At 64.0% G+C, this 115343-nt stretch carries 102 protein-coding genes and 8 pseudogenes; 59 read left to right on the top strand and 51 right to left on the bottom strand.

Going from position 1 to position 115343, the window contains the following annotated elements; genetic code table 11:
- Positions 1–215: 215 nt before the first annotated feature.
- The 12 genes and pseudogenes from HYG77_RS35580 to HYG77_RS35630 form a co-directional block, all read right to left on the bottom strand.
- Positions 216–992, bottom strand: a pseudogene (locus HYG77_RS35580) (DUF4192 family protein).
- Between the two features lie 422 nt (positions 993–1414).
- Positions 1415–2389 carry a DUF4192 family protein gene (locus HYG77_RS35585; protein WP_208964306.1) on the bottom strand — a complete coding sequence of 325 codons (975 nt, stop codon included), beginning with the start codon at positions 2387–2389 and terminating at the stop codon, positions 1415–1417.
- A gap of 223 nt (positions 2390–2612) precedes the next feature.
- On the bottom strand, positions 2613–2960 hold the full coding sequence (locus HYG77_RS40250; RefSeq protein ID WP_244461540.1) for a hypothetical protein: 348 nt from the start codon (positions 2958–2960) through the stop codon (positions 2613–2615).
- Entirely contained in the window at positions 2957–3091 is a 135-nt protein-coding gene (locus HYG77_RS40815) for a hypothetical protein (protein ID WP_280123340.1), read from the bottom strand. Before HYG77_RS40815 ends, HYG77_RS40250 begins: the two co-directional genes overlap by 4 nt.
- Before the next feature lie 11 nt (positions 3092–3102).
- On the bottom strand, positions 3103–4029 hold the full coding sequence (locus tag HYG77_RS35595) for a DUF3560 domain-containing protein (RefSeq protein WP_244461541.1): 927 nt from the start codon (positions 4027–4029) through the stop codon (positions 3103–3105).
- 181 nt (positions 4030–4210) lie between these two features.
- A complete protein-coding gene (locus tag HYG77_RS35600; RefSeq protein WP_208964307.1) occupies positions 4211–4807 on the bottom strand; it encodes a hypothetical protein in 597 nt (198 codons plus the stop codon).
- The gene (locus HYG77_RS35605; RefSeq protein WP_208964308.1) at positions 4777–4938 is read right to left on the bottom strand and encodes a hypothetical protein; all 162 of its coding nucleotides are present in this window, start codon (positions 4936–4938) and stop codon (positions 4777–4779) included. Before HYG77_RS35605 ends, HYG77_RS35600 begins: the two co-directional genes overlap by 31 nt.
- Entirely contained in the window at positions 4935–5567 is a 633-nt protein-coding gene (locus HYG77_RS35610) for a hypothetical protein (protein ID WP_208964309.1), read from the bottom strand. The genes HYG77_RS35605 and HYG77_RS35610 overlap by 4 nt, the downstream gene beginning before the upstream one ends.
- 3 nt (positions 5568–5570) lie before the next feature.
- Complete coding sequence (locus HYG77_RS35615; RefSeq protein ID WP_208964438.1) at positions 5571–6302, bottom strand: terminal protein; 732 nt, start codon at positions 6300–6302, stop codon at positions 5571–5573.
- Positions 6302–11680, bottom strand: coding sequence for a telomere-binding protein (locus HYG77_RS35620; RefSeq protein ID WP_208964310.1), 5379 nt, complete (start codon positions 11678–11680; stop codon positions 6302–6304). The genes HYG77_RS35615 and HYG77_RS35620 overlap by 1 nt, the downstream gene beginning before the upstream one ends.
- Before the next feature lie 192 nt (positions 11681–11872).
- Positions 11873–12130, bottom strand: a complete 258-nt coding sequence (locus tag HYG77_RS35625; protein WP_208964311.1) for a hypothetical protein — start codon at positions 12128–12130, stop codon at positions 11873–11875.
- Positions 12131–12641: 511 nt separating this feature from the next.
- A pseudogene (locus HYG77_RS35630) lies at positions 12642–12791 on the bottom strand (ATP-binding protein); the annotation flags it as partial.
- Between the two features lie 138 nt (positions 12792–12929).
- Between HYG77_RS35630 and HYG77_RS35635 the strand changes: the two are divergent.
- The 3 genes from HYG77_RS35635 to HYG77_RS35645 all read left to right on the top strand — a co-directional run bounded on the left by HYG77_RS35635 (position 12930) and on the right by HYG77_RS35645 (position 15957).
- Positions 12930–13991, top strand: a complete 1062-nt coding sequence (locus tag HYG77_RS35635) for a tyrosine-type recombinase/integrase (RefSeq protein ID WP_244461542.1) — start codon at positions 12930–12932, stop codon at positions 13989–13991.
- Complete coding sequence (locus tag HYG77_RS35640) at positions 13988–14305, top strand: helix-turn-helix transcriptional regulator (RefSeq protein WP_208964313.1); 318 nt, start codon at positions 13988–13990, stop codon at positions 14303–14305. Before HYG77_RS35635 ends, HYG77_RS35640 begins: the two co-directional genes overlap by 4 nt.
- Before the next feature lie 485 nt (positions 14306–14790).
- The gene (locus HYG77_RS35645; RefSeq protein ID WP_307807147.1) at positions 14791–15957 is read left to right on the top strand and encodes a site-specific integrase; all 1167 of its coding nucleotides are present in this window, start codon (positions 14791–14793) and stop codon (positions 15955–15957) included.
- A 46-nt stretch (positions 15958–16003) separates the two neighbouring features.
- On the opposite strand, the pseudogene HYG77_RS35650 reads toward HYG77_RS35645, so the two are convergent.
- The 4 genes and pseudogenes from HYG77_RS35650 to HYG77_RS35665 all read right to left on the bottom strand — a co-directional run.
- Positions 16004–16632 (bottom strand): annotated as a pseudogene (locus HYG77_RS35650) (ATP-binding protein); the annotation flags it as partial.
- On the bottom strand, positions 16629–18125 hold the full coding sequence (gene istA / locus HYG77_RS35655) for an IS21 family transposase (RefSeq protein WP_348273607.1): 1497 nt from the start codon (positions 18123–18125) through the stop codon (positions 16629–16631). The pseudogene HYG77_RS35650 and the gene istA, both read right to left, overlap by 4 nt.
- 1024 nt (positions 18126–19149) lie before the next feature.
- A complete protein-coding gene (locus HYG77_RS35660) occupies positions 19150–20202 on the bottom strand; it encodes a ParA family protein (RefSeq protein WP_244461543.1) in 1053 nt (350 codons plus the stop codon).
- Between the two features lie 840 nt (positions 20203–21042).
- Complete coding sequence (locus HYG77_RS35665; protein WP_208964315.1) at positions 21043–21711, bottom strand: hypothetical protein; 669 nt, start codon at positions 21709–21711, stop codon at positions 21043–21045.
- 721 nt (positions 21712–22432) lie between these two features.
- On the opposite strand from HYG77_RS35665, the gene HYG77_RS35670 reads away from it, so the two are divergent.
- Positions 22433–22825 carry a hypothetical protein gene (locus HYG77_RS35670; RefSeq protein WP_208964316.1) on the top strand — a complete coding sequence of 131 codons (393 nt, stop codon included), beginning with the start codon at positions 22433–22435 and terminating at the stop codon, positions 22823–22825.
- A gap of 50 nt (positions 22826–22875) precedes the next feature.
- Here the strand turns inward: HYG77_RS35670 and HYG77_RS35675 are convergent, their stop codons facing one another.
- The 5 genes from HYG77_RS35675 to HYG77_RS35695 all read right to left on the bottom strand — a co-directional run bounded on the left by HYG77_RS35675 (position 22876) and on the right by HYG77_RS35695 (position 27075).
- A complete protein-coding gene (locus HYG77_RS35675) occupies positions 22876–23058 on the bottom strand; it encodes a hypothetical protein (protein WP_244461544.1) in 183 nt (60 codons plus the stop codon).
- A 126-nt stretch (positions 23059–23184) separates the two neighbouring features.
- Entirely contained in the window at positions 23185–23499 is a 315-nt protein-coding gene (locus tag HYG77_RS35680; RefSeq protein WP_208964317.1) for a hypothetical protein, read from the bottom strand.
- Positions 23500–23940: 441 nt separating this feature from the next.
- The gene (locus tag HYG77_RS35685) at positions 23941–25953 is read right to left on the bottom strand and encodes a cutinase family protein (protein WP_208964318.1); all 2013 of its coding nucleotides are present in this window, start codon (positions 25951–25953) and stop codon (positions 23941–23943) included.
- Between the two features lie 16 nt (positions 25954–25969).
- Positions 25970–26233: a hypothetical protein gene (locus HYG77_RS35690; protein ID WP_208964319.1), complete on the bottom strand. Its 264-nt coding sequence runs from the start codon at positions 26231–26233 to the stop codon at positions 25970–25972.
- On the bottom strand, positions 26233–27075 hold the full coding sequence (locus tag HYG77_RS35695; RefSeq protein WP_208964320.1) for a sigma-70 family RNA polymerase sigma factor: 843 nt from the start codon (positions 27073–27075) through the stop codon (positions 26233–26235). Before HYG77_RS35695 ends, HYG77_RS35690 begins: the two co-directional genes overlap by 1 nt.
- Positions 27076–27410: 335 nt before the next feature.
- Between HYG77_RS35695 and HYG77_RS35700 the strand changes: the two genes are divergently transcribed.
- The 8 genes from HYG77_RS35700 (at position 27411) to HYG77_RS35735 (ending at position 40477) form a co-directional block, all read left to right on the top strand.
- A complete protein-coding gene (locus tag HYG77_RS35700) occupies positions 27411–27674 on the top strand; it encodes a hypothetical protein (protein ID WP_208964321.1) in 264 nt (87 codons plus the stop codon).
- Positions 27671–28882, top strand: coding sequence for a conjugal transfer protein (locus tag HYG77_RS35705; protein ID WP_208964322.1), 1212 nt, complete (start codon positions 27671–27673; stop codon positions 28880–28882). Before HYG77_RS35700 ends, HYG77_RS35705 begins: the two co-directional genes overlap by 4 nt.
- A 6-nt stretch (positions 28883–28888) precedes the next feature.
- Positions 28889–29215, top strand: a complete 327-nt coding sequence (locus HYG77_RS35710; protein ID WP_208964323.1) for a hypothetical protein — start codon at positions 28889–28891, stop codon at positions 29213–29215.
- A gap of 159 nt (positions 29216–29374) precedes the next feature.
- Positions 29375–29992: a hypothetical protein gene (locus tag HYG77_RS35715; protein WP_208964324.1), complete on the top strand. Its 618-nt coding sequence runs from the start codon at positions 29375–29377 to the stop codon at positions 29990–29992.
- A gap of 14 nt (positions 29993–30006) precedes the next feature.
- The gene (locus tag HYG77_RS35720) at positions 30007–32517 is read left to right on the top strand and encodes an ATP-binding protein (protein ID WP_208964325.1); all 2511 of its coding nucleotides are present in this window, start codon (positions 30007–30009) and stop codon (positions 32515–32517) included.
- Complete coding sequence (locus HYG77_RS35725; RefSeq protein WP_208964326.1) at positions 32514–34790, top strand: hypothetical protein; 2277 nt, start codon at positions 32514–32516, stop codon at positions 34788–34790. Before HYG77_RS35720 ends, HYG77_RS35725 begins: the two co-directional genes overlap by 4 nt.
- The gene (locus HYG77_RS35730) at positions 34790–36439 is read left to right on the top strand and encodes a M23 family metallopeptidase (RefSeq protein ID WP_208964327.1); all 1650 of its coding nucleotides are present in this window, start codon (positions 34790–34792) and stop codon (positions 36437–36439) included. Before HYG77_RS35725 ends, HYG77_RS35730 begins: the two co-directional genes overlap by 1 nt.
- 1800 nt (positions 36440–38239) lie before the next feature.
- Positions 38240–40477 carry an FtsK/SpoIIIE domain-containing protein gene (locus tag HYG77_RS35735; RefSeq protein WP_244461545.1) on the top strand — a complete coding sequence of 746 codons (2238 nt, stop codon included), beginning with the start codon at positions 38240–38242 and terminating at the stop codon, positions 40475–40477.
- Positions 40478–40610: 133 nt separating this feature from the next.
- On the opposite strand, the gene HYG77_RS35740 is transcribed toward HYG77_RS35735, so the two are convergent.
- The 3 genes from HYG77_RS35740 to HYG77_RS35750 form a co-directional block, all read right to left on the bottom strand.
- Positions 40611–41366, bottom strand: a complete 756-nt coding sequence (locus HYG77_RS35740; protein WP_244461546.1) for a hypothetical protein — start codon at positions 41364–41366, stop codon at positions 40611–40613.
- A 388-nt stretch (positions 41367–41754) separates the two neighbouring features.
- A complete protein-coding gene (locus HYG77_RS35745; protein WP_005560269.1) occupies positions 41755–42384 on the bottom strand; it encodes a hypothetical protein in 630 nt (209 codons plus the stop codon).
- A gap of 82 nt (positions 42385–42466) precedes the next feature.
- Positions 42467–42733, bottom strand: coding sequence for a hypothetical protein (locus HYG77_RS35750; protein WP_208964330.1), 267 nt, complete (start codon positions 42731–42733; stop codon positions 42467–42469).
- 312 nt (positions 42734–43045) lie between these two features.
- Between HYG77_RS35750 and HYG77_RS35755 the strand changes: the two genes are divergently transcribed.
- From HYG77_RS35755 to HYG77_RS35765, 3 genes are all read left to right on the top strand, one after another.
- Positions 43046–43960: a hypothetical protein gene (locus HYG77_RS35755; protein ID WP_208964331.1), complete on the top strand. Its 915-nt coding sequence runs from the start codon at positions 43046–43048 to the stop codon at positions 43958–43960.
- Between the two features lie 891 nt (positions 43961–44851).
- Positions 44852–45472 carry a hypothetical protein gene (locus HYG77_RS40255; RefSeq protein WP_236603776.1) on the top strand — a complete coding sequence of 207 codons (621 nt, stop codon included), beginning with the start codon at positions 44852–44854 and terminating at the stop codon, positions 45470–45472.
- Positions 45473–45772: 300 nt separating this feature from the next.
- Complete coding sequence (locus tag HYG77_RS35765) at positions 45773–46132, top strand: hypothetical protein (RefSeq protein ID WP_005560273.1); 360 nt, start codon at positions 45773–45775, stop codon at positions 46130–46132.
- Positions 46133–46155: 23 nt separating this feature from the next.
- Here the strand turns inward: HYG77_RS35765 and HYG77_RS35770 are convergent, their stop codons facing one another.
- Positions 46156–46755, bottom strand: a complete 600-nt coding sequence (locus HYG77_RS35770; RefSeq protein ID WP_348273608.1) for a helix-turn-helix transcriptional regulator — start codon at positions 46753–46755, stop codon at positions 46156–46158.
- Positions 46756–47074: 319 nt separating this feature from the next.
- On the opposite strand from HYG77_RS35770, the gene HYG77_RS35775 reads away from it, so the two are divergent.
- From HYG77_RS35775 to HYG77_RS35790, 4 genes are all read left to right on the top strand, one after another.
- Positions 47075–48280, top strand: a complete 1206-nt coding sequence (locus HYG77_RS35775; protein ID WP_244461547.1) for a hypothetical protein — start codon at positions 47075–47077, stop codon at positions 48278–48280.
- A gap of 68 nt (positions 48281–48348) precedes the next feature.
- Entirely contained in the window at positions 48349–48678 is a 330-nt protein-coding gene (locus HYG77_RS35780) for a hypothetical protein (RefSeq protein WP_208964333.1), read from the top strand.
- Positions 48679–48798: 120 nt separating this feature from the next.
- A complete protein-coding gene (locus HYG77_RS35785; protein WP_208964334.1) occupies positions 48799–49425 on the top strand; it encodes a hypothetical protein in 627 nt (208 codons plus the stop codon).
- Positions 49426–49507: 82 nt separating this feature from the next.
- Complete coding sequence (locus HYG77_RS35790; protein ID WP_280123345.1) at positions 49508–50287, top strand: alpha/beta hydrolase; 780 nt, start codon at positions 49508–49510, stop codon at positions 50285–50287.
- Position 50288: 1 nt separating this feature from the next.
- Here the strand turns inward: HYG77_RS35790 and HYG77_RS35795 are convergent, their stop codons facing one another.
- Entirely contained in the window at positions 50289–51071 is a 783-nt protein-coding gene (locus HYG77_RS35795) for a helix-turn-helix transcriptional regulator (protein ID WP_208964336.1), read from the bottom strand.
- Between the two features lie 806 nt (positions 51072–51877).
- Here HYG77_RS35795 and HYG77_RS35800 point away from each other — a divergent pair.
- The 13 genes from HYG77_RS35800 to HYG77_RS35860 all read left to right on the top strand — a co-directional run bounded on the left by HYG77_RS35800 (position 51878) and on the right by HYG77_RS35860 (position 65422).
- Entirely contained in the window at positions 51878–52585 is a 708-nt protein-coding gene (locus HYG77_RS35800) for an SAF domain-containing protein (protein ID WP_208964337.1), read from the top strand.
- A 45-nt stretch (positions 52586–52630) separates the two neighbouring features.
- On the top strand, positions 52631–53410 hold the full coding sequence (locus HYG77_RS35805) for a hypothetical protein (RefSeq protein WP_235214920.1): 780 nt from the start codon (positions 52631–52633) through the stop codon (positions 53408–53410).
- A complete protein-coding gene (locus HYG77_RS35810) occupies positions 53407–55053 on the top strand; it encodes a CpaF/VirB11 family protein (protein WP_208964338.1) in 1647 nt (548 codons plus the stop codon). Before HYG77_RS35805 ends, HYG77_RS35810 begins: the two co-directional genes overlap by 4 nt.
- A complete protein-coding gene (locus HYG77_RS35815) occupies positions 55053–55928 on the top strand; it encodes a hypothetical protein (protein WP_128643708.1) in 876 nt (291 codons plus the stop codon). The genes HYG77_RS35810 and HYG77_RS35815 overlap by 1 nt, the downstream gene beginning before the upstream one ends.
- A complete protein-coding gene (locus HYG77_RS35820) occupies positions 55925–56824 on the top strand; it encodes a type II secretion system F family protein (protein ID WP_007299973.1) in 900 nt (299 codons plus the stop codon). Before HYG77_RS35815 ends, HYG77_RS35820 begins: the two co-directional genes overlap by 4 nt.
- A 126-nt stretch (positions 56825–56950) precedes the next feature.
- Positions 56951–57208 (top strand): hypothetical protein, encoded by a 258-nt coding sequence (locus HYG77_RS35825; protein WP_005560295.1) that lies wholly within the window; start codon positions 56951–56953, stop codon positions 57206–57208.
- A gap of 189 nt (positions 57209–57397) precedes the next feature.
- Positions 57398–57814: a hypothetical protein gene (locus HYG77_RS35830; RefSeq protein WP_208964339.1), complete on the top strand. Its 417-nt coding sequence runs from the start codon at positions 57398–57400 to the stop codon at positions 57812–57814.
- Positions 57811–58263, top strand: coding sequence for a hypothetical protein (locus HYG77_RS35835; RefSeq protein ID WP_109336316.1), 453 nt, complete (start codon positions 57811–57813; stop codon positions 58261–58263). The genes HYG77_RS35830 and HYG77_RS35835 overlap by 4 nt, the downstream gene beginning before the upstream one ends.
- Positions 58260–58721 carry a Tad domain-containing protein gene (locus HYG77_RS35840; protein WP_208964340.1) on the top strand — a complete coding sequence of 154 codons (462 nt, stop codon included), beginning with the start codon at positions 58260–58262 and terminating at the stop codon, positions 58719–58721. Before HYG77_RS35835 ends, HYG77_RS35840 begins: the two co-directional genes overlap by 4 nt.
- Positions 58718–61873, top strand: a complete 3156-nt coding sequence (locus tag HYG77_RS35845; RefSeq protein WP_208964341.1) for a LysM peptidoglycan-binding domain-containing protein — start codon at positions 58718–58720, stop codon at positions 61871–61873. Before HYG77_RS35840 ends, HYG77_RS35845 begins: the two co-directional genes overlap by 4 nt.
- Complete coding sequence (locus HYG77_RS35850; RefSeq protein ID WP_208964342.1) at positions 61870–62433, top strand: hypothetical protein; 564 nt, start codon at positions 61870–61872, stop codon at positions 62431–62433. The genes HYG77_RS35845 and HYG77_RS35850 overlap by 4 nt, the downstream gene beginning before the upstream one ends.
- Positions 62434–62444: 11 nt before the next feature.
- Positions 62445–63083 carry a hypothetical protein gene (locus HYG77_RS35855; protein ID WP_208964343.1) on the top strand — a complete coding sequence of 213 codons (639 nt, stop codon included), beginning with the start codon at positions 62445–62447 and terminating at the stop codon, positions 63081–63083.
- 1538 nt (positions 63084–64621) lie between these two features.
- Complete coding sequence (locus tag HYG77_RS35860) at positions 64622–65422, top strand: CopG family transcriptional regulator (protein ID WP_244461549.1); 801 nt, start codon at positions 64622–64624, stop codon at positions 65420–65422.
- Positions 65423–65683: 261 nt separating this feature from the next.
- On the opposite strand, the gene HYG77_RS35865 is transcribed toward HYG77_RS35860, so the two are convergent.
- From HYG77_RS35865 to HYG77_RS35875, 3 genes are all read right to left on the bottom strand, one after another.
- Positions 65684–66991 (bottom strand): IS256 family transposase, encoded by a 1308-nt coding sequence (locus HYG77_RS35865; protein ID WP_208962146.1) that lies wholly within the window; start codon positions 66989–66991, stop codon positions 65684–65686.
- A gap of 679 nt (positions 66992–67670) precedes the next feature.
- Complete coding sequence (locus HYG77_RS35870) at positions 67671–68261, bottom strand: hypothetical protein (protein WP_208964345.1); 591 nt, start codon at positions 68259–68261, stop codon at positions 67671–67673.
- A 99-nt stretch (positions 68262–68360) separates the two neighbouring features.
- The gene (locus HYG77_RS35875) at positions 68361–68576 is read right to left on the bottom strand and encodes a hypothetical protein (protein ID WP_208964346.1); all 216 of its coding nucleotides are present in this window, start codon (positions 68574–68576) and stop codon (positions 68361–68363) included.
- A gap of 131 nt (positions 68577–68707) precedes the next feature.
- On the opposite strand from HYG77_RS35875, the gene HYG77_RS35880 reads away from it, so the two are divergent.
- From HYG77_RS35880 to HYG77_RS35935, 12 genes are all read left to right on the top strand, one after another.
- Entirely contained in the window at positions 68708–70015 is a 1308-nt protein-coding gene (locus HYG77_RS35880; protein WP_208962146.1) for an IS256 family transposase, read from the top strand.
- Between the two features lie 588 nt (positions 70016–70603).
- Positions 70604–71467, top strand: coding sequence for an A24 family peptidase (locus HYG77_RS35885; RefSeq protein ID WP_208964347.1), 864 nt, complete (start codon positions 70604–70606; stop codon positions 71465–71467).
- 1130 nt (positions 71468–72597) lie between these two features.
- Entirely contained in the window at positions 72598–73551 is a 954-nt protein-coding gene (locus HYG77_RS35890; protein WP_208964348.1) for an alpha/beta hydrolase, read from the top strand.
- Between the two features lie 47 nt (positions 73552–73598).
- On the top strand, positions 73599–73991 hold the full coding sequence (locus tag HYG77_RS35895; protein WP_244461576.1) for a hypothetical protein: 393 nt from the start codon (positions 73599–73601) through the stop codon (positions 73989–73991).
- Entirely contained in the window at positions 73988–75025 is a 1038-nt protein-coding gene (locus HYG77_RS35900) for a hypothetical protein (protein WP_208964350.1), read from the top strand. The genes HYG77_RS35895 and HYG77_RS35900 overlap by 4 nt, the downstream gene beginning before the upstream one ends.
- On the top strand, positions 75025–75912 hold the full coding sequence (locus HYG77_RS35905; RefSeq protein ID WP_208964351.1) for a hypothetical protein: 888 nt from the start codon (positions 75025–75027) through the stop codon (positions 75910–75912). Before HYG77_RS35900 ends, HYG77_RS35905 begins: the two co-directional genes overlap by 1 nt.
- 54 nt (positions 75913–75966) lie before the next feature.
- Positions 75967–76161 carry a hypothetical protein gene (locus HYG77_RS35910; RefSeq protein WP_208964352.1) on the top strand — a complete coding sequence of 65 codons (195 nt, stop codon included), beginning with the start codon at positions 75967–75969 and terminating at the stop codon, positions 76159–76161.
- Between the two features lie 272 nt (positions 76162–76433).
- Positions 76434–77381: an NlpC/P60 family protein gene (locus HYG77_RS40820; RefSeq protein WP_208964353.1), complete on the top strand. Its 948-nt coding sequence runs from the start codon at positions 76434–76436 to the stop codon at positions 77379–77381.
- Positions 77382–77508: 127 nt separating this feature from the next.
- Positions 77509–77925, top strand: a complete 417-nt coding sequence (locus tag HYG77_RS35920) for a hypothetical protein (protein WP_159927981.1) — start codon at positions 77509–77511, stop codon at positions 77923–77925.
- Between the two features lie 168 nt (positions 77926–78093).
- A complete protein-coding gene (locus HYG77_RS35925; protein WP_208964354.1) occupies positions 78094–78666 on the top strand; it encodes a 3'-5' exonuclease in 573 nt (190 codons plus the stop codon).
- A 121-nt stretch (positions 78667–78787) separates the two neighbouring features.
- Complete coding sequence (locus HYG77_RS35930; protein ID WP_007299950.1) at positions 78788–79180, top strand: hypothetical protein; 393 nt, start codon at positions 78788–78790, stop codon at positions 79178–79180.
- Positions 79177–79929: an RES domain-containing protein gene (locus HYG77_RS35935; protein WP_208964355.1), complete on the top strand. Its 753-nt coding sequence runs from the start codon at positions 79177–79179 to the stop codon at positions 79927–79929. Before HYG77_RS35930 ends, HYG77_RS35935 begins: the two co-directional genes overlap by 4 nt.
- Before the next feature lie 248 nt (positions 79930–80177).
- Here HYG77_RS35935 and HYG77_RS35940 read toward each other — a convergent pair whose 3' ends face one another.
- A complete protein-coding gene (locus HYG77_RS35940) occupies positions 80178–81029 on the bottom strand; it encodes a phosphoadenosine phosphosulfate reductase family protein (RefSeq protein ID WP_208964356.1) in 852 nt (283 codons plus the stop codon).
- Between the two features lie 126 nt (positions 81030–81155).
- Here HYG77_RS35940 and HYG77_RS35945 point away from each other — a divergent pair, with 126 nt between their 5' ends.
- The 6 genes from HYG77_RS35945 (at position 81156) to HYG77_RS35970 (ending at position 85297) form a co-directional block, all read left to right on the top strand.
- Positions 81156–81833: a hypothetical protein gene (locus HYG77_RS35945; RefSeq protein WP_208964357.1), complete on the top strand. Its 678-nt coding sequence runs from the start codon at positions 81156–81158 to the stop codon at positions 81831–81833.
- Complete coding sequence (locus tag HYG77_RS35950) at positions 81830–82249, top strand: hypothetical protein (RefSeq protein WP_159927969.1); 420 nt, start codon at positions 81830–81832, stop codon at positions 82247–82249. The genes HYG77_RS35945 and HYG77_RS35950 overlap by 4 nt, the downstream gene beginning before the upstream one ends.
- On the top strand, positions 82246–83115 hold the full coding sequence (locus HYG77_RS35955; RefSeq protein ID WP_208964358.1) for a hypothetical protein: 870 nt from the start codon (positions 82246–82248) through the stop codon (positions 83113–83115). The genes HYG77_RS35950 and HYG77_RS35955 overlap by 4 nt, the downstream gene beginning before the upstream one ends.
- The gene (locus HYG77_RS35960) at positions 83112–83837 is read left to right on the top strand and encodes a hypothetical protein (protein ID WP_208964359.1); all 726 of its coding nucleotides are present in this window, start codon (positions 83112–83114) and stop codon (positions 83835–83837) included. Before HYG77_RS35955 ends, HYG77_RS35960 begins: the two co-directional genes overlap by 4 nt.
- Before the next feature lie 248 nt (positions 83838–84085).
- On the top strand, positions 84086–84355 hold the full coding sequence (locus HYG77_RS35965; RefSeq protein ID WP_072948860.1) for a WhiB family transcriptional regulator: 270 nt from the start codon (positions 84086–84088) through the stop codon (positions 84353–84355).
- Between the two features lie 405 nt (positions 84356–84760).
- Positions 84761–85297, top strand: a complete 537-nt coding sequence (locus tag HYG77_RS35970) for a hypothetical protein (RefSeq protein ID WP_208964441.1) — start codon at positions 84761–84763, stop codon at positions 85295–85297.
- A 374-nt stretch (positions 85298–85671) separates the two neighbouring features.
- Here HYG77_RS35970 and HYG77_RS35975 read toward each other — a convergent pair whose 3' ends face one another.
- Positions 85672–86877: a hypothetical protein gene (locus HYG77_RS35975; RefSeq protein ID WP_208964360.1), complete on the bottom strand. Its 1206-nt coding sequence runs from the start codon at positions 86875–86877 to the stop codon at positions 85672–85674.
- Between the two features lie 464 nt (positions 86878–87341).
- Between HYG77_RS35975 and HYG77_RS35980 the strand changes: the two genes are divergently transcribed.
- The 7 genes from HYG77_RS35980 (at position 87342) to HYG77_RS40825 (ending at position 92824) form a co-directional block, all read left to right on the top strand.
- Complete coding sequence (locus HYG77_RS35980) at positions 87342–88442, top strand: AAA family ATPase (protein WP_208964361.1); 1101 nt, start codon at positions 87342–87344, stop codon at positions 88440–88442.
- Positions 88439–89698, top strand: a complete 1260-nt coding sequence (locus HYG77_RS35985) for a VWA-like domain-containing protein (protein WP_208964362.1) — start codon at positions 88439–88441, stop codon at positions 89696–89698. The genes HYG77_RS35980 and HYG77_RS35985 overlap by 4 nt, the downstream gene beginning before the upstream one ends.
- A complete protein-coding gene (locus HYG77_RS35990) occupies positions 89695–89889 on the top strand; it encodes a hypothetical protein (RefSeq protein ID WP_159927950.1) in 195 nt (64 codons plus the stop codon). The genes HYG77_RS35985 and HYG77_RS35990 overlap by 4 nt, the downstream gene beginning before the upstream one ends.
- Positions 89886–91076 (top strand): hypothetical protein, encoded by a 1191-nt coding sequence (locus tag HYG77_RS35995; protein ID WP_208964363.1) that lies wholly within the window; start codon positions 89886–89888, stop codon positions 91074–91076. The genes HYG77_RS35990 and HYG77_RS35995 overlap by 4 nt, the downstream gene beginning before the upstream one ends.
- 70 nt (positions 91077–91146) lie before the next feature.
- Positions 91147–92448 (top strand): AAA family ATPase, encoded by a 1302-nt coding sequence (locus HYG77_RS36000; RefSeq protein ID WP_208964364.1) that lies wholly within the window; start codon positions 91147–91149, stop codon positions 92446–92448.
- Positions 92449–92478: 30 nt separating this feature from the next.
- On the top strand, positions 92479–92664 hold the full coding sequence (locus HYG77_RS40265) for a hypothetical protein (RefSeq protein WP_244461551.1): 186 nt from the start codon (positions 92479–92481) through the stop codon (positions 92662–92664).
- A gap of 34 nt (positions 92665–92698) precedes the next feature.
- A complete protein-coding gene (locus HYG77_RS40825) occupies positions 92699–92824 on the top strand; it encodes a hypothetical protein (RefSeq protein ID WP_280123341.1) in 126 nt (41 codons plus the stop codon).
- Positions 92825–93159: 335 nt separating this feature from the next.
- On the opposite strand, the gene HYG77_RS40830 is transcribed toward HYG77_RS40825, so the two are convergent.
- The 15 genes and pseudogenes from HYG77_RS40830 to HYG77_RS40280 form a co-directional block, all read right to left on the bottom strand.
- Positions 93160–93282, bottom strand: coding sequence for a hypothetical protein (locus tag HYG77_RS40830; RefSeq protein ID WP_280123342.1), 123 nt, complete (start codon positions 93280–93282; stop codon positions 93160–93162).
- 97 nt (positions 93283–93379) lie between these two features.
- Positions 93380–93796: a helicase associated domain-containing protein gene (locus tag HYG77_RS36010; RefSeq protein ID WP_208964365.1), complete on the bottom strand. Its 417-nt coding sequence runs from the start codon at positions 93794–93796 to the stop codon at positions 93380–93382.
- Between the two features lie 293 nt (positions 93797–94089).
- Positions 94090–95085, bottom strand: coding sequence for a phosphatidylserine/phosphatidylglycerophosphate/cardiolipin synthase family protein (locus HYG77_RS36015; RefSeq protein ID WP_244461577.1), 996 nt, complete (start codon positions 95083–95085; stop codon positions 94090–94092).
- 877 nt (positions 95086–95962) lie between these two features.
- Positions 95963–97843, bottom strand: coding sequence for an RNB domain-containing ribonuclease (locus HYG77_RS36020; RefSeq protein WP_208964366.1), 1881 nt, complete (start codon positions 97841–97843; stop codon positions 95963–95965).
- A gap of 1146 nt (positions 97844–98989) precedes the next feature.
- A complete protein-coding gene (locus HYG77_RS36025) occupies positions 98990–100414 on the bottom strand; it encodes an IS1380 family transposase (RefSeq protein WP_208964367.1) in 1425 nt (474 codons plus the stop codon).
- A 440-nt stretch (positions 100415–100854) separates the two neighbouring features.
- Positions 100855–102351, bottom strand: a complete 1497-nt coding sequence (locus HYG77_RS36030; protein ID WP_244461552.1) for a recombinase XerD — start codon at positions 102349–102351, stop codon at positions 100855–100857.
- On the bottom strand, positions 102341–102676 hold the full coding sequence (locus tag HYG77_RS36035; RefSeq protein ID WP_208964368.1) for a helix-turn-helix transcriptional regulator: 336 nt from the start codon (positions 102674–102676) through the stop codon (positions 102341–102343). The genes HYG77_RS36030 and HYG77_RS36035 overlap by 11 nt, the downstream gene beginning before the upstream one ends.
- 120 nt (positions 102677–102796) lie before the next feature.
- Positions 102797–104104, bottom strand: coding sequence for an IS256 family transposase (locus HYG77_RS36040; protein ID WP_208962146.1), 1308 nt, complete (start codon positions 104102–104104; stop codon positions 102797–102799).
- 280 nt (positions 104105–104384) lie between these two features.
- The gene (locus HYG77_RS36045) at positions 104385–104831 is read right to left on the bottom strand and encodes a DUF6262 family protein (RefSeq protein ID WP_208964369.1); all 447 of its coding nucleotides are present in this window, start codon (positions 104829–104831) and stop codon (positions 104385–104387) included.
- Positions 104821–104985: a hypothetical protein gene (locus HYG77_RS36050; protein WP_244461553.1), complete on the bottom strand. Its 165-nt coding sequence runs from the start codon at positions 104983–104985 to the stop codon at positions 104821–104823. The genes HYG77_RS36045 and HYG77_RS36050 overlap by 11 nt, the downstream gene beginning before the upstream one ends.
- Positions 104986–104991: 6 nt before the next feature.
- Positions 104992–106211 (bottom strand): IS3 family transposase gene (locus tag HYG77_RS36055; RefSeq protein WP_208964443.1). Its coding sequence is split into 2 segments (ribosomal slippage): positions 104992–105902 and positions 105902–106211, totalling 1221 coding nucleotides; the frame shifts between segments, so codons are not numbered across the junction.
- Between the two features lie 65 nt (positions 106212–106276).
- Positions 106277–106501: pseudogene (locus tag HYG77_RS36060) on the bottom strand (site-specific integrase); the annotation flags it as partial.
- A gap of 112 nt (positions 106502–106613) precedes the next feature.
- Positions 106614–107642, bottom strand: a pseudogene (locus tag HYG77_RS40270) (tyrosine-type recombinase/integrase); the annotation flags it as partial.
- A gap of 78 nt (positions 107643–107720) precedes the next feature.
- Positions 107721–108152 carry a tyrosine-type recombinase/integrase gene (locus HYG77_RS40275; protein ID WP_280123346.1) on the bottom strand — a complete coding sequence of 144 codons (432 nt, stop codon included), beginning with the start codon at positions 108150–108152 and terminating at the stop codon, positions 107721–107723.
- 57 nt (positions 108153–108209) lie between these two features.
- Positions 108210–109460, bottom strand: coding sequence for a hypothetical protein (locus tag HYG77_RS40280; RefSeq protein WP_244461555.1), 1251 nt, complete (start codon positions 109458–109460; stop codon positions 108210–108212).
- Positions 109461–109502: 42 nt separating this feature from the next.
- Here HYG77_RS40280 and HYG77_RS36075 point away from each other — a divergent pair.
- A pseudogene (locus tag HYG77_RS36075) lies at positions 109503–110722 on the top strand (IS3 family transposase).
- 10 nt (positions 110723–110732) lie between these two features.
- On the opposite strand, the gene HYG77_RS36080 reads toward HYG77_RS36075, so the two are convergent.
- From HYG77_RS36080 to HYG77_RS36105, 5 genes and pseudogenes are all read right to left on the bottom strand, one after another.
- Positions 110733–110921: a hypothetical protein gene (locus HYG77_RS36080; RefSeq protein WP_208964371.1), complete on the bottom strand. Its 189-nt coding sequence runs from the start codon at positions 110919–110921 to the stop codon at positions 110733–110735.
- A complete protein-coding gene (locus tag HYG77_RS40285; RefSeq protein ID WP_244461556.1) occupies positions 110918–111736 on the bottom strand; it encodes a site-specific integrase in 819 nt (272 codons plus the stop codon). The genes HYG77_RS36080 and HYG77_RS40285 overlap by 4 nt, the downstream gene beginning before the upstream one ends.
- A 563-nt stretch (positions 111737–112299) precedes the next feature.
- Positions 112300–112617: a helix-turn-helix transcriptional regulator gene (locus tag HYG77_RS36095; RefSeq protein ID WP_208964372.1), complete on the bottom strand. Its 318-nt coding sequence runs from the start codon at positions 112615–112617 to the stop codon at positions 112300–112302.
- A 2-nt stretch (positions 112618–112619) separates the two neighbouring features.
- On the bottom strand, positions 112620–113672 hold the full coding sequence (locus tag HYG77_RS36100) for a site-specific integrase (RefSeq protein WP_208964373.1): 1053 nt from the start codon (positions 113670–113672) through the stop codon (positions 112620–112622).
- A gap of 149 nt (positions 113673–113821) precedes the next feature.
- Positions 113822–114499 (bottom strand): annotated as a pseudogene (locus tag HYG77_RS36105) (transposase); the annotation flags it as partial.
- Between the two features lie 95 nt (positions 114500–114594).
- Between HYG77_RS36105 and HYG77_RS36110 the strand changes: the two are divergent.
- Positions 114595–115260 (top strand): annotated as a pseudogene (locus tag HYG77_RS36110) (transposase); the annotation flags it as partial.
- Between the last annotated feature and the right edge of the window lie 83 nt (positions 115261–115343).

The raw sequence follows: 115343 nt of genomic DNA on the forward strand, positions 1-115343 counted from the left end.
GGCTGCGCCCGGGGGCCTGAACCGACTGGGCGGCAAGCCGCCCAATAACGGAATTGACCCACGCGCTGCGCGCTGGGTCACGGGTTAGGTTGCCGCATAACGGAATCCGGAACAAGAAAAATGATCACTTCGGAAGTGCTCGTTACCAACGAGATTGGTTGAATCCAGCGGTGCGGAACCGTCCCGTTCGATCACCGCACCGCAGGATTCGTTACCTACTGGTCCTGATGGGCGCGTACCGCCGCAGCACGCACCTGCTCCCACAGTGCCGGGTTCATCCCGTGGTTGAGCACCTGTTCGAACAGCTTCCCGAAGGAGTGCGCGGGATTGAGCGCACGGCCCACGTTCACCGCCTCACGTGCCAGCGCGGCGTGACGGCTCATCCAATGAAACACTCCGGCAAGAATGATCACCGCACCGGCGAGATCGTGGGGCAATATCGCCCCGACCTGGCGCATTACCTAGGCGGCGGCATCGGCATTGTGTGCGTCGATCCGGGCGAACAGCAGATCGCGCACCGGCACATCGTGCATCGCGGCCGCGATCATCGCGGCGTGCTCGTCCGTGACGCTGATGCCCCGATCCCCCGCTCCCGCGGTTCCACCCACGTACGGTGCCAACGCGAAATCGTAGGCACGGTCGGCGGCGTTCTGCGGGTCCCTAGCGGCCAGAATCACGCGCTCGCGCCCGAAACCAGCGGCCACCATGGCGGCGCGGTCTGGGCCATGCTGGGCCGGTGCGAAACTCGCTCGCATCTCGGCGCGGGTCATGAGCGTGGTGGAGCCGACCACGAGTGCCTCGGTGATGATCGGGTGCGCCGCCAGATCGACCGGGATGCCCGGCTGCCCGACCAAGGACCCGGCCCCGTGCCACTGACGCACCAGCCCATCGGTAAACACGAACACCGGGGTCACCGCATCGGGGCGAAGCCGCTCGAGGATCGCGCCCACCACATCACCCCGCTCGGCAGGGCCGAACACCACCGCCAGCATCGACTGGCTCTCCTCCAACGGTGCGGCGCTCTTGAGTGCGTCCAAGATGCGCCCCGACTCCCGTCGGCATCGTCACCCAACTGGACCAGCATCACCGCCGCCGGGTGGCGGTCAAGGCTCATCACCGCCACCTCGTCGACCGGAAGATGACCGCCCAACGCGACCGCACCGGCAACAACATCGGACGGCGAAGACATACGAAAAACACTCACAGCAAACCCCTTTGGGTCGGGTGGGTGAGTTGGTCAGACTCACCCGTGGATTGGACTTCCGAACACCTCAGAACCTAGCCGAGGCATCCGACAAAAACCCGCATTGAACTGCGCCTATGTCCCCGGCACACCCGGTGCCGGGGACATAGGCGCACACAGCTGTGAGCGGTTGCCGGTCGGGCGCCGGCCACCGCCCACAACAACACTGGACTACTGGTCGGCGACACCCTTGGCCACACGTACGGCCGCGCACAACTGGTCCCACATCGACGGGTTCAATCCGGCGTCGAGTATCTGCTCCATCACCTGACCGAAGGGGTGATCCGGGAACGCCGCGAGTCCGGCAGAGATCGCCTCCCTGGCCGCTACTGCGTCCCGACCGACCCAGAAGCTGGCCCCGGCCAAGATCAGCGGGGCAGCCGCCGGATACCGCATTGTCACGGCCGCAACCTGCCGCCACATCTCGCCCAGTGCCCGGCCATGCTCGACAGTGATGCCCGACAGCAGCGCATCCCGCACCGGCGTATGCCAGGCCGCCGCCACCAACCGCGCCGCGTGCTCATCGCTGACGCACACCCCACGAGTCTCGTACTCCTCGAGATATCGGGCGATGACATCACGGGAGAGCTCCTCCGCCGCCCTGAACGCGTCCTCACGGCCCAGTCGGGTCACTTCCGCCGTGGCGGCCTCGGTGACCGCCTGTGCTCGCTCCTCGCCGAGCTGAGCCGGTGCAAATCCTGCATGGATCTCCCCACGCGTCTGCAGCCGTACCTTGCCCTCCGTCAAGGCCAGCGTCACGACCGGATGCGACGCCAGGTCGCCGGATTCCCACTTCCCCGGCAGCGGATGGAACTGCCGAGCCTGGCCCCGGAAGTAGGCGAAGACGTGAAACGCCCGATCGGGCGCAGCCTCGCGCAGCGCCTGCACCACCAGCTCGGCGTGGGCCGGTGAGCCGAACACCACCACCAGCAGCGACTCGATGTCACCGACACGCTCGCGTGCGACCTCGACCCACTCCTCACGATCGGCCTCCGAAACAACCTCGGGAAGCTGGGCAAGCAACACCGTCCCGAACGCCTTCTCATCGAGCGGAGCCGCCACAACCTCCGACGTAGGCAAGTGCCCCGCCAGACTCACCGCCAACGCGGCCGCATCCACTGCCGAACTGATACGAATCGGTTCCATCACACAAACCTCTTTGGGTCGGTGGGTGAGTTGGTCAGACTCACCCGCTGAAATTTGGACTTATTGCACCTCGAAAACTAGCCGAACCCTCCGGCAAAAACATCCCCGGAACAGCGAAAACGTCCCCGGCGCACCCGGTGCCGGGGACGCCGGCAGATACTGACTCGGCGGCGCCCAGCGGCCGGCCGCGGCTACAGGCTGGACACCATCGAGTCACGCTCAATCAGGCTGTGCAGCTGAGCTTTTTCCAGTGCGGCATGCGCGTGAGCCGAGAAGTGCTCGCGCGCGCCCGATTGATCCACTCCGATTGCGCGTCCGGCGCCAGCGCTGACCAGTCCCGCCCGGTCAGCGTCGAGCAGTCCAGCGCCGCGACCGTCTCGATCGGCACCAGAAGGCGCCATGCCGCCAGACGGAAGACATCGGCGAACTGAGTGTTCACCGGAGGCCACTCCGAACCAGGCAAGCACTCCATAAAGACCTGTGCCGAGGCATCTTCCACCCGCCGCGAAACCGGGTAGTGCCGTGAGCACCGAAACTCGCCACTGTGGATCTCGGATCGGAACTGATTCATGACCGGACTTCCTCCATGTCGACAGAGGTCTCCGCCGGCTCTTTCTGAGCCTCGGCGCGGATATGGCCGCTGAGCTCGTGATACGCGACCTTGTCCGTCCAGCCCCCACCCACGATCGAAGGGATGCTCACGGTCTTCCTGTTCACACGAACGACCCTGTACCACTGGCCGCGACGCTGAACCTGATCACCCTTCGCGATGTCTTCGGGCCCGTAGTTCGTCGCTTGCCCCGATGCGATCTGCTCCGCGCGAACTCCCTCCCAATACGAGATCTGATCTGCGCGTTCCTCCATCCCAATACGAGATCTGATCTGCGCGTTCCTCCATCCCAATACGAGATCTGATCTGCGCGTTCCTCCATCCGAGCAATAACCGATTCCCGGTAAGCACCCTCGACGGGCCCAATCTTCTCGACCTGCTTGACTCCCCGCACGACGAACAGTGTCCGTTCGTGCCCGTCCACAAGCCGCTGATCTGCACGCTGGCTCGCCTGCGGCGAGTCGATACGGTTCTTGACCGTCTCCGGGTTGTACCGAGCCGACGTCGTCACCGCCGCCGACTCAGCCCGCCGCCGAGCCTCCTTCGCATCCTCCTCGGCAGCCACAGCCTGCCCGAGCTTGCGATGCGCGGTCTCGATAGCCCTCCGGTGTCGCCTCTCCGAATGATGCCCCACGTGAATCGGCTCGCCACCCTCCGGAAGCGCATCGTGTGCGCGCCGGTCAGCCTCCCACGCTTGGTTGGCCTGATCGGCTCGTCGCTGCGCCTTGTCTTCGAGTGCCGCGACGCGGCCGGCCTGACGCTCAATCCGATCGGCCTCGACCTCGGCAGTTGGCCGCGCCGTGGCATCAATCTCAATCTGAACCTTGAACCCAGCACCGCGCAACGCCGCCGCAGTGCTCTCGATCAAGTGCAACTTCGGCGTCCGATCCCGGCTCCCGCGGATACCCCAGGTCCCAAGCGAACGAAACCACCGCCACCCCAGTGCTTTCAACGCCTCGTTCGTACCATCGCCGCGCGACGTCCCCTCTACCAAGGTCCCTTCGGCCGCACTATGTGAAATCGTCAGCATGTTAGAACAACTCCCAAAACAAGGGGGCAGATGGTCAGTCCGCCCTTCAACAGGACAACACCGAATCTACCCCCGCACACCGTCAAAAACAGCCCCTGAACAGTGAAAACGTCCCCGGCACACCCGGTGTCGGGACGTTTGTGTCTAACGGCTGACTGACGTTGCAACCGACTGACTATCCTCAGCGTTGAGATCGGCGTTTCCGCGGTCCGGATCCGCCCAGGGACTGCTTCCGGACGCTGTCGAGTGTCGCCCACAGCGCTTCGTTGTCCAGATCGCTTCGGTGCTTCTCGATGGCAGACACGAGCTGGTCGATCACTGCCCTAGCCGGCGGATTGAACGTCATTGCTGCCGCACCCGCCCAGGCGAGCGGTTCGTCCTCGCGCTTCAGGATCCGATCGAGCGCACCCTCACACCGGTCGAAGAACTTCTCGGTGCGCTTAGTCTGATTGTGATCCTGATCGTTGGTTTCGAGCGCTCCCTCAGCAAGATCGAGAAATCCATTGATGATCCCCGTCGCGCGATCACGCAGCACCGGGTCGAACCCGAGAGAGGACCAGAATCCGTTCCACCGCGTGCGGTAACTGGGGTCCGAACTGAGCGGCACAAGGTGATCGCGTATCAGCCGGCCGAGGGTGTCCTCGTCCAGCTCACGCAGCTGACGCGCCAAGAGTGCTGGCTTCGATGCCTCGGGCAACGGCTGCGGATCTTTCACGCGCAACCATGGGCGCGGCCCCACCGAATCGATCACGGCAGTGAGCGGCCCGACGATGACCACGAAAGGTCGACCTTACGACGGTGCGCCCCCTCGGCGTTGTCATCGAGCACGAACTCCGAAAGCAGCGCCTTGGCTCGTTTCTCGACAGAGCTAGCTTCGTCGTCCATGTTCATCCCCTTCTCGTTTGTCATCTCAACTCCTTCGACACAGCTAACACCGACAGATCGACTGCCGGCGCGTCGTTCGACCACACATGTGTACGACCAACTGGAAGCAACTCCGGTAGCGGGTGCAACCTCCACGGCTCGATCTCATCGAGCACTTCCTGAGCAAGCACGACACCATGGAAACGCGTCGGCACCGTCGTGACATCGACAATGGAGCCGCGGCGTCGGAACTCACTCATCGAGCGGGCCGAACCATTGCTGATCACAATCTGCTTCCAGGGCTTGCCAGTGATGTCAAGAATCGCCACGACGTGTGGCTCGAGCCAACCCCGCTCACGCCAAACAGGCAAAATTCCTTTGTCCTTCGGGAGAGCAATCTGGGCGATCGCCTCGCGGGCGTAGTCGGCCTGCTGCCGGCCCCGCAACTCAGACTCGGCGGCCGGCAGACGCAGCTGCTCGAGTCGACGATGTGGGACGGCCGCCAACTGTCGGTTGGAGCCGGCCAACCATCGTCTAACGGTGCGCGCCGAGACATGCATAGCGTCCGCGACAACCTGCACGTCAACACTTCCACGCGCAGTTTCGCCGTAACAGGTCCGGAGCATCGCCTCGAGACGTTTGCGCGTCCAGCGAGGCCCTCGATGGACGACCACAACTTACCGTTCCACGTCGAAGCTGTTAATTTGAAAGAACTCCCACCCACCGACGTAGTCCTGCGCTCGCGTGTTCATCCAGTCGGTCATTCCCTTGTCGCCACCGCGTTCATACGCACTCCACATCGCCTCGACCTGGTCAGGCGTCAACACCAAGGTGATCAACCGATCCCGGGCATACTCCCGCGGTCCCGGACCCTGAACAGCATCGATCCTGATCTTGCCGCCGTATTTGGCCAACGCCTTACCTTGCTTGCTGCTTCGCATAGTCGACATCGCCGCGCGACGTGCGCTCTGCGTAGATGCCGCTCGTTTGGCCTTGTGGGCTAGGGCTTTGAGGGTCTCAGCTCGTGGTTTGGCGATTCGCTGCCGACCTTCCGGGGCCAACCAGCGTTCCACGGTGCGTCGAGAGACCCCAAGATCGCGTGCTGCGGCGGCAGTGTTGATCTCGCTCCGTTTGCCGGGCCCGTAAGCGGCAAGCAGCTGAGCCTTGAGGTTGGCGGATCCAGGTCGACCGGAAGTGTCAGCGCCTCGGCGTCCAGTCAGCTTGCCGAAGAATTCCGATTGCATCTTTCCGCGCTCAGCGCGCAGCACTTCACGCACCACTGTCTGGGTAACACGAAGTTCCTTGGCGGCTCTTACGACATTGATCCGGTTGTCCACCACAGAGCCGTAGTCCGCCAGACTGTCGGCGATCCGCGAATAGGCAGTACGGCTGAGGGGCTTCCGCGCCATCACGAGTCACTTCCCCCGCTGATACCGGCGGACATCCACTCAGCCGGTGCGATCAGATCCGACTTGCCCCGGTAGCCCTTGCCGTCCAGGTACTGCTGATGTTCAGCGAGGAGTGCGGATCCTTCCGGCTTGTACTGGCCGAAACCACGTCCGAATTGCTTCGGTCCTCCAGGCCACGCCAGCTGGGGATCGGATTCATCCGACACGTAGAGCACGGTGTCCTTGGTAACTGCGACGGGCCATTGTCCGGTGTCTTCGCCGATCTGAGCAATCCGGTACATGATGTTGGCCCGCGACTTGGCGACGATGTGGTGGTGACGCTCCGGTGAATATCCTGGGCGTCCTGCCAAGTGCAAATCGGAATTGAGAATGCCGATCGTATGCGTATAGATGACCTTGTTCTGTTCGCGAGCCAACTGCGCGTCGAGATCGTCCTTGACATCCAAAGCGGTGCGCGCATCCCGGATCCGTTCGTACCACGGGACGAGGACCCGTCCGTGATCAGGCCAGACGTAGGCCTCCAGAATCTCTGGTTCGTACCCGAGGCTGCTGGCGCGTTCGAGGGTGGGTGTAGTCACCCACTTCGGCTCAGAAATTGACAAGCCCATCGGGTTGAGCGGATTCGGGAGCCGCCAGTCCGCGCACTCGGGGATCTCCACGAGCCAGTACCCGGGGAGCTTGCGATCGAACGGTAGTCCATTCGAATGATGCACAGGTTCGCCGATCGGAAGTTCGAGACCGGCAATGCCTGCCGCGTACGAACCGCCGCGATCGAAGGCATGGACGTAACGGCACTTCGCCTCGTCGTCAGACAAGGTCCGTGACCAGTTGATATCCGCTTCGAAGATCTGGAACTTCTTGGCGAACTCGGCATCGGAGGATGCGAATACGCGCTTCCACTCCTTCGGCCGGGCAGCAATCATCAGGTCGATGCCCGTCGATGCCGGGCTCACAGCCCAGGGGAAACGCAGAGCACCTGCAAGCAGTGACAGGCGCCGCGCCAGAGCGGCGGGTGCCGGCGAGTCACCAAGAATGGGCATCTCCTTGGGGTCCTGGCTCATGCCGGAGACCAGTGCCACCCAGACACCACGGGTCTCGCCCTTCCACACGCGGGTCCAAGTGCCGAGCCGGTCCCCCTCCTTGCCGCCGAGCTGCCAGCCCTCGGAGAGAGCCTTTGTGACGAACGGAGATTGTGCGGTCAGTTCCTTGAGCCGGTCGTTTCGATTGCGCTTGCCCAAACTGCTGGTGTCGATTCCCACGTGCTGCGCCATCGCATCGGTGATCCAGATCTGCCCAGGCACCGACCATTTGTCGGACGTCCACGTGCCGAGGTTCAACGTCGCTACGAGCTCCGCGACATCGCCGACATGGGTGATCTGCGAGGCAAGGTCGTGACGGGTGCCGTCGGGAAGCCATGCACCATCGACATCGAGTACTGCCGCGGGTGCGGCGAAGGTGGTCGGTGCTTCTCCTGCTGCAGGATTCGGCGCCGGGGTTCTCGTGGTCGGCTGCTGCGTGGTCTCCACCGTCGTGACGATGGACGGCGTTGCGGCAGCAGTCTCAGCAGACGTCATTTCGACGGGATCCGCCACTGGCTCGTCCACCACCATTGGCGAAACCTGTCCGACTGTGTCGCCGGTTGCTGCAGCTGCCGATCGGGTGGCGGCGGTGCTTTGCCACCAGCAGGGAAGGTGCATCACCAAGCCGTCGATCTGCCATCCGGCATCCTCGCCGCCACACAGTGCGCAGGAGGAAACCGGTGAAATCTGCACTCCATCAGCGGAAAGCCCCTCGGCATCGGTCTCTATAGCCATCTCAGGCTCCTGTTCGGAATGAGAGCTGGTCAGGCTCATGACTTCGATGGACGATTCACCCGAAGCTGCCCCGGACCCTGGACTGTTCGAATCGGCAAGCCAACCATCGAAGAGAGCCGGGCCATCGAGGACCTCAGGCGTGGAAGGGTTGCTCGAATCGCCGCCGGGTGTCGGGGCACTCGATCCTGCATCGCTGGTTACCTGCTCTTCCGGACCATCGCTACCGAGCAACTTGTGCAGCCGCAGTGCAACCATCCGCTGCCTGCGGTTTTCACACTTGACCATCCGCTGCACCGTGTACCGCGGCATTCTGCCTTTCCGTTCCTCCGCGATCAGCACGCCCTCGTCATAGAGAGCTCTCAAGGCGGTGCCGCGATCGATTTGCAAGGTATCGGTCATCGTCTGACCAGTGGCTTTCAACACCTGTTCGAGGGCCATCGGGTCCAACAAGACCTGTGGTTGACCATCGCACGGCCGCGGGTTGGCCACGACATATCCCAATCGAACGCCACGACCTTCCGCACGCCATCGAGGGGTGCCATCGGATGTTTCACCCACCACACTGCGCCGCCATCCAAGACATGCAGCCATCGACCAATCCGCTGGCGCTTGTCCGGTGTCGACGTCCTCCACGTAGGCGTGACCATTTCTCAGTGCGTGTACCAACAACTCCCGTACTCGCGCACCGGTCCGCATCGGCAGATCCGGGTCGGTGGCCGCAGCAGCGGCATCAGACAAGCCCATCGTGACCAGGTCTCCGACCTGCGCGACTTCGTTCTCCGTCAACGCCCCCACATCAACAAGGAAACGAGACATCGCATGCCAGCCCGCCCACAGAGACCCCAAAGCGTCTGCCTGCCGAACACTTTCACCACTCGTGCGCAGACGCTCGCTATACCGCTCACCTTCGGCAAACGCCCCAGCCCGGACATCTTCCAACCTAGGGCATAACCATTGCAGGTACGTGGCCATCAACAAGGCACGGCCATGACGGGAATGCGCAGTATCGAGTTCCTTCAGAACATCCAGTTCAATTTCCCGCGCCTGCAGCGGCACCACGAGCATCCGCTGAGCTGCAGATCCTGGCCGCGGCATGATCTCGGAGGTAACTAACGCCGACGCGCGTGGCGGGGTTCCGTCCAGAACTCCGAGACCATCACGTGTGCTTCTCGAGCGTTGCTCGCCGTTATGCACCAACCGAGCGAACTCTTCGAGCGCCTTCTGCGCAGTCCCGAAATCTCGAGTTGGTGCGACATCGTCCGCCCAGTACAGAGCATCTTTTGCGGCGTTAAGCTTGATGCGCAACGCATTCAATGTGTCGCCGTTGCCCGACATCGATGTCGCCGGTCGCCGGCGATCCCATTTCTCTCCCCAGTGGTGCATCGCCAGCGACGCGAGTGAGGTCTTGTAGCTGCCAGGCGATCCGACCAACGTAAGAACCCACGGGTTCGGACCCAATGCGGACCTGAATACATGCCCAAGCAGAGCGGCTGAAACCCGCGTCGGGGTGCGTTCGAGCATCGAGCCGGAATGACGAAGAAATGCTTCTCGGATCCTTACCGGGTCGGGCGTGGGTGCGGGAAGGTCATACATCTTCAGGGGGCCTGTCAGCAGAACAGGAGCGACCCGTCCGCCGTTCTCGTCGATGGCTCCCCCAGCATGAACGAAGAACCACTTGCCCTGCTCATCGCGGCGCCACCCTGTAGATCGGTACCGCACAACCCGTCGGATTTCCCGCCCACCTGCGCCCTTGAGTGCATCTCGCAGCTTCGCCACTCCACTGGGGCGAGAGTCGTAGGCAGGCGGACCCGGCAAAGTATCGACCCAGCCGCAATCCCGATACTCCTTCGCCGGGATCCGAATCCGCAGAAACTCCCGGCTCTCCGGATGGGTATAACCGACAACCACAGCGGTGAGTTCTTGAGGTGCGGCGGGGTTGATCTCACTCTGACCGGCCATCGCTGCTCGACCCATCAGGTCCGGCTCGTCGACGTCAATACCCGCGTCGGCAACTTCGAGATACTCCATCTCAACGATCCGCGCATCGAGGTCCAGTACGAGTTTCGCCTGTTGATCACCGCTCTTGGTCGTGACGATTTCGACCAAGTTCCCGTCAATGATCCGATACACCGGAGCAATAACATTGCGCCCACGGATCGTGTTCAGCGGCGTAGCCAGGCTTTCCGGGCCAGACCGGACGGCCTGTGAATCAACTGGGCTGAGCGAGTCCTGAACCGCACCCGGTACGGGCTCAAGCTCGGGATCTTGCAGAATCGGCGGAATAGGAACTCGCGCGACATCGTGTGCCGCTCGCGCTGCAACACGCGCAGCACGCCATGCGGTCATGGCATTCTCGACCGCTTCTCCCGCCCAATCGGTGCCTTCAACCGCGGCATGCTGTCGAACTTTGTCCAGAAGTTCAGTCAGATCTTCGAACCGGCGCTCCGATTCGAGCGCCCAACGTTGTGCGCGTCGGAACTCTTCGTCTCCGTCCCGCCCATCTGCACGATCAGCTCTGGCGGTCGCCTCTGCCAGCGCAAGTTCGATTAGTGCTTGCTTCTCGATTACGTCGGCAGCAAAGCCGTGGGCAGCGACCTCCCCAGGCCGAACAGGGATGAGACCACCCCACGTCGAGTCGGTCAACCAATGGCCGTCATCGACGTGGTCAGTGAAATCAGATTTAGGTTCCGCCGGTGCGGACAGCAAGAGCTGGACCTGGGCACCACTGCCACCCAACAGAGATGCGAGTTCGATACCCCGCTTCCATCCGACGGAGTCGCGATCAAGCACGACGCGAACCTCAGCGCCTTCGAAAAGGTCAGCACACGAGAGAGGGAAGTTCAGTCCGCCTTGAGCGTTGGTCGTGGCAACCAGTCCAAGCGACTCGGCTGTCTCGACATCCTTTTCCCCCTCGAGTAACCACACAGGCGAATGGCTCGAGATTGCCGACAGTAGTTCCGGTAGTCGATACAAGACCGGTTCAAAACCCTCAGGCTTACGTTTGAGCCGGGTCCCTGCGGCATCCACGAAAACCTGCCGGAACTGCTTGTGCCGGCCAGCTTCACAGCTCGTGCATTCCTCCCGGATCACTTCCTGCACCAAGTCACGGTCGGCTGATACGTACGGGTAGACCTTGACCTGATCCCACCGGTGTTGCGCGTCCGGTTTTACCTCTGGAAACGCGATTCGGGCGGGTAGCCGACCGCCTTTTGGCCTACGCCGCCCAGCACCACGTCGGTGCGGAGATCGGCCTACGCGTGTGAGCGCGTCACGACCGAACAGCGGTTCGTCGAAGAGATCGGTCATCGACAATCCCAGGCCGTCGGCGATCTCTGAGACGGGAGCTTCACAGCCATGGCAGTGGAGCAGCACCATTCCTCCCCGATGCCCATCGACCCAAGTCACGGACATCGACGCGTTACGGTCGCCATGTATCGGGCACCGCGCCATCAGTTGGGTAGAGCCGCGTTCGTTCACCCCGCCATTGCGTTCGGCAGCAGCACGAACCCGGTCGAATGACGACATCCGACCGTTCTCGTTGGCCCCAGCAGTGATAGCAGTCACGAAGCCGCCTCAGACACACGCACCAGGAGATCTGGCAAGCGCGGTGCGGCCCGGGTTAGTATGGGCACAGGTCCCCTCCAGGACTCGTATTTATGAACCAGGTCCCCTCCAGGACTTCAGTTCGTAATCAACGGATCGAAGGACCCCCGCAGGCCGCCAAGCAGTGGGGGTCTTTCGCTATCTACGGCCAGGTCATGCCGAGATTGAAAATTCGCTATCGGACGAATCGCAGACCGCATAGCGCTCGTCGTGGGCCCGTAATTTGTCCGGGTCCAACTTCTTGAGGATGTAGTCCGGGACATCCAGGTTGTACGCACGGGCCATGACGAGCAGGGCGTAGTCGCCGAGCTCAAGTCCGAGCTCTTCGGCGCGTGCTTCGTAGAAACTGTGCTGTTGAAGGGGTGCACGAACTGATATGCACTTGCGCGTTCCCTTATGTGGCCGTCCCATGCGATGAGCCTAAACAGAAACTGCTTCGGAAACGTTGAAGGACGTGTTGTCGGTGTGTCGCCGTTCATCGTGCATCCCCTCACCTTCACCAAAAATCCGCTTCTGGTTAGAGGAAGATCCTTCGACCCAACGCTGTGTGACAGATGGGAAACAAGATCTTCGTCGCCGCATCATGCCGCGGAGCATGGACTGTTTCACCAAACTCGCCCGACCGCGGTTTCAGATGAACAACTACCCCTACGTGTGACCTGCGGGGCCAATCGGTGGGGAGTGGGGGGAGTGGGAAGAAATGCCTGATCAAACGGTAAAAACCACTCCCCACTACGGTGGGGAGTGGGGTGGGGAGTGGGGTGGGGAGTGGGTTCAAAGACACCCGAAGTGCCTTCGCGTGTCAACGGACACGAGGAAGCCCGGGCCGGCGGACATGAGATTTCCGGATCTGTGGACATCAAAAGTCCGGATGTGGAGTCGTTGAAGGCCGGTGGCGGCTGGTGCCGTTGGTCCGGCGTCGTTAGTCGAGTGGGAGCACTCCTTTGCCGGCGAGGGCGTCGGCGAGGCGGTGTGAATCGCCCTTGGTCACGATGACGTGGGCGTGGTGCAGCAGACGATCGACGGTGGCGGTGGCCAGGGTCTTCGGCATGATTGTGTCGAATCCATCTGGGGCTCGCATATGTTCGTTTCAGCGGAAAGATGCTGCTAGCTGGTCTAATCAGTGCCCTGCGTGTCGCACCCCTTTTTAAAGTGTTACCGGTATATGTTAGGCATCGCCTGAATCATTCAAGTGTGAAGAAGGTGTGCTGTGGTGGACGGGCTGCAACTGATTCCCGGTGGTGCTGCGCCGGTCGATCCGGTGACCTCGGATCCGTTCGCCTTTCAGCGTGAGTGCGTGGACGCGTTCGTCGCGTCGTGGCGGGCGCGAGGCTTCAGCCCGGTGACGATCGACAACGACATCGGCCTGCTGGAGCGGGCGTTGGCGGCGCTGGGGCGCCCGGCGTGGGAGGTCACCGCGGAGGACATCGATCGGGTGGTCGGTGATCTCGCGGCGGCGGGTCGAGCCTCGGCGACCCGTCGGGAGTACGTTCAGATCTTCAAGGGATTCCACCGGTTCTTGCAGGTCCGAAAGGCAGCCGAGATCGAGGCCGGGTTCGGGGTGCGGCTGGTGTGCCCGGTCGACGAGTTCAACGCCTCCCGTCATGTGGGTGACGACTCCCCAGCTCTGCTGCCTCCACCGACCCCGCAACGGGTGGACGAGTTCTTCGACTTCATGAAGTCCCGGATCGCCAATGCCCGCAAGTACGCGCCGGCTGCCCGCGATTACGCATTGTTCCGGACGCTCTATCACGCCGGGTTGCGGTCGGAAGAGGCTGCACTGCTGGAGATTCCGGACCTGCATTTCGGGCGCGGCCCGTTCGGCAAGCTGCACGTGCGATTCGGCAAGGGCGCCCACACGTCCGGTCCCAGACCGCGGTGGGTACCGATGCTCGACGGACTGGACCTGGTGTTGCGGTGGTTCCTCGCGGATGTGCGGCCCAGGTTTCCGGACTCACAGGTGTTGTTCGCCGACGAGTCCGGCGGCGCGCTGCATCGCGGGACGATCCGAAACAGGTTGCGTTACCTGATGGACCTGGAGGGCAGACCCCTCACCGACCGGTTCAGCCCGCATGCGATGCGCCGAGCCTGCGCGACCCACAACTACGAGCGCGGCGTGGATCTGGTTGCGATCCAACAACTGCTCGGTCACTGGACGGTGGGTTCGACGATGCGGTACGTGCGGCCGTCGGCCACGTTCATCGAGGATGCCTATCGACGTGCGGTCACCTCGACGCTGGCCGAATTGAGCGGAGAGGACGGTCAAGAATGAAAATCCGATGGCGCCTGCGCATGGCCGCGGCCCAGCGCGAGATCTGGACGGGAGCCGACCTGCGCCGGCTACTTGCCGAGAAGGCCGGCCTGGAAATGTCGGCGGCATCGGTGTCGGCACTGTTGACCAAGGAACCCAGTCAGATCAAACTCTCCACCCTGATCGCTCTGTGCACGGCATTGCAATGCACGCCCGACGACCTGTTCGAGATCGATACCGCCCCGGTCGAGCAGTCCCCAGCCCCGCCCGTGCCGGCCCCGCAGGCGAAAACGCAGTCCGTCAATTCCCGCGGCCGGTCCATGCCGCCGATGTGACCTGAACCGTCCGGAATGGGTTGTGAAAGATGGGGAAACGGCAACGCGACTGCGTCGACTGCGGCGCCCCAGTGGGGATCATCGGACGAGACCGGTGCTGCTTGTGCATCCGGCGGATACGAGAACACTCGGCCCGGCAACCATGCCCGGACTGCGGCCGCGATCGTGTGCTGGTGCCGACCACAGGCCGATGCGTGCTGTGCAAGCGGCGTTGCACCGAGTGCGGCCACACGGTCCGCAGCGCCGATGCCCGGCTATGCAAGACCTGCCGCCGCAGAGCCGACCTACGCGCCCGGCAGAACCCGTGTCCGCGGTGCGGGAAGCCCGGCTATCTACGGGAATCAACCGGATGGTGTGGCTCATGTTCACGGGAGGGCCCACCGAAGGACCCGCCCAGAATCTGCATGAGCTGCGGGGAACTGCGTCGGCATCAGGCCCATGGTCTGTGCTCGCGGTGCTGGCAACGTCACCCCGACCGCCCCTTCGTGCAAGGCCAGACCCTCGCCGCTCGACTGAGCGAAACACCATCCTGGCTACCAGATTTCGTCGCCCATCTCGCAGGACGATACTACCCCGGCCGCGCCTGTAATGCGATCACCGCCCTCGGCCGACTACTCGAGGACAACGAGCCCAACCATCCTCAAACCGTGCTCGAACGCTCCCGTCAGCCGGGCAGGTCGATGGGCTCGCTGGCACGGGCATTGGAGAACTATTTCACCGAGCACGGCCTGGCAATGCCGACCGATCAGCCCGAACGACTCGCCGCAGGTCGCCGGCAACGCCGCATCGATGCGATCCCCGAGCCCCTCCGTCCCGCAGTCGCATCCTTCGCGGACCACTTGCTGCACGCACGTGAACGCGCCCGCAGAGCGGGAACCCGGCCGCGCAGCGACCAGACGATAGAGGCCGCGTTGGCAACAATGCGCGATCTCGCCAACTTTCTCTATTCCACACGTGACAAACAAGATTGGTCCACTATCGATGTCAACGACATCGAAGCATTCCTCAGCACGCTCGTCAGGGCCCGCAAAAGGCGACTGACCGTACTACGTCAGTTCTTCCGATTCGCCCGGTCTCGTCGAGTGCTCCTCATCGACCCCAGCAGCGACTTGTCCGCCAGAGAGTCCCAAGCATTTCGCGGCCGCACCCTGACTCGCGCCCAGCAACGCGCCTTGTTCCGCAGGTGGACCACCGACCCGACCGTCCACCCGCACGAAGCATTGGTCGGGATGCTCGCGCTCCTGCACGGCGCGTCCAGCCGCGAGACCCGGCTACTGCGCTGCAGCGCCATCGCCTCACAGCACCACACCCTGCGGCTGGGCGATCGGCCGCACCCGGTGCCGCTGGACCCGGCCACCTGGGCAGTCCTCGCCCGATGCCTCGCTCACCGCGACAGACTACGAACGACCAACCCCCACGTGATCGTCACCAAGGGCACCAAGGCCGGGCGGGCGGCCGCCTCGACCGCATACCTCAGCCACGTCCTCGACGACTGCGGATACGCACCTCGCACCATCCGCAGCACACGCCTGGTCGACCTGGTCAACACCCTCGATCCGAAACTCGTCGCCGCCGCTTTCGGGATGGACCCCCAAGCCGCGCTGATCTACCTCGCAGACCACGTCGACCCCGACCGGCTACCGAACCCGTGACACTTCGGCGCCACCTCGCACTTATTCGCGCGAACAAGTGCGCTTTCGAGGGATGAATATTCGACGTCACAGCGACCGAGCGTCGTTCGTATGCGGCATCGACGATGCGGTAGAACGCCTCGGCGGCGTCCTGCCCGGCGGGCAGCATGCCGATGTCGTCGACCACGACGAGATCGCAGGAGCAGACCTTTGCCACGGTTCGGGCGACCGACCCGTCGGCCTTCGCCTTGTTCACCGTCTGGGTGAGGGTTTCGAGGGTGAACCACTGCACCCGCAGGTCGGCCTCGATCGCGGCGTGCGCGAGCGCTTCGACGAAGTGACTCTTGCCCGTTCCGGAGGCTCCGGACACGGCCAGGTTCTCCCGGCGGTGCACCCACTCGAGGGTGGTGAGCGCGTTCTGGTGGCCTCGGGAATCGAAGATTCCTCCGGGCGCCACGACGAGAACGTCTTGCCGGTAGGGAATTTCGCGTTCTTGCGGCGCATCCGCCGGGTGGCGGCGTCCCGGCCGACGACTTCCTCCTGCAGCAGTACCCGCACCACCTCGGCCGGGTCCCAGCGTTGGGCCCTGGCGGTCGCGAGTACGTCGGGGGCGGCCTTGCGCAGATACGGCAGCCGCATGCGGGTGCAGATCTTGGCGAGCTCGTCCGGGAGGGGCGGCGCCGAGTTGCTGTTCATGCGCCCACCCGGCCCCATCCGGCGGTGCCGGGTTGCGTGGAGTGGGTTTCGTCGACCACCACCACAGGTCCGGGTTGTTCGGCGGCGAGGTGGTCGAGGATCGAGGCGAGGTCCCCGTCGCCGAACCGGCCCGCCGCCGCGGCCACGGCCAATGCCTGATCGACCCGTCCGGCGTCGAGGATGTGGGCGAATTCGACTGCCCTGGCCATCTTGTGGCGGATCCGGACGACACTGCCCGCGGCGGCGTCGGTCAGCCAGCGGTGTGCGCCCTCGCCGAGGGCGAGGAAGTCGATCTCGGCCGCGGTGCGCGGGCGGGGTTTGGGCAGGCGCAGCACCGATCCGTCGTCGGGGTGATGCGGATAATGCGCGGCGACGATCCTCGGGTTCCCCGGGGTGGACAGTCGGTGGCGGGCGATCTCCGCGACACCGGTTCCGGTGCGGGCGACGATCACCAATTCGTCGCCGGTGACCCGGCACCACGCCTTCGTCCCTTGGTGTCCGTCCGGGGTCGAGTACCGCACGTTGCCCCAGCTGACGGTCTGGTCGAACCCGACGAGGCGCTCCTCGCCGAGGGCGAGCAGATGCGGGTCCTCGGGCAGTACGTGCAGTCGGCCGAGTTCGGTGGCCAACCGCTCGGCCGGGGCCGCTCCGACCGCGCGGTGCGGGCGGGCGTTGACCTTCTCGCACCACCGCTCACATGCGTCGAGGAGCTCGGCGAAACTCGGGTATTCCTCGAGCAGGTTCGCCTTGGTCGGGACGAGATCGGCCTTCGCGATCTTGACCGTGTGCTCGGCGCCGCCCTTCGCTTCCGGGTCGAACGGTTCACAGGTGTGCACGACGCAGCCGTAATGTATTCCTGCGGAGACGATGTCGGGGTGGCGGACGGGGATGCCGGCGATCCGGTCCATCGTGACTGTTCGGGGATTGTCGGTCAGCAGATACGTCGGTGCCCCACCGATGCGGCGCAGTGTGGTGTCCAGGCAGGCGATCAACGTCGGGAGCTGCTGGTCCCACGCCGGCACCACCACCCGGAATCTCGACCACGACAACCATGCGCAGAACAGTTGGGTTCGCCGGCCACCGACCCGTGGGCCCTCACCCCAATCGAACTGCAGCCACATGCCCGGCTCCGGGATCCAGGGCCGATACTTTCGGCGGTGCCCGGCCCGGTAGGTCGCCTTGAGCTCGGCGACCGCGCGGCGGGTGGTGCGGTCGGTGCCGTCGAAGCCCATCGCGGTGAGCTTGTCGTGCACCACGTCCGCCCTGATCCGACCCTGTGAGGCATCCACCAGCTCCTCGATCTTCCCGAGGAAGGGGTCGATCGAACGTGCACGACGCGCGCGGTCGGCCGGGTCGTGGCCGGTGTCGCGGAGCTCGACATACCGGGCCACCGTCTTCTCATCACACCCGACCAGCTGCGCCGCCGAATGCGCACACTGGGTCAGGTCGTAGGCTTCCAAAATCTCCATCACTTCCCTGGCACACTTGGTCATGGGGTTCCTTCGGTCGGTTGGTTTGCGCGGCAAACCAAGCCAACTCGGGCGAAGGAACCCCGCCCGGTATTTACGCCAGCGTGTCAATCAGCGGTTTTCGTGGCCGCCGACCCGGAATTCTCGTGTCCACTGATCCGGAGAAACCGTGTCCGCCCAACCGGAGCGAACTGACCGCCTACAAGGATTCTGACGTGTCCGTTGGCATTCGCGTGCACCACCGATGCTGTCGGGAATCGACTGAGAGGTAGGGCGGCGAGGTTCTACTCCCCCGTCGCCCTACCCCATCGTCACTAGCGAGACGCCGTCCGAAGATGCAGCGACAAGACACCAGCGAGAAGCCGGCTCCGGGACTTCGACCCGACCACCTTCACCTGCGCGTCAAGCCAGTCCCGCTGAGCCGTCGTGAACCGGAACCACGTCTCAACGGGACCCTTGACCGCAAATGGCTCCTGATGCACCGGGATCCCGGCTGCGGATCGCCCGGCCACCGGCTGGAACAGGCTACGAAGTCCCGCGATCCCCACAGAATCGAAGGCCTCGATTGCGACATCAGCATGATCACATCTACGTTCGGCCGCGCGGCTCTGCAGTGCATCACGCGTAGCGCGATCCAGGTAAGCCGTCACGGTCACCTTCCCAATTTCCGTCGAAGGTTCGACATCGTCGGTGACCGGGGTCGGGTCCGGGGAAGGCCCATAAATGGGAGCCTGCTTCTCGGTGGGTGCGGGTGCGGGTGGTGGGGTTGGTTCTGGCTTACTGACCGGCTCGGAGTGAACGGGCACGGGCACCGCAGTAGTAGGCGCGGGTGATTCGGCTTGAGCTTGTGGCGGCTCCTGCGCTGCAGGCGCCTTCTCGGCAGGCCGAGACTCCTCCGCGGCTGGTTCTACCTCGGTGACCGGGGTAGAACGCCGCGGCTGGGTGGGGCTGCCAGCAGTCGGAAGGAGGCCGGCCAAACCCTCCGCTCGGTTACCTTTCGCAGCGAAAGCACTGGCAAGGCTCTTGCGACGGGGAGTGCTGGTTTCGGTCATGCCGAAGCCACCTCCTCGCTGATGGTCGACAAGCGCACGAGGATTTCGCGTGTCAGTTCTGCGTAGTCCTCGGCCAATCCGGACGCATTGCGCGAAAGTATCTGATCCGTCGGTTTGGCGCCCTTCTTCAAAGCGGCGAAACGTGCGACTTTGGCGACTTCGGTCTGCTGTTCCAGCTCATGGACCAACAAACCCTCCCGGCGGGCATCATAGGCAGTAGCTTCCATCGTTCGGATCCGGGATTCGAAGATCGGGGCGGCATCCCCGATCATCTCGTTGACGGATTGACGGATCTTCGCCGTGAGCTTGGTTGAACGCGAGCCCACACCGAACAAGCAAATACCTGCCAACTGCAACCTCGGGTTGACAGCCGGCAGATTACGGTCTGGATCACCATCCCGTGTCGCCGAGAACTGGCCGGCAATCGTTTCCAACCCGTCGAGGCTTGCGTCGTCGGCCCTGACCGGGATGACCACAGCCTGGACGACCTCCATCAGTGCCTCCATGATGGTCAAATCACCGGGCGGAGTGTCGAAGATGATCACGTCATAGTTGTGCGCAACCTGCAGCAGCATGGCGCGAACGAGCTGTCCGAGCCGCTTACCACCCTGACGCTGCTGCCGGGAAACCATGACGGCCGCCAGGTCGAACATCGCGGGGCCCCCCGGCACCACATCGAGATTCTCGCGGCCCCCGACATTGTGGACGATCGGAGGCGCGGATCCTTGCAGGAGCGCGGTGAACAGTTCAGATCCGTCTCGCTTGTCGTAGCCCAGATCGCGGCACAGGTTCCCCTGGGGGTCGAAGTCACCGATCAGAACTCGGTATCCGGCGGCGGCAAGGAGTCCACCGCAGTTGGCGGCACAGCTTGTCTTTCCCACCCCCCCCTTGCCGTTGAAGAATCCGAACGACACCGGTAGTTCCTGCTGCTCCGCAGTTGAGGTCTCGACGACATGCATGGACATGGCAGTTCTCCCATTGGACTTTGGTTGTGACGAGTGGTTCCCAGTGAAGCTAGCAGGATTCCTGGACAACTTGCTGTATGCCACGCGGGGTGAACCGTAGGTAGATCTGCGTGAGCAAACGCGTGAGATGCGACGGGGTCAACCGTATGAGGAAAGGCGGGTGGTCAAGCCTGGAGTTGAGCGTGATGACTGGCGTGCTCAGAGGCGTGTTAACAGGCATGGCCGCCAGTCTGAAAACACGTGTGTGAACAGGCATGGCAGACAGCGTGAGAACAAGCATGTGAACTGGCGTAGTCCCAAGCGTGGAGGCAGGCAGGAAGACACGCGGACCGAGCTGCAGATAGCAACACGGGTCCTCATGCGTGTGAACGCGCCTGAGGACATGCGTGAAAGGCAACGGGTCGTAATGTAGTGGGTAACGCGTGCGAATCTACATGAACAGCTACGGGACATCATGCGTGAAGAGCGGCGTGAAGCCGCGCATGGTGGCATGCGGGATGCGGAGCGGGACAACCTACGTGGAAGTAGGCGTGATCAACCGCGATGGACTGCACGTGACTGTATGCCGGTAACAACGCGTGTTGGAGTAGGTGATCAGACACGGGAGGCAATGCCGGTACGTACGCGTGAACTTGACCCTGTCGTCAATGCGGGCAACACCACTGGTTGTAAGACGTGAGCAGTTACGTGTGCCGCTGCTGGTTCGAGCGCGAGAGGGTGAACCGAATCAGATGCGTGACAGGGTGCCGTAATTCGGCGCTAGGCACAGTGTGTGAGAGCGCACTGGCGCCCGAGCGGAAAACTCTGCGGATCGAACGTCGAGTGCGGCGCAGGGCAAATGCCCCGCTGGGATGGGTCTACGCGCGTGAACGTATGGGGAAACCTTTGCGTGAACACATGCGTGAAGAGGTGCAGACTTGCGCTCTACCTGTACTGATGCGGTGTTCTGCGGGGATCGCCGACGACGCCGCGCTGGCATCGTTGGAGGTCTACCCGATGACTGAGGCCCGCCACAGTGAAGACGCCGATCGCATCGGCAATGTCCTCAGCTCGACGATGTCCGTCGAGCTCGACAACGAGGTCGATCAAGGTGTCCTCGAGAATGTTCTCGGCGGCCGTGTACAGGTCCCAGAGCTGCTTGAGCTCCCAGGCCCGGATCAAGGGGTTCGAGAAGTAGAGGCCGTCGACAATCCGTTGAACCCGATCCACCTGGGTGTTTGTTCTATCTGCAGGGCTCGACCAGGTCGCGAAGTGAGAGCTGGCCGAACAGTCGTCGACTGTCGAGTCCAGTTCGATGGCGACAGCGACCCAGGAAGTTGGGCAGATGGACCGACGTGCCTGCCTTACCGCCTCTCCGAACGCGCGTTGGCAGACTGCGGCGTACTCAGTGGCAGCACGCCGGCCCAGATTCAGCTCGCGCAGATCCATCAGTGAGGTGAAGTCCTGGCGCCCATTGGTGAATTCTGTAGCCGCGAGGAGCGCATCACTGCCATTCCATTGAAAGCGAGACTGTCTGTATTGATCGCGGTGCCAGCGCAGATCTTCGATCCACGGGCGGCCAAGCTCAAGGCCCTCACCGTTTGGCACCGTCATACGAACATGATGACATCGGACGATAGGTGTGTCACCCATAGTTATGCAATCGTCCCAAACGTTCTAAGGCGTGGCTCTAGCGCACAACACATAGATATGGAATATGGCAATCAAATCATCTACAGAGACGTGCAACCAGTACTAAATGGCTGTCCCATCGGCGTGAAGGCGCCGTCCCAAAAGCGTCCCATAGTCCGTTGGTAGTACATGTCGATGCGGAGGAAGCTCGTCCCATTACCCCATCAAAGGCATCAAAAGACGGAACCATGGGGACTATGGGAGGGTCTGGGATGAGATTGAGGTCGATTGCACCGCACCTGTCGATACCGCTCACGCGAGGTTGCGCTACCCTCTTCGGCGTATGTCCGTGTTGGTCTATGTTCTTCTTAAAACGTCACGTTTACCGTTGAAAGCGCGCCCTTGATGCACTGTTGGTCGTATGCACTGTTGGTCGAAGTGGTCCTGGGTGGCTGTATAAAGCACATCAAGATCATTTGGGTTCGAGCGAGCGCGTCTCGCTCCCTGTTCAGCATCGGAGTAAATCGTCGTGACGCAGGAACATGGTCAACCTCAAGCCACCGGGGGACACCGTCCGTTAGCTTCGACCTTTCGGTCACCGGCTGCTCGATCGGTCGAACACATCGCATCCCAATTCATTGAGGGTGGGGAGGATTCGGGAGTTGACGAGCCGTCTCGAGAAGCGCCACCCGAACGAGGGCCCGTGGTGACGGACCCGGACAGCGGAGGGAAGTCGTCCAGCGTTCGAGTGCCGGCAAAGTGCCACGCGAAACTCGAGCAGCTCCGCGAGCGGACAGGGATGACCAACGGTCAGATCTTCATTGTCGCGATCGAGGCGACGCACGACCGTCTGCCCGAGTTGTTGTATCCCGGCGGCCGAATCGGGGGAGGGCTCTTCGCACCCCGAGGTATTCGCGCCAAAACGTCACGTGACGATGCCGAGACGCAAGTGACATACCGCCTGTTCAAGGCGGACTTCGACGTCATCGATCAACTTGTTATCGATCTTGCCGCGAAGTCTCGGTCGCATCTGATCACAGCGGCCCTGACGGGGTACTTCTTCGGGGACGACGAACCCACACAGGCGGCAGAGTAGCGCCGACGAGCCCTACTTCTTGTTCGCGACTACCCAGAGCGCAAGGACAATCATCGGGCAACAGCGACGGGGACGGCCAGGAGTGAGTGGACGGTCGTCCCGGTCGCGGCGACACCATCGATCGCACTGACGAGAAGGGCCGCAAGAACCCACAACCCTGCAATATGACGGGCGCGAAGGCGCCGGAAGATTCCGAGGATTCGCGGTGGGATCTGGAGATCGCGTCGGAGCATCTGGCTCTCAGTTCGTCACCGGGTCGACACTGGTAGTCCGACCCCCACTGCGAAATGTTCGAGCGCGTCGAAGCAAGCGGCGGCCGCCTTTGCCATCTGAGCGGCGCTGTGGCGGGCGTTCCTGACCTAAACGCCCCAGAGGTTGCACGTCTGTTCGGCAGTGGGTGTGTGAGTCGGTGGTATCCCTAGAGCGCCAGCTGTCATTTTCCTGATATCGGCGCTCTGATACCAGGTGGGGGAGAGGTTGATCTCGGCGAACAGTTGGGTGAGCAATTGCGCGTGCTCGTCGGGGTGGAATCCGCCGGCGATGTGCCCCTCCATGCTCCTCGCGAGAGTCCGAAGACCGAGTGCAGCAGTTGCGCCCTCTGTGAGCTCGCTGTGACTCGGAGAGGTGATGTTCCAGTACCTTCCGGTGCTCGTGTCGATGGCAGCGATGTCCATTACCTGGGAATACCGTCACCGCCTACTGACGTCGTCACGTGTACGACGAACAGATCGCGACCACGGTATTCGAACTGTGGAGGGGGAGCCATGGCGTGCAGGGTAGGTGTGGTCCTGGCCTGCTTCGTTCTTGATTCCTGGAACAGCTCAAGCTGCTGCGTAAATTCCTTCTCCCGGAAGACAGCGAGCGCTAGCGGCGAGGGACCCCGAGACCCCGAGAACGGCGGACCCCGAGGCGGGACGGTATCGAGTGATCGTCTGTCTGTCTAGGAGTCGATTCGAATGAGAGACGACTCGAACTAGCGCATATCCCAATACTTCACGACTGATCCCATGCGTTTGACCGGACGAGGCGGGACACAGCGACGCAATGTCGGGGTGGCGGCCATTGTTCTGTCGACGTATATCGGACGACCGCCATTTCGATGATGAACGACCGACTTAGGCCAGGGCCTTGGCGATCGGATCACGGAAGTGGTTGGTCATGTCCTGCAGGGCCGTTGTGCCTGATGAATCGACGACGAGCTCCCCATAGTTCTGGTGAGTTCCGGACCCGATGAATGAGGCGAACTTGAGCGCTTCAGCACCGATCTGGGAGAGGGCGTCTGCATCGTCAGAGCCTGCCAAGGCGGCGAGGCTCGAGGCGAGCCCTCCAAGGTCTCCAGCCTGTGACTGCTGGGTGATCTGCTGCCCGGTCGTCGTGGCCGCAGAAACCGAACCGAGCTTGGACGCCTCGGTCTTCTGGCCACCGCTGAGTGTGCCCACCGCGATCTTCGCGAAGTCGAGGATGTGGGGGAGTGCGCCGAGGCCGGCTCCGATGATGTCGCCGGTCTCGATCGCATGCCAGAGCTGCTTTTGGAGTTCGCCGGCGGTGTTGGCCAGACCGATGATGTCGAGATTCCCGACGAGGCCGACGATCATCGAGATGATCTGTGCGGCGCCGGAAGGGTCGGGAATCATCGCGATCAGTGCCGCAGCCGTCTTGTAGTCGAGTCCGGCGGCGAGCTTGATGAGTGGCTCGAATAGGACGTTAATGCGGTCGAACTCGGCGTGGACAGCGTTGACCTTGGCCATCGGATCGAGACCCGGATCGAGAACAATGTGCGGGATCCGGTTGAACAAGATGTCGAGGATTGCAGGGATGTTGTTGGCGAGGTCGAATGCGTTCGTCCCGATGTGTGTGACCTGGTTGATGAGCACGCTCGGCTTGATGATCGAGAGTGCGTCCGCCGCGAGTGACAGACCATCAGCCGGAGTAGCGGCCAAGGGGGAGACCTGCGTGGACAGGGTGTCCACCGATGTCTGCAGCTGCTGCACCTGATCCGGCGTGGACGCATTCTGAACCGTCCGCGCGATGGTGTCCGCGGCCTGAAATACACTCGTCAAGTCGATGCCTTTGACCTTGTCGACGATCTGGCCGGCGGCGTATTCGGGAGTCGAAGCGTCTGCGGTCATGAGCATCTGTTCCACGGCCGGATTCTGGGTTACCCAGCTGGTCGTATCGGCCACCGGAACAAGAGTGTTGGCAACATCTGTCGCCGCCGATTCCATGCTGTCCAGGTCCGGAGCTCCGGACTGTAGCTGGTGCTGCAGGGTCTCGATGTTGCCGGCCAATCCCGGAAGATTGACCTTCGAGTAGTCGGACACCAAGGCGTTCTGCAGACCCGCGGTGGTGGGCTGAGATCCATCGCTCTGCTGCGGACCGGAAGCAGTCGGAGGCTGCGCAAGCACTCGCCCAAGTCCTGCGAGCAATCCATCCTTACCGGCGTTGGTCGAGCAGTAGAGATCGTCGGGCGCGCAGTACGAACGCGTGACTGCAGCTGTCTTTCCGAACCCGCCCGGCCTGGCCCCCGCGATCCCAACACCGTCGACGGGAGGACCGACGAGAGTGTTGTCGCCATTCGAACTCTGCCGTGGGTCGGCAACAAGACCGACAGCGATCAACTTCTCTGCCGGGATCGGACCCTTGTCGTGTCCGATCAACCATGCCAAGTCGCCGGCCACGTCCGCACCCTGGCTGTAGCCGCCGAGTGCGAACAGAGTGTTCAGGCATTGGGTGGCACGCTTCTGCATTACGCGCGCGCCGGCCGCGATGCCAGATGCCTTACTGGTGCCATAGGTCTTGCCCTTGTTGAAGGCGGACGCTTCGTACGCCGGATAGGTGATCTTGATGGAGCTGCCGAACTGCTGGGAAAGAGGATCGGTGACCTGCTTGAGCAGACCCTTCGCGACGTCAGGATTAGCGGTCGAGTCCGTTTCGAACGTTCCCGGCATCATCACCACTTCCACTGCCGGGCAGCCCGATGATGCCGGTGCCGCCCCGGCCTGACTTGGCGACACAACCGCGATGAGCGAGGCGAGGAGTGCAGCGAGCAGGGAGGCGACGAGCAGGGGAACCCGGGCGCTGAAGTTGGCGCGACCGTCCGCAGAAGTTGGCGTGTGAAGGTTCGTCATGAGTGTTCTCTTTTCGTCAGCGATACAGCGCCGGCACGAGGACCCGACCGCTGTCGATATGAGTGGTGATGCCGAGGGGGAGAAAGTCAGCGACAGTGAGAGCGACCCTGCTCATCGCATGCGATGACTCGGCGAGCAGTCCGGGACGAGCGATTGTGGGGTGGGTGAGTGCAGCATCGAATCCTTGCGTCGCTTCGAGGAGCAAGGATGTTTCGGTCAGAAGAAACGCCGCCGCGATGAAGACCATGACGGTGAACAGAGGCGCGAGACTGCGGGTCATCAGATCGCCGCAGTAGTCGTTGCCGTCCGACGACGACCACGTGCAAACCGGGGTCGAGGAGTCGGCTGGTTGGAGGCGACGACACTTTTGCGAATGCGTGTGACCGCGCGGTAGAGCCGCTGGCGAAGCGCTGCCGGAGTCATCCCAACCTCCGCGGCAATCACGGCCAGGTCGCAATCGGTCTGTTCGAGGTATGCCCGCTGAATGAGAGTGCGATCGAGGTCGTTGATGACCTTCTTTTCGACCGCCCAGGTGAGCAGCGCCGGAGCAGAGATAATCGCTTCCGGCTCGTTCTCAGCACTGTCGGACTCGTCCATGACATCGGAGGCGGGGATTTCCTGGGTGAAGGTTTTCTCGCGCGTGATCTTCTTCAGCGTGTGCAGGAAGAGCGCCGCGTAGACGTTCTCACCTGAGGGCCTGTAGGTGGCGATCAGTGACATGAACGTCGCCACAGTGGAGGCCGCTCTCTCATCGCACGCGTGATACCGATCGTGCCCACTGACCCGTGCGTGGCGGGTCAGGGAGATGAGCTTGCCGAGCATCAGCTGCAGTAGCGCTCGCCCGGCAAGGGAGCTTCCTTCCTGATGCAGTGTCAGCAGCGCCAGAAGCACACCATCACGATCTCGGCGGTGCGCTGCGGCGAGATCGTTGAGATCGGCGACTTCTCGGAGCGCGTCCTGGCTCACCGACCACGTCAAGACTTCGGCGGCGGCCGCGGGGCGAGCGCAGAGGTACATCCACTCGGTGTTCAAGCGGCTGTACAGATTGCTCTGCGCGGTGCTGCGAACCGGCGTTGCCGATGAAGCTGTGGTGGCGGTGGGTGCGTGGGTGGACGTTTCCACGATCGGTCTCCTCTGGGCGCGGGCGAGGTGGTCTCGCGCCCAGTACAGCAACCGGATATTGCCTCTGGCCTGCGTGTTTGTTGTTGCCGGAGGGGTTGTCGTTATTGCCAGGGCGTTGTTGCCGTGAAGGTTCCGGCCTGTGCGGCGGTGGGCAGGGAGTGCCCCTCGCGTGCGCCCTTTCGGCTGAGGCAATAACCCCTTGGCGACTGCAGAAAAAACTTCAAAAAAGTTTCGCGAGCGATGTCACTCAAGCCCCCGGACCCGGATCTTCCTCCCAGTAGAAGCCCACTTTTCTGTGTGGCGCTCTTCCGCACCCCAGTCGCCAGGAGGACCGGATGCACGAGCTCGACAACTCGCTGCAAGCCCAGCTGCACGATCTCGGCTACGTGCACGCCGTCACCGAGGAGATCCGCCGAGTCGCGGCAGCCCTGGCGGTGAACCCTCTCGATGAAGAGGCGAGCACTTCGCTGTGGCTGTTGGTGTTCGTCGAAGCGCCAGCCGCGCGCGCCGCGCTGTCGCGGGCGTCCGCATTCGACATCGCGGATTCCGTCCCCGATTGCAGAACGTCCGACCGGACGACAGAAGCCGGCATCCGATGAAGATCGACCTCGCGAAAATCAACAACTTCGGCCGCAGCCCCAAGAGCAAGACCGATCCCGCGACTGAAAATTGCGTCGACTCCGTTGTCGACGAAGCCGAGGAGTTGGCGCGCGCGGAGCGTGCACAGTGGGGCCTTCGGCAGGTGTGGACCACCAGACTTCTCAAAGCAGGAATCCTCGCCGCACTCGGCGCCGGAACAGTGGCCCTGATCCTCGTCGTCTTCGGATCCTCGCCCACCCCGAACCTCACCGACAACGCCACCGAAGACACCGCGGACGTCGACACAATCGGTCAAGCGAAAGCCGAAGATCTTGCTCGGCAGTTCGTCGTTGCCTGGCTCCAGGCAACGCGTGGTAATGAGCAAGAACTCGATCATTTCGTCTCGGGAAGCCCCAGCCTTCCGACCGCGCCGTTGTTTGCCGCGAGTGATCCGGCCGTCGCGTCAATCGACTACGAGGAGAAGTCACGGACATACGCGGTGACGGTCTCGGTGTCAGTTCGAGCCGCCTCGGACGCGAATGCGGCCACAGTTCGTCGCTACTTTCAGGTGGCGGTTGTGGTCACCGAAGCGGGCGTCAGGGCCGCCGCACTCCCCGCCGAAGTAGCTGCCCCTTCAACGTCGATCGACGTCAAGCTCGGCTACAAGTACCGGGTCGCCAACCATCCCATCGCCACGTCCGCGCACGAGTTCCTGTCCGCGATGTTGACCGGCAACGGGGAAGTAGCCCGCTATCTCACGCCGGGGGTTTCGATCGCCCCGATTGTCCCGGCGCCGTATCGCGGCGTGGCAATCACCGATGTCTATTCGTCGGAAGACCTGAGTGGTGCCAGTGCATCGGCACCACTGCCTGACGGTGATGTTGTGCGCCTCCTGGTGACGGCAGCGCAGAAAGTCACCGAGGTCGGTTCGGTTAGTGGGCAGTACGCGCTGACGATGACCTCCCGCGGCGGCCGGTGGGAGGTCAGCGCAATTGACGCAACGCCGTTGTACCCGCCGGCGGCACCCCGAACACCATCCTCGTCAACGACCGCATCGAGCTCGACCACCACACCAAGCTCGGGTGCCCCGGAGTCCGCTTCATCTGATTCAGGTCAGGTTCCCGCATCGTCTGAATCAGGGCAGACTCCCGCACTTTCAGTGCCGACTGCCGGCGACGTGCCGTTGTTTTCCCCGTCAGGAACCGATCGTCATTCATCCGGAAGGTAACCCATCATGTCCATTGCGCTCGCCGCCACCGATCCCAACAACGCGGTCCTCGCCGTAGGGCTTTTCGACAAGGCGCAGGAGTTCACCAACGACGGCAAGCTGCTCCTCCAGTCGGCCGCCGGCTGCCTCGTTTTGTTCTTCCTTCTCAAGAATCTGATGGCCTCATTCACAGTTGCCCGACTCATCACATCAGCGCTCATCGGCGGTGCAGCACTGTGGGTCGTCTTCAACATGGACGTCCTGAAGGACTCGACAGGTGAGGAGTTGGAGAGTGCTCCCGCCGCGGTGCACATCGTGGCCGAGCCGAGTTCCGGCTTAGACCTTCCGGTGTGATCTCCGCGCGTTCGCACCGACTGAAAGACGCCTTGTCGGCAATGACCTCATGGCGCGACCGACCTCTACAAGGAGGCTCCAAATGTTCGATGTAGCTAGCACTGCGGAAGCGGGTTCGCGGCTTCGCCGGCATGAAGTCACGAGTGGGCCGGTGCTGTGATGAGCGACGAGCGCACCACCGGAGAAGTCATCAAGAACTTCACCCGCGCTCGCAAGGTGCCGCAACTGATCGGGCGTACACCTGACGGAAAGAATCTGCCGTTCGGTCCCTATACCGTTCCGCAGGCCGTCAGCGGCGCAATCGTCGGTGGGCTCCTGTGGCTCCTGCATCCACTGTGGCTTCGGGACAGCATTTCCTGGAACGTCGGGTTCTTCGCCTTCTGGTCATTGGGCACCGTCTTTGTCGTCGGCAAACTCCGGTTTGCCGGCCGGAGCCCCGCCTCAGTGGCACAGGGAATCTGCGCCGCAGCCTTCGCGCCGGCCGGTGCCAAGATCCAAATCAACGGCCGCCGGGTGACTATGCGGCCACCCCACCTCGTGCGTCCGAGTGGCTACATCACTGCCGACCTCACGACCGCCGCACTCAGTGCCACGGTCGTCCCGCAGGCCGTGCACATCGCCACCGCCGAGGTCACTGGAACCGCATCGGCGGAACCTGTCGCACCACGACCGCAGACCTCCGCTCCGGTGCCCACACCGGCGAGCGGGCCCACCCATCGCGCCGGCCGATCGAGCGTCAAGGAACTCCTCGCTCTGGCTGCTGCAGGCACCGAGTAGAAAGCACCGCCACTATGGAACAGCCGACACTGTCAATGGCCGCGAACATCCGGTGGACGAAGTCCGGCGTTGTCTGGGCGGACTACGTGCTCACGGGCCTCGACTACGGTTACCGCCCCGACGTGGACAAGCGCACTGCTCGTACCCTGCACACGATGCTCGTCCGCGCCCTTCCGGGCGAGTCACTGTTGATGGGCATCGCAGCATCGTTGAGCGCCGAAGCCGTCGTTTCCCGAATGACCGAAGGCGTCGATCTCGATGCACACCCGGACTGGGCAACCGAATGCGAAGCAACTCTCGACTCGATCGAGCTATACCGCCCGGGGCAGAGGATCTACTGGCTGAGCATTCCGCTGACCACACCCAAGGTCGTCGATCAGGTCAAGGCCGCGGCTCATTCGGCCTGGACCACACTCTCCGACTACATCGGGCTGCCGCGGACCGCAATTGACGATGACGAGATCCGGGCCCGTGTCCGGCAGGCCAACCGGATCATGGCCGACATCCCCGGTGTCTTCGATGCGCAACCGGCCACTCCCGCTCAGATGGTGTGGCTGTGGCAGCACGCGATGACGCGCGGACTGCATGTCGACCCTGACCTGCCGGACGCAGCCGTGACGCCAGGAGCAAAGTCAGGTGCCGCCCTGTCCGCATGCCGGATCGACGAGGGCGCCCAATCGGATCGAGAGAAGGCTTCGGGTTGGCGAGGCAAAGTCCCGACGTTCAGTCGGGTCCTGAAAGTCGACCAGCCGTACGAAATGGTCGACCACCCTGCCTCCTACCAAGTGCTCCTCGCGCTCGCTGACACCCCCGCCGGTGGCGTCTATTTCCCCGGCTCGGAGTTCTTCACCCTCGCTGACGACTTCGGCGATATCGATGTCGATTTCGCCGTACGGCTCAAGGTCACCGCCGGTGCCGATGTCATGCGAGCGAACAAGCGCGCGCTCGAGAACCTGAAGGAGCAATACGAACAGCGGGAAGGAGAGTTGGCCGGCGGCCAAGGTGTTCTCGACCTCGCTGCCGCCGCGTTGACCGAATACACCTCGTTGCTCGAGACGAACCGCGATGAGGTCGAGGTTGCCTGGACGGCGTTGTTCGCGGTAGGAGCTGATTCCGAGGAGCGTGCACTCGCTGATGCGAAGGCATTGGTGAAAGCGTTCGAACAGCAGGAATACAAGGTGGTCGCGCCGGTCGGCTACCAGGAAGACCTGTGGTGGGCGATGTTGCCTGGCGTTCCCACATCGAAGATCGTCCGCGAGTTCGCGCAGATCACCACATCGACGCATTTCGCGGCGTACATGCCGTTCATTCGCAACGATCTCGGCGATGGCAGCGGTCCGCTGTTGGCACTGAACATCACCACTTCTCGGATCGGTGTGGTTCACCACGACGTCGCCGGAAAGTCCCTGCGCGACCAGTCCGGATCCTTCGCGGTCACCGGTGAGCTCGGATCGGGCAAGTCGGTCACCATGAAGGTGATCGCCGGCCAGGTCGTCGACTGCGGGGGGCAGGTCATCGGTATCGACCAAAGCGATCTCGGCGAGTACGCCAATTGGGCCAAGGCCGTCACCGAGGCAGTCGTGGTCGACCTCGTCGAACCCGAATACAGCATGGATCCACTGAGGATCTTCGAGGCCGGGGTCGCAGCAGAAATGGCCCAGTCCGTGTTGTTGACACTGCTCCGGATCCAGCCATCCTCAGACCTGGGCATCGCATTGGCGAAGGTGCTCGAGCCCGAATACCGCGCAATGCACCCCTACCAGGGTTTGGGCGAGCTGACCGAACACCTCCTGTCCGGTGCTTGCCCGATCGCCCACGCCCAAGATCTCGGCGAAGCGATGAACGTCTACGCCCGCCGCACCTACGCGGCGGCACTGTTCGGCAAAGATCTACCCCCGCTGCCCATCACTGCTCCCGCCATCATTTTCCGCACCCACAAGGTCGACTTGCCGACCCAGCTGCAGACCGAGAAGCAGCACCTCTATGAGAACCTGCCGCTGGAGAAGCGGTTCGGTCACGCGGTGTACACCCTCATCGCGAAAGTCGCCCGCGGACAGTGCTTCACCGACCCCGACCAGATGGCGTTGTTCCTCGTCGACGAGGCACACCACCTCCTCAACGCCGACGACGGAGTCGACATCGTCGAGGACTTCGTACTGCAGGGCCGCAAGTCCTCTGCCGTGGTGGGTCTCGGCGACCAGGACTGCGCGTTCGGCACCCCGAAGCTGCGCGGACTGATCAAGACCCGCATCGCGCACCGTCATACAGACGAAACCCTCGCCAAGCGCGCCATTGAATGGCTCGGCCTCGACCCGGACGACTACGGACTGGTCAAGCAATACATGGAGCAAACAGCTCCGGTAACCGGAAAAGGCAAGTACGTCGAACCGCACCGCCGCGGTGAAGGCTATATGCGCGATGGCAGCGGAAACATCGGTCGTATCAAAACGCTGCTGCCGGCAACCGAGTCTCGCCGAATTGCAGTGTCGACCACTCCGAAGGACAACAAGCTGGTGAAAGCATGACCGCGGCCGCGGCGTCCTCCCGTGAACGGGAGGTGGTCGGCGCCCCTAAACCCCGGGAGTATTGCAGTGTCCGCGCCGCGGCCAAACGCTCACTGCTGTGGCTTGTCACCGCATGGATTCCGCAATCCTGGCTGACCACGCTGATACACCTGACCCGTCCAGTAACCCGCTGGTTATGGGCACGCTGGTGGAGCCGGCTACTCATCCGCCTCATCGCCGGCTGGCACGCGGCCGGCGCCATCTTGATGATCGTGGCCACCCCGGCTCTCGCCGATCCCGCCGGCGGCGGCGGTGCGAGCCCGTTCTTCGCCTGGATGAATCTGGAAGATTCGCACGGCATCGACGCGTGGGGCTACTTCCTGTCCATCGACAAAGGCAACGCCTCGGTGGGCGGCGGCTGGCGCATGATCTGGGCGTACATCATCACCCTCGAATACGAGGTCTTCCGCTTCCTGATGGCAACGGCCATCTGGTTCATCACCTGGGTGCTCTCGTTCGAATGGCTCGACCTGATCCTCACGCCCGTGCGCACCATCGCCGACTCGGTCACCTCCATCACCAATCAGTTCGCGCTGACCCCGCTGATGCTCACAGTCGCCGGACTCAGCGTCGCCATCTGGATCATCCGCGGCCGATTCTCCACCGGAATCTACGAGCTCCTCATGTCCTGTGTCATCGCGGCCGCGGCCGTGGGCGTTCTCTCGAACCCCGTCGATCGCGTCCTCGGGGACGACGGGCTCGTGCTGTCGGCGCGAGATGCCGGCCTGGAGGTTGCCTCAGGGCTCGCGAACGGTGGTGATACCAGAGGAAACCCGCAGACCGAGATCGAAACGATCGAATCGAAACTCATCGATACGTTCATCCGCCAACCGACCCAGTTGATCAACTTCGGAGTCGTTCTCGATGCCCCGGAAAACAACGGGAAATGCGTCAAAGAGTTCGACGCCGCGTACCTCGCGAAGCCCAAGGAGCCGGGACTCGCGGACAAAGCGCAGGACGTCGTCTCCGAGATCGCCCCTGGGGCAGGCGTAGCCCTTGACCTGATCAACCCCGACGCGAAACCAGAAGACCGCGTCAAAGATGCCATCGCCACATGTGAGGGGGAGGACGGGCCGATGAAGGCCTATGCCGACAACCCCGGTCCCGGACAAGCAATGGGCCTGTTCTTCCTGATCTTCGCCGGCGCACTCCTCATGGCCTTCGCGATCTACCTCGCCGGCCGATTGATCATCGCCGCAGGTGTCTCGATCGGCAATGCCATCAAATCGATACCAGGAGTCGTCCTCGCCATCGCACCCTCGATGCGCGGACAGTTCTGGCGGACCATTGCCAACGTCGCAATGGCGTTGCTGCAGATGATCTTCGCCATCGTCTTTCTCGTCGGATACGTCATGGTCGTCGAGGATCTCTTCGCTGCAGACGAATCGAACCTGATCCGCACAGTGTTCTTCGTCGACATCTTCCTGGTCACCGCACTTCTCCTCTTCCGCCGAGCGGTCAAGGGAATGAAGCGAATGTCGGACAACCTGGCAACGATTCTGGCCAAACGGCCCAACGCCGCACCGACAGCCATTAGTCGCTCAACGCCCACCACAGCGCGCGACATCGCTGCGATGGCCGCCAACGGACGCCACATGTACCAGGGCGGAAAGGCCGTGGTGAAGAGGGCAGGAGCACTAGCGAAGAAGTCCGGCACTGCCGCGGCAACGACCGGAAAAGTCGCAGCCGGAGCCACGTCAACCGCAGCAACCGGCGGGGCAGCTGCAGTGCTGGTTGCCGGACGGGTCCTCTCCTCGACGGCGAAGCGAGCAAAGAACAAGGTCGACTCGATCACCGATCCCGACAGCTACCCGAAGCCCACCTCAGGAACGGCCGGTGCCCAGAGTCGTGGAACCGCCGCTACGAACTCTGCTGCCGACGCTGTCCGGAGTCGACTGTCGAAAACGGCGGTGTCGGACAAGGCCGGCATCAAACACCCCATCGGGGTCGCCCCGTCATTGCCGGTCCCCAACCCCGGCCAGGTCCGCGCCTCGGCCACGACGACCAGTAGCCCTGACGGTCGCCGATTCCGCGAATTCACCACCACATCTGGGGCGCCGGTGATGTTGCCGACTACACCGAGCCGCACCCCGCGACCAGCCAGACCCGCATCTCCTGAAACAGGGGTCCCCAACGGTTCAGGGTCGAAGACTGCTCAGCTGCTCGCTGCCGCCGCGCAGTCCGGATCCGCGCCGGTAGTCAAGCCGAGCGCACTGGCCCACCGAGCTCGCTGATGACTCTCCTCGACACACCACCGTCGACCCCGGACACACAGGAAGGCAGCTCGAAAAGGTGGTGGTGGCTGCTCGCCGGCATACCCGCCTTCGCCATGGTCATCATGATGGCTCCGATACTGGTCATCCTCGCGACGACCGGTAGTGACACGAACTGCGGTCAACCTGTGCCAGACGCCGGGGGCGGCAGCCTCACGGGAATCAAGCCCGGATCCCTCGCGGTCCCGATGGCCGAAGGCACCTACACAATCAGCTCACCCTTCGGTATGCGCGAGGCAGGCATGCACGACGGCCAGGACTACGCAGCACCACTGGACACCCCGTTCTACGCCGCCGGTGACGGCGAAGTTATCGCCGCCGAGCCCGCCGCCGGTTACGGACACTGGATTCGAATCCGGCACACCATCGATGGCCAGATCGTCGAATCTCTGTACGGGCACATGCAAGCATCCGGGGTCCTCGTCCACACCGGTGACAAGGTCAGAGCGGGCCAACTGATCGGCAAGGTGGGTAGCGAGGGACAGTCGAGCGGGCCGCATCTTCACTTCGGCATCTACCCCGGAGGCTGGTCACTGGGCGGCGGAGTAGATCCCATTCCGTGGCTCAAACAACAAGGAACCATCTCGGCCACTGGGCCGGCAGAGCTGGTCGCACATACCGACTCCACCGGTGGCGATCTACCACCGCTGCCCGCCGACAAAGGCAGCGAAGCGCACATGCAGGTCGACTCCATCCGCGTCATGCGCACAATCGCGGCGGCCTTCCCCGAGATCATCACCATCGGCGGATGGCGCCCCACGGACGCCGTCGCCCAGGACCACCCCAACGGCCGCGCGGTCGACATCATGATTCCCGACTCCGCGAGCGCCCAAGGGAAGGCGCTCGGCGACAAGATCGCCCTGTACCTCCAACAGAACAAAGTGGCCCTCAACGTCGAATACTTGATCTGGCAACAGCGTTACTGGGATGGCACCGGTGACTGGTCGCTGATGGAGGACCGGCACGGCTACACCGCAAACCACTTCGACCACGTACACGTGACACTCAAGGGCGGCGGGATGCCGACCGCCGCCACCAAGTACGGCAGCGCTCCTGGCGGTACGACCACCACGGAGCCGTGCCCGCCAGAGGGCGGTGATCAGACCAAGTTCGCCCCTGGCAGCATCCCGCCGCAATACACCAACGCAGTCTCGGCCGCTGGATCACTGTGCCCAGAGGTAAGCCCGGTTCTGATTGCCGGCATCGTTCAACAAGAGTCCGGATTCAACGAAAAGGCCGTCAGCAAGGGCGATGGCGTAAACCAGGGCGGCGCCGAAGGAATGAGTCAGTTCATGCCGGAGACCTGGAAGGTTTTCGGTACGGATTCCGGTCTAGATCGAAGCGGAAAAGCGGAACCACCGAACGCTGCCGACCCGTTCAATCCGTACGACGCGATCGCCTCGGAAGGGCGCTATCTCTGCCACATCGCCGACTACCTTCGACCACATCACGACAGTGGAGCCGTCAAGGGCGACTTCACCGATCTGATCATCGCCGCCTACAACAGCGGGGAAGGTGCCGTCGTCACCTACGGCGGGATTCCGCCATTCGGCCAGACCCAGGCATACGTGCCGGCCGTGCGTGAGCACATGAAGAAGTTGGCGGCCTGACACTCGCTCGGACGTTATTGCCACACCGAAGATCGGCGCCCGACCCAAGGCCGGCCACCCACCGCTCGGTAGTAGTGGAAAGTGCGCACTCGGGCAGGGTGAGGCGAATTCGTGCCCGTCCCGGTGAAATCCGACCCCTTGGCAATAAGGGATAAGCGGTCCCGCCTCGGGATCAGCGCAGACGTTCAGAGACACAAAAACCCCTGGCGGGGGTTTCGCGAGGAGGATTTGGCAGGTCCTCTGCTTATGGCCTTGGCCGGGCCGTCACTTTTTCTCTGAGGTGAGGTCGAAAGTTGGCGCTTTCGAAACTCGTACTGCATACCCCACGCTCAGGGCAACTGACTGCTGCCCGGCCGGCAGCGTTACTTGGACTGGAGGAGCAACCATTTCTTCCGCCCCTGCCGCGAGCGAGCGGAAGCGGCAGCGGGTCGTTGAGAGGCGCCCTGCCGGTTGAACCCGCACCGGATGCCGGCGCGGTGGCGGACGGCATTGGGTTGGAACGGGTTCGCGATCGTTGTGCGATGTCCTGACTCAGTGAAGGTGGCGACGACTCAGGTGAATCTGGCGAATGTGGCGGTCTATCTGGCGGACGGCTCAGCAAACCTGGCGAATCCGAGGTGGTCACCCGCGATCGGGAATGAATCGAGGCACCGAGTTCCATGCTCGCCACGTCCTTCGAGCCCGAAGGCGCCGCGGCGACTAAATGGACCTGGCGAACAGCAGGTGCGGCCGCTGCGATCTCGCCAGAACCACTGAGGCAGGACATGCGAGACCAGCGAGATCAGTGGCATGGCGCAAGGACAGGTGTCCTGTGACAGAAGACCTTCCTTTTTGCCAATGAATCTTGCTTATCCCGGCTGTCTCGCCACTGTAGTTTGCTCGGTTCGAGTTCATCCCACCCTGGCCGGCAGGCCAGTTCGCAGGGCCGATGCGAATCACCGCAGCCTGCCGACGGTGCATGAGCAGACGGCAACACACGCCGGTTCAAGCAAGATTCACTGGCACACAGCGCCCGGCGGCCATGTCACCAACCCCCGAAACGCTGACAGGCACACCCGAATCCCGCCAGTCAAAATTCCTCGGCCCAGGTCACAGCTCCGCACCGAGGACAATCCCGTGTCACCGGACAACAGGTACGCAAGCGAGGCTCAAGGAACGATCAACACGCGTGAGGTGGGTTGTTGCCTGAGCGGAAATATACCCCTACGCGGGGGATTCGCTCCGATCCATGCTCTCTGCGTTGCGCTGTTCGGAGCCTAACCCACGTGTCAAGGGGGAGGTGGTGTAAATCGGGGATGGGGATTGCCGTACCGGCATGGCGGTGTCGCAAGGTCGGGTCAATGGGATGAGGATAGGACGCCTCCCAGAGGACTCCACCATGAGTCGATCAGCACACCGCTTCCAGATGTGGAGCGAGCACGGACCAGAAAACTTGGGCACCGCGTGTCACACAAGCTCCCTTACCGGGGTCTTCCTCCGAGTAGGAGAGATCAATCAGCGGCGAGGTGGTGTGCTCGCTAGCGCAGGAGGGAGCAGCGTGGAAATGCGAACTGATCAGCGAACTGCGAACGCAAGGTGGTCGCAGCACGGATCGGCAGTTGGATACGCGGAGTCAGGAAGTACGAATCGGCGAGCGGAAGGCAATCCCAGTGCCGGCACGCTCGTGATCCCCTCTGGTGAAGGCGAGGCCTGGCGATGACAACCACACCTCCGCAGCAAAGTGGTGCACGGTTCGCACGCTCTCCCCGAATCAGTTCCTTGCCACCGCGGCCGCACACCTGGCTTCGCGACAGCTTCTGCTTGGGTACCACCGCGGTCGGTGCCAGCGCCGCCGCTCCGCTGTTCGGATACAGCGCCCTCGCGATGCCCGTCGCGGCGGGCTTGTCGATCGCTGCCGTCTACGCCGGAGTAGCCGGAAAACGTAAGCAGCTTCGCGATGTCGACGTCGATGAGGTGATCGAAAGGCTGTGCCCGATCGTGGGGCTGCCGGAGGCCACCCGGGCGGTGCTGTCGACGTCGAAATGGAGTCGTGGATGGCCGGGACTTCCGGGGAAACTCACCGTGCACTACGACTCGACACAGGCACTGAATGACGAGACGTGGCTCGCTGATATCTGCGGGGTCTTCGAAGATCAAGGGTGGGGTTTCTTCGAACTCGACAAGCACGACCCCGCCCGCCGGCGCCTGATCTTCACGCCCGCTGCCGAGCCGGAACGAGAAGTCTCCGACAGCGACCAGGTTGTGCGCGCGAAGCGGATCATCGCCCAGCTGTTGGGCCCGACCGCGACCGTAACCGCGATCGACGTCGCCGCCGAAACCGGCGAAGTGACCTCAATGGAAGTACGTCACGAACTTGGTCCGAAACTGGAATCGGATGGCTACCGGACCCGCGTCGAACGAGGAATGAGTGCGACGTTGCCCGGTCGCTGGCGAGCACGGTGGAACCTTGAAACGGATTGGGTTCGATTCGAGCAACGCACCGCATTCCCGGACAGCGTCTGGTTGCCGGCACCGGACCTCGACCCCAGGGCCGATCTCCTGGCCAGTTACGACTCGGTGGAAATTCCGTACGGAATCGACGAAGACGGCAACGAGGTTGTGTGGCGGCCGGCGATCGACCCGAACCTGATGCTGATCGGCCCACCCGGAAGCGGTAAGACCGTGACCGCACACAATCTGTTGGTCAACTTCTCGCGACGTGGATGGCCGATCTGGGTCCTCGACGGCAAGTACGTCGAATTCCTGGGATTCCAGGACTGGCCCAACGTACAAGTCGTCGCGACGACCATCGAGCAGCAAGTGGCGTTGGTCCACCGCGCCCGCAATCTCATGGAGTTCCGCTACCAGAAGATCGTTACCGGCGAGGCGACAGAAGCGGACTTCGAACCAGTACTGGTCTTTCTCGACGAATGGGCGGAGTTCCGCGGCAACGTCGAAGATTGGTACTCCAGGGTCAAACCGAAAGGCGGCGCCCGACAGCCACCGGTGCTCAACATGCTCGCGTCAATGGCACGCAAGGCCCGTACCTCGCGAGTGCATCTGGTCTTCGGAACTCAGCGTCCCGACGCGCAGTACTTCCTCGGCGACATGCGTGACAACTTCGCCATGCGTATCTCCATGGGCCGGCTTTCACCACAAGGGGCGCTCATGATGTGGCAATCACCGACGATCGGTACCAGCGTGCCCCGCAAGTGCCGCGGCCGCGGCACTACCGTCACCGACAACTATCAGCCCATCGAGATCCAGTGCTACCGCGTACCCGACCCGCGCAAGACGCGCGCTGGCACCTTCGAGTCCGATCTGCTCGACACCCTCCGACCCTCGATAACACGCCATCCGCGATTGCTGATCGTCCCGCCGGACGAACTTTCGGACATCGACGCCACCGACGACCCGTCAGAACCGGCGCCGCTGACGTACTTCGACTACATCGAGGCCGAATGGGTACTGGCCAGCGACCGACCCGACCTCGATCCGGTACTCAGAAGAGCGAAGATGACCCACGAAACCGATCGTCGTCTCGCGTCACCGACGGCGCTCCTCGGGCTACTCGGGGACCGCGCCGAGCCCACCAACGAAGCAGCGGTCGAACTCGACGACTACCGCACCCCGACAGCCGCCGGCGCCACCGATGCCGCCTCGTTCCTCGATCAGCTCTCCGCTCCACAACAACTCAGTGCATCCTCCGCCGCGCGAGGGGAGTTCTCACGCGCTCGACTAGCCCTGGTCAAAGAGCCAGCAGTACCGCCGGGCGTCGGAGCCGAGGTCTTCGACATACCGGAGGATTCACCTGACACCTACGAGGACCAGTACGGGCCGGTCCGCGATGTTCGCGCCGCCGATGTCGCACTCGGAGACCTGTTGCTGATGGAACACATCGACGAATGGGTCGTCGTAGACACCGATCCCGAACCGGACATCATCGAAGACTCATTGCTGTCACTGACCTGGCGCAGCGACACCGACGAGTTCGGCGACCTCGCCTTACCTGACAGCTCCTACGTATCGATTCGCAAACCCACCCATGTATCTGGCTGAGCTGGCAACGGACGACTGTCTGCGCCGGACTCGCCGGGCTGCGAAGCAGCCGGGGCGTAGAACTACGCCCAACCTCGCTCCTTTCGACTTCTGACCAGGTCCCCCCGAGCGCACGCGGCCGGCGTCCGAAGGATCAGGGCTGCTCTTGCGGACCGAACGGGGGAGCTGCGACGAAGGTCCATCCCGACTCGCGGTCCCAGTGCCAGCCTTGTCCGAACCTCCCGATGAGCCACAGGTCCGTGAACCCCTCGGGCAGCTTGGGTGAACGGGTGGGCATCAGGTCGAACTGGAGCGGCGCCGCGAAGTGACGGTACTCGCCGAACTGCGAGTCCGGCACGGGCTCTGGAGCACCGTCGAGGTGGAGGTACACGCCGTGATAGGGGAGTTCCGGTTCCGACATGACCTTTCTGCGGATACCGACTGGGTCCTTATCGTCACTGGCCAGGAACGCCTCGACGACCTGGAGCGTGCTGTCGGGAGTCGTGGTCCCTTTGGCATGCGACATGAAGTCTATGGCCACTCGCGTTGAGCGCTCGCCTTCGCGGGTCCGAACTATCTGGACAACTCCTGCGATGGCGTTGAGTTCGCGTTCGAGCTCCACCGTGCTGGTATCTCGTCTGCCTCGGACAAGGGTATCTACGCCCTTGTCCTCCAGCTTGCGGAGCAGTGGAGTCAATCGCTCCTGCAAGCCCTGAAAAGTCACGCCGAACTCACACATGACAGCCCAACTGCAAGACAGAGTGGAATCGTCGAACCCCTTGAACCGCCGCCGGTATTGGCCAACAGAGCTGCGGTAGTCCGAGTTGGTAATCGAACCCACCTCCAGGACTCCGATGCACCGCCGACACTCGTCGATCTCGGGTTTGTCGAAGACCCGGTAGTCGACCATTCCGTTCTCGCTACCGTCGTCATGCGGGTCCAGCCACACAGAAGAGTTGTGTTCGACTATGCGGTGGGCGAGCAGCTCGACGTCTGATTCGCCCTTCTGAGCACGACCTTTGCGAGCCACCATCACGTCCTTCCTGTCGTTGACAGCCGGCCACCGGAAAGCCAACGGCAGCGGCGCGATGACCCGAGGGGGAAGCCGTTCGATGGCCGAGGCGCCCAGTCAGCCGCTTCGCGTTGATCTTCCCATTCGACGTGAAATGCCGCGTTGCCGCACCGTATTGCGGTGATCTCATGCCAGGCTGCGTGGCGTCCACAGCGGAAAAGCATGGTGTGGTTGAGGAAGCATCCGGAACCTGGTCCGGAACCGTCGGGCTGTTTGGCGAGAGCGGCTAAAGCTCAGCTTTGATCCCTCCGAGGGTGACGTCGGTGAGCTTCCGGATGAACGCAATGCACTGTTTGGCGTCCTCCAATCGAATCGCTGGACCTTGCCCAGGCCGAACGGCATTTTGCTTGACCGCTTGAAGGACATCGACATCCGGCATCGCTTCGTCACCATGGGCGATGGCGTGACGAATCATCAACCATTTTCGAAGGCGATCCTCAACCTCATGAGGCCGGAGAGTCAGCATCTGCCGATTTTGACCCCTGGTCGTCCATGTCCAGTAGTTCCGCGGATCGAACCCGGCGGAGATAAGAAGGTTGCGCGTATTCTGCGCGTTGGGGGTCGAAAAGTTGCCGATCTCGCCAAATACCTGGCCCCGAATGAGCTTCGCGACGCCATATCCCGGATCTGTGGGTTGAGGCATATGGTGTTCGACGAGGAATCGCGCCATGTCTTGCACAACGGCCTGCCAGCTCGCGATGGCAATCACAACAACTGCTCGGTTAACCGACGTCTCGGCAGTTCTCCGGCCGCGTCCGCCCGATCCCGCCCGGTTATGTACCTCGATGAGGTTGTCGCAATGCGTCATCGCGTTGTCGAACTTGCTCGAAACAGCGAGGGTGAGTGCGATGCTCATTGCCGAAGCCTAGCGACTGCGATCCCACCGAAAGTCTGCGGCCATTTCGGTCCGTATAGGCTCGCAACCGGCTGCATTCGCATCAATCTAGGACGTTCAGTGGCACGAAAATGAGGCGAATGCTGGCGCACGGCCAGGGTTGGCGGCACTTGACGCAGTCCGATCCCACGGACTCGTCGGCGGTCGTGTGAGCGTCGAAGCCCTTCTTCAGAACACGCGCGTGCACTCCGAGCTGCTTCGGGTCGAACGGAGTCTTCGTTGCTTCGTGCGCAAAGTGAGCGATCCGATTGGCAGCGGCGTTTCTGATCGACTGGTAGTCGCCATGAGGGGTGTACTGGTCTGTAGTCACTGTGCGAAGGGTATCGGGGCGGGCGATCACCCAGGGATCCCGTGTCGGGAAACGGCCGGTGGGAAGGGCGTCTGACAGCCTGTTCCGGCGGCGAGCTGACGGTCCCTCCAGGGAGAGAGGTTCCTTTCGAATGGTGGTTATGGGCTGAGCAGGGACTACGCCAGTTGAGACATAGAGGCTGGCTTCCCAGGCCACCTCGATGGTCGTTCTGGTAGGGGGATTCGGCTCGAGATCGAACTCTCTATCAGATGGGGATTCCCGCTACGTCGAGTCGGGTTATTCCTCGACACCTGGACCGGGCAGCATATGCCTATGAACTTCAAGGCGGCGTTCAAGCACACGCCACTGTCCGTCCGATGGATTCTCGGCATCATGTTCGTTGCTGGATGGTGCGGAGTTACTGCGGGCGTAGTCGGTGATCTGCACGACGTGTGGACCGGTCTGGCCTTCACTCTCAACGTGTTGACTGCACTGATTGGGTTCTGTATCGGCGTTCCTGTCGCATTCTTCATTATCGCAACAGTCGTCGAACAACGTGCCGACCTGATCGAAGCAGAAGCAATTAACACCCTGACAGCCGAGGCTTGGACGGGGTTTCGAGATGCGGCGCTGAGCCTGTGCGATGACGATCTCGAAGAAGTACTGATCGTTAGAACGCCGCCGATGATCGAACTCTATCGAGCTACTTTGACCTCTGCCCGGCAGCACTTGGATGAAGGCGACGACGAGAGTCTAAGCAACTGTCTGCGTGTTGCTGGCGAGGATCTAAAAGAGATGCTCTTCGCTGCCAAGCCTATGATTCCAGATTCGGCTGACTATCGAGTTAAGTGGATTTCTATAACGAACAAATGGAAATTAATCGATGAGCAGGTGCGTATTCGGCGGATGGAGAAGAACCTATCGTGGCTACACGAAGATGTGGACTCAGTCCTTTCCTCCCTATGCGATCACAGGCGAACGCCGCTCGATGATTTCTATGCGACCTTTAGTATCGGTGCCGGCACAGACCATGTTGTAAGGGCTATGGATCAGGTGTCGAAGCTCTTCTTGAAACTTGCGAATTCTGAGACAGATACGATTAGGAACCTGCTCTTTTCGGATACTGCGTCTCCCCTTCGGTATGGCCCTGAAAAACAGCACGAGTTTAACGCTGATCAGTCTGCTAAGTGGGTCAGGACTCTACGGTTAGCCGTGGCTGGCACTGCAAGCACTCAATTCCCCAGTTAGTGCAACTATTGATCTATTACGATATCCTAGCTGTAAGTCTAGAGTGGATATGAAATATAGATCTGAGTTGTTCGTGGAAAGTGGAGCTACTTGTGCGCATTCTGTGTTATCCACGTCTGTACCCGCTTTCGCTCTTCTCGGTACTTTCGGGCGCCACGGTATTTCAGAACTTCAGTCAACGTATATTTGGGACGCCAGTGTTCACGGATGCGAATGGGTTCGTGCTGATCTAGCTGCATCCGCCATGGGCGTGCCATCGAGTCGCGAAACTCGATCCAGTACACAAGCCCAAGGGAGCGCGCTCCGGCGTAGTAAACTGAAATAAATTCCCCTGGCCGGATATGGGAGTCCTGAAACTCCTGACCTGTACATTTCCGCCCGGAAGCGCTTGCCAAGCTTCCAGCAACCCGGGCAGTTCGTCCATCTCGACAGGCCGACTATCCATTAATCGGTTGATGTAGTCGCGAAAGGGTCTCCGCCCACACAGCACGGTCACATCGAAAATAGATTCGTCTGAATGATTGTGTACTTCCGCCTTTACTGCAAATTTCGTCCAGTAGCATCTCACGAAACGAACATGGCGCGCTTGCGACTTCGCTGCCTGCCATTTATCGATAATGTAGTAAGCAGCGGCTGCGAAAATCGAGAGACTACTGATGATTGCGCTAAACCAAGACGCAACCGTACCCCAAATTGTGACATCGAACGGGAATATCCACAGGTCGCCCCACATTGGACAAGTATCCCTCCCTGGGCGCCGCGGACTCCGAGGTTTCTTATTCTTCGCGCCCATTGCGTTCTTCGCGCCCATTGCGTCGGCCTACCTGCCATCCTGCCGGTGGCCTTGCCCCGTAAGGGTGACATGTCACAAAGGCCCCGCGTGGATCAAATGTGAGATACCCGATTCCAACATACGATCACGCTGACGGATCAAACAGATCCCGTTCCCACACCAACGAGGGGGAGCCAATGAAGCTGGACGAGCTGCGGAAGATCATCCGCGAAACAACGACTGAAGATTGGAATCACATCCACTGCTGGGGTGGTGGCGCCGGGCCAAGCTACCGCGACCGGACGGTCACGGCGTTGGTCGGCAAGACCGACGCGATCGAGAACGAGGTCGAGAGCCATGGCAACGTCGCCATCTTGAGAGACGACATCGATATCTCGATTGCTTGGGGACTCGATCTCGACTTCAGGGGATTGCGCGACGCCGGCAGCAGGCCTCCTCGCAGCTTCGACTGGGCGAAGAACTTCCCCAACGAGGACGTCTGGATCTCAATAGGCGACATCTTCTACCGCGGCTCTCTCGTCGATCGGGTGCTTTTCGCGGTCGTTGACGGAGGTCGCGTCCTCCTGCCCTGGGCGCACGAGCAGTTCTCGGGCCCCGACGAGGGCGACGTTGTCACCAGCAGCTGGGAGTACGATTTCGCGCGGCTCGTCGACCACTTCGAGGGAGTCTCCGAGTTCGATGAAGCCTTCGCTGCAGCAGGGTTCAAGATCGTCGATTGACGTGCCTGCGTGAAGAATCGCCCCCGCCGTCAAGGAGAGCGGGGGCGATTCGATTAGTCTTCAGCGCTACCAAAGTTCGCTGGTCTCCGCTTGCACAGCAATACCGCCCCGACCTGGCGCATTACCTCGGCGGCGGCATCACTCTCGGCGCCGCCCGCGGCTCCGTCGAGATATGCAGCCTGCCTCGGGCGTGAGCTTTACGGCTTTCGCTGGGCTGTGAAAAAGAACGCCGCCATCTGTCACACAAGCCCGCTGCACCGGATCTTCCTCCAGATAGAAGCCAGTTTAGGAGGAGATCCCATGCACCCCAGTCAACCTCAGCGGCCCATCCAACCCGCGCAGAATGCAACAGGCCTGTCCGACGAGGACCAACTGTCTCTGTTGATGGCGGCCCCATTGATTCTGGGCCTACTTGTCGCGGCTCTTCCAGCGATGTCGACCAAGGCAACTGCGTGGCTGCTCGCTCACGATCTCATCGTTGCGGCCTCGGCATCACCGCTGGTGACTATCCCTGGCACGGAAGGTGCAGGCCTCGACCTCCGCCGGCTGATCATCGTCGTGGCAGTTCTGGTGCTCGCTGTGACTCTGGCTCTCAGCGGAGCACGGCGCTCAATCGATCGTCGCCGGCAGCAGCGGTTGCGCCGCGGGGACAGTGCATGAGCACGGGGGTGATTGTTGCCGAGCTATCGAGTAGGAAGCGGTCGATTCCGTGCGCGGATGAATGCGTCGCGGATTGTGCGTTCTTCCAGGTGCAGAGCCTCAGCGAGTGCTGTGGCGTGTCGATCGGACAGGCTTCCTTCGCCCCGTTCGATTCGGCCGATGGTGGTGGTGCTGAGTCCGGTTCGGTTTGCGACGTGCTTCTGCGTCAATCCCGCGAGATTCCGCAGGTCGGCGATGGTCCGACTGTCCTCCGGGACGACGACGAGACGGTCGAGGGGTATTCCCAGCTTTTCGGCGGCTCGGGCGAGGTGGTCGGGCTGAGGGTGCGTTCGCGAGGTTTCCCAGTTGTGGATGGTGGTCGGGTCGACGCCTATTGCGCGGGAAAGGTCGCCGCGCGTGATTCCGGCAGTAGTGCGCGCGTCTTCGAGGGCCTGGGGCTTGAAGCCGTTCAGGGGCGCTCTCACTGCGATTTTCCGTTCATCGCTGGACATCCTATTGAAGATGTAGATACCATCGGTGCATACCGGGTTTAAATTCCAGTGGTAAATGCGATGCGGTGCAGCGCTGATCACTCGCTGAACTCGAACCCGGTGCGCTCGAGTACGAACAGTTCCCACGTACATGCGGCCTGACCAGCCGCTAAACGGAAAAGAGCATCCGATGGCGACTACCGTTTCAGCTGCCCTACCCTTGTCCCAGACTTCTGCGCATCGACGCGACGCACGCTCGTCCGTATGCGCCACTCAGCTAGCTAGACTGAATGCAGCCGGACTCCCCGCCCGGTCTGCTTTGCCCAGTCGCGACGACGGGTGGTTCCAGACATCGCGACAGTCGGGTTTAGGGGGACGTGACGGGCAGGCTTGGACACCTGCCCGTCACGTCGATACATCTGTCGATACGGTTGATGTGCGCTACCACATCAACGCCCTGATGTGCGCCGGCATGACGACCGCTCTGATCGCTGAGCTGGCCTCTGTGCCGGTTGCGACAATCCGGTCGCTGAGGAGCACTTCGACTCGCACGACCACCTCCGCCATCGCGGCCGCGATCCTCTCGATCACTTTTCACCCGAGCCGTGGGCGTGATCTGACCCCAGCAGTGGGGGCTCGCCGCCGACTGCGCGCACTCAATGCCATGGGCTACGGCGATCCGAGCCTCGCTCACCGGTTGAACGTCGAGGTCGACGTCGTCACCTCGATGCCGGAAAAAGGTCTCATCCCGAGCGAGTTGTGGGAAGCGGTCGACGAGATCTACGACGAGCTTTCCATGCGCCCCGGACCCGACGCCGACCTCCGTGAACAAGCACGCGCAGAAGGACTGGTGCCGCCTCTCGGATGGGACGACGACGAGATCGACAATCCTAAGGCGCGTAGTCACGAGCGCGAGCGGGCCACGGGAGCGGTCGCGGCCGACGAGGTCGTCATCGTTCGTCGCCTGAGCGGCGAACAAGTCCCCATGCGCAACTGCGAACGACGAGAAATCATTCGGATGGCCTACGAGCAGCGCTGGTCACCGAGCCTCCTCGCGGACAAGCTCGCCATCAAGTACGACTCGGCCGTGACGGAGCTGAGCCGGTACCGCCGAGCTCTCGTCCAGACGGACGTCGCCGGTTCCGATTCCATGGCGGAGACGTCGACCCCGACCGACGCGCCTACGGGGGAGCGTGGAAAGGGCGAGACTGCTGCAGTCGCTGCCGCGGCCGATCTGACTGACGCACCCGATTCTGACTCTCCGCGAGAAGCAGGAGTTACGTCGGATGCCGCCGAGTCACAGTCGCCCGCCGGCTCTAGGGTGAACGCGTCGGCGCGGGCTTCCGCCAACCGAGTGAGTGCGATCAGGCGCCGCTGGACCGCCTTCACGGTAAGCGCACAGTTTGACGAGGCATCGATCGACTGTGCTCGTTCAGCGCCGGAGGGTGGGGCGCCAGGGATCTGGCAGCTATCCCGGCGCTCGAAGCTATGGCGGCCGGCCTGCCGGTCGAGTTCAACGAGAGTCATACGTGCTGAGCAGAATTGGCCTCACTCAGATGAGCGATGGCGGCTGTCGTCGGGGTTGTCCCTCTTCGCGTCAACGATGGCATCGCCTCGCCGAACAGGCATCGGCACCCCGACTAGGCAGGCCTTGTTCCAGTTCGCTGATACCTGTTGACGCCGGCGGCCGTGTGAGGCATTGCTGTGCACCCCCGATCTCGACCCTTTTGAAGGAGACCAGACCCGATGGCCCTCATAGAAATTCCCGAGGACTTCCACACGGCGTTCATTGCGGCCGCCCACGACGCGAACGATCACAACGACCTTGACCTCGCCGTTGACGAGGACTGCACATACATCGCCCTCAGCAACCTCCCCGGATTCGTCCCGGCTCTTCGGCTCATCACCCGCGGTGAGCATGAAGCCACGGTCGAGATCTGGTCCATCGTCGACCACCAACGAGGCGACGGCAGCTGGGAGCGCACCGAGGGGGTCGATGCCACCACTGTGGTCGACCTCGCCGATCCAACCGACGCTGCCAGGCGCGCCGTCGAGTGCTGGTTGACAACGCTCTGACCTCGGTCGTCCTCGGTCGTGCACGCTCCGCAGTGCGGCGTTTGGCAATTCCACAACAAGCTTCAACCCTGCGCTTGACCCTCACGTCCCACTCACGGGACACGCAGACGGGAAACCATCATGCATGAGTCATTTTCTTCCGCTCTCAATGAGATGTCGGTCGCCGATGCAGTGATGCAGCTGGCGTCCGGAACCGTTGAACTCGCGCTCGACGACGCGCCCGAGTTCGCTCGCTGGTGCTGGTTCGCCGACGTGCTCGACTCAGACTGGGGCTTGACCGGCAGGCTCCCGGCCGCCGGCGACGATGTACTCCACGAACTCGAGCGCGTCGCCGGTATGTGCCGAGCATCGGAAACGAAGGCGCTCAGCCCCGACGCGTGGCGCGCGGCGTACGAGGCCACGGAGAGATTGGCCCTTAGCTCGGCCGTAACCAGTTCAGAGGCCACCTATCTGGCACTTTCGGCGGCGAACGACATCGCACTCGAATGCATCGACGAAACGCACCCCGAGTTCACAGTCGCGATAGCGCTGGCATTCGAGTCCCTCGCCGCCTGTGCGGCGGACTCCGCGGTAGCGCGATGCTGGATCGCCCGCGCTCTGACCGAATGGACGAACCGAACGCACCCAGTCGCGGGCTGCCCTCGAACGGGAGAAGCCCCACCGATCAGGGACACTCGGCAGAACGCGTCGATAGTCTCCGCAGGTTGTGGCGAGAGGGTCTTGTTGAGAGTGAGCGGCAACCTCTGAAAGGGGACTGGCAACAGCGCTCCATGAGGCTCGCCTGGACCGGGGATAGTCACCTCACCCTAGGATCGGCTACGTGCCGACAGTGACAACGCCCGACGCCGACATTTTTTACACCGACAGTGGGGGAGGGGGGCCAGTACTTCTACTCGGGCACGGGTTCTTCATGGACTCATCCATGTTCTCGCCCCAGGTGCGCGATCTAGCCCCGGACCTCCGGGTTGTGACCTGGGACGCGCGCCGCCACGGACAAACCACCGATACGGGTACGCCGTTCACATACTGGGACCTCGCACGCGACGCCCTCGCCGTCCTCGACGACCTCGGCGTCGAGAAGGCAATCATCGGTGGCATGTCCCAGGGCGGCTACACCGCGCTGCGCACAGCACTCCTCGCACCGGAGCGCACGACGGCTCTGATCTTGCTCGACACGGAAGCCTCAGCCTGTACCCCCGAGCAGAAATCCGGATACCGCGTCCTGTTCGATCAGTGGTGCAGCACAGAGCCACTCGACCCCCTCACCAGCGCACTTGCCCCCCAACTGATCGGTGGAGAACCTGCGGATTGGACGTCGTGGATCAGCAAATGGAACAGCAGCGATCGCATGGCTGTCCGACCAGCCGCAGAGTGCCTTATCGAACGCGACGACATCGTGGACCGACTCTCCGACATTGACGTTCCGGCGTTGATCATCCGCGGGGAAAATGACCTGTCAGCGCCCGCAGAGAAGGCGGACGAGCTCAAAGCAGGTCTTCCCGGTGCTGCGCCAGTTGTCACGATCCCGGTGGCCGGCCATGCCGCAAACTGGACACACCCTGAGCCGGTCAACGCGGCGATAGCCGCGTTCGTCAAGACGCTCGGCTAATTCAGGAGGCGGGGAGGCGCACTCCGAGGTACATCTGCAGTGGATACTTGCCCCGCATCTCCGCGTGGACCTGCACGTGCACGCTGTATCGCTCACCGGTCTCGGCGTCGCGGAGGTGCATGAACGGCTGGTGCCGGCCGAACCGAACTTCTTCGCGTGACCACAGTTCGCGGAAGAGAGGGAACTCGCTCAACTCTTCGAGGGTTTCCACCGCCCAGTCGGGGTTGTAGTAGCGGCCCATCAACGCTCGGAACCAGCTGACGGTCAAGGCGGCTTCCGCCTCCCACTCCACCATGACCTTCATTGATGACGGAGTCGAGAAGAACCAGCGCAACACGTTTCCCTCGTCGACCAGTCCAGGGAACGCCTTGTCGTACGCCGAGTTACAGTCGATGACATTCCAGCGTTCGTCGAGGTACGCCACCAGGTGCGGGTTCAGCGCCGCGATGGCGGTCTTCATATCGGGTGTGATCAGTGTCCGATAGTCGCCGATCGTCCAGGGTGTCGTGGTGTCCTCACGCTCGGTCTGTGTTCGCCGTGCCAGATTGAAAAGGTGCCGACGTTCTGCATCATCGAGACAGAGTGCGTTGGCGGTGGCGTCGAGAACCTGTGGAGAAGGACTCGCGTCCTTAACGTTTCGTTCCAGCCGCGCGATGTAGCTGACACTCGAATAGTTCTCCGCGCCCAGTTGGGCCCGAGTCATTCCATCCGGGTGCTTCGGCGTTGCCCGGGTGCGCCGAGCACGGATGAAATCACCGAGACTCGGCGGACTGATCGACTCCATTGCTTGGCCTTTCCGATAGCGAATCCAGCGGCATTACCCTACTCCCGGGGAATGTCAAGCCTTGTAGGTAACACTCTTGAGTGTTACCCCCCTGCTGGACAACGCAGTTCCCGACCTGATGGAATGTTTTCCCAGAAGACTCACAGCTGCGTGGCAGGCAGACGAATGCGGGTCGACAGTCGCGCCGAGGGGGAGGGCCCAGGCGGGTTGCAGAGGGGAAAGCGTTTATGCCACGTGCAGCACAATGGGGTTCACGTGTGCGATCGACGGGGACGATGCTCGGCGTTCGGCTCCTCGTGCTCGACGTGGCACGGCACGGATCGCTAGTCGTGCTGAGGCGATGGTCGGCCCAAGCAGAGACTCCCAAAACGGGCCGTAGGAATGTTTACAAGGACCATTTCGAACCCGACTGTCCATACGGGGCAATAGAAGTAGTCGGTCAACGGCATGCCGCGCAGTTTTCCCAACGCCGGATAGTTGGAACCGTCGTTTCCGGCACCCGAGGTCGGGATATCGCTGGACGCACAGGTTTTCATGTACATACCGCCGGAAACGTAGCGGAATGCACTACTGCCATGGCGAGCAACACGGTCGCCGCCCCACCGAAATCCGCCACGCAACGCAGCTGGTTCACGCCGCCCAGCGGCGCCCTCACACGCGCCGGACCAGTCGCACCGGATGGCGTCACCAGTCCGTCGGAGCTTTGCAGGTGACGTGGTCGCAACAAACTTGTCCAGGTCGCTCTCTACTGTTCGCCGTACGAAAGTGTCCGATATGTCCACACGTCCACTGTGAAGGACCACCACATGGCATCCCTGCTGACCAAGCAAATCGACAAGCTCCGCTCGTCCGGGGATGACCTGCCCCCGGCGCACAACGGCGCAGATCAGGACGACCTACCCGATCTGAATACCCGCGCGCGCGTCCGTCGACGCCCCATTTACCTGGCGGTCGGTGTCGCACTCGTTGTGGTGGCAGTGATCGGCATGCTCACTGCGGTCAATGCCATGCGCGCAACCACCGATGTGCTCGTTCTGACGAACGAGGTGCAGCAAGGCGAGACGATCGAGTCCAAGGACTTGGCCGCCAAATCGGTAAACGTTGATGCCGATCTCGGGGCGCTGCCCGCCAGCGAACGCGGCCGGGTCGTAGGAATGAGTGCCAGCACTCGGCTGCCGGCCGGCACCGTCTTGCTCCCGTCCGCGATCACCGATCAGGTTGTTCCGGGTGAAGGCCTCACGATGGTCGGCATCACGGTGAGCTACAGCCACCTCCCCTCCGAGCCGATCGTCCCCGGTGACATGGTCCGTGTCGTGGACACACCACGCGACCAGGACGACCCGCCCGTACAGGGCCCGATCAACACGAAGGCGCAGGTGTACTCCACCAAGGAGATCCCCGAAGCCGGCGAGACAACGCTCAACCTGCTCGTGCCCGAGGCAGAGGCCAACTGGGTCGCCGCCCGCGGCGCCACCAAGCGTGTCGCGATCGTCCTCGACAACCGAGTGCGGTGATCGGAGATGTTTTTGGCATTGACATCCGCCTCACGCTCACCCGGTGTGAGCACCACGGCGCTCGCGCTGGCCCTGAACTCACCGACCGACCGGACTCTGCTCGTAGAAGCGGATGCAATCGGGTCCTCGCCGGTCCTGGCCGGATACATGCTCGGAAACCACTATCACGATCGTTCCTTGATCAATCTTGTCGACGCGAATCGTCACGGGCGCCTCAAGGCTGCTCTGACCGAGCAACTCATCCAGATACCGGAGTCGTCGGTGTCATTGCTTCCGGGGCTGGTCCACTCCGCCCAGGCAGATGCGATGCGGCCCGTGTGGGGACCGTTGGGTGTCCACTTGGCCGGATTGAGCGTCGACGACACCAACGTGATTGTCGATGCCGGCCGGATCGGGCAACGAGGCGCTCCGGTCGAACTGATCGTCAACGCGACAACGATCGCAATCGTCACCCGCACTGAGCGAACGGCAATCGCAGCGTTACGCGCCTCGCAGAACGCCCTGCGACAGCAGCTCTCCGCGGTGCAATCACGGGCAAGTCTGGGGTTGATCCTGATCGGTGAGTCCCCCTACAACGCAGAGGAAGTCACGAAAGTCACCGGTCTTGACGTGATCGCGGTCCTGCCCGACTCCGATGACGCCAAGGTCTTCTCGGACGGGTTGTCCATCAGCAAATGGCGCCGTCGCCGCTCGATCTACCTGCACACCCTCCACCGCAGTACCTGGCCGAAGATCACCAAATTCGCGGTGAGCCATCAGGCGGACTGGAAGTCCGGTCCCGCGCTCAATGCTGCGCTGCCGACACTGACAGGAGAACGTCGATGAACACCGACGACGCGACTCAGCCTCCGCAGAACAAGATCACGGAACTCCCCTTCTTCTCAGCCCCGATCCCGGACGCCGACCTCGCAGGTGGGGGCCGCAGTTCGGTATCGGAAATCACGCTCCCCGACACTGATCCGTTTCGATCGCTTCACCTACACGAACTGCCACCGGCCAGCACCAATGGGCACAGCGGCACTGCGCGACGGTCCGTGCCGCCGGCCGCGAAGGCCAAGGTCGATCGCGCCCTGGTCCGCGCTCTGCAGAAAGAAGCTGCGGAACTGTTGCGTGACTACCGGTCAGCGCGTGACCGCGAGCGCCACGACCCGAAGAACGCCGGCAAATACTTCGCCCCGTTCACTGAGGAGGAAGAACGCGAGTTCGGCCGTGAGACGATCACCGGCCTGGTCAAGAACCACGTCCAGAAGACCATCAACTCCGGCGGTGAAGCCTTCACCATCGTCGAAGAAGAAGCCCTGATCAAGGCCATCTTCGACGCGCAGTTCAACCTGGGCCCGCTGCAAGAACTCGTCGAAGAGCCGCACGTCACCGACATCTTCCTCAACGGTGCGGCCGTCTACGTCAAGTTCCCCGACGGGCACTATGAACACCGCGACCCAGTTGTCGACACCCCCGAGGAACTCCTCGAGTGGATGGGACTGCTGGCCTCACGCGCCGACAACGGCGGCCGGCCATTCTCCCGGCTCAATCCGTCACTGCGTCTGACAATGCGCGGAGGCCACCGACTGTCGGTCATGGGCTACTCGGTCAAACGGCCCTCGGTGGCAATTCGCATCCACCGCCTCAAGAACATCGCCCTCGATCAACTCGCCGTCGAACATCGGATGATGCCGATCGAGCTCGCGACCATCCTCTCGTGCGCGGTCCGAGGCGGTGCCTCGGTGGTCACCGGCGGCGGAATGGGCTTCGGAAAAACGACCTTCACGCGTGCACTGGCCAATGCGCTTCCTCTGCAGACGCGAATCGGAATCGCGGAAACCGAACGGGAACTCTTCATCGACGAACTGCCGGGCCGCGAGGATTTCGTGGTCGACGCCGAGACAATCCTGGGCGGCGGAGAACGCGGTGCAGACGGCGAGCTCGCCGGCAGCTACACCCTCTCGGACATCCTGTACGAGTTCGTGCGACAGCAGCTCGACTACATGATCGTCGGTGAGGTCGCCGGTCACGAGGTCCTCGCACTTCTCAAGGCACTGCAGACTGCCAGAGGCGGGCTATCCACGACCCACGCTTACACCGCTCGCGGTGTAGTCGACCGTCTAGTGAACCTGGCGACCGAACCCCCGATGAACGCGACGGTGGACTACGTCGAACGCCAGCTCGCAGAGCACATCGACCTGATCGTCCAACTCGGCACGAAGGTCCGCGTCGATGGCGAAGGATCACGCACCTCGGTCCGCTACGTCGACGAAGTCGTCTACGTCGAGCCCGGCGACGACAAGAAGCCGTCCTTCTCCACGATCTACCGGGGATACTCGGACGGCACAGGAGAATTCGGATCCATTCCACAACCTCTGCTCCGCAAGCTGCTCGCCGGCGGATTCAAGCGAATCAACCTCCCCAGCGACAGCCTTCGCCACTTCGACGAAGAACGCGACCTCTACGACGATGAAGAGGTGGCGTGATGTATCAGCAAATCGGCATCTTCCTGGTACTGCTGCTGTGCGCCGGGGTCGCCTGCATCGTCATGGGATGGAAAGACCGCCGCGATCCCACCGCGCCCACGCGTCAGCGCCGGCGCCGCAGCTCGTCGAAGATCCCGCGTAGCACCCAGATCCTGCTCGTCGTGGGCTTCGCCGCCGGCATCATCGTGTCGTCCCTCTCGGGTTGGCTCTTCACCCTCTTTCTGGTCCCCGCGCTGCTGGTCGGCTTGCCGTACCTGCTCGGGCGCCCCGAAGCAGAACAGCAGATCAGTCGGCTGGCGGCCATGGACGAGTGGGCCCGCAACCTCTCCAGCAGCATGAAGGCTGGTTCGGGAATCGAACACACCATCATCTCCACTCCGATCCCGGAAGCGCTACGGGAGGAGATCACGGCGTTCATCAGCCGCCTGCGCAACAACGTCCCTCCGGTAGATGCGATCACACGTTTCGCTTCGGACCTCAACGACAGCGTCGGCGACAAGATCTGCGGAGCCTTGCTACTGAGCATGCAACTGCGGGGCGTTGGACTTGCAGCCGTGCTCGAAGGCCTCGCCGAAGACGTCGGCGACATGGTCGCGCGCCGACGCCGCACCGAGGCCGACCGCAAATCCAGCCGCACACAGGCGAAATGGGTCACCATCATCGCGATCACAACACTCGCGGCAGCGTTCCTGTTCACCAACTTCATGGAACCGTACAAGTCGGGCGGAATGCAGATCGTGCTACTGATCCTGCTGACCCTGTTCGCGGCCGACCTGTACTGGATGAAGCAGGCCACCAAACCGCCGACCTACCCCCGCTTCATCGGCACCAATGATCGCGTCAACCGCACCGACCTCGTAGGAGCGCAGCGATGAGCATTCAGATGACGGTCATCCTCTACACGAGCGTCGGAACAATCGGCATCTACCTAGTCGCCCTCTACTTCATGCGCGCACAACCCGCACTCAGCGATGCCATGTCACGCCTGTCCGGACCGGCCCCGGAGCGCACGTCGACAGCCGGAACCTCCCTGATCGACGGGATGGCGAACAAACTCGGCATCCGGGTCCACCCCTACCTGCAGGACAGTAAATTCTTCACGCTCCCCAACGCCGATCTCGCCCTGCTGCACCGAGATCCTGCCCACGTACTCGGGGAAAAGCTCGTCGCAGCACTGCTCGGACTGCTCATCTTCCCCTTCCTCAACCTCGTCCTGACTGCATTCGGGGTCGGCCTGGGATGGTCCATCCCGGCCATCCTGTCGATTGCGACCGCCTTCCTGCTCTTCCTCATCCCCGACATCGAGATCCGACGCCGGGCAACCGCGGCACGAGCCGAATTCGCGCAGGCACTGAGCTCCTATATCGATCTCGTCGCGCTGTGCCGACGCGGTGGAATCGGCACCACCCAGAGCCTCGAGCGCGCTGCGCAGGTGGGAGATTCATGGGTGTTCCTGCGCCTCGACGAGGAACTGTACGAAGCCGGGCGCTCCGGCGAAGCCCCGTGGAATGCCCTGACACGTGTCTCCCATGAGCTCGGCCTGACCGAGCTGGGCGACCTGGCCGACATCATGAACATGACCGGAGACAAAGGCGCATCCGTCTACGCATCACTGCGGGCAAAGGCCGCGGGCCTGCGATCCGCTCAGGCCAGCGCAGAACAGGGTGCGGCAGCGGAGGCCACCGAAAAGCTGGCTATGCCACTGGCCGGACTCGCCGGCTTGTTCATCATGCTGCTGCTCATCCCGGCACTGACCATCATCACCGGCTAGTCCGATTCGATGGTGCGCCGCCGGCGCCGCGAAAGGAGCGAGACGCCCAGACCGCCGAGCCTGGCCGGTCACGATCACCCAGTCCAGCTCACCTGCTACACATCGACCAAACACAAGGAGCCCACCATGAGCATCACCACCGTCGCCACCGCCACCCGGCGCACCGCCCGCGAGGCCGTGACCTCCTACATCACCCTCACGATGATGTTCGTCGCCGCACTGGCCGGCACCCTCCTCCACCGCGCCGGCGGCAAAGACTCAGACCGCGGACCCTCCACCCTCGAGTACGTCTTCCTCGCCGTCCTGGTCGTCGGCGCCGCCGCCGCAGCCGGTGCGATCGTCGTCCGCAAAATCATGTCCCGCGCAAACGCGATCCCCGACTGAAATCAGACAGCGCTGAATCGATTGGAGAGACGGTGACTTCGTGACATACCTCGTGAGGGTCTTCCAGGCCGCTGCGATGGTGGCGGGCGTTGCGGTGCTTGGCAGCTCGGAATCGATTCCTGGCCGTGGCCGTATATCCCTATTCCGTCCTGAAAAGCCAGCCGTCCAACAACTATCGGAAAGCAGACCATGGTCACACTGGAACAGTTGATCGACCGATGGCGCCGCGATGACCGAGGCCCGGCGACGCTCATTACGGTCATCGCGATGGTCGCATTCCTTCTGATCTTTTCGGTCCTGCTGCAAACCGCTCTGTTCTTCCACGGCCGCGACGTCGCCAACAGCTGCGCCGAAAAGGCACTGAAGAACACAAGATCCCAGTACGGCAACCAAGCGCTCGGAACAGCTGCCGCTTATGCCTGCATCACCCAGGCAGGCACCGGTGACCTGCAGATCCCGGTTGTCCTCGTCAGCAAGAACATCCGTGAAACAACCGTCAACATCACCGGAAAGGCCCCTTCCCTCGTCCCGGGTCTCGAATTCCCCATCGTCGTCAACCACACCAAACCAACTGAACGCGTCACCAACCCGGGAGGAATCGGATGAGACTCACCCGATGGATATCCCGCGCCCGCCGAGATGACCGGGGCGACGTCACGATCGAGCTGTGCCTCGCAACCGTCATCCTGATCTTGCTCCTGGGCTGGATGTATGCGTACGGCGTCAACCGACAGGCGCACCAGAAGGTCGAACACGCCGCCACCGAGGGTGCCCGTGCAGCCTCACTCGCCCGCACCATCGCCACGGCCACTCCGCTGGCGTACCAAGCAGCGGCCGGCAGCATGGACGGACAAGGCCTCAAGTGCGCCACCATGAACGTCAACGCCGATACCAGCGGCTTCCGCACCAGACCTGGTGTCCCCGCCACGGTCGAGGTCACCGTGACCTGCCAGGTCTCCTTCGACGCTCTTGGATGGCCCGGAGTCAATGGTGCCCGCACCGTCACCGCTACCGCAATCTCGCCGATCGATACCTACCGGGAGCGCACACGATGACCAACGCCTTGCGTAAGCGACTCGCCTCCCGACTGCCGGAGGAGCACCGCGACAAGGGTGCCGTCACCCTGATGACGGTGGTCTTCGCCCCTGTCCTGATCTTCTTCGTCTGGGGACTGATCGTCGACGGTGGCGGCATGCTCACCGCCGACCAGCGAGCCGACAACGTCGCCGAGGATGCTGCCCGAGCAGCCGGTCAACAGATCATCGGATCGGTGAGCGCCCGCGGCATCGACACGGTCGTCGACCCAGTCCGCGCGACGGCAGCCGCCAAGAGATACCTGTACGAGGCCGGCATCGACGGCGACGTGATCCCCACCGGCCCGCGCACCCTCCTGATCACGACCCGCATCGTCTACAACTCGAAACTTCTGCCATACCCCAGAACGAAACTGCTCGTCGGTACCGCCGCTGTAAACCTCAACCGCACCAACGCCGGGGAGATGTACATACCGTGAGCGCAAACGCCGCGAGGTCCCGCCTTGCCGGACTCGGCTACCTCCTGATCCTGGTGATGCTTGTCGCCGGCATCCCGGCCGCCCTCTGGGCGCTGCGCGGCAATCCGCTCGACATACCGTGGTCGGATTTCGAAGGTCTGCTCGCGAGTCCAGATGACGGCAGTCTCCTCATCGCCCTTCTTCCCCTTGTCGGCTGGGCTGCCTGGGCCACCTTCACCGTCCCAATTCTGCTCGAACTCGCAGCGACACTACGTGGCGTCAAAGCGCCGAAGCTGCGCCTTCTTCGCTCACAACAGCGGACCGCGACGTTCCTCGTCAGCGGCGCCCTCTTGCTCCTGACCGCCGGCACCGCCACGGCCGCACCCGTCCTGACCCAGCCTGCGGACGTGGGAAGCACCACTCCGTACGCGCCGCAATCACAGCAGGAAGATCCGAGCGCGTCACCGCAGACACAGGTGGATCCGCGGGCTACCCGGGTGGCGGTACAACCGTCGGGGCCGACAGTGACGACCGTGCGCGGCGACACCCTGTGGGGATTAGCCCAGCAGCATCTCGGAGAGGGCCGCCGCTACACCGAGATCCTGGACCTCAACCGGACTGCTGTCCCCGAGCCAGGGTTTCTGGCCGAAGGGTTGACCCTGCAGCTGCCCGCATCCCAGCCCGAGGTGATACGCGGCGCCTATACGGTCAAGCAGGGCGACACCCTGTGGGATATCGCCGAGCGCGAGCTCGGCGATCCTTTGCGTTTCAAGGAGATCACGACTCCCGACGGCACCCCGGCTGGTGAGCTGATCACGGTCGGCCAGCAATTGATCATGCCCACCGCCGCCTCCGCGGCGGCTGACGCTACACCGGCGCCGGCCTTGGTGCCGCCGGCCGATGCTGTTCCGGCTCCGGAAGCTGTTCCGGCTCCCGCTCCTGCCCCGGAAGCTGCTCCGGCTCCCGCTCCGGCGCCCGCCGCTGCACCCGCGCTTGTGGATGTCGCCCCCAACTGGCAACTCGACCCCGTCGAGCCTCAAATGCCTGCCGACCTCCTCACCAAGGACGCGTCGGCAGAGACCGACACCGAGGACGGCTCATCCGACGTCGTGTTCATCGGTCTCGGAATCTCAGCGGTTGCTGCAGCTGGACTCACCGGGCATCTCGCTCTTCGTCGCCGCAAGCAACAACACCGCCGCCGCCGCGGCGAGCGCATCGCCCTTCCCGCCGAAACCGCGATCCAGGCGGAACAAGCACTCACGGCCGCCGCTGATCCGCTCACCACCACCCACGTCGACATCGCATTGCGGCACCTCGCGCACCACTGCAGGTCCACGAGCATCGCTCTGCCGGGCCTGCTGGCGGTCTTCGTCGGTGACAACGACATCGAGCTCGGACTCGTCGAACAGGTCTCATTCCCCGCGCCTTGGACACAGATCGACGACACCACCTGGTCAATAGATCCGAGAGCTTTCCCGCGGAGCGTTCCCGAGGCCGAGATCAGTCCGTACCCGGCGCTGACGGCAGTCGGAACCAGCGACGACGGTCGCGACCTCTTACTCAACCTCGAACAGATCGGCCACATCGCCATCAGCGGCACCCCGACCGCAACAGCCGGGGTGCTGCGTGCGCTCGCCGTCGAGCTCGCAGTCTCGCCCATCGCCGACAGCCTCCACCTCAACCTCGTCGGATACTGCGCCGACCTGCCCGAGGCAATCGACAACGGCCGCATCACCCACTCCGAGGACGCCGACACGGTACTGACGACACTCGCCAATCACCTCAAACTCGACTCCGAAATCCTCGCGGACAACGACTTCGAGTCAATCGCGCAGGCACGCACGTCGTACACCACCAGCGTGCTGACCGCACCCGAGATCGTTCTGATCGCCGATCCGGTGACCGAGACACAGGCCGGGCTACTCGCCGGCATCGCACGGCACGCACCCCGAATCGCGTTCGCCGCAGTGACCACCGAGAACGCACATACCAACGCCACATGGACCCTCGAGGTCGACGACAACGGCTCGGCCGTCCTTGCTCGTCCAGGAATCGCGTCGTCCGGCATCACAGTGACCACCCTCGATGAGGAGAGCTACGCGTCTGTCCTAGACCTACTGACCACCACCTCACGCGAACCTCGCGTTGCCTACACGGGCGATAACCCTGACATTCGATGGGAAGCAGCCCGTCTCGACAACGACATCTCGACCGACGAGTTCATCACCAGCTCCGATCCCGCCACCTTCAGCGTGGTCGGAAACGAGGACCTCGACCACGCCGTCGACCGACCAGATCCGTCCGATTCAGATGAGGTCACCGCAGAACATGAGTTGCCCGAGGCGGATCACATCTGGATCAGGCTGCTCGGCGAACCCGCCGTCACACCCCCGTCACCAGGGCCGGCCGAAGGCCGAGAGAAGAGCCTGACCGAAATCGCCGCGCTTCTCATCAGCACCGATGGCGGAGTCCTCGCCGCGGACATCGACAGCAAAATCTGGCCCCACGACGTCGAAGCCGCCAGAACCGGCACAGCGGAACAGGAGAAAGAAGCGAAGGCCCGGCTCCGCCGGCGCCGCAACGAAGCGCTCTCTCGCCTGCGTAAGTGGCTCGGTGACACCGAGACCGGTGAACCCGCCCTCATCAAGTCCGGAGATCGAACCGGCCGGACCCCGCAACGGCTCCACGAGGCCGTCACAACTGACTGGGACTACTGGCAGGAACTCGTTAACGCCCATCCTGCTGACGTCGATACCGCCCGGCTGGTCGCCGCGCTGGCCCTGGTCACCGGTCAACCGTTCACTAGCGATGACCCCACCGCTTACGGGTGGGCGGACCACACCAAGCAAGACATGATCTCTGCCGTCACCGACGTCGCCGAAGAGCTCGCCACCCGCTACATTCGCGGCCAACAAGTTCCCCAGGACCTCGCGGCTGCGCACGCCGCCGCGGAGACGGGCCTCAAGGTCGACATCGTCCACGAAGGGTGCTGGCGTGCGGCGATCATCGCCACCCACTTCGCCGGTGACACCGAGACCACCCAAAGGTTGATAGATCGCATGATCACCGAGCTCGACGCACTCGAAGAAGAACCCGAACACGAAACAAAGATGCTCTTGAGTCAGCTCGACTCCACCTACGGGAGCCACTACCGGATCGGAGCAGCATCATGACGCGCCACATCGCCGTACTGGCGACGACACTCACTGCTGCGATGTGCCTGACAGCCAGCTGCAGCATCCTGGCCCCAGAACCGGTCACCCTCGGAACCAACACCGGGCCCACGTTCACCGGACCGCCCGGCTCCGGAAAGTCCCCCGAGCAACAGGCCGGTGAAGCCGCACTGGTGAAGGTCAACGAGTACTACACGATGCTCGCGCGACTGAGTGTAGATCCCGCAGCCAACCCCGCAGATCTCGACAATGTCGCGGCTGGCAACTTCCTTCAATCGACAAAGCGGGACATCACCGCGCATCGCGTCGAGGCGAACGCAGGCGAGGTCAAGGTTCTCAAGAACACCATCACCCGCCACAGCATCCCGATCGACGAAAACGGCATCCCGACGCCCGGCACCGCGACCATCGAGATGGACGTCTGCCTCGCCCGCGCTATCGACGTTCTCGAGCTCGGGAAGCCGATCCTGACGAACGCCGCTTGGCCCGACCCAGCAGGATGGAGAGTCACAGCCGACTACACACTGCCCGGTACGCCCTGCAATGCCGGACTTTTCTAGGAGATACGACTATGGCACACACCACCATCCGCCGAACCGTCGTCGCAGCCTTGGCTGCGGCGACCCTATTGGTCGGCGTGACCGCCTGCTCCGACAACGACGCGGCGGATCCGGCGGTAGAGCTCACTGCCACCGGTGACCCGGCGTTCGAGGGTCCCGAGGGAGCGGACACGTCGAACAAGACTCCTGACGAGTTGGCACGGGAACAGGCGCTTGCGAAGGTCAACGACTTCTACGCTGTCGTGGGCAAGCTTGATGGGGATGCCGCTGCGCCGATCGAGCAGCTCGACACCGTGGCCGGTGGTCCCGTGCTGGATAGCTGGCGGGGAGATATCACCCTGCGCCGCTCGCAGAACGTGGTCGGAGCGGGCGACGTCAAGGTTGTCGATGCGAAGATCACCGACGCCGGCATACCGGTAGGTGACGACGGAAAGGCTATCTCCGGGCCCGCCTGGGTCCACGTGCGCGCCTGCACCGACATCTCCGGTTTGACCTGGACGAAGTCCGACGGTAGTCCCGCCTACGACGTCAACCGGCCGCAGTTCGTGCTCGCTCAGTTGACCGTCCGGAATGCGGATTGGCCCGATGCAAACGGCTGGCGAGTCACCAGCGATGCAGCAGCCCGATACGCACCATGCGATGCACCATAACCAAGGAGAACACATGCCAAATCGTCGTCGTTTTCATGCGGCCGTGATCGGCGCGCTCGTTCTGGGGAGCCTGGTTGCCTCGCCACACTCAGCGCTTGGACAACCCGGCTTCGGTTCTGGCGGAATCGACGTCGCTCCCGGTTCCGGAAATCTGGGTGCGAACATTGTCGTTCAAGGCAGCTACGTCCAGGTACCTTCGGCATCACCTGGCTCCGGAGGCTCCCCAGGGGCGAGTGCAGCGGGGACGGGCGGCGGCGGGTCTGGATACAGCGGTGGTGGCAGTGACGTCGTGGCCGCTCCCTCAGGACCTCCGGTCAGGCAACAGATGAAGGCGTGCGGCCGATTCGCGGACTGTGTTCCGCTGAGTCCGGATGTGGGTATGCCGGCAACCCCAGTGAGCATGGCGCAGGTCATGAATGTGGTTGGAACAGCCGTGACCGGCATGCAACTCGAGGAACCCCCGATGTGCTGGACCCCCGAACCCGCCAACTTCCCTGGCGGGAGAACCGGTTTGGTCGGAAAGAACGCATGGGCGTGGGTTTGCCCGGATCAGATCCGGGAGAGCACCGTTGGCCCAGTGACACGAGTCGTCCCTGGTCCGGGAGGCGTCGTTGTGACAGCCACAGCTGTCAACTCGAGTGTCACGATCAACTGGGGGGACGGGTCCCTCCCGACAATCTGCCCGGGCGCGCTTCTACCGTTCACCCCTTACAACGACCTTATCGACGCCAGCCCACTGACCCCACCGAGTGGATTGCCATCCCCGACATGCGGTCACCACATCGAGAAGACATCGATCATGCAGCCCGGCGGCGTGAACAACGTGTCGGCGACGTCGGCCTGGATAGTGAACTGGACAGCAGTATGGCCAGGTGGAGGCGCAGGTGGAGTCGTGCCTGTTCCCTTGACCTCCAACTATCAACAGCGAATCGGTGAGCTGCAGGTGCTGGTTACACCCAATTGATCGACGTTGGAGACGACTGATCCGATGTCTGGTGCCCCGCAGTCCAGTCTCGACGCGGTTGAAATCAAGTAGGCAGCCAAGTGCTGATGCGGCCAGAACTACGCGAGCGGATTCAGTTCATACGTTGGATGTTTCAATCAGTTCTAAGGGGCTGAACTGACGACAGACCCGCGGCATTTCACTCGGTGGAGAGAGTCACGTCGCGCTTGCGCTGATGAAAGACACAGAAGCCGGCCGCCAGTCCTTTGGTGGCGGACTTCTCGTCGAGGTCCGGTCAACCTCGCGAAACTAAGATCGGCGCATTACCGCGGGTAGGTTCGGAGTGAAGTCCTCCACACCAATCGCGCTTGCCCGTGTACGGGGTCGTGCCACGACCAGGAGGACTCACAGCACGGGGTACTAGGTGTTCGGTCCGCACGACGGTTTGGCTGGGCGAGGCCATAGGCCATAGGCCATAGGCCATACCAGATTCTTCGAGGCCGCATCTCAGGGTTCCCCGATGCCGGGGCACAATATGCGCACCGGCGGACGAGAAGAGCGAGGGATGACGGAGTCGAGGCCAGGTCGGATCCCGGTGGGTGATCCCATCGCGCTGCGCTTCGACCCGGAGACCAAATACCGACTCGAGGAGATGGCCGAGGGTATCGGTCCTCGCCGGTTCGGGGCGCTGATCCGCGTCGCGTGCCGGCGACTGGTCACCCAGCCGAAAGCGGTCAGCACCGGCCTTGAGGAAGCGCGGCGTCTCTCGGCAGTCCGGCGGGCGATCCCACTGGTCATGCTCACGCTCAAGCTGGAACCGGACACCGCGCAGAAGTTCACGGTGCTGGCCGTCGAGTACGACACCACGGTCAGCGCACTCATGCGGATTGCGCTGCACCGCGTCCTGGAAACCCCCGGCCGCTACAAGCATCCGATGCTCCGCGAGGCGGAGCGGACCGGACTGTCCGACAAGGTCGAGGTGATGGTCAACCCGTCCAGTAAGCAACAGATCTGGCGCCTCGCCGGCCGACATGGGGACAAGCTCAGCACCGCGCTTCTTCGGGTTGCTCTTCGGCGCCTACTCGAGAAGCCCGGTGACCTTGCGGGGGATCTGGAGGCCATCGCACCGTTGCGCGATCTTCGGCCCGAAATCTATTCCGCCAGGGTGAATGTGCACTTCGACGCCCCGCTGCGGGACAGGCTCGACGCCTTGGCCGCACAAGTGGGGTCCGACCGCGCCGAGTTGATGCGTCTGGCCGCGCAGCGTGTGCTCGAGGCCCCCGGAATGATCGAACAGGCAGTGAACCGCGAGATCTTCCGCAGCGAGAAGAACAGAGCGCATCTCATGGCTCGCCACGTCCGTCGCCAGGCGCGGCGCCGTACGCCGCCTGACTGATCACTCCAAGTCATCGGTTCTCGCCGGTAAGTCAACCCGCGGTGCCGGTACTCCCATGATTGGAACGAGTGGTCCTCGAAACATGAGTTCCTCAGTGACGACCCCGGAAATCAGCGTCAGACCAGCAATGTGGCCAGCCCAGCCCGATGTTAACCAGGTGGACCTATCAGCGTCCGCGGCACGTTGCGCGGGTGACTGGTCGTCCGTTCCCACTGCCTCGACCACGAGGAGATATTGTCAATACCTGTGGATGAGTGAGTTTCAGGCGACCTCCGATCCGGCGTTGGCGGGCTCGGCAGGTGAGGTGTCGGGGGTGATGTCGGTGGGACGCTCGAGCAGCTTGCCCTTGTGGAACACGGCGCCGGCTCGGACGAGCGCGACCAGATGCGGAGCGTTGACCGCACGCCAGCGAGCCTGTGCGGCGTCGATCAGCTTGTAGGCCATGGCAAGTCCCGCCGCACGGGATCCGGGGCCCTTGGTGACTTTCGTCCTCAAACGCACCGTGGCGAAGGTAGATTCGATGGGATTTGTGGTGCGTAGATGCACCCAGTGCTCGGCCGGGTACTTGTAGAATTCGAGCAGCACATCCGTGTCGTCGGTGATCTTCTTCACCGCCTTCGGATACTTCGCGCCGTAGTCGAGTTCGAAGGCTTTGATCGCCACTTGCGCCTTGTCGATGTCCTCGGCGTTGTAGATTTCCTTCATCGCCGCGAGCGCCCCGGGATGTGCCGTCTTCGGTAGCGCAGCAAGTACATTGGCCTGCTTGTGGAACCAGCACCGCTGCTCCCGGGTTTCGGGGAACACCACCCGCAGCGCCCTCCAGAACCCAAGGGCACCGTCACCGACCGCGAGGACCGGGGCGGTCATGCCGCGGCGGCGGCAGTCCCGCAGCAGGTCAGCCCACGACTCGGTGGACTCGCGGTACCCGTCGGTGAGGGCGACGAGCTCCTTGCGTCCGTCCGCACGGACGCCGATCATCACCAGCAGGCACAGTTTGTCCTGCTCGAGCCGCACCTTGAGGTGGATGCCGTCGACCCACACATAGACAAAGTCGGTGCCGGAGAGGTCCCGATCCTGGAAGGCCTTCGCCTCGTCCTGCCACTGCGTCGTCAACCGGGTAATCGAGGCCGCCGAGAGCCCGGCACCCGATCCGAGGAACTGCTCGAGTGCCGGGCCGAAGTCGCTGGTGGAGAGCCCGTGCAGATACAGCAGCGGCAGCACCTCGTTCATCTGCGGGGACTTGCGCACCCAGGCCGGCAGGATCGCGGACGAAAATCGCTGTCGCTCGCCGGTGTCCGGGTCGACGCGCTTGTCGTTGACCCGCGGGGCCTTCACGTTGACCGCACCAGCGGCGGTCAGGACGTCGCGTTCGTGGTGGTAGCCGTTGCGCACCACCAGGCGGCGACCGTTCTCGTCGACCTGGTCAGCGAACTGTTCGATATAGGCGGCGACCTCCGCCTGCAGCGCGGCCGCGAGCATCTGCCGGGCACCGTCACGGACGATCTCGTCGAGCAACGACCGCCCGTCGTCGTCGTCGGAGCGGTCGTTGTCGTGTACTACCGTAAGCACGGGCGTACCTTCCCAACCAGCGTTGCAGCGCTGGCCTTGATCGAATACCTGTTTTCTTGCAGATCATCATCCGGGAAGGTGCGCCCTCCCCGATCCACAGGTATTGATCATTTCTCCCACGAGGTCGAAAATGGGGCCTCGCAGCAGTGCCGTGACTGCCAGGTGACAATTGTGACAGCAAGGAGCATCACGGCAGTCCGATGCTGTGGAAGTGTGCAGCCGATGCTGCGGCCTGCCCAGCGTGCCCGGGCGGTCGTGGCGCGGACGCCATGGGAGCACCCCAACCGAGCAAGCATGCAGAGCAGGAAGACGCCCCAGAGGAGGGCAACAACAAGAAGCCCGAGTCCGACCATGTTCCCTTCTTGAGCAGATGTGGCCGGTACGCCTCTAAAAAATATGAGGAAGGACCCCAGTGAAAGCGCCAAGAACAATCTCTGCGTGCCGGTTTCGAGTGTGGTGAGCCGTCGTGGAGTTGCACTTGCTACGAGCAGGTCACCCATTGATGTTCGAGGCTTGTCGTTGGACACCTACCTTTCCAGTAAATGCGTTGTGCAGTAATAAGTCTGCTGCGTTCTGTGCAATGTGCGCAGTAGCCAGCTGATGGGGCAGTGGACGTGGATGAGCTGTCCAGCTCGACAGTTTGCCCCGCGACACATCCGGACAGCGGAGATCGTTTCGTTCAGAAATTCAGGTGGCGTGCGAGACGGCTGATCGGACGGGCTTCGACAATCGCGGGTCGACGGGGCCCGATGATGCGCACGCCACCGCTCACTCGGACGTGGGCCTCACCATCGATACGGACCGTGGTGGTGTCGGTGGCGGCCACAAGAGCTTGACCGTTGGCTTGGACGTGGCAATGACTGTGCGCGAAGACGATGGCGCTGTCTTCTGCGCGGATCCTGGCGTTGTCGGTGCCGACGATATGGCTCTTACCGCGGGCATCGACGGTGCTGTCGTCAAAGGCTTCGATGTGAGCATGTTCGTAGGCAGTGACCCTGGCGTGGTTGGACGCTTGGACGAAGCACCGGCCGGCGGCTGCGATGGAGCCGCCGGCGATTCCCGCGCAGGTTTGTCCGATAATTTTGACCTCGACTTGGCTGGGGATGTGACCAAGGTCCAGCCAGTTCTCCGGGTCGGCGTCGATCACGATGCTTTTCGCTCCAGTGGCCAGGCGCTTGGTGTATTCCGCGGAGCTGCGGACCGGCGATGTGGAGCGGCCACGATGCGGCCGACGTGAGTTGCGCGTGGATTTCTTCACTGGTGCCCCCATGGAATCAATAATGCCTTCGTCTGTGTCGCTCGTGCGAGCGCCGATGTCGGCGCGTCGCGCGTGGGCTACACGAGGTTCGGTGTGCCTCGGTGTTCCGCGTCAGTCGCCGATCTTGACGGCATTCCCGGTCGGGTCGACGCATTGCAGATAGGAGTCGGCGTGTGATCGGTCAGGAAGGTAGGGCCAGCTGCAGTTCCAACCGTCGATGACAGCGAAGCGCCCTTGTCCTTGGGCGGCGACCGTGCGGTCGTTGAGGTAGCGATCACTGATGCTCAGTGCTTCTGAGCAGCTCGGAGTTCCGGCGATGATGATCACAGGTGCAGTGGCACTGAGAAATGATCAATACCTGTGGATCGGGGAGGGCGCACCTTCCCGGATGATGATCTGCAAGAAAACAGGTATTCGATCAAGGCCAGCGCTGCAACGCTGGTTGGGAAGGTACGCCCGTGCTTACGGTAGTACACGACAACGACCGCTCCGACGACGACGACGGGCGGTCGTTGCTCGACGAGATCGTCCGTGACGGTGCCCGGCAGATGCTCGCGGCCGCGCTGCAGGCGGAGGTCGCCGCCTATATCGAACAGTTCGCTGACCAGGTCGACGAGAACGGTCGCCGCCTGGTGGTGCGCAACGGCTACCACCACGAACGCGACGTCCTGACCGCCGCTGGTGCGGTCAACGTGAAGGCCCCGCGGGTCAACGACAAGCGCGTCGACCCGGACACCGGCGAGCGACAGCGATTTTCGTCCGCGATCCTGCCGGCCTGGGTGCGCAAGTCCCCGCAGATGAACGAGGTGCTGCCGCTGCTGTATCTGCACGGGCTCTCCACCAGCGACTTCGGCCCGGCACTCGAGCAGTTCCTCGGATCGGGTGCCGGGCTCTCGGCGGCCTCGATTACCCGGTTGACGACGCAGTGGCAGGACGAGGCGAAGGCCTTCCAGGATCGGGACCTCTCCGGCACCGACTTTGTCTATGTGTGGGTCGACGGCATCCACCTCAAGGTGCGGCTCGAGCAGGACAAACTGTGCCTGCTGGTGATGATCGGCGTCCGTGCGGACGGACGCAAGGAGCTCGTCGCCCTCACCGACGGGTACCGCGAGTCCACCGAGTCGTGGGCTGACCTGCTGCGGGACTGCCGCCGCCGCGGCATGACCGCCCCGGTCCTCGCGGTCGGTGACGGTGCCCTTGGGTTCTGGAGGGCGCTGCGGGTGGTGTTCCCCGAAACCCGGGAGCAGCGGTGCTGGTTCCACAAGCAGGCCAATGTACTTGCTGCGCTACCGAAGACGGCACATCCCGGGGCGCTCGCGGCGATGAAGGAAATCTACAACGCCGAGGACATCGACAAGGCGCAAGTGGCGATCAAAGCCTTCGAACTCGACTACGGCGCGAAGTATCCGAAGGCGGTGAAGAAGATCACCGACGACACGGATGTGCTGCTCGAATTCTACAAGTACCCGGCCGAGCACTGGGTGCATCTACGCACCACAAATCCCATCGAATCTACCTTCGCCACGGTGCGTTTGAGGACGAAAGTCACCAAGGGCCCCGGATCCCGTGCGGCGGGACTTGCCATGGCCTACAAGCTGATCGACGCCGCACAGGCTCGCTGGCGTGCGGTCAACGCTCCGCATCTGGTCGCGCTCGTCCGAGCCGGCGCCGTGTTCCACAAGGGCAAGCTGCTCGAGCGTCCCACCGACATCACCCCCGACACCTCACCTGCCGAGCCCGCCAACGCCGGATCGGAGGTCGCCTGAAACTCACTCATCCACAGGTATTGACAATATCTCAGTGGCACTGTTCAGATTGTTCGTGACGATTCCGCACTGAGTGCTCGTGGGCGGCAATGCGGCGGCCAGCGGTGGCCTGCGTAGCAGTCGTCGCCGGCTGTGTCTCGGATAGCCGGGTCTGAGCGTCGGTCACTCGTGGCTGACCTTGATCAACGGTGGTGGGGTTTGTCGACCACTCGACGGGTGTGGCGGCAGCAGCTGGTTCGGCTGGCGGAGATACGGTCTCGGCCTCTGTGATGCTGCATCCGGTGAGAATGGCGGCTGTGATGAGGGACAGTGCAGCAATTTCGCTGGTGGTTCGTCGATTCACGAGTACTCGCTTCTATTCCAGTCATAGGGAGGATGCAATGTCGAGCCCAGTGATATGTGATGACCTGGACAGAACGAGGACCGGCGCGACCACCGCCGCACCAGCGGGTCAAGCTGCGGTTTCTCGAAGTGCCCTCTTGCGGGCCGGCTCCCGAATCGGCTCGGTGGTGCTGAGACTGTCCAGGTGCACGGCTAGTGTCGATCTATCCCTTATGTCTGTCGCATAGTTGCGGAGGAGTGCCCACGATGACCGAACCGACGTCCGAACTGGCGGGCAGTGGTCCCAGCGAGGAGCCACAGTCGCCGGCCGTCGGTGCTGAAGATGCGGCAGGGCAACGCAGTGACCATCTGTCGGCGACGGTGTACGCGCCCGCTGGGATTGTCGTCGTCGCGAGTGTGTTGATGTGGTTCGCGGTTCGGTGGGTTGATGCCGAATACGGCACAACAGGCGTGTGGTGGGTGGCCGTCACCAGTGCCGCGGCTGGTGCGGCGTTGAGCGTGGCGACGGCACCGATGATGGCCAGGCTGTGTGTCGCCGTCGAGATCCCGACAGAGGGCTGCTCCCGGCGACTCGGTCCCGCGGCTCTGACCGCAGGAATGTGGTTCGGCGCCGTGATGTTCGCCGGCGGCGACGCGATCTTGCCTGCCTGGCTCGCGCTGAGCCTGCTGTGCGTGTGGGCAGCGTGGATCGATCACTTCACGCTGCGGTTTCCGCTGACCTTGATCAGGCTGACCACCGCAGTGGGTCTGATGTTGGGGGCGTTCGCGGTGGCGGTGGATCAAGATCCAGCGGCAGGTGGGCGCGCACTTCTCGCCGGTGTGCTGGTATTCGCATTCAACCTGGTGTTCGCGATCGTCACCCGCGGCTATCCCGGGCTCGCCGACGTGCGACTGAGCTTCATCCTCGGGGCAGCGTTGGGATGGGTCGGCTGGACGAATGTGCTCTCGGGCATGTTGCTACCGAACGTCCTGGCGCTCTTGGTGATGTTGGGGGTGAAAGTGATTCGGCGTCAGAAGGATTTGGGGGAGTTTGGTTTCGCACCATTCCTCATTGCCGGAACCGCCGTGGCAATCGTCGTCCCCCCGCTGTGGGGGATCGTCTGGATCTGAACGCCTTTGTGACGGGAAGGTGTGGAGGATCGGTTGCATACTGGTCTTCAGTGAGTGGGAGGTGCATCGGTATGGACGAGGTGGCCCACTCCGCCCCGGTGCCATCGATCGTTCAAACGGAACTGCCGTGTGAGTTCTGCGTGGAGCATCCCCAGTACTTCAAGGGGGACCCCGTCGGCTTCGTGCGTGCGGCCCGCTGGGCAGCGGTCGTCAAGGACTGCTGTCACTTCGACGCTCGCGTGGACTACCTGATGTGTGACGAGCACTGGGCAATGATCCGACACCAACAGTTGCCCGGGCAGTGCCCTCGGTGCGGGGCGATCGCCTATTCGGTCGAGGACATCGTGTGTACTGAGACCCCTCTGGGAAGAACGGCGGGCGGAGCCTGGCCGTTAATCGGAGGGCGGGAGGATAGACCGCGACTCTGCTGATGTGTTCGGTCTGAGCGTCTCGCGGACGGTCTCTTGAACGACGGGTCAACTCTTCGACTTGTCGATCTCGACGTCGGAGAGTCACCTGTGATCGATACGCACGACCTCACACTATTCGAGCAGCGTCCGATCGGTGCCAGCTGGAGTGGGCGCGCTGCTCGCATAACTCACCATCGCGGTTGCCGACAAATGTTCGAGGGTGCCGAGCTTTTGTCCAAACGATGTCACACAACGCAGATGCGGTGGATCTTCCTCCAGGTGAAAGGGAGTGGCGGTCGCTTCCGGGACTTTTGGAGGTGTGCCTGATATGGCGGGGCGGGAACGGCGCGTGACTTTGGCGGAGCGGTCAAGGTCAGAACCTATGGTCCTCGCAATTGCTGTTGTGAGGCACAAAGGAGTGGTACCGATGAATGTTGAGGTTCGACGTATCCACCCGACAGAGGCGAAGAAGATTCGTGACCGCCAGCGTCTATGGGCGCCGTCGGGCCCTGTTCCGGCCGGCCGAGATGGCGGTCAACGTCCCTTCCACGGGCCCACAGAAGAACGCCGTGACCTGGTGGTGGTGCAGCTCCGGCGCCCTCCGGGTCTCGGCGGCGGCGAACTCGATGAGTCGACCGCCTGGGGGTGCTGCATCCCGCGGGACCAACGAGACCAGCCTGAATGCGAATGGTTGGCGGCCCGAGGTCTGGATGGCCAGCGATGAGGGCCCCCGGGGATCGCACACGCCTCGTCCTCACCGCCGACGGCACCTCTCTTGCGGTTCGTGAGATCGGATCCCGGATGGCGCCGGTCACTGTGATTTTCGCGCACGGATTCTGTCTTCACATGGACGCCTGGGCACCGCAACGGGCCTATCTGGCCGAGGTCTGGCGTGGGCGTGCCCGGTTGGTCTTCTTCGATCACCGCGGCCATGGTGGATCCGGCGCGGCTGACACCGACAGTTACACGATCAGCCAGCTTGGACGGGACCTGGATGTGGTGATTCGCACGGTGGCGCCACAGGGTCCGATTGTCCTCGTCGGGCACTCGATGGGTGGGATGTCCGTGATGTCCTACGTCGCCCATCACCAGGAGGCCGCGGCCGCGCAAGTCGTGGGAGTCGGGTTGATCTCGACCGCCGTCGACAATGTCGCCGGCGCCGGCATCGGGCGCGCTCTGAATACGCCGGCGGTGACGGTGCTGCGGACGGCATCAGCTCACGCCCCAGGGCTCGTCGGCCGCAGCTGGAATCTCTCACGTCGCATCTTGTCGCCAGTGGTCGGCGCAACTTGCCCGCTTGCTCCGAGTGCAAGTGTCCGTGCCGCCGCCACGTCCTACGGGATGGTTCACGCGACGCCGATCGCCACCGTGGCGGCCTTCCTGCGTGATCTGCGGATCTACGACGCTTCCCCGGCGCTCGACGTGCTCGCGAAGGTGCCGGCGTCAATCATCTGTGGAACCCGGGACAGGGTGACCCCAATCGGGCACTCACAGCGACTCGCCGCGGCTCTTCCGCTCGCCGAACTGATCCCGGTGAGCGGAGCGCGGCACATGGTCGGCCTCGAGCGTCCCGATGTGGTGAGCGAAAGTCTCGATCGACTGCTCGGCCGCGCGGTAGGGCGCCGCGAACAGGACACCACCCGCAGATCCAAATCCGACCTCGTCGGGGCATGAAATCTGCGCGTGCCTGACACCTGACGAGGCAACCACTGATGGGAGAAGTGTTGAGTATTCACCAGGACGTTGACCTGTCGTCCGGTCATGCGCACCACCGGCCGGACGCGCTCGTTCACCGCGGGAGGTCGTACACCCGCCATGTTCTGAAACGGGTGGCAGCGTGTGGTGTGCAGGTCGGGGAGCGGCACCGGTGCATCGATCTGCATCACGAACGGCAGACCTACAACCCGGGGCAAGACGCCACCTATTGCCGCTGCGGTCACATCCGGTGGGCCGGCGAGCATGCGCAGTTCGACACCGCCGTCGAACCATTCGAGGTTTTCCCTCATCACCCCTCGGGCCGGCCGGATCCACGGACCTATCCCGGAAAGATGGACACCGAACCGCGGCAGGTCAGCGATAAGCGGCCCATCGGGCGAAGCGAGCTACGCCGATGATCCCGGCAGAAGCGGGCGACCGCGCGGCCCGCGCTGTACTGGACATGATCGACCGCGTCGAGATCGACCCCGAGAGCGACCAGTTTCTGACGGCGCTCGACCGTATCCACTTGCAACTCCTCTCGCCGAGGGTGGCCACGATCGTCGCAAGGCGAGCGGAGCTGGGTTTTCCCGCCTACGACGTGAATACCTATCCCCGACGGAATATGTGGCGCACGCAGGTCCCGTTCGGGCGGACGAACGGCGGTGTCGTTGTCGAGATTCCCCTCGTCGTGATCGCACCTGTTCTGATCGGCTTGATTCCTGTCCTCCTCAACATGAATTCGCTGTTTCAGTCTCCGATCACGGATCTGACGGTATTCATCTTCGTGGCTGCAGGTGTGGAGATCTTCGCGATGTGGTGGTGGATCCGCCGTGATCCCCTCAGGCTGACCGCGGCGGACAAGCAGATGCTCCGCGGCGGCATTGCCAAGCTCGATGCCTACGTCTCGGCCGGCGGCGACTTCTTCGAACTTCGTCTGGCCATGACTGCGTCCGCGATCGTCGACGATATTCGTGACGTGCCGGCATGGAGTCACGAGGACTTCGACATCCACCGCATCCGGCTCGACATCGACGATCAACTCCGAGCGATTCTCGGCCACTGCGGTGAGCTGGCAACTTTCCGGGTCAGCGTCGGCGAACCCACGACAGGTGTCAGTGCCGAGGCTGACGCGGCTCGGGCGTCCCATCACGAGCAGCGACGGTGGTTCGAGCAGGTCAAAGAATCACTGATCGGGCGGGTCGCAGCGTTGTGGACGTATCACCAAGACCTACTGATGCTCCAGGACTCGATCGACGGTACTGCGGCTCTCGGTCGCATCGACGCTCACGCACCGGCGCGCGGAGAATTGCTGGTGAACTCGGCGGACGATGATCTCGCAACGTCGGCGATCGGTGACCTGGCCAATGACCTGGTCGATCTACATCAGGCGCGGGAAGCGGCGCTGGCCCAGCTGCGCGGCGACGTCACCGGATTCGATCGGCGCAGCTGATGGGCCGCAGCCATGACCGGATCAGCCCAGATCGCGGCGACGGTGTGTTCGATCCCGACCGCGGCGACAGCGACGTCGCCACCCGCAAGGAGGGCGAACTGATCTCGCAGCACGCCTATGACACCCGCGCCGATCTCCGCAGCGGAGCACGAGAACTCGACGACGCCACCGAGAACCTACCTGGATTGACTCGGGCGCAACGGGACCTCAACCGCGCCTATCCGCGGCCCACGCCGGCGGCAATCGGAAACTCTCGGTTACGCCCGCAGCTGCCACCGGCGATCGAACTCCGTCGCACCCTCTCGGCACGACAACGGAACACCCGATCCGCGGCGAAGCGCCGCGTCCTCGACGCGATGCCGAAAGCCCAGTACACGGCGCTGGCGGCGTTGACGTCGGAGCCGAAGGCCTGGCGGGAGACGAACAACGCCCTTTCCGCGGTGGCCGGCGACGCTGTCGAGCTCGACGATGCTCGCCGTAAGCAGGTCCAACGAGTGGACCGGGCCATCCAACGATACGAACGCGAATCCGGGCGAGGTCATCTCGTGTACACGTCGGTGAGCATTCCCAACGCGGTCGTGAACCCGTCAGATCTGCCCTCGACGCTATCGCCGGGGACGGTCCTGTCCTTCGACCGGTTCACTGCGGCAACTCATTCGCTGCACGAGCTGGACTCGACCGCCCTGCCCGCCGATGTCGTCTTCGAGATCCAGACCGACCGGGGCATGTACTACGGGCAATCTTCCCGCGTGGACAACTCGCACCACTTGCTGCCACGAGGAATGCAGCTTCAGGTGGTGGGGGCTCATTTTGTGCCGTACGAGCGGCCCGGACAGCCACCGGGGGAGCGCTTGGTCGTCCAACTTGTCGATCACGGGACGCCATGACGAGTCGAGGCAGGCGTTCGAGACAGATTCAACTCACGGAAGGAACACACAGTCATGACTGCGGACAAGCCGCGCCACCGGCGCCCCGACCTGACCTTTCATCTCGATATCTTCGCTGCGCCCGCGCAATTCAGAGTGGTGAAAGCCGCGCCACACGACGATGCGGACCAGGCCGCGGACTCAACGCAAGGGACTCAAAGCTCCAGCACCGCCGCTCAGATCGGACGACGAGATGGCAAGGGGCTGTGAGCAGAAAGAAAAGTCGGAGGCCACCTACAAGATGGTGTGCCTCCGACTCACCCGGTGCATTCTCAGTACCCATACCCTATTTGATCTTTCGCATCCGGTCCAATTCTCCACGCGCTGTCGGCCGATGTGGATGCCGGACTGGGTTGGCGCGGTTGTGAGTTCGGTCGAGTTGTACAGGTCCATCTCTACTGTCGGTGATCGCACGACACCCTCGCGGTCATCGAGACAGTACTTCCGCCCTTGGCCGCCACATCCTCGGCAAAGGAGACATCATGGATTTCGCATCGATCATCGTCGGCGTCGCAGTGGCCGGCGCATCAGCCGCCCAGGGCGGCGGAGTGGACCCCGCGATCACCGACAGCGTCACGTCGGTCGCACAGGACCAGGCGACAGCTCTCGTCCAGTATGTCCCGGACCCGCAGCCCTACCTCGACGACGCGGCCCGGGCAGTACAGCAGGCGCAGGAGCAGTTGCCCGCCGAGTGGCATGCCGAGATCGAGAACGCCATTCCACCGGAAGTCCAGGATGCCGCTGCAGGGGCCAGGGAGCAGCTCCCGCCCGAGGCGCATGGCCTGATTCCCGAGGTGGTCCTGCCCGCCCCAAGTCCAGGACCCGGGCCCGCCGGCGGTGCCGCCAACCCCGCAGGACCCGCAGCTCAGGCACCGTCATCGACTCCGCAGCAGGAGACGAAGCCGTTAGTCCTGCCTCCTGTCGTCAGCGGGGCACCCACCACTGCGGCCGGCATCCCCTCCCTGACAGGAATGCTCGCCCCGACCGCAGTCAGCGATCTGACCTTCGATCCACGCTTTCCCCGCAATCTCGAGTTCGCGCGTGCGGTCATCGAAGCGGCGATACGTGCGATCGGATTGCCCTACCAATGGGGCGGAGGCCTTCTCACCGGACCGTCGATGGGCGACGGCACCGGAGGAGCTACCGCCGGCTACGACTGCTCGGGGCTCACTCGCTTCGCCTACTACATCGGCACCGGCGGCACGAAGGTATTGCCCCGCACCTCACAGGAACAGTTCCGGGCAGGCCAGCAGATCAGCATGACCCAAGCCCAGCCCGGTGACCTGCTGTTCGGGAACTGGCAGGCAGACGGAGCCAACCACGTCGCGATCTACCTCGGCGGTGAAAAAATGCTCGAGGCACCGCAGACCGGGCAGCGCATCCAGATCAGCGCCGTCCGCCCGGACATGATCCCCGCCCGCTTCCTGTGACCATCGGGGACGGTGCCCCGCGCTGATCCCGAAGCGGAACAATACGATCGCCACCATAAACCCAGACCGGCAACAAGTCGTGTCGCGACGTGCGGCACGACCGCAGAGACGAAGGAGACAGTGACACATGACCATTACTCCAGCAGCCCACAAGAAGGCGATCGAGACCGCACGAAAGAATGCGGAAGCACTGGCGCAGAAGGCAATCGAAACCAGAGTCGCGCTTGTCGGAGCCATCGGTGAAGCAGTGGAAGAGCTTGCCGCACTCGATTCTGCACGCGAGGCAGCCGTAGAGGCAATCAGGACGGCCCACGAGAACGCGATCGACGGCGGATGGACGGCCAAAGAGCTCGCTGCCATGGGGTACACCGCCCCGAAGAAGCGGAAGAACACCTCCGGTAAGCCTGCGCGCGGTGGCGCCAGCAAGGACGCGACTGAGACGACCGACGTCGCAGATGCTGCTGCACCGCAGGAAGGAGATCAGCCGCCGAGCACCGACGGGCAGGTCTCCAGCGAGCGCGAACCTGAGCATTCCTACAGCTAGGAAGCAGTCCGGTGGTGTGGTTCCAGCCTCTCGGGTGCCTTCCCCCGATCCTGGTCGGGAGACGGCGCTCGAAGGCTACCAGGAACTTTCGCCGGAGCTGGCATGGGGGCCGGAGTCAGAGCCACATGTCAGAGGGTGTCGTCACGATGATCACGAGAAGGAGGTGGCATGACCAGTACACAGACGTCTCCGCAGCAGTGGGCACGGGGCATGCTCGTCCCCGGCCGGGCCGCGGTTCTGGACGTTGAATCGACTAATTTGGACGGCAGCATCATCGAAATCTGCGTTTTGGACGCCGCGACCGGGGATCCACTGCTCGATACCCTGGTCGATCCGGGCGAGGTTGCGATCCACCCGGACGCGTATGCCGTGCATGGAATTTCCTCGGCCGATCTGATTGGCGCACCTGGCTGGTCTACGGTCCACCAGGCTTTGATTGCGGTGACAGCTGGGCGAGTGACGCTCAGCTACCACAGTGAGTTCGACAAGGGTCGCGTTCTCCATGATTGTGCTCGGCACGGTCTCGACCCCGCGCACCTCGCCGACCCCGAGATGTGGGGATGCATCATGCGGATGCGATCGCAGGCCGAGGGCACCGAGAAGAGCATTCGGCTCGATGGCGGACACCGAGCCCGCAGCGACGCCGCAGCCGCCCGCACCGTCTTGCTCGGCATCGCGGAGGGCACCTCGGCGCCATCCACGACCGTGGACCCCGCCACTACCTCCCATCGGCCGGCGTAGTCCACCGTGCCGCACGTTCGAGGCGGGTCCGGTAGCAGTCCCCTTGTGGGTCTGCTCTCTCGGCTGGTGCCTTGCTGGGTTCCTGGTTGTGATTTACCCTGGGATCTGGAGGTGGTTCGTGATGACCGCAGCACATCCCCGGCCGGATCTGGAGGCGTATAACCAGGCCGCCCGTATGTCCCAGCCCGAGCTGGTCACCGCGTTGCGGGAGCTGCTGGGCGCGAAGCTGGTCGCCTATCTGGGGCGCGTCAAGGAGACCCGTGCAGTGCGCCAGTGGGCAGAGGGCACACGGACGATCGGTAGCGACTCGGATGTGGAACGGCTGCGGATCGCGTACCGGGCGGCACGGCTGATCACCGCCCGCGACACCCCGGCGGTGGCGCAGGCCTGGTTTCAGGGTTTGAATCCGATACTCGACGACCGCGCCCCCGCCTTGTTGCTGCGCGAGGGGGAACTCGCCGATGTCGGCCCGCAGGTCCTCGCCGCGGCCCGGCAGTTCGCCGCGGTCGGATGACCAAGGGCGATTATGCCCTCGTCGCCACGGCGCAAGGGTCGATGTGGTGCGCCCACCGATATGGGTGCGAGGTCTATCGGGTGGGGTTCGCGCCGTCGCCGTGGGAATGGACACCGTGGGTGTACGCCACCGACGGCCGGTTCACCGGCCGGTGGGACGACCCGGACGGTGTGTGGCGCACCCTCTATGTGGGTGCCAGTCGATTGGCCTGCTACCTGGAGGTCCTCGCCTACGCCCGGCCGAGCGCGCAGGTGATCGCCGATCTGGACGAGATCGTCGTCGACGACGAGGATGCAGCCGCGTTCCCCACTGTCGAACCCGGCCGGGTGCCGCGGTCGTGGTGCGTGCCTCGCCTGGCCGCCCACGGCGCGCTGACGGGGTGGTTCGCGGTCCCCGGGCATCCGGAGACGCTGGCCACGCTGCGTGTCGGGTTTCGGTCGGCTGCGATCCGGCACGGACTCGATGATCTCGACGGCGCCGCGATTCGGGACGGCCGCCCGCGGGCGTTGACACAGGCAATCTCCAAGTGGATCAACACTCTTGGCGGTCCGGACGGATATCCCATTACCGGTGTCGAGTTCGACTCGCGCCACGGTGACGGGCTGCGGCTGTGGGCAGTCTACGAGCGACCGGGTGACCCGGTGGTCAGCCCCCACGTCACCGCATTGGATCAGATGCCGGTGGCACCCGACGACAGTGACCTTATCCGGGCGATGCGTCTGCTCGGACTCGAATGGGACGACACGTGAGTCCAGCCCCCTACGTGATCACGAGATTCTCGCAAACTTCACGGCGGAACCACAGTCGCGGCACTGGTTGGGTGGGTGTGGTCACCTGAGTAGGCCCCAGTTCGGCCACTGATCGTCACGAATCCCGGCCCCGGCTGAGGTGGCGGTGGTCGTGGACGGGTGGTGGTGCTGGCTGGGCGGCCGAGGTCCACAAACGACGCGACACCGCGCTGACTCTCTTGGGCCGGTCCCGTGATACTCGCTCGCCCTCAGACGAATTCGCGGATCCGGGGGAGGACTTGGGCGAGTTCTTCGAAGAGTTCCGGCCATCCGCGGCGTAGGCGGGTGATGCGCCCGTGTTCGAGGAAGGCGCCGTCGAGCATGTGGGAGACCCGTAGGTGCCCCTCGGGGGTGCCGAGTTGGCGGAGTTTGTCGTAGACGGGGTTCACCGGTAGCTGGTGTGTGGCGATGTAGGCCCAGATCTCGTCGGTGTCCCAGTCCCAGACGGGCCCAAAGACACGGGTTCCGTCGGCTCGGTCGATGACGCCACCGTGGTGTCGGCGTTGCTCGGTGGTGTTGGTGCAGCAGCCGTCGCAGTCGCGTGTGACCTGGCTGCTGAGTGCGTTGTAGTAGAGCGACCAGCGGCCGGTGCCCTTCGCGGATTCGTCGGCGCGTACGCCCCAGATTTCTCCTGGCCCGTGTGCCGCGTGCGCTGCACGGGAGGGTGCACCGATGAGGATCTCGCGCAGCTTCTGGCTCGTGGCCCGGGTGGGCTGGTGGTGGTCCCATTCGCCGGACTGGGCGAGGACTGTCAGCAGTGGTGGGTCGGCTCGGTGGGGTTCGAGGTTCAGGTTCCAGGTGTCGGCGAGTGCGGTGATGTAGGTGTAGGTCTCGGGGTACTCGAGGCCGGAGTCGAAGAACACGACGGGGATGTTCGGTTCGACCTGCAGGGTGAGGTGGAGTGCGACGAGTGAGTCCTTGCCGCCGGAGAAGGCGAGGTACCCGTCGTGGTCGTCGAGGTGCCCGGCGATGCGCCCGGTGAGGGCCCTGAGGTCGCGGCGGGGCCGGCGCAGTGCCCGGAGAGTGTTCAGGTCCAGGCCGGGTTCGGGCTTGCCCGCCACACGTCCTCCTCACGTTGTCCGGTCGGTATCGAGATCTCGCAGCTTCTGTCACACAGTGTCCGCCCGGTGGATCTTCCTCCATGCGTAGGGCGTTTTGAAGTCGTCTGGGCATGTGAGGAGTGTGTTGTGGGGAAACTGTGCGAGGTGGCCGGCCGGCTGGACGTCGTCGCCGCGGCGTTCGCGTCGACGAAGACACGCGAGGTAATCGAGCTGGCGAGGATGGGTCGGTGTGCGAGATGCGCAGCGTCCCCGGTTCGGGTGGAGGCGGTGACCAAGGTGCTCTCCCGAACGTTCACGGGTTTCGATTCGTGGAAAGCGCCCGCGGAGCGTGGGCTGTGCACGTCGTGCGCCTGGGCCTACCAGTACCCGGATCTACGCAGGAGCATGCATGTGGTCACCACACGACCAGCAATGAGGGCAGTGACCGCGGCGGATCTCGAACGGATTTTGTCGCGGCCACTCGAGCCGGACACCGCCGTGGTGGTGCCCTTGCGGCCCGGTCGAAAGCACATCCTGCCGCACGCGCGGTGGGGCGGGATTGCTGTGGAGGACACGTGCCTGCCGTGGACTGCGCGTGATGTCGCGGCGGTGACAGCGATGCGCCGACTGCGGGCGCTGGGGTTCGGTGCCCGGATGCTCGCCGAGCCTGCGGCCCCGTATCCGGTGCTCGCGAGGATCGCTCCCAGGCGGTGGCCGGCGGTCTTCGCGGACTGGGATCGTCTCGCCCCGTACCGCCAGATCGGGCAGTGGTGGGAGCTCGCGCTGCGGGCCACCGTGTCGGCGAGCGCGAAGGGAACGAAATGACCAGCCCGACCGATCGATGGCTCGCGGCCGCACCGGCGGGGCTGCCGCCGCTCGAGGGTCCGGCGTCGACAGCAGAACGCCTGCTGTTGTTGTTGCACTACGGGATCGACTGGGATTCGGGATGGGTCGGCCGGCGACGGGAAACGTACTGGACCCAGCACCTGCCGAACCGTGTTCGGGTCGCCACCTATATCGGTGGCGGCGATCTCGACCGGTGGTGGTCGGTGGTCTCACGGTCCCTCGAATCGGAACCGACGAACACCGACCAACGGCTGGAACTGGCGACGTTGCTGCGTGAGGAGTCCGAGCCGGTGCTGACGTTGCTACGTGAGCGTCCCACGTCGTACGTGTTGCGCACGCGGATCGTCGCCGAAGCCGTGGCCGCCGCTCGCTCTTCGGGAAGGAAAAATCGATGAGGTCGACGGTGCGTTGGGATGTCGAGCTGACCGCGCTGTCCTCAATCTCCCAGAAGGGGGAGGACTCCGGAACGACGACGACACTGTTCCGGCGCGAGCCGGTGATCCAGCCGGACGGAAAGCCGGTGCTGGTGCCGATCGTGTCCGGGAACTCCCTGCGCGGCGGGTTACGCAGGATCGCCGAGGAGCTGTTCCGCGATGTCATCGGCTACGAACAGCAGATCCCGCTCTCGGCCGCGCACGCGCTACGCAACGGCGGCTCTTTGACGAAGGTCACCGGCGACGGTCTGACCGGCCGCCGGCGGCAGCGATTGCGGGAGCTGGTCCCCCCGATCGGGGTGTTCGGCGGCAACGGCGGAGGTCAGCCACCGATCGACGGTTGCCTGAAGGTGGGCAAGGTCATCCCGCGGGTGCGTGAGACGGAGACGATCATGACCCGGGCGTATGACGGCCGGCTGATGAGTCAGTTCGAGTTGGTCTCCCTGGAGAGCTACAGCCGATTCGACGACACCGACACCCGGGCGTTCCCCGAATCCTCCGCGGTGGTGGTCGGAGCCGGCAAAGATGCCGGCTCGTCGATGCTGATGCGATTCGAGGTCGAAACACTTCCCGCGGGAACCCGTTTCGAAACCTTCTTGCGGCTGGACCGGGCCACCCCACTCGAAATCTCGTTCTTCACCGATGTGTGGGGCAGATTCGCGCGTGACGGATTCCTCGGAGGGCGCAGCGCGATAGGTCACGGGCGGGTCCGCGCCGAATCGGATCGGGTGGTGTTGGCCGGCCCGGACCCGCAGTCAGTGGACTGGCGCGTCGAGCTCGCACCACTGCGCGATGAGGTCATCGAAGCACTGTGCTGGCTGACATGACGGGCACCGAGGAGATGGCACCGTTCGTTGTCCGGGCGCACCTGTCGTCGGGACTGGCGCACGCGACGCCGTGGGGAATCAGTCTCGACGGGATCCTCGCCGCCGAACTGTGGGCCGATCACAAGGCCGCGGCACTCGACCGAGGCGAGGATGTGCCGGCGCTGACACCCGAGTGCGCCCCGCCCGACCTCGAGCTACCACTGGCGCGATGCGAGCTCGCCGGCGAGGACTGGCATTGGTGTGCGACGTGCTCGTTCCCCGAGGACCCGGCCGGTGATCCGTTGGTGCGGCACTGGGCGTCGCGGGCCGATCACCGCGGGCTCGAGCAACTCAGTCACACGCTGCCGGCGGTGATCTCGGATCGACAGGGCCGCTACCGGGCCCGCTACATGCCTTTGATGATCACCAGCACTCGCACGGTCACCTGGCGCGGAGTCGGAGATCTCGACGCCGTCGCCACGATCCTGGGTGGCCTGGATGTCATCGGCAAGAAGCGGGCCCATGGCGAGGGCAGGGTCCTGCGGTGGGAATTCGAACACTGCCCCGCCGCCGACCGGTGGGCGTCGGCGCACCTGCATAGCGACGGCACTCTCGGGCGCACCACACCACCGGCCTGTGTACCCGATCGACTCGAACCGGAATCGGCCGGCTTCGGGTTGGCCGGTCTGCGGCCGCCGTACATGCACCCGACCCGAATGAGGCAACTCCACCTACCTCGATGAGCGTTGTGCGCGTACCGGTTCGGTGCATGTGTTCTCCGCGCGATGTCACTCAACTCATCGATCTCGGATCTTCCTCCTCATGACGGGATAAGGCCGCTTCGGAGGGGACACGAATGGTTGTGACGGAGGACATCGATCACGGCGTGACGCGATTTGTGCGTGACGGCCGTGATGCGAAGTCGAGTCGCGCTGTCCAGGTCAGGGGATACCGTCCGCCCCACCGAGACACCATCTGCGGGAAAAGGGAGATGAGCGAGATGACCGATACCGACACGCGGCCCAGGATGGCCTTGGACGCTCCGCAGTGGCGGGACTTCGCGCTGTGCCGAGTGACCGATCCGGAAGCGTTCTTCCCCGAGACGGGGGAGAACGGCCGCCCCGCGAAGCGGGTGTGCTCTGGATGCGAAGTCCGTGACGCCTGCCTCGCCGAGGCGCTCGCCCATGATGAGCGGTTCGGGATCTGGGGTGGGCTGACCGCGGCCGAGCGCCGCAAGCATTACCCGAAGCGACACCGGTGATCGCCATGGCCGTGGACTTCGCACACACCAGCCACGCCGACGCACTAAAGCGATCCACCTCGCCCGGTACCTATGGGATCGGGGCCTTACCCCGGCTGACCTGCTGTCACTTCGGGTTGAACAGCTTCGTCGACTTGCGCGGACGGTGGGCGTTCATCCGCCGCGCTCGGCGGAAACTGGTATGTCACAGGCAGGTTGCTGGAGCAGAAGACGCGGTGGGCGCAGGCGGATCCGGACCACCCCGCTGCTGCTCACGCCCGCTTGGACGAGCGGGAGTTATGGATGCCGTCACCGCAGCCGGATCCAGAGGCCGGTGGGGACCTGTTGTAATGGAGAACCGGCGAATGGGGGAAGCGATGAAGGTGTGCCCCTTTACACCAAGAAGCAGGAACAGGAGTGGATGAAATGTCGGAGCTGTCGTGGATCACTGCCCAAGAGTTGTACGACCAGGGATATACAGTCAATGGAGCGCGTCAGCTCTTCGGGGAGCCGGAGACAAGCCCTGATGGGGCCCTCGGCTGGGACGTGGATTGGATCGACCGCGTCGAGGAAAGAGCGCTCATTCCTGTGCTGCCCTTCCTTATCGAACGTCTGCGCGGACATTCTGAGGTGGGAGAGGCTGCTGGCGAGCTGGTCAGGCTCTACGAGGAACTCAATCGTCGAGCTGGAACTGTCGGTGCACCCGATCCGCTCCATCACCATGAAATCTCTGAAGATGAGCTGGTAGAGCTGGGAAATGACCGGGATGCCCTGAATGCGATCTACGGGTCGCCGCACCGTTGGACGCAAGAGCCTGTGGTCGAGGGCAATCCGGTTCCGTTCACGTCGCAGGCACCAAGCCGGTTCGGAGATGGGGCGCGGTTGGTAGGAAGCCGGACGCTTCGGTGGTGGCTCAAGAGTGCAGTAAGCGAAGTAACGAACAAGCAGACCGAGAACGCCTGAATCATGAAAGGTGCTGGAGGCAGAGGACATGTGATGATCGGCGGAGTTATCACGGAGTCGATGCTTGTGGACTGCGCGAGAATCCTGGCCGGCAGCAGCTGGCTCGTCCGCGACGGTGTCCGGTGCCGCCTCTGGGCCGGACGGTCGAACCCGTGGTGTGGGGTGTCGCCGCGGGTGGGGCGATGGTAGCCATCGTCGTCTGCGCCGCCCTTACCAGCAACGCTCGGGTTCACGTGCGATGAACACCGTTCCACCTGGTGCTGTGTGAGCAGGGTGGTCGGGGATTTCGACTCAGCTATCAACCGATTGTGCGCCATAACATGCTGGCGCCGGAGAATCCGGAATCTCGTAGGGTGTGGCGGTCGCATGACTGCTTAGAGCACGGTGACCTTGTCGGACGTCTTGATTGGTGCGCCTTCCGGTCCGGCGATATAGGTCGAGATCCAGATCGGATGGTGACGTTGTTCCCTGGGATACCACTGCCTCTTCCAGTGACCTCGGACTGTCCAACGATGCGAGTATGTGCGCGTTGCTGCCTCATTGGTGGGTCGCGCTGAGGATCGGGACCGGTAGGACAGATACGTGATCTGTGAGGGCTTCTTACGTCGGCGAGTAGTCGCGGACTTCCCGGCCGACACTGCCGTGGACTCGACCTGTGTTGTCTTCTGACGGAGCATGTGGGTGAAGGAGATGAAGACCTCGAGAATCTCGGCGGATGTCCATCCGCGGTAGATCGTGAGGATTTCTTGCGGGAAATCCGAATCCATAGCGGCAGGGACGAAGCCGCCGATCGAGTGCAGGCTCGGCGGAGTGTCGCTCTCGGGAGGGCTGAGTTCGGCTTCCGCGGTCGGGAGCGGCAGGTAGACGTGGTTGACGTATCGGTAGACCAAGCCCTCGCGTAGCTCGCCTTCGTCGCCGATGAACTCCTCCATTCCGGCTGCCGATACGAGCTGAACTGACAGAAGAGTGTCGTACAGGATTTGCCAGATTAAGAAGAGTCCGCCGTCGGGTTGGGCGAGGTAAGCAACTCCGGAGGGTGATGGCAGATCTGCGGGAGTCACGCTCACCTCGGCAGATGTCTCACTGCCCGCGAGGATGAGGGCTGTCATTTCCTCGGAGGCGTAGTACGCGTGCCGATCGACTGTAGCTCCGCTTGTGCACCTATACGCGCAGTACATCCCGAGCATCACGCGCTCTTCAATGGCGCCAATGGCGGACTCCTTCGGCCCGAAGCAGAAGTAGTGCGGTGTGTTGGCCAGCAACGATTCCGCGGATTTCCCGTGGAATTCACAGAACCACGCGAGTGTGGTGCCAATCGTTCGCGAGGCGCGGAACCGTTCGAGATCGGGCACCAACCAGGCATACGGCTCGAGGTGTTTGAGGACGGGTGTGGCAGCTTCGTCCAGTGCGTCCAGTAATAGCGGCATCTGTGCCGGTTTCAAGTCGGCCAACGCCATCTGTGCCCGCCGACGGGTCGGCAGGCCATGCCGGAACTGCTCACCCGTTACGAACGGTCGATTCCACTCCTGCTTGGTCTTGCGGCTGTCCTGCTTGGTCTTGCGGCTCTTCGCTTTACCCATCGTTCCCCCTCATGTGTGTCACTGTACGAACCGAATGCCGGTGTGATGTTCAGACACGCATTGTGTGTTGGATCACTGGGCGGTACCCATTGGTCTCGCTGCGGGGCTGAGTGTTGAATTCCCCGTCGCCGTGGAGATTCGGTGACTGGCCGTCCCACGAGCCGTGATCGGCGGCTCAGCAGTCTGGCGGTTGGTCGCCGTCGTCGCCAATTTCGAGAAGCGAGGTCGGCTGGGCCGGCGTTCTGCCGGAACACACTTGTAGGCATGAGGGTGGCGTTGGTGGGAGAGCTTCGTCAGATTGCTTTGTTCCCCAGTGAAGCCTCGTCCCGCGTCCCCGGCACAGGGTGCGCCGGGGACGCGGGACGAGCGCAGAACCCCCTATTTTGTGCAGGTCAAATCGTATAATCGAGGAGTCTAATTCGGTAGCGAGACTGACCAACTCGCTCGACTCTGGAGGATTTTCTGTGGCTGATTTGGCGACTGCTGTGACGGTGTTGGATGCGAATGGGCGGGCCGGTGTTCCGTCGTTGTTGATCTCGGGTCCGGGTATGGGTAAGTCGAGTCTGGTGCGGGGGTTGGCGGCGGCGGATGGGGTGTTGTGCGAGACGGTGCTGGGGTCGTTGCGTGAACCGGCCGACTTCGCTGGCCTGCCGGTGGTGCGTGAGCACGGGGTGACGTTGGAGGCTCCGGACTGGGCGAAGCGCATTTCCGCCGAGGGTGGTGGCTATCTGTTTTTGGATGAGTTGACGACGAGTGCGCCTGCGGTGCAGGCGGCGATGCTCGCGGTCGCGTTGGACCTGAAGGTCGGTGATCTGCAATTGCCGAAGGGAACGCGGGTGATTGCGGGTGCGAATCCGCCCGATTGTGCTGCCGGTGGGTACGAACTGGAAGCGCCGCTGGCGAATCGGTTCTGCCATGTGGAGTTCACTCCGTCTGTGGACGAGTGGTTGGACGGTATGGCGACGGGGTGGGCCACGCCGCCCGCCTCGCGTGCGGTGGCGACGGACGAACAGCGGGTGGCGCTGGTGCGTAGTTCGATCACCGGATATGTCCAGCGCAACCCGGAAGCGTTGGACGCGTTCCCGTCGTCGGCGGCGCAGACCGGGGGAGCGTGGCCGTCGCGGCGCACGTGGGCGATGTTGGCGGCGGTGTTGCCGCATCTGCGTGACGACGACAACGCGGCGATTAATGCGGCGGTGTTCGGCCTGATCGGCGAGGGAACGGGTGTCGAGTTCTTGGAATGGCGCAGGAACGCCGATCTGCCCGACCCGGTGGCGGTGATCGAGAATCCGGAAACGGCGTTCGACTGGCAGTCTCGTCCGGACCTGGTGTGGGCGGTGTTGTCGGGTGTGACGGCGTGGGCTGCGGGGCGGGGCACCGTCGAGGCGTGGCGCAGCGCGTGGGGTCCGCTGATTGCGGCGGCGGAAGCGGGTGCACCTGATGTGGCGGGCGCTGCGGCGCGGACGTTGGCGAAAGCGCGGCCCGCGAAGGTGGCTGTTCCGGCTGCGGCGCGGCGGTTTGCCCCGATGTTGGTGGCTGCGGGTTTGGTCGGTGAGGCGGCGTGAGCGCGGTGCGGGTACTCGAACCGGACGAGTTGAGGGCGTTTCGCCTGGCACGGTTGGTTTCTGCTGAACAGATGCCGTACTTCACGCGGGCGTTGTTCGCGGCTAGGCCGGTGGCTGCGCCGGGGCTGGGCACATTCGCGGTGGATGCGCAGTGGCGGTTGTATCTCGATCCGGCGTTGTTGGTCGGTGCGAACGCGTGGCCGGTCCCGGTGGCGGGTGCGGTTCTGTTGCACGAGGTTGGGCACTTGTTGCGGGCACATGCGGCGCGCGCGGAGTTCTTGCCGAAGCCGGTCGCGCACTTGGCGTGGAACTACGCCGCCGATGCGGAAATCAACGATGACTTGCTGGCGGCCGGTGTCGGGCTGCCGGAGGGGGTGATTACCCCGGAGTCGTTCGGGTGCGCATCGGGAGGCATCGCGGAGGACTACTACATGAGTCTGGTAGATCCGTCTGCCCCTTCATCTCCGAACGCATCCGCAGACGGCGATGGTGATCCGGGGTGTGGGTCCGGTGCGGGGTGCCCTGCTGTGCCCGGCGAGTTGGGTGCGGCCGGGAATGAGGTCACCGAAGGTCTCGACGGCGCGGAGGCCGACCTGGTGCGGCGGTATGTCGCGCAGGCCGTTCGTGAGTGTTCGGGAAAGGGGCGGGGGAGTGCCCCGGCCGGGTTGGTGCGGTGGGCCGGTGAGGTACTGGCACCGCCGACGGTGGCATGGGATCGGTTGTTGCGTGCGGTGATCCGGCGCGTCTTGGCGGATCAGGCGGGGCGGACGAACTACACGTATTCGCGACCCTCGCGGCGCGGGATCCCGGGGATAGTCGCTCCGGCGATGCGCGGGCCGTCGATCACGGTCTCGATTGTGGTCGACACGTCGGGATCGATGTCGGCAGATGATCTGGATGCGGCGATGAGTGAGGTTGCCGGGGTGCTGCGGGCTGGCGGTGTGGCACGTGATCGGGTGCGGATTCTGGCCTGTGACGCGTCGAGCACAACGGCGCAGCCGGTGCGGTCCATCGCGGACGTGAAACTGATCGGCGGCGGCGGCACCGACATGCGGGTGGGTATCGACGCGGCGAATGCTGCGCGTCCGCAGCCGCATGTGGTGATCGTCCTGACCGATGGGGATACGCCGTGGCCGGATCGCCCGTCGCGGTCGCATCTGGTGTGCGCGGTGATCGGCAGTGACACGGCTGCGGGACGTACACCGTCGTGGGCGTCGACGGTGTACGTGCCGGTCGGTGCGGGAGTTCGCGCATGAGCGCGGCAGGAAGCGGCGACCTGATCCGCTACGCCGACCGGGTGTTGGCCGGTACCGGGATCGCCGCCCACCAGGTCGCGGCGGTAGTGGCGGGTACGGCGACCGATGCGGCGGCGGAAGCATTGCGCGCCGGTTGGCACTGCGCCGCGAATCCGGTGCAGGGGAGCGGCGAGGGGCGGGGTGCGGCATGAGCGTGGAATGGTTCGACCTCGCTCAGCGGCTCTATGCCGCCGAAACCCGGTCGCCGGTCGCTCGGCTCACGCACACCACGTTCAACCCGTCCACGGCGGCGCTGGCGGTGCGTGCGGTGGCACGCGGCGGCAGCGTGTCGGTGTCGGTGTCCGGGGTGGGTGGTGGTGAGGAACGCGCCCGCGATGTCGATGGCCTGGGGCTGCTCGCGGTGCACGGCGGCACCATCGTGGGGCGCTGTGACCCGCCGCCGTTGCTCACCGACGACACCGGCACCCTGCCTGCGCTGCTGACGCTGGCGCGGGCGCACGCCCATCACCCGGACCCGCAGGTGGCCGGTGCGGCGGCCATGGTGGCGTGGTGGGCGGATCGGGCGGACCATCCCGGCACCTCGGCGGTGGTGAATCTGGTGGCCGCGTCGTCGGCGCGGTACGTCCTCGGCACCACCCCGGAGGCCGAACGGTCAGCGACCACGTGGCGGCAGTGGTTCGGCATCTCCGATGACAGCGTTAACGGCTTGCATGAGTGGGCCGCGAAGATCGGTGGCGGACCGCTGCTGCCACTCCTCGAGCCGATTCACGAGGACGACCGTTATTCGTGGGACCGCGCGCTATCGGCGGCGACAGCCGGGCATGACTGGTCGCGCCCGGACAACACCGCCAGCGCCGCCATGGGACTGCGCACCCGATGCGATGCCGCCGACTTGAAAGCTGCTGCTCTGCTCGATGATCCGCTCTGGCGGCAACGCGCAGTCCATACCGGGCACGTGGCGGTGGGGGTGGCATCGGTGGCCCCGCCACCGATCCGGTCGCGTCGGCGCAACGCATCGCTGTCGGTGACCTGTGAGCGGCTCGATTCACGGTTGCGCGTCGGCTCCGAGGTCACCGGCTGGATGGGCACCCCGGCGGACAAGCCGTTCGAGCGGTTCTGTGTCGAGGTCACCTCGGCGCACGTCGTGGACGGAAAGTTGGTCCTCGGTCTCGGTTCGGTCGGCGCACACGCCCCCGCACCGGAAGCAAGGGTGTGCTTGATGCCGCAGCCGCCGTCCCCGCAGACGATGCGCGCGGGTCGGGGCCGATACTGGCGGCTCTACCGTGCCCGCCGTTCCTGGCTCTCCACCGGCCAAACGCCTATCGCTGCGCGGCGTGAGGTCCCCCTCGACGTGCTGATCGCGGGAGCAGAGGACTAGCCCCGGCAGCCTGCACCGACACCCGAAATATTATGCCCTCACAACACCTTTCGCGAAAGGTTTCATCGTCATGCGCATCCTCGCCCCCCGTCCCGATATCCCCAACCCGGCACCCTCGAGCGCACCGCCATCCAGGCCGACCCCGCCGTCGCTCACGCAGTGGCCGGGATCGCAGATCATGTCCGATCCGATCACCGCACGTGTGCTGTTCTCGGTGTGGTCGGGTGATCCCGCCGTCGTCGTCCCGTCGCCACCCGGTGCGGGTAAGACCCGACTGGTCGCCCTCCTCGCGGCAGCATTGGCGCACCGTGCGGATCTGCGTGTCGGCATCGCGGCCCAGACCCGAGAACAGGCAGTGGAGATCGCGCGGCGCCTCGGCACCCTCACCGATCGCGCTGCTCTGATGTGGAAAGCGAAACCGCCGAAACCCGACAGCGGGCAGACGCCAGCGGTCTCGGGGCAGAAGGTGCGGTGGCCCGGTGACGTGGGGGCGATCCTGATCGGCACGACCGCCCGATGGCTGTTCTCGGACCCCGACCGGGTCGGCGCCGACGTGCTGATCGTCGACGAATCGTGGCAATGCACTTACGCCGATCTGGGCGCACTCGGTGCCATGGCCAGGCAGGTGGTCTGTGTGGGCGATCCCGGTCAGATCGATCCGGTGGTGACCGGCGACGTGTCTCGCTGGGACGGCAGCGATACCGCCCCGAACCTGCCGGGACCGATTGCGCTGCAAGCCGCACACGGCGACGCGGTGGGCGTGGTCCGGCTGCGCCACACCTGGCGGCTCGGAGCGGACACCACCGCCCTGATTCAACCGTTGTTCTACCCCGACCTGCCGTTCACCTCCCGCCGACCGCCGGAGCACCTGACCGACGCTGGCGGAGTCGTGCTGCCCGAGCTGACGCACCGTTCCGTCACGGTCTCTGGTGGCCCGTCCGATCCGGCGCTGGTGACCGCGTGCGCACAGCGGGCGCGGGAGCTGGCGGGCGCGGAGCTGGTCACCGCCGAGGACCCGCGACCTATGAGCGCCGCCGATATCGCGGTGGTGGTTCCCCACGTGACGCAGGCGGCGGCGATCCGCGCCCTCCTGTCCGATCACCCGGACGTGCTGGTCGGCACCGCGAACTCTCTGCAAGGGCTCGAGCGTGCCGCTGTGGTGGTGTTGCATCCGCTGGCCGGATACCGCACCGCCGAGCCATTCAGCCTCGATCCGGGCCGCGCCTGCGTGATGCTCTCCCGCCACCGCGCCCACATGAGCGTCGTCATCGATGACGCGAGCGCCGATGTACTCGCCTACACCGAACCCTCGACCGCGCACGCCGCCAATACCGCCCTGTTGGCCGCGCTGCACCGCACTCCCGCTGTGTAGCAACCCATCACAATGAAAGGGGTTTAGGCAATGTCCGATGAAATCATGACCGAGTTCCGCGCAGAACGGCTGCCGGACATCGACTCGCCAGCCCAACTGGCAGCCGCATTCGCGGGGCGGACCCGACCGAAGTTCACCGACGACTACGACGAGGGTTCTCAGGTCCACGACAACGGCGTCCGCGCGCTGCGGGCAGGCGATGGACTGATCACCTAATGCCCGCACATGCACTTTCGAGCAGGAGGAGACCATGACGGTCTCCGGGGACTTCCTCGGTGATCTGCACCATCTGGCCGACGCGATGGGCGTCGACTGGGACGAAGCGCAGCGAAGGGGAGCGGTCCACTACACCGCCGAACTGTACGGCGCGGACTAAAGGGAACTGGCGGCTGGAGGGGTCCGGACGGACCCGTTCGGCCGGCAGTCCCCGGCACCGGGTGCGCCGGGGACCGGCACTTCCCCATGCGGTCCACACGTATCCCTGACCACCCGGTATATGCGTGACGGCGTGCGTGAAATGATGCGGTTAGCCTTTCGTGACGCTCAGCGTGTTGATTTACGTGAAGCCGTGCGTGGTGAGGAGCGTGTCACAATGCGTGCACACACACGCGAGTACAGTTGCGTGTGATTCAACTACTTCTCCGGCTGGGTCGCCGAAGGCCTACGGGGCCGACGTAGGGTTGGTCAGTAGCCGTCCCGGAGTGCAGCAGATCAGTTCTGATTCATTCCGAGCACATCGAATCCGTCCACACCGACGGGAATCTGACAGTCCTTCACCTCGCCGAGCACCGGAGCATGTGCACGGGATGCTGCTCCGGGCGCTGTGCCCTTCACCTCGTCGTGGGTGTGGCCGTCTGGGATAGGCGCTACCGCCTGTCCGCCTCATGGCGCAAGTGTCGAAATGTCTTAAGGGACAGTTGGTGGTGGGAGGCTATCGCATCGGGTGTGCTGATAGGCGTGGTCCCCGTGGGCGCGGCCCGGGGGACACCCCGAGGACTGCGAGGGGGCGCCGCTCGTCGTCCGGCAGTGCGTTGGCTCGCCACCTTTTCACTGCCCGGTAGAGCCACTGGCCCACCTGCTCACCGTCTGCGGTGACGTAGTTTGCGGGGACGAGTGCGTCGCCGTGTTCTTCGCGGTAGGCGGCGATTTCGGTGAGCATCCGTCGCCGCTTACCATCGGCCGGTGGCACGGCAGGAAGCGGTGCGCTGTCCTCGGTCCACACGAAGCCGATCGCATCGAGTTGCGTAATGCGTTGCGGCCGAAGGGGTCCGAGCATGCGGGCCACTCGCTGGCGGTCCTGCCAGCGTCCCAGTCGGAAGCCGCATTCGGTGACGTAGTCGACGGGCATCAGGATTGCGGGGTGCCGGCGGCGAAAGTCGTCCGCATCGAAATCACATCCTTAGGAAAGCCGTCACGTAGTGCCCGGATAGTTATTAACTCAAGTATGTCAACCTCTTTGACGATCTGCCACGGAAGTCGACGCGTGTTGGAGTGCTCCTGGTGCACAGTTCGTGACAACAGGTGGACCCACAAGCTATCGACAGCGCGAAGGATTATTCCGACCTCGCGCACCGGTCGGCCGGGGATCTGTGGGTGCCCCGGTGCAGGGAAGCGCCCTCCCCGCGCTGGCGTTTGGTCTGATCACTCCAGCCTGTGCCCGCGGCGAGGTCGGTGCGCTGTCGATGCGGGGCATGTCGTAGTCATGGGGTCGAGCCTGAAACGTGCGGATCGGTCACAGGTTCCAGCCCGCAGGCTGGTGGAGACGATGCGGTGGTCGGTGCGCAGCCGGGGACCGGGGTGCCCGGCATCGGCGAGCAGTACTTCCGCGTCGGTCACCGCGATCGGTTCCAGGTCGACCCGCGTACGCAGGTGGTACGCCACCGCTGTGCGGGTGTGGGGGATCGCGATCGGGTCGGAGTCCACGACCGCCGGCGAGTAGAGACATTCGTTGTCGGCGGTGACCTGCAGCAGGACGTCGCCCCGCTGGAGCCGGCCACGGCCGCGGCTGCCGGGGGTGTCGATGCGGAACCATTCGAGCTGGTACTTCGCCGCCGGCCCCGCGGACGTACGGTGACGGCTGATGTGGGCTGCACGCTCGTGTTGTTCCGCCGCGCCGGGCTGGTAATGGGTGATGTGCCACAGGAACATCCGGGTAACCGGGATGTGGAGTAAGTCGGGTTCGGTACGGTTGCGGCCGCCGATCCCGGGCAGGGGTACGGCCCGGCCGATCTGCCAGATGGCGGTGGCGTTGTCGAGGAACACCTGGTCGACCTCGGTGATCTCGTCGATACCGTCGATGAAGGCCCGGACGGCGGCCACGACCTCGGGATCATCGGTGACGACGACGCCCTCATCCGAGATCGTGGAGCTGTGGGAGGCGTTGGCGGAGCCGATGACCGCCCACCTACCGGTGGCGATCACGTTGGCATGCAGGTTCGGCGACGACAGCACCCGCACCTCCCCGGCCACGTAGTGCGCGAGCGCGGCCGGGGAGGTGGCGTGGGCGCGCACCGCGGCCCTCGAGGCGTTCACGACGAGGACGTCTCCGGCGCGTAGCGGCAGCAGGTCGGGGGCGTCCTGGCCGAGGTACGCGATCGCGGCGTGCCGAGGTCCGCGCGTGCGGATGGCGCGGGTGATGTGCGGCCAGGGGCTCGGTCCGTGGAAGGTGGTCCCATACGCGGAAAGAGTAGCGGGATGATCACTGTTAGCTTCTTTGCAGCAGTGTCGGCGGCCGCCCTCCCCCGCAAGGTCCGAGGCTCCCGTAGTTCTTCGGCGGAGACGGAGCGCGGCGCGGGTCGGGATCTCGAAATTCGCTCGATCAGTGACATCCAGCGTGTGGGACTGAGCTGTAGATGATGCCGACGTTCGAGCTCCTACATGTTCGAAGTGGTCCACGTGGTCCTGCACGGGGCCACCGACAAACACTCAGTTCTCCCTGTGCCGAGCCGGGCCATACTCTCGAGCCACCGGTTCCCGTCCCGTTTCGTCGCCGAACTGCGGCACATATTTTCACGGCTCGTCGATTCTGGTGGGGAGTGGGGGAGTGGCAACATAATCGCAGTTCAAAGGCGATAAATAAGTTGTCGATGGGTGGGGAGCGGGGGCAAAAAGCGGCACTGAAGCGGGTTCAAAGACACTCGATCAGGCCCGTAGCGTCGGCGTCGGCGATGCCGGTCAGGCGCCGTGCACACCGCAACGCCGCGGTGCGGGCACTGCCTGACACATCGGCCGGAAATCCCGCATCCGCGGTGCTCGGCCGCCTGCCCGACGACCTGCGCTCGCCCGAACCCAGGCACGGGTCCTGTGCGTCATTCTGTTTCCGGACCGAAGAGCGTCGGGATGTCGATGCTCCGATCGATCGACGGCGTACTTCTCCGGGCCGCCACGAGAGTGCCGTCCGTTTCGGTCGGCGCGCCTCAGGCGGCTACCCGCCGGAGACTGACCGGCAGCGATTCAGCCGCCTCGGCGCCCGACCGGTGTTGCGCCGCGGTGAACCCAAGACCGCGCGCCGCCGTCACTGCCGGCCGAATAGTGCCTCGACGAGCGCGGTGGCGGATGCGGTCTTCGCCGAAGTTTTTGTCGTCGAGTCGGCGGTGGCGGTGTGGCCGGCGAGGTGCACGGTGGCGGTGAAGCGGGGTGCGTGCGCGGGTCCGTCGGTGCGGAACTCCCATTCGGGCGGGGGCTGATTGTTGTTCAGGGCGAGGCTCATCAGCCAGGCGGTGGGGTTGGACAGTGCCTTGGATTTCTTTGCCCCGTCCAGGTTCAGGGCAGCCGGCGTGGCCGTACGGTGTGGTTCCGCGGATATGGCGGAGCCGGGTTCCTGCGGCGCCGATGGGGGAGTCGTGGGCTGCGGGGATGGCGCGGTGGTCGGCCAGTCCGGTTCCGTGTCGGGGTGGTCGGTGCCGACTAGTTGCGCGCGCACTGCCGCCCAGAGGGCGGCTTGTTCGGCCGGTTTCTTCGCAGTTGCGGTGGCCCAGGGTCCGCGGACGCCTTGGTGGGTGGCGCGGGCGGCGAACAGTGGGTGGTGGTCGGCGCCGTTGCGCCGAATCTCCACGTCGGTGGGCGGTTGGTCGGGGTGGGTTTGCCGCCACACCGACGCCACGCTGGGCCCCATCTCCGGGTGGGTATCGGCCAGGGTGTCGAGGACGCGGAGTTGGAGGGGAAGCCAGGTGGGGTCGGCGGTGTCGATCAGGACCGCGACGTCCGGGGCAGTCACCAGGTCGGCGTCGACACGGCGGGCGAGTTCGGCGGCGAGTTCGGCCCGAAGCGGTCGGGTGGCTGCGGATTTGAGCACCTTGTGGAAGGTGCGGGAATCGAGGGTGGTGAGATCTGTGGTGGCCGCCTGCTCGGCGACGATGCGGTGGTCGGCGTGCTTGAAGTGATTCTTCTTCGCCTCCCGGGCGGCGCGGGTGCGCCGGTTCAGGTCCGCGCCCAGGGCAGCCAACTGATCCGGGGTGTACGGGGCGGGGGAGGAGTCGAGGTGGGCGAAGATGATCCGCTGATTGATCAGATCGGCCACCCGCCGTAGCGGGGAGGTGACATGGGTATAGGCGCTCAACCGCAGACCGTAATGACCGTGGACCGTCGGATCGTAGGTCGCGGCCCGCAACGTCGACAGCAGTCGTCCCCGCAGTTTCGCGAACAGGTCCGGGTCCCCGGCCGCGGCGGCGATCTCGGTCATCAGCTCGTCGGTGCTCCCGGCGACCGGGTTGGGCCGGTGGTTGCGGAAGAGGATCGGCAGGCCGCGCTCGACGCACCACAACGCCACCGCCTCGTTGGTGGCGATCATCAGCTCCTGCACGATGACGTAGGCGACGGTCCGCAGTTCGGCGGCGATCGCCACGATGGCCCCGTCCTCATTGCTCGCCCAACCTTGGGTGAGGTCGTAGAACGCCAGCGCCCCGCCGTCACGCCGGGCGGTCAGCAGGACCTGCGCGGCCGCATCCGCGGCAGCCAACTGAGCGTGGAGCGGATGTGCCGGGTCGGACAGGATGGTCGGCACCTCGGCGTGATCGACCGCCACACACCGGCCCGACGGAATGTGCCCGCGGCCGACGGCGGTGTCGACCAGCCGGCCGTCGGTGGTGAGGGTGCCGGTGACCCGCAGGCTGGTCCGCACGGCTTCGGCGGTCAGGGTGGCCGCCTGTTCGGCCGTGTCGCCGAGCATCGCAATGGTGCGGCTGCGCAGATACCGGGTCTCGGCCCGCAGAAACGCCTGCTCGTCAGCCACCGACCCGAGACCGACGACGTCGGCGACACCGGCGATATGAACCTCCACCGCCCACCCGCGGCCACCAGCGAGCGGGATGACCGAGAAGGCGTCGTCCCGGTCCCGGGCAGATGCGGAATCGATCATCAGCAGCGTCGACATGTCGGTCGTGGTCGGTGATGCCATGATCGATCCCCCTTGATTCTCTCTACAGGTATCCGACGATAACCGGCTGCTGTCCCTGCGGGTCGCCGGCACACGCCGGACCACCCCCCACAGACGTGGGGCGTTCTCGTGTGAGGTCCGATGGAATGGTGTGCGGTCAGCACTGCGGGGTGTCACTACTCGGCCGACGATGGTGACGGTCTTGGTGGTGGTTTTCGCGGGGCAGAACTAGCGGTCACGATGAGGACGCCGAGCCTTTCATATGCGGAAGAGGATGACGGCGAACGCCGGAACACCGATCAGCGGCGGTGACCACACCTACCGGCACCTCCTGCGCGAACACTCGCGCGAGTGCACCTTCTCGTCGGCGGTGGGTTCGGCCAGGGCGACTGCCAGCAGGAGTAGGCCGATCACCGATCAGTGCGATCGGGAGGGTGCCGTTTCGAAGCCGGGACGATTTGGTGCCAACCCTATCGAGGGGCGTGAGGTTCGTGAACCGCAGGATGTGCCGGCGCCGCACGCGCTGCATTCACAGGTAGCTACCCGAGTACGACCGCGGCGATCGCGCACAGCCACCACGGGGAACTGAACTCGGGCCCGCTCACCGGGCTACCTCCGCGCCCTGAGGGATCGCCCGGAAGCCGGGCGATCCCTGTCCCTGGTCGTCGAACTTAACTAGCTGCACGCCCAGCACGGGAAGCCGAGGTCGTCTCGGCCTAAGCACACCGCGACTGCCGCCGGTTACCCACCCGGACTGGCCTCACGCTGTTGGAAACCGCGGTCACACAGAGTGGCCGACGACTCGACTGCTCGACACCGTTCTTCCCGACTGCAACAAAGCAAGACTGGGTGCGTCGCGTTCACCCGGTTGCGGCGGAACGATGCCTGCGCTCGCTAGAGTTGTGGTGTGACCATCCCATCGCGGTGGGATCGGAAGTGGGCCGCAGGATTACTCGCCGGACGACGAGGCCTGTGGCTCGCGCCGTTTCTGTGCTAAATCTGTTGGAGCTCATGACTAAGCCTGAATTCACCGATCGAGTGATGTGTCCGTGCTGAGTTTCATTGTGCGGCAACGAGCAGGTTACGGGCGTGGGTGATCGTCCGACCTGTCGTGTCGGGTTGTTCCACTGGCTCTTTCGCGTCGAGGCTGGGCAGGTATCGCGGGTGTTAGACGATGATCGGGTCGGAGCGACCGAACGCGTTCTCGAACAGCGTTATCCATGCTCTTCCCCAGGGCCAGTGTGTTGGTAGGTGCAGCGTCAGGCGTCGGGCGGAGGAGGCGATGCGTGCGGGGACCGAGACGAGGGTGCGCCGGATGGTGCCGGTGGTCGCTTTCGTCAGCTGCCGATCGCCGGTGAGGGTGCCAGCGGCGCGGGTGAGATTGAACGCCATCACCGCGCAGACGAGCCAGGCGGCGTTCGCGGTGAACCGGCTCGAGGGTAGATGCGCGAGCGCGGAGTTCTTCAGGTCCGCATGTACTTGCTCAATGATGGCGTGCTGACGGTGGAGTTTGTCGGCGGCGACGGTATCGACCTCGTCGGGGTCGGTGGTGGTGAAGAAGGCGTGGAACCGCCAGATGTCGAACAACGCGCCCTGGGCTTGGTCTTTCGTCGGGCGAAGGTCAGGGATACGCCGCACGACCAGCCGCCCCGCAATGTGGTGGGCTTTGGTCTGGGAGGCGAACGCGGTGAACGGTATCTCGGCGACCTCCGCACGCGAGATCCAGGTGTCGGTGTCCGCGTCGTAGATCGCGTTCGTGTATTCGATCGGTGTCCACGTCTCGTCGATCGATTCGATCGCTCGTTTGATGGTTTTCGTCAGCCGCACGGTGACCGAGACATCCGCGCCGGCGCGGATCGCGGCACCGATGGTGGGATGCCCGTAGAACGCGGAATCGCCTCGGACCAGGATCTTAGGCGCGCCGTCGCGGCTCGCCCCGATCGCCTGTGTCCGAAGCCGGTCGACGGTGGCCAGGGTGTCGGTGACCATCCGTGTTGCCCCGCGCGGCGATCCGACCGCCCCGCGGCGCAGCCGCTGGCCGACGATCACCGGCGCGCAGGTGTCGGTGGTGACCGTGGTGATCAATGCGTTGAGCCCGCGCACGCCGGAGTAGCCGTATCCGGAGCCTTCCTTGCCGTGCCCGTGGACCTCGATGATCGTGTCGTCGATATCGACCAGCACCCGCCCGGTGTCGATGCCGGCCACCACCGGGGCCTTCTCGGCGAGAGCGCACAGGAATCGCGAGGCGACGGCGTCGAGTTGGCGGACGTGCCCGAAGGTGAACTGGCGGAGAAACGATCCCAGCGTCGACGGTGCACAGGGGCGGTCGAAGACCGTCCCCATCGCCCCGTGCCGCAGGATCGCCAGGTCGGCGATGCTGTCGGCGCCTCCGACCATCCCGGCGACCAGGGACCCGATCTTGCGGCCGGCGTGGGCTCCTTTGTCGGTCGGCACGCTCAGGTGCTGGTCGGCGAGGGTGAGCAGGCCGCTGGCCTGGGCCAATGCCATCACCGGGACCAGTCCCGCGGTCGACACGAGATTCGGGTCGTCGAACCTGGCCGCGGCGACGGGTCGGGTGTGAGATAGTTGCATCCGCGAGATGCCCTTCTGTGTGGCTGAATCTGACCCTAGAGAAGTCTTATTCTTCCACTACGACAGGGCATTTCGCCTTTATGACACTCTCAGGCGCTCATACCAATCGGTGCATCCAGGCTAAGGCCCGACGTGCCGAGGCACCCGGTTCCCGTTCCAGAGTGAACGACGGCTCCGCACACGATACCGGCGACCAGAGCGTCGATTATGGCGGTCGACGGCATAAGTGACCGCAGCGAGCGCGAACGCCGCAAGCCCGCGCTGTCACTCTCCGGCAACATCGGGCCCGCGGGCGCCGTCACAGGACCGTCCGGGCCACATCCACCGGCTCGATCGTCACCGGCGCAGGCTACCGGGGTGCACCGACACATTGCAGAGCAAAAAGGCGGTGACGTGCGGTTTCGGGCCCGTGCTGGTAACCGCGCATATTCGTTTCGGCACTATTGGTCGGCTTGCCCTGTGGTGTATCGGGCGTATGGAGTTGCGGCTGCGGTGGCGTGTCTGTGGGTGGCGGAGTGGCTGTAGCCGAGCAGTTCGGCGACGACTGGGGGTGGCGCGTCGCTGACGAGGTCGCGGAGCGCAGCATTGCGTGCTCCGATCAGGCTTATGCCGTGGGATCGCAGCCGGTCACTGAGAGTCGTGGGGTGGAGGTGTTGGCCGGTGCGGTAGCTAGGGAAGAGCCACGGGCTTTGGCCGTGGTTGCCGGTCCGCAGGTTCGGTCGGTTCGCGAGGTGTTCTTTCAGGAGCGCGGCAAATGGATTCGGCACCGGTGCGGGTTCTTTTCCCAGCGTGGGCATGAGTTCACCGGGGGAGCCGGTGACGTCGGTGGTGCGTAGCGCGGCGACTTTGACGAGGGGCTGAGCGTAGAGAAGGACCAGGATGCCCGCGATGCGGTAGGGGAGTGTTGTGCTGTTCCCGGTCAGGAGTTCGCGGAGCCAGTCGAGGCGTTGGTCCTGGGTGAGGAGCGGGACGGTTCTTGCCCGATAGTGTTCGACGACGATGTCCTGGCAGAGTCGGCTCTTGTCGGCCCAGACGATGAAGCCGCGGATGATGTGTCGGGTGGTGGGGCCGTTAGCGAGCCAGCTGTCGACGTCGGTCTGGTTGCAGGTGGTGATGGCGCGGTGGTGGGTGTCGTGCAGCCAGGTGAGAAACTTGATGGCTTCGGTGATCCCTTGTTTGGAGTGAAGAACGGAGCCTCGGGTCGGGCGCCCGGCGCGCGCTTTGTCGCGGATCCGGCTCAAATGGTGCCATCGGGCGAATTGTTCGATTGGGCGGCGGATGTCGTCTGTGGTGATCTGTTCGAGCTTGGTGTCGAGCCATCGTTCGAAGAGCGCGAGCGATGGGTCGCGATGCGGGAGAAGTCCGTGATGGACGAGCAGGCTCCGTAGATGTTCGGTGCGGTTGTTCGCCGGTTCGGTATCGAGGCCTGCGTGGGTGAGCGGGATATGGCCGGCAGCGAGTCTTCCGAGGAGTGTCCGTACTTGGGTCGAGCGCAACCAGGTGTGGATGCTCTCGGCTCGGTCTGCGGTGCAGAGTGCCTCGATGAGCTGGTGCATCGACTGTCGGTCGGACACGTTTTCGAGCAGGAGGCTGGTCAGGTCGTCTCTGAGGGCGCATCGGGCGCAGATGTCTTTGCGGTAGTGCTCGGCCTCGGTGCCGCAGCGTGCGCAGTGAAAGTCGGCGGGAATTCCGGCGCAGGTGACGCAAATCGGGTGGCTGCCGTGGGCGGATCGCCCGGGGAGGAGCCGGTCAATTCCGCAGTGGGGGCAGGTACCTCGGGTGCGCAGGGCGTGGTGGTAGCAGATGCCGCAGATCAAGCCCTCGGGCCAGCGGGTCTGGGCTCGCGTGGCCCGGCGCCCGCATCGATCACAAGTGACCTCGCCGATGGTGCGGGGCCGGCCGCGGGTGGCGGCACCTGGCCTGACGTCAATTGTCATCGGCGATCACGCGTGCCCTCTTGGGACGGATCGACTTGTTCAGATCCGTCACGTTTGTCGGGCCGGTGGCCGTCTTCTTGCGCCGCGCGTCGGCGGCGGTAGTGGTGATGAGAAGCTCAGGGCCGCAGGCGAAGATGTCACACAGGGCGGACACCATCTTCAAGGACACGCGCTCTGGCCGTTGGGTCACCAGCCGGTATACCTGGGAGGCGGACAGGTCGATGCCGCGCTCACGCAGGTGGGGGGTCAGATCGGTGCTGTTGTGCCAGCCGCGACTGGCCATGAGCTCCGCCAGCCGCCAGGTGTAGTCCACGTCGCGCGTCATGATCTCTCACTTTCCTTGCCCCCGAGAGCGTTGTTGAGTGTCGAATCGAGTGCGCGCCGCAGGGTGCGAGTACGGTAGTCGCTCTACGAGATATTGTCAATACCTGTGGATGAGTGAGTTTCAGGCGACCTCCGATCCGGCGTTGGCGGGCTCGGCAGGTGAGGTGTCGGGGGTGATGTCGGTGGGACGCTCGAGCAGCTTGCCCTTGTGGAACACGGCGCCGGCTCGGACGAGCGCGACCAGATGCGGAGCGTTGACCGCACGCCAGCGAGCCTGTGCGGCGTCGATCAGCTTGTAGGCCATGGCAAGTCCCGCCGCACGGGATCCGGGGCCCTTGGTGACTTTCGTCCTCAAACGCACCGTGGCGAAGGTAGATTCGATGGGATTTGTGGTGCGTAGATGCACCCAGTGCTCGGCCGGGTACTTGTAGAATTCGAGCAGCACATCCGTGTCGTCGGTGATCTTCTTCACCGCCTTCGGATACTTCGCGCCGTAGTCGAGTTCGAAGGCTTTGATCGCCACTTGCGCCTTGTCGATGTCCTCGGCGTTGTAGATTTCCTTCATCGCCGCGAGCGCCCCGGGATGTGCCGTCTTCGGTAGCGCAGCAAGTACATTGGCCTGCTTGTGGAACCAGCACCGCTGCTCCCGGGTTTCGGGGAACACCACCCGCAGCGCCCTCCAGAACCCAAGGGCACCGTCACCGACCGCGAGGACCGGGGCGGTCATGCCGCGGCGGCGGCAGTCCCGCAGCAGGTCAGCCCACGACTCGGTGGACTCGCGGTACCCGTCGGTGAGGGCGACGAGCTCCTTGCGTCCGTCCGCACGGACGCCGATCATCACCAGCAGGCACAGTTTGTCCTGCTCGAGCCGCACCTTGAGGTGGATGCCGTCGACCCACACATAGACAAAGTCGGTGCCGGAGAGGTCCCGATCCTGGAAGGCCTTCGCCTCGTCCTGCCACTGCGTCGTCAACCGGGTAATCGAGGCCGCCGAGAGCCCGGCACCCGATCCGAGGAACTGCTCGAGTGCCGGGCCGAAGTCGCTGGTGGAGAGCCCGTGCAGATACAGCAGCGGCAGCACCTCGTTCATCTGCGGGGACTTGCGCACCCAGGCCGGCAGGATCGCGGACGAAAATCGCTGTCGCTCGCCGGTGTCCGGGTCGACGCGCTTGTCGTTGACCCGCGGGGCCTTCACGTTGACCGCACCAGCGGCGGTCAGGACGTCGCGTTCGTGGTGGTAGCCGTTGCGCACCACCAGGCGGCGACCGTTCTCGTCGACCTGGTCAGCGAACTGTTCGATATAGGCGGCGACCTCCGCCTGCAGCGCGGCCGCGAGCATCTGCCGGGCACCGTCACGGACGATCTCGTCGAGCAACGACCGCCCGTCGTCGTCGTCGGAGCGGTCGTTGTCGTGTACTACCGTAAGCACGGGCGTACCTTCCCAACCAGCGTTGCAGCGCTGGCCTTGATCGAATACCTGTTTTCTTGCAGATCATCATCCGGGAAGGTGCGCCCTCCCCGATCCACAGGTATTGATCATTTCTCGTAGTCGCTCGATACGCAGGTGTAGAGGGCAGTGGTCGAGGCGTGTTCGTGGCCCACCTGTTGCTGCATTATCTTGAGCCGATCGGATCTCCGGGCTTGCGATCTGCGGTTTTTCGTTGTGGACGTTGTCCTGGACGTCGGGGGTGGCTGCATGGTGAAACCTTTCAGCAGGGGCCGATCGTTATGGAGCTGGGACGTTTCCGGGCGGTGCTGGTGGATGCCGCTTCGCTAGTGGACCCGGCTCGTTGCTGGCCGAGAGCACGGGCGAGTTGGTCGCGGAGCTTGCGATTCTCCTCGGTCAGCGTGCGGTTGCGCTCGTGGGCGGCTTCGAGCCTGCGGAGCAGCGAGGCGTCTGAGGACCGCTGCCGAACCGGGATCGACGCCGCCGGCGCTCGACGATGGGCATCGCGGAGCCGTTCGATCTCTTCCCGGATGTCGGGTTGTGCATATAGCCAGGACCTCGAGACCGCCGCAGTCTGAGCGACGGCCTCGAAGGTGACCGGGCGACCTTCGGTGTCGAAGGTCCGCAGAGCTTGGATCGCCTTGGATCTGGTGAGCTCGTGGCGTTGTCTGGCGGCGACGATGAGGTGCCGGGTGTTGTCAGCCCGCATCGGCGGCCTCCAGTTCCCCTGGTTCGGAATTGGTTTCCAGCGTGGTGATGATGTTGTCGAGGTTGCCCAGGACCTGTTGGTTCATCTCTGCCACGCGTTGTTGGCCGCGTGCGTCGGCGGCGGAGATGGGGGGTTCCCCCCGAGATGTGGACACCAATTCCTATGCGGCGGTGGCCAGCGTAGCCGATCGCTGCTCGTACTCGATCGGACAGATCTGACCGAGCGTGGAATGCCTCCTTCGCGTGTTGTAGCGCGTGATCCAGCGGAACACGGCGGCACGCGCCTCACCCGCCCCGTTCCAGCGCTTTCTGCCCTGCAGCGTCTCCCGTTTCAACGACGCGTTCAACGATTCGGCAGCAGCGTTGTCCGCCGACGTTCCGACCGCACCCCGGGACCGGGTCACCCCCAGTTCGCGGCACACATCCGCGAAGTCCTGCGAGACGTATTGGGCGCCGTTGTCGCTGTGAAAAATTGCCCCATCGAGCCCGGCGGCACCGCGTGCGGCGGCCGCCGCACGCAGCGCGTCGGTGACCAGCTCGGTGCGCATGTGTGGGGCGATCGACCACCCCGCCAGCCGTTTCGAGTTCAGGTCCAACACCGTTGCCAGATACAGGAAGTCACCGTCCCCGATGGGCAAATAGGTGATGTCGCCGACGTATTTGGTGTTCGGTGCGCTCGCGGTGAAATCCCGCCGGATCAGGTCCGGAACCGGGGTCGCGGACGGCTCGGGGACCGTGGTGCGGACCGTCTTGCGCAGGTGCACCCCGACGATCCCGTTCTCGCGCATCACCCGTTCCACCCGCTTGTGGTTCACCTCGATCCCGGCATCGCGCAGCTCGGCCGTGATGCGCGGGGCACCGTAGGTGCCATCGAAGTCGTCGTGAATTTCGCGGATCCGCTCGACCAGCTCCTGGTCGGCGCGGGCGCGTTCGGCGCGGGCCGGTGCGGCGGCACGCCACCGGTAATATCCGGACCGGGACACCTCGAGGATCTGGCACAGCCACTTCACCGGAGCGGTGTCGCGGTGGTCGTCAACGAACAGGAAGCGGCTCACCAGTTCGTCTCGCCCGCGAAATATTTCGCTGCCCTGCGCAGGATCTCCCGCTCGGTCTCCAGCTTGCGGACCTGGGCCCTGAGCTGCTTGATCTCGTCCTCCAACACGGACTCGGACGATACCTCGCCCGCCGATGCCGGCCTCCGGGGTCGGTCGGCCGCGGACGGAGTGCCGGTGCGTTTGCGCTCGGTCCGCACCCAGTTGCGTAGGGTCTCGCGACTGACCCCCAGGTCGTTGCCGATGCCCTCGAACGTGTGGCTCGGATCGGACAGGTACAGCGCGACAGCATCGGCCTTGAACTCCGCCGAGTACGCCTTCATCACCATTTGTGACATCACTTCCTCTGGACCCTTCACGGCCCAGTGTTCAGGATGTCCTCACTCAGGGGGCAACCCCCATCCTCCAACCGGACCTCACGCCACTCCAACCCCCGCATCTGAAGGAACACGAACCAGTCCTTCAGGTCGTGGGCGTATGCCTTGACCGTGTTGGGCGACCGCTCGATGTCGGTGAGGTAGGCCAGGTAGCGCTCGATCGGCGCCACAGGCCCGCTGTCGTCGAGGACCGTCCACGACTCGAACGACGAGTCTGGCATCAACACGCGCTGTACAAGCATCGGACCTCCGGGGAATCTGCGTAATGGACAGCCGCAGATAACCACCTCCACCACGCGAACATCCACTCACCGACAGTGCATGGTGCACGTCATGAACACCCTTCCGATGGCTCGAGATAAATTGGATGAATCGCCGGTCGACCCCATCCTCGGTCAGATGCGTGACGTACGAATGTCGGAGACTATGGGGAACAAGCGTTTTCGGAAGTTTCAGAGCATCTCGATAGGACTCGAACCGGGCGTTGATCTCGGCCGGTTTGATCCGCCCGCCCCGCTCGGTCACCCACAGCGCCGGATGATCGACGCCGAACCTCGGCCGGATGTTCTCGACGTAGTCGGCCACCGCGTCGACCGCCCAGCCCATGACCGAAGCGACGTTGCGTCGGCGGGGCGGCTGGCCGCGCTTGGCCTTGCCGTAGCGAACGTGCAGCATCCCGAACCGACCGAATTCCGGCGCGGCCGGATTGCAGCCCCAGTCCACGACGTCCAACCGCGCCGATTCGGTCCGGCGTAGGCCCCAGGCGTAGATGACCTTGAACAGCGTGGCATCGCGATAGGCGGCCAGCGCCCCCTTCCGTTTGGTCCGCACGGCACGCTCGACCTGATCGTCGGCATAGTCGAGGAACCGTTGCAGCTCAGCGCGCGTGAACGGCCGTGCCTCCGGCCTGCCCTCGTACTGCGACAAGTGCACATGGGTGTTCCACTCGTGGCAGATCGGGACGGGATGCGTACCGAAAGCCTCCTCGCAGGCCACGGCCCAGCCATAACGGCCATCGACAAGGAACTCGCTGAACAGGCGTAGCTCCATCTGATAGTTGCGAATCGTGGACGGGGCGAGATGCCTCTCACTGGTCAGCGACATCGACCACTCGTCCACATGGGACGGGGTCCACTTCCAGGGAAACTCGTTGGTGCACTTCAGAAAACTTCGAACCAACCGCTCCCGCCGCGCGATGGTGCCCTCCCTCAGGCCCCGCGCGGCCTGCTGTGCCCGCCATCCCCGAAGCATCGCCTCCACCATCGCGTCCTCCGGGCGCAACTGCACCACACCGGACACCATCTCCAGGTGCGCCGCACCCTCCAGGCCAGACCGCCGCAACCCGCCCTCCAAGCCGTTTCGGTTAGTGAGTGGATCATGCATCAAACGGGATAGCAAGATCAAATTGCCAGGTCAAAGCCTTGTCCGCGGCACCTCGGCATCACCCTCAACGGCACCCTGTCAACAGGCGACCTGCGATTTCTCGCCCGTTCGATGCAATTCCCGAGGGCTGGCGTAGTGCTGGGTCGATTCCGGGCTGCGGTGTCCGAGCCAAGCCTGCAGCTCGAACAGCGTCATCGGTTCCTTGGCGTTGTAGAGCTGTGTCGCGATGGTGGAGCGAGCGCGGTGGCTGGTGATCGGCCCGCGAACGTCGGCGGCAGGAATGTCGGCCTTGCGGCAGAGCGCAGGGATGATCGTGTCGTTGATGTAGTTCTTGCTGATCCGCCCGGCCCGGACTGCGAACAGGAAGTGCACCTTCTCACCGGTTTTCCGGTCCAGCATCGGTGGTTGCGCGGGGCGCAGGGCCTGCCATGCTTCGATCGCCCGGCCCAACAACGGGTCGACGGGCTTGGTGAACGCGGTGCCGGTCTTGTGGGTAGGGATATCGAGCAGACAGACCGATGAGTCGGTCTGCTGTGGGTCGTCGCCGACGGCGGGCTGATCGTGTTGTCAGCGGATGCAGCCGACCCGAAGCCGGGCGATTTCGTCGCTGCGCTGGCCAGCGAACAGCCAGGTCAGCGTGACGGCGCGGACCATGTCGACCGGGTGGGCCCCGGGTCCTGCGGGCAGGTCGCCGGGATCGAGGTTGAGGCCGGCCCAGAGAAGTTTGGCCCAGAGGTCATCGGCGATCACTCGCGGGTCGGGTCCTTGCAGTGCCCGGATGCTGCGCGGGGTTTCCAATGCTCGCGCGGGGTCGAATCGACGCGGGATCCAGTCCCAGTCCTGGATATCGCGGAAGAAGGTGCGGACGATGCGGATGTAGGTGCGTTTCGTTTTCGCCGACAATGGTTTTCCGAGCTGTTCGATGCGGCTCTCACGCCAGCTCTCCGATTGGATGTGGTCGCCGACACGCATGCGGTCGACGGCGGCGATCCAGGCCGAGCAGGTCTGCCGTGTCCAGTCAGCGGGCCCGGTGATATCGGGATGGTCGGCGGCGAGCCAACGGCCGATCTTGGCCAGCACGACGCGATGGGTGTCGCGGGTACTTGGTTGGACCGTCGCGGTGGCGTGCCAGCGTTCGACCGCCTGCGCCCAGCCCGGAGCGGTGCCGGTGATGGGGACGGGCCCGTCCCCGTATCGCGGTGCCGGTGGAGGGCCGGTGTGGCCGAGCGTGGCCAGAGCCCGGTGAACGCCGTGCAGGTGGCGGCCGTGGAAGTGCCGTTCGATCGCCGCGTCCGCCCGCAGGCGGTCCAGCGCCGGCGAGGTGAGCTCGGCTAGCATCGGACTGCGGTTGAGCAGCAGCAAGGTGCAGATCATCGACTCCAGATTCGCGGCACGATATCCCCATCCGTTCAGCACCGCGCGAACCGGCTCGACCGCCTGATCGACGCTGACGGAACCGAATATCCGCTGCGCCAACGTCTGCCGCGCGAACGGGCCGACCAGATCGAATGCGGTGAACCCGGTGAGCAGATAGGCATGAACGAGCAGATAGGGACGTGCCTGCATGCCGACCTGCCCCCGGAAACGCTCCCGCAGCTGCTGTGGGCGCAGCAGCTCGGCCCACTCCTGCGTCGACCAGGACCAGAAGTCGCGGCCCAGCTCACCGCAGCGGTGCAGGATGATCGCGGTCGCGTAGCGGGCAAACCGTCGCTGGAACACGGTGTCGGGATGCCAGTGCAGAGCCGCGATCGCCTCGTCCAGTGGTGCGGTCAACCGCGCAATCGCCTGCCACTGAGGCTGCACCCTCGGAGTGGACACCCCTGACAATGGTTCCAGTGGAGAGCCAGGAGGGATGTCGAGGTGGGACGCCAGTCTCTGTACACGGAGGAATTCCGGAAGGACGCGGTCGCGCTGTACCGCGCGGCCGATGGTCAACGCACGTACGCGGCGGTGGCCGCGGACCTGGGCATCAGTGGCGAGACGCTGCGGACGTGGGTTCGTAAGGACACCGCCCGCGAGGGACGCCCGGAGGCCCGCCGCACCGCCGGTGGGGAGACCGAGTCGGACGAACTCGCGCGCCTGCGGGCAGAAAATGCTCGGCTGCGGGGTGCTGAGAAGGAATGGCAACTCGAACGTGAGATTCTGCGCCGGGCAGCCGCGTATTTCGCAAAGGAGGTGAAGTGAAGACCCGCCGCTGGGACTTCATCTCCGACCTTCGCGCCGAGTTCGGCGTGCAGCGGCTGTGCCGTGTGCTCGGGACCTCACGCTCCGGCTACTACAAGCACCTGGCCACCGAAGATACTCGTGCCGAGCATGCGGCGGAAGAAGCCGCGACAGTCGCCGAGATCCGCGCCATCCATGCCGAGCATCGCAGCGCCTACGGCGCCCCGCGGGTGCATGCCGAACTGCGGTCCCGCGGGCACAGGATCAACCGCAAACGGGTGACCCGGCTGATGCGGATCCACCACGTCGTCGGCCGGCACCTGCGCCGCAGCAAACGCACGACGATCGCGGACAGGTCGGCTCCACTCGTTCCGGATCTGGTGATGCGGGACTTCACCGCTACAGCGATGAATACGAAGTGGTGTGGGGACGTCACCTACATCCCGGTGGGATCTTCGTGGTTGTTTTTGGCCACGGTGATCGACATCTGTTCACGCCGGGTGGTGGGCTGGTCGATCGCTGACCATATGCGCACCGAGCTCGTCGCGGACGCAATCGAGATGGCGGTACGCACCCGCGGTGGCGACGTCGGTGGGGTTATCTTCCACAGCGACCGCGGGTCGCAGTACACCGCAGCAGCTTTCGTCGATGTATGCCGCCGCCTTGGGATCCGGCCGAGTCGAGGTCGGGTCGGGTCAAGTTACGACAATGCTCTCGCCGAGTCGTTCTTCCAAGGCCTCAAGAGGGAATGGCTGCACGGACGGAGTTGGACGTCGAAGTCGCAGGCACGGCTGGAGCTGTTCGACTGGCTCTCGTACTACAATCGACGTCGCCGTCACTCCGCGCTCGGATATCTCACCCCAGTGGAGTTCGAACAACGACTGATCGCGTCGTCTACGCTGTCAATCGCCGCATGAAATCGGGTGTCTACTCCCAAGGGGCAACCTCACACTGCGGGTGTTCGCGCTCCCGGTCGAGCCGTAGCAGGTCGAAACCGAGGGTCTGCAGCGCATCGGACTCGTTCTTCGAGAGCCGTCCGTGGCGCTGGAAACGATCCAGCCGTAGCGGCCACTCCCAAACGGATGGTGCTGCCTGCGGATTTACCATCATTGTCATCGGCGACTGGTCTCCTGCTCGTCGGGGCGAGCCAGCATCTCCACCCGCCAGGAGTGGATGTGGTTCATGCCGCGAGCGAGCTTGTCGGCCAGCTCCCGCCCGGACAGGTGGATATAGGTGAGTGTGGTTTCGGTGCTGCGATGTCCGGCGAAGGTGGCGATCGCGTGTAGTTCCCAACCCGTCCGTGCCAGGTCCGTCAAGCACAGATGCCGGGTCGTGTGGGTGGAGAACTGCGGCACTCCCGCATCGACCGCGATGCGTCGCACCACTTTCGACCATGTCCACAAACTCAGCGGATCGGCATGGTTGCGGCGTGACTCGGACAGAAACAGCGGTCCTCGAGCCGGGCTTATGGTCGCTCGATGCGTCAAATACTTTTGCAGCAACACCCCGGTTGGCGCCGAATACGGCACTATTCGCTCGAGCCGGTTCTTCGTCGTCTCCGCCCGCACTCGTAACATCCGACGAGCTGGATCCAGGTCGTCGGTGCGCAGGGAGCACAACTCCTCGCGGCGCAGCGTCGCGTGCCCGCGCGGGTGGGTGCCGGCGCGGCGGGCGCGGTGGCGGCCGGCGACCAGGTGCGCAGCGAACCCGATTACCGCCGGTTGCAGGGGTGCGGGCACCGCGTCGATGCGGGACTGGCGGCGGGCGGAGGCGCGGCGTTCCTCCCGGTCCGGCGGCAGAGCCAGCTTGCTCGCGGTGAGGAAGTCCTCGAGGGCCCGCGCGAGCGGCACGTCGGCGGCGACAGCGTCCAGTAGTGCCTGCGGATGCACCGGGGCATCGTCGGTCAGGTCTTTGCCGAGGCGGGTGAGCATGGCGCACGCGCGACTGGGGTGATGGCGGCCGACCAGGTAGGCGGCGAAGGTGCCCAGCCAGCTTGGCGGATTACCCAGTGTTTCAGCGAGATTGGTGGCGCGGACGGTGATCCGGTGCGGCGAGCGTGCCCAACAGGGTCGGCACCGCCCGGCTCCGGTCAGTCGGGTGACCCGGCCGCAGTCGACGCAGGCCGCATCTGGATTCGGGGGCCGGCCCGGATGTGAACACGGGCCGCACCAGCCGGTGTCGGATCGTAAGATCCGGCGTTTGCTGCAGCGTGGGCAGTCGGCTCGATCGGCGTCTCGCCGTTGCCGTCGGAGACATTCCTTGCACAGGTTTCGGTCGACGAACAACACCGGGGCCTGGCATTGTCGGCAGGTGCGCGAGCAGCGCACGCAACGACCGGTGCCCGGCTGCAGGACCCGGTCGGCACCGCAGCCCGGGCAGCGGTGTGTGACCGGGGCGTGCGAGGCCGCCCAGTGGCAGCGGGCACACAGGTCACGGTCGGGTTTGCCGACCGCGCGACCGCAGCGGCGGCAGTCCCGGATCCGGCGGGTCATGCTCAGATCGGCGGCATCGACCGGCCTCGCCGCGATGCCTGTGTGTCGTTCGCCGCGACCTTGTCCGGGTTCGACGAGATCGGTTGTGCGACTGGGGTGGTATCGATGTCGAACAGGTCGTTCGGTGTGCAGTCCAAGGCGGTGCACAGCGCGAACAGGGTGGTCAGCTTGAGCTGGCTGGGTTGTTTGGTGAACAACGCCGACACCGATGCCGAGGACAGTTCCAATCCGGCTTTCTCGGCGAGCAGCCGTTGTAGCTGGGTGCCGGTCCAGACCTCGCGTTGAGCGGCGGCCATCCGGAGTTTCCACCTGATCTGCATGCTCACTCCTGTCCGGTCAACTCGGTCAGCGTCGACGAGATCGCCCGCTGGTAGGCGTCTTCGATGAACGTTTCCGACGGGCGCACGTACCGCATGGTCGACGCCACCGTCCAGTGGCCTAGGAGTTGTTGAATAGCAACCAGATCCACACCGCGCTCGTAGTTGTGGGTGGCGCAGGCACGGCGCATCGCGTGCGGGCTGAACCACTCCGCTTCGGGCCGTCCCTCCACGCTCATCAGGTGCCGCAGCCGGTTGCGGATCGTGGCCGCGGCCATCCGGCCACCGGACTCGTCGCACAGCAGTACCGAGCTGTCCGGGAACCGGCCACGCACGTCATCGAGATACCAACGCAGCACCAGATCCAGCCCGTCCAGCATCGGTACCCACCGCGGCCGCGGCCCGGATCCTCTGGCGCCCTTTCCGAACCGCACATGCAGTTTGCCGAACGTGCCACGCCCGAAGTGCACGTCGCCGCGGTCGAGCATCACCACCTCCTCGGCGCGCACTCCGGCGTGATACAGCGTGCGGAACAACGCGTAGTCCCGGGCGGCCGGGCCGTACTTGCGGGCGGTCGCAATCCGCACCTTGAGGAACTCGAAGAACCCCGCCACCCGCTCCGGCGCCGGCGGCGCATCCGCGCTCGGTGCGTCGTCACTGACGTGGCGCGCGGCGTTGAACTCGTCCAGCGGACAGGCCAGCCGCACCCCGAACGCCGCCTCGATCTCCGCCGCTTTGCGAACCTCGAGGAACCGGTGAAACCCCTTGAACACCTGCAGATAGTTCCGCCGCGTCGACACCGCTCGACCCGAGCTGGCCAGCTCACCCACCACCCGGTCGACATCGGCGGCGGTCACCTCCCACACCGGCCGACCCAGCCCCGCCAGCATCCGCTCCAGGACGCCGACGTCGTTGGCGATCGTCGATGCCGCGAATCCACGCGCGGTCCACGACGCGACGAACGCCTCCACGCATTCGGCCTGGAACCGCTGCGGATCCCGCGTCGCCACAATCGGTGCGGCCTCGCCCGGGATCACCCGCAGTCGCCCGTCACCCACCGCACACCTTCCTCACACCAAGGATTTCATGGCAGTACCTTAACTTGCGGGCTTACACCTCGAAGATCAACGACACGCCGATCAGTAGGAAAACCTCAGGCAGCAGCACGAAACTCCGGGAACGAACCTGTGCGCGTTCCATATCCCTCCCCGTCACCGTGCTCGCCGGCCCATAACCCGAGGATGTCTCGGGTGCCGTCCACGGTCACGCCCATCACAACGTATATCGGTCGGTTGGCCACGTTGCCGTCGCGGATCTTGACGTGGATACAGTCGATGAACAGCACCGGATACACCGGATCGAGCGGCCGGTTCTGCCACTCGAGCATGCCGTCCATCACCCGCTCGGTGATCGTCGAGATCGTCTGCTTAGACACCTCGGCGTTATAGACCTCGGCCAGGTGCGCAGAAATCTCACCGGTGGTCAATCCCTTGGCAGACAGCGAGATCACCATGTCTTCCACCCCAGTGAGCCGTCGCTGCCGTTTGGCCACGATCTTCGGCTCAAAGGAGGAATCCCGGTCACGGGGCACGTCGAGCTCAACCGGCCCGGCCTCGGTCAACACGGTCTTGGCGCGCCTGCCGTTGCGCGAATTGCCGCTGCCCCTGCCGGCCGGGTCATTCTTGCCGTAACCGAGGTGGTCGTCCATCTCGCCCTCGAGCGCGGACTCGACCACCAGCTTGGTCAACTTCGCTAGCAACCCACCGTCTCCGGTGAGCTGCAAACCCTCGGCCCGCGCCTGATCCACCAGCTCCTGCAGCCGCGCGTCGCTGACACCCACACGTGCCGAGTTCGACTCGGCCTCACGATCAATCACATCAGTCATAATGGTGCATCTCCTTTCAGAGTGGGACTGTCCGGTAATCGGTTGATCTGAGTCTGGCCGACACGCCGAGCTTTGCTTGGCGGGAAGGCGGAATCATGACCGAGACACTCGATCCTATGGATCAGACGAAGATCGATCACCAGAAGTTGGCGCAGCAACTGCTGGCGCAGGCCAAGGCTGACGGCGTGGAACTGGTCGGCCCGAACGGACTACTCAACCAACTCACAGCGAACGTGCTCGAAACCGCTCTCGAGGCAGAGATGGAAGAGCACCTAGGCTATGAGAAACACCAGGTCGAAGGAAGAAATGGAGGGAACTCCCGCAACGGCAGACGAGCGAAAACGGTGCTGACGGAGATCGGACCGGTCGAAATCCAAGTACCCCGTGATACCGATGCCTCGTTCGATCCCCAGATCGTGAAGAAACGACAGAGACGGCTCACCGGTGTCGACGAGATCATCTTGTCGCTCTCATCGAAAGGCCTCACCACAGGTGAGATCGTCGCCCATTTCGATGACGTCTACGGCGCCTCGGTGTCGAGGGAGACGATCAGCAAGATCACCGACAAAGTCCTCGCGGAGATGGCCGAATGGTCCGTCCGGCCCCTGGACCCGGTGTACCCGGTGATCTTCATCGACGCCATCCATGTCAAGGTCCGGGACGGTCAGGTCACCAACCGGCCGATCTATGTCGCGATCGGCGTCACTGTGAACGGGGAACGCGACATCCTGGGGCTATGGGCCGGTGACGGTGGTGAGGGATATGGAACGCGCACAGGTTCCTTTCCGGAGTTTCGTGCTGCTGCCTGAGGTTTTCCCACTGATCGGCGTGTCGTTGATCTTCG

Origin of the sequence: Rhodococcus sp. ZPP, from assembly GCF_017656075.1 — a bacterium.
Taxonomy (GTDB): Bacteria; Actinomycetota; Actinomycetes; order Mycobacteriales; family Mycobacteriaceae; genus Rhodococcus_F; species Rhodococcus_F oxybenzonivorans.

Coding starts and splice junctions, on each gene's coding strand:
- HYG77_RS35955 (WP_208964358.1), top strand. CDS start 82,246: ATGAGGTCGACGGTGCGTTGGGATGTCGAGCTGACCGCGCTGTCCTCA.
- HYG77_RS35585 (WP_208964306.1), bottom strand. CDS start 2,389: ATGGAACCGATTCGTATCAGTTCGGCAGTGGATGCGGCCGCGTTGGCG.
- HYG77_RS35920 (WP_159927981.1), top strand. CDS start 77,509: ATGACCATTACTCCAGCAGCCCACAAGAAGGCGATCGAGACCGCACGA.
- HYG77_RS40285 (WP_244461556.1), bottom strand. CDS start 111,736: ATGCTCACCCGCCTCGGCAAAGACCTGACCGACGATGCCCCGGTGCAT.
- HYG77_RS40250 (WP_244461540.1), bottom strand. CDS start 2,960: ATGAATCAGTTCCGATCCGAGATCCACAGTGGCGAGTTTCGGTGCTCA.
- istA (WP_348273607.1), bottom strand. CDS start 18,125: ATGACCAAGTGTGCCAGGGAAGTGATGGAGATTTTGGAAGCCTACGAC.
- HYG77_RS35720 (WP_208964325.1), top strand. CDS start 30,007: ATGGAACAGCCGACACTGTCAATGGCCGCGAACATCCGGTGGACGAAG.
- HYG77_RS35675 (WP_244461544.1), bottom strand. CDS start 23,058: ATGCTCCGACGCGATCTCCAGATCCCACCGCGAATCCTCGGAATCTTC.
- HYG77_RS35690 (WP_208964319.1), bottom strand. CDS start 26,233: ATGACCCGCAGTCTCGCGCCTCTGTTCACCGTCATGGTCTTCATCGCG.
- HYG77_RS35680 (WP_208964317.1), bottom strand. CDS start 23,499: ATGGACATCGCTGCCATCGACACGAGCACCGGAAGGTACTGGAACATC.
- HYG77_RS35775 (WP_244461547.1), top strand. CDS start 47,075: ATGACGACCGCTCTGATCGCTGAGCTGGCCTCTGTGCCGGTTGCGACA.
- HYG77_RS35705 (WP_208964322.1), top strand. CDS start 27,671: ATGAAGATCGACCTCGCGAAAATCAACAACTTCGGCCGCAGCCCCAAG.
- HYG77_RS36095 (WP_208964372.1), bottom strand. CDS start 112,617: ATGCAGATCAGGTGGAAACTCCGGATGGCCGCCGCTCAACGCGAGGTC.
- HYG77_RS35840 (WP_208964340.1), top strand. CDS start 58,260: ATGACCAACGCCTTGCGTAAGCGACTCGCCTCCCGACTGCCGGAGGAG.
- HYG77_RS35820 (WP_007299973.1), top strand. CDS start 55,925: ATGAGCATTCAGATGACGGTCATCCTCTACACGAGCGTCGGAACAATC.
- HYG77_RS40825 (WP_280123341.1), top strand. CDS start 92,699: ATGACGGTCTCCGGGGACTTCCTCGGTGATCTGCACCATCTGGCCGAC.
- HYG77_RS35715 (WP_208964324.1), top strand. CDS start 29,375: ATGAGCGACGAGCGCACCACCGGAGAAGTCATCAAGAACTTCACCCGC.
- HYG77_RS35640 (WP_208964313.1), top strand. CDS start 13,988: ATGAAAATCCGATGGCGCCTGCGCATGGCCGCGGCCCAGCGCGAGATC.
- HYG77_RS35725 (WP_208964326.1), top strand. CDS start 32,514: ATGACCGCGGCCGCGGCGTCCTCCCGTGAACGGGAGGTGGTCGGCGCC.
- HYG77_RS35785 (WP_208964334.1), top strand. CDS start 48,799: ATGCATGAGTCATTTTCTTCCGCTCTCAATGAGATGTCGGTCGCCGAT.
- HYG77_RS35740 (WP_244461546.1), bottom strand. CDS start 41,366: ATGGTCGACTACCGGGTCTTCGACAAACCCGAGATCGACGAGTGTCGG.
- HYG77_RS35935 (WP_208964355.1), top strand. CDS start 79,177: ATGACCAAGGGCGATTATGCCCTCGTCGCCACGGCGCAAGGGTCGATG.
- HYG77_RS35890 (WP_208964348.1), top strand. CDS start 72,598: ATGAGGGCCCCCGGGGATCGCACACGCCTCGTCCTCACCGCCGACGGC.
- HYG77_RS35625 (WP_208964311.1), bottom strand. CDS start 12,130: ATGGGACGGCCACATAAGGGAACGCGCAAGTGCATATCAGTTCGTGCA.
- HYG77_RS36020 (WP_208964366.1), bottom strand. CDS start 97,843: ATGGCATCACCGACCACGACCGACATGTCGACGCTGCTGATGATCGAT.
- HYG77_RS35780 (WP_208964333.1), top strand. CDS start 48,349: ATGGCCCTCATAGAAATTCCCGAGGACTTCCACACGGCGTTCATTGCG.
- HYG77_RS35770 (WP_348273608.1), bottom strand. CDS start 46,755: ATGTACGTGGGAACTGTTCGTACTCGAGCGCACCGGGTTCGAGTTCAG.
- HYG77_RS35795 (WP_208964336.1), bottom strand. CDS start 51,071: ATGGAGTCGATCAGTCCGCCGAGTCTCGGTGATTTCATCCGTGCTCGG.
- HYG77_RS35905 (WP_208964351.1), top strand. CDS start 75,025: ATGGGCCGCAGCCATGACCGGATCAGCCCAGATCGCGGCGACGGTGTG.
- HYG77_RS35830 (WP_208964339.1), top strand. CDS start 57,398: ATGGTCACACTGGAACAGTTGATCGACCGATGGCGCCGCGATGACCGA.
- HYG77_RS35965 (WP_072948860.1), top strand. CDS start 84,086: ATGAGCGAGATGACCGATACCGACACGCGGCCCAGGATGGCCTTGGAC.
- HYG77_RS36030 (WP_244461552.1), bottom strand. CDS start 102,351: ATGACAATTGACGTCAGGCCAGGTGCCGCCACCCGCGGCCGGCCCCGC.
- HYG77_RS35835 (WP_109336316.1), top strand. CDS start 57,811: ATGAGACTCACCCGATGGATATCCCGCGCCCGCCGAGATGACCGGGGC.
- HYG77_RS35970 (WP_208964441.1), top strand. CDS start 84,761: ATGTCGGAGCTGTCGTGGATCACTGCCCAAGAGTTGTACGACCAGGGA.
- HYG77_RS36080 (WP_208964371.1), bottom strand. CDS start 110,921: ATGACAATGATGGTAAATCCGCAGGCAGCACCATCCGTTTGGGAGTGG.
- HYG77_RS35745 (WP_005560269.1), bottom strand. CDS start 42,384: ATGAGCATCGCACTCACCCTCGCTGTTTCGAGCAAGTTCGACAACGCG.
- HYG77_RS35990 (WP_159927950.1), top strand. CDS start 89,695: ATGAGCGCGGCAGGAAGCGGCGACCTGATCCGCTACGCCGACCGGGTG.
- HYG77_RS35685 (WP_208964318.1), bottom strand. CDS start 25,953: ATGACGAACCTTCACACGCCAACTTCTGCGGACGGTCGCGCCAACTTC.
- HYG77_RS35665 (WP_208964315.1), bottom strand. CDS start 21,711: ATGACGGTGCCAAACGGTGAGGGCCTTGAGCTTGGCCGCCCGTGGATC.
- HYG77_RS35925 (WP_208964354.1), top strand. CDS start 78,094: ATGACCAGTACACAGACGTCTCCGCAGCAGTGGGCACGGGGCATGCTC.
- HYG77_RS40820 (WP_208964353.1), top strand. CDS start 76,434: ATGGATTTCGCATCGATCATCGTCGGCGTCGCAGTGGCCGGCGCATCA.
- HYG77_RS36000 (WP_208964364.1), top strand. CDS start 91,147: ATGCGCATCCTCGCCCCCCGTCCCGATATCCCCAACCCGGCACCCTCG.
- HYG77_RS35910 (WP_208964352.1), top strand. CDS start 75,967: ATGACTGCGGACAAGCCGCGCCACCGGCGCCCCGACCTGACCTTTCAT.
- HYG77_RS35825 (WP_005560295.1), top strand. CDS start 56,951: ATGAGCATCACCACCGTCGCCACCGCCACCCGGCGCACCGCCCGCGAG.
- HYG77_RS35995 (WP_208964363.1), top strand. CDS start 89,886: ATGAGCGTGGAATGGTTCGACCTCGCTCAGCGGCTCTATGCCGCCGAA.
- HYG77_RS35975 (WP_208964360.1), bottom strand. CDS start 86,877: ATGGGTAAAGCGAAGAGCCGCAAGACCAAGCAGGACAGCCGCAAGACC.
- HYG77_RS35755 (WP_208964331.1), top strand. CDS start 43,046: ATGAACTTCAAGGCGGCGTTCAAGCACACGCCACTGTCCGTCCGATGG.
- HYG77_RS35615 (WP_208964438.1), bottom strand. CDS start 6,302: ATGGCGCGGAAGCCCCTCAGCCGTACTGCCTATTCGCGGATCGCCGAC.
- HYG77_RS35950 (WP_159927969.1), top strand. CDS start 81,830: ATGACCAGCCCGACCGATCGATGGCTCGCGGCCGCACCGGCGGGGCTG.
- HYG77_RS35900 (WP_208964350.1), top strand. CDS start 73,988: ATGATCCCGGCAGAAGCGGGCGACCGCGCGGCCCGCGCTGTACTGGAC.
- HYG77_RS35700 (WP_208964321.1), top strand. CDS start 27,411: ATGCACGAGCTCGACAACTCGCTGCAAGCCCAGCTGCACGATCTCGGC.
- HYG77_RS35765 (WP_005560273.1), top strand. CDS start 45,773: ATGCACCCCAGTCAACCTCAGCGGCCCATCCAACCCGCGCAGAATGCA.
- HYG77_RS40265 (WP_244461551.1), top strand. CDS start 92,479: ATGTCCGATGAAATCATGACCGAGTTCCGCGCAGAACGGCTGCCGGAC.
- HYG77_RS35710 (WP_208964323.1), top strand. CDS start 28,889: ATGTCCATTGCGCTCGCCGCCACCGATCCCAACAACGCGGTCCTCGCC.
- HYG77_RS35960 (WP_208964359.1), top strand. CDS start 83,112: ATGACGGGCACCGAGGAGATGGCACCGTTCGTTGTCCGGGCGCACCTG.
- HYG77_RS35855 (WP_208964343.1), top strand. CDS start 62,445: ATGGCACACACCACCATCCGCCGAACCGTCGTCGCAGCCTTGGCTGCG.
- HYG77_RS36010 (WP_208964365.1), bottom strand. CDS start 93,796: ATGCCCGTCGACTACGTCACCGAATGCGGCTTCCGACTGGGACGCTGG.
- HYG77_RS36045 (WP_208964369.1), bottom strand. CDS start 104,831: ATGCGGGCTGACAACACCCGGCACCTCATCGTCGCCGCCAGACAACGC.
- HYG77_RS35885 (WP_208964347.1), top strand. CDS start 70,604: ATGACCGAACCGACGTCCGAACTGGCGGGCAGTGGTCCCAGCGAGGAG.
- HYG77_RS35930 (WP_007299950.1), top strand. CDS start 78,788: ATGACCGCAGCACATCCCCGGCCGGATCTGGAGGCGTATAACCAGGCC.
- HYG77_RS35730 (WP_208964327.1), top strand. CDS start 34,790: ATGACTCTCCTCGACACACCACCGTCGACCCCGGACACACAGGAAGGC.
- HYG77_RS36035 (WP_208964368.1), bottom strand. CDS start 102,676: ATGACGCGCGACGTGGACTACACCTGGCGGCTGGCGGAGCTCATGGCC.
- HYG77_RS35850 (WP_208964342.1), top strand. CDS start 61,870: ATGACGCGCCACATCGCCGTACTGGCGACGACACTCACTGCTGCGATG.
- HYG77_RS35870 (WP_208964345.1), bottom strand. CDS start 68,261: ATGGGGGCACCAGTGAAGAAATCCACGCGCAACTCACGTCGGCCGCAT.
- HYG77_RS35605 (WP_208964308.1), bottom strand. CDS start 4,938: ATGACAAACGAGAAGGGGATGAACATGGACGACGAAGCTAGCTCTGTC.
- HYG77_RS35595 (WP_244461541.1), bottom strand. CDS start 4,029: ATGCTGACGATTTCACATAGTGCGGCCGAAGGGACCTTGGTAGAGGGG.
- HYG77_RS35815 (WP_128643708.1), top strand. CDS start 55,053: ATGTATCAGCAAATCGGCATCTTCCTGGTACTGCTGCTGTGCGCCGGG.
- HYG77_RS35810 (WP_208964338.1), top strand. CDS start 53,407: ATGAACACCGACGACGCGACTCAGCCTCCGCAGAACAAGATCACGGAA.
- HYG77_RS35800 (WP_208964337.1), top strand. CDS start 51,878: ATGGCATCCCTGCTGACCAAGCAAATCGACAAGCTCCGCTCGTCCGGG.
- HYG77_RS36025 (WP_208964367.1), bottom strand. CDS start 100,414: ATGCAACTATCTCACACCCGACCCGTCGCCGCGGCCAGGTTCGACGAC.